The sequence below is a fragment of the Microbacterium sp. JB110 genome (assembly GCF_003335195.1).
In the GTDB taxonomy this organism is placed as follows: Bacteria; Actinomycetota; Actinomycetes; order Actinomycetales; family Microbacteriaceae; genus Microbacterium.
This window is the reverse complement of record NZ_QPGM01000001.1, coordinates 624,108-739,450: the sequence shown is the minus strand read 5'-3', so window position 1 is coordinate 739,450 and position 115,343 is coordinate 624,108. Positions and strand designations below refer to the sequence as shown.

Sequence of the window (115,343 nt, the reverse complement as noted above, 5' to 3'; positions counted from 1 at the left end):
TCGTCGGCGGCTCGGTCAGCGCCGAATGGTCGATCGACGACTTCGCCATCGGGCGCCTCGCCGCCGCCCTCGGAGAAGACACGTCGTCGAACGGTTCCAGACGCGTCGAACTTTCTGGCAGAACCTCTTCGCACCCCCGCGCAGAACGCGATCGCCGCCCGCGCGGACGACGGGTCGTTCCTCGATGCGTCCGACCTGGGATCCGGCTTCGGGCAGCCCGGCTGGGACGAGGCAACGCGGAGCAGTACCTCTGGATGGTGCCGCAGAACATCACCGGCCTGGCGTCCGCGCTCGGCGGCCGGAGGCGACCGCGGAGCGGCTGGACACGTTCATGACTCACTTGAACTCCGGCGCGAACGAGCCGTACCTGTGGGCGGGCAACGAGCCGAACTTCCTCGTGCCGTGGATCTACAACTACCTCGGGCAGCCGTGGAAGACGCAGGCGTCGGTCGATCGGGTGCGCACGTCGCTGTGTTCACGGCGGAGCCCGACGGCGCGCGGGCAACGCGACGCTCGGCGCGATGTCGAGCTGGTACGTCTGGGCCGCGATGGGCCTCGTGCCCGCGACGCCCGGCACGCCCCTGCTCACGCGTGAACACGCCGACGTTCGACCACGTGCGGATCGAGCTGAGCGGCGACCGGTCGCTGACGATCAACGCTCCCGGCGCGACGAGCGGCGAGCGGTACATCGACGGCCTGTCGGTCGACGGGGAGGCGTCGGACAGTGCCGCGCTGCCGGAGTCGGTGCTGAGCACGGGCGGCGTGGTCGATCTCGACCTCTCGGCGGAGCCCGGATCGTCCTGGGCGACCGCCGCGTCGTCGGCGCCCCCGTCGTTCGGCGACGGCGGCACCGGTTTTCGCGCTGTCCACGCGGGCGCGGGGTGTCGACGCGAGCGCGGGCGAGAGCGCGACGGCGGAGATCGTCGCCAAGGCGTTCGACACCGATCTCGAGACCATCGACGTCTCCGCGACGTCGGAGGAAGAGGGCATCGCGGTCGATGCGGCACCGATCGACGTCTCGGCGGACGGGCCGTCGACGGGGCGGTTCGCGATCGAGGTCGGCGCCGACGTCGCCGAGGGCTACTATCCGATCGTCGTCACGGCGACCGCCGGCGAGTACGAGCGCGTGCAGCAGGTGACCGTGGCGCTGACGGACGAAGGCGGGTTCGCGCGCGCGATGAACGTGATCGCGACGGCGACCGCCGAGACGCGCGGCGAGGCCGACTTCGACACCGCGCGGCAACGCTACGCGCGCGAAGAGCTCGAGAAGGTGTCGCTGAGCCCGGGGAGCACGTTCTCGGTCGGCGAGCTCGAGGCGACGTGGCCGGCCAGCCCGGCGGGATACGCCGATGCGGTGCGCCCGGACGGGCAGACGATCCGGCTGCCGTTCGACCCGACGACGATCTCCTTCGTCGGCGCGCGCGCGCGACGGCGGGGCGCGGCCGAGGCGACCGTCGCGTTCGACGACGGCTCGACGCAGGACGTCCCCCTCGAGCTCGGCGACTGGGTGATCCCGGACGCGGACGGCAACCCGGTGTGTACGGCAACTCCGTGGTCGCGAAGATGCCGATGCGGTACGCGACGACCGACCTGCAGGGCGCGTACGTGTACGCGACGGAGCCGTACTCGCGCGCCGAGGGGCGGACGATCGAGAGCGTGACGCTGCCGAGCGGGGGCGACGCGGACCGACTGCGCCTGTTCGCGATCGCCGACGACGGCGTCGCCTCTGAACCCGCGAGACGACGCTCCACGTGGAGCTGTCGTCCGACGCCGTCGTCCGACGGCGAGACGCGAACGCGACGGTCACCGTCACGCCGACGGCCGAGGGATGGATCGTCGTCGTCGACGAGCGTGAGGGATCCTCGGCGCGTGCCGCCGCGTCGAGCCGCACGGAGCTGTCGGGCGGCGTCGCGGAGATCCCGGTCAGGCCGACGGGCGAGGGCCGGCACTCCTACCTGGCGTCCTTCGTCCCCGCGGATCCCGATGCGTTCCCCCCTCGGAAGCGACCTTCGAGATCACCGTGTCGGACGGGTCGGACGGAGACGGCGACGGCGATTCGGACGGCGACGGCGACAACGGTGACGGCGACGACGACCAGGGCTCCGGTGACGGCGACGCGACCAGGGCTCCGGTGACGGCGACGACCAGGGCTCCGACGACGGCCAGGGCTCAGGCGACGACCAGGGCGACGACCAGGCTGCGGCCGGCGGCGCGCGCGATGCGGGCTCCGGCGATGCGGCGGCCGACGGGTCGAACGGCGGCATGCTCAGCGAGACCGGCATGTCGGGCACGGCATGGGCCGCCGCGGGGCTGATCGCTCTCGCCGCGATCGGCGTCGGAGCCCGGCTGGTGAGGCGCTCCGGGCGCGCGCGGGGTCCGCGCTGCGGTAGCGCGCCGCCGAGGTCGCCCCTTCTTGCGCCCGTCTCCGACGGGGCGCGGGAGGGGCGGCCTCGTGCTGGGCGAGGCGATCCGGGCGGAGCGGCGCGCCGCCGGGGCGGCGGGTCTCTGCGCCGCGCGCTACCGGGCGGCTCGCGGCGCTCGTGCGCCTCGAGCCGGCCGATCACGGCGTCCGCGACGCGCGAGCACGTCCCGCCATGCCGCGGGATCCGTCGTAGCGACGCGTCGACGGGCGAGGAGCAGGAGACGCGTGCCGCCGGCCGGGCTCGACCTCGGAGCGCCGCTGGCTGCGGGAGAGTCGCGCGAGGAGGTCGGGGTCGAAGAGCCCGCTCGCCGTTCCCGCGGTCTCGGGATGCGCGTACAGGACGAATTCACCGTGGAACGCCGGCGGCCAGCGAGAGCCGATGGGCAAGGGTCGTACTGCGGGGTGTGCGCTGTCGCAGTGCGCTGCCGGTGAACAGCTCGAGAGCACCATCGGCGGCAGGGGCACGGAGACGTCGATTGCGACGTACCTGGTGCGCGATCTTCTGACCATGTCCGCGTACTCGCCGAACTCGACGTGGCGCGGGTTCGCGACGACGACGCGTCGGGAGAGGCAGCGCTCGCTGTCTTCGATCTCGAACAGGGCGTTCGGGAAGGGCGCGGCCTCCGCTCCGAGCGCGATGACGAGGAGCACGATGTGCAGCACCACCCTCGCGCACCGCGGCCCCGATGAATGTGGTGCTCGCCGTCCCACCGCCGGCGCCCCACCCGTCGGAGGCCCCGGACTGCAGTCGCGGTGATCAGCGCCCAAGCGAAGCGCACGCGACTGCCTTGGGCGACCGTTGGGCTTGTGCGTGCTGCCGCTCCGCTCACGCGGAAGACGTGGCTCGCGCGCCTTCAGGCGCGGTCGGTGTTCGTCCCGCCGTCTCACGTGGACGACTACGTGCGCACCCGTTACTTTCTTCGTGGCCGTCTGGTGAAAATGCTGGACGGCGGCAGCCTGCCGCGTCGTGGACGCGGTGGAACCGCAGCGCGAGCTCCGTCGTCGGACCGCGTTTTCTTCGCTCGATGCCAGGAACGTGGCTGAGTCGGTGAGCACGTCCGCTGGGTCGCGCGCTCTCGCGGAGCGCCGATTCGGGTGCGGCTGCGCCAGGTTCCGGGGCGAGGAGAGCACGGGGTGCCAGGTCTCCGCGGGTGAGGTCGTTGCGCTCCTCGTCGGTGAGATGGTGCAGGATATCGGGGAGCGTCAGGCGCATCACCTGGGCCCAGCGCGCCTCGGCGCGTCGCTGGGTGATCCGATAGACGAACACGGTCGTGAGAAGGAAGGGCGCGAGGCCGGCGGCGAGGCCCGCGAGGAATACCATATCCTGCCAGACCGATATGGCCACGCCGATCCAGACGACCGCGGCCATTAGGGCGAGCGCCCCGACGATCGATGTGATCCACACATCTAGACAATTCAAAGACAACCGAGGGCTGTGAAGGGGCTGTCCTGCAGACATAGTGATGGCCTGACCTCCTTGATTTTACGCGGAAGTCAGGCCATCTGGAGGATCCTGCCGGCTTCTACACGCCGTAGTACAGCTCGAACTCGAACGGGTGCGGGCGCTGTGCCATCGGGAGCACCTCGGCCTCGAGCTTGTACTCGATCCAGGTCTCGATGAGCTCCTCGGTGAACACGCCGCCCTCGAGCAGGAACGCGTGGTCCTCGCGGAGCGACTCGAGCACCTCGGGGAGAGTCGTCGGCACCTGCGGAATGCTCTTGGCCTCCTCCGGCGGGAGCTCGTAGAGATCCTTGTCGATCGGCTCGTGCGGCTCGATGCGGTTCTTGATGCCGTCGATGCCGGCCATCAGCTGTGCTGCGAACGCGAAGTACGGGTTGCCCGATGCGTCGGGAGCGCGGAACTCGATGCGCTTGGCCTTCGGGTTCGAACCCGTGATCGGGATGCGGATCGCGGCTGAACGGTTGCCCGCCGAGTACACCAGGTTGATCGGCGCCTCGAAGCCTTTGACCAGACGGTGGTACGAATTGATCGTCGGGTTCGTGAACGCGAGCAGCGCGGGGGCGTGCTTCAGCAGGCCGCCGATGTACCAGCGTGCGACGTCGGAGAGCTGCGCGTAGCCCTGCTCGTCGTAGAACAGCGGCGAGCCGTCCTTCCACAGCGACTGGTGCGTGTGCATACCGGAGCCGTTGTCACCGAAGATCGGCTTCGGCATGAACGTGGCCGACTTGCCCCACTCCTCAGCGGTGTTCTTCACGATGTACTTGAACTTCAGGATGTCGTCGGCTGCGTGGACCATCGTGTCGAACTTGTAGTTGATCTCGGCCTGGCCGCCGGTGCCCACCTCGTGGTGCGCGCGCTCGAGTTCGAGGCCTGCGTCGATCAGGCGCATCGAGATGTCGTCGCGCAGGTCGGCGTGCTTGTCGACGGGGGAGACGGGGAAGTAGCCGCCCTTGTACGGCGTCTTGTTGCCGAGGTTGCCGCCCTCTTCCTCGCGGCCGGTGTTCCAGGCGGCCTCTTCTGCGTCGACCGAGTAGAAGCTCTTGCCCTGCGAGACCTCGTAGCGCACGTCGTCGAAGACGTAGAACTCCGCCTCAGGAGCGAAGAAGGCGGTGTCGGCGATGCCGGTCGATGCGAGGTACTTCTCGGCCTTCTTGGCGACCTGGCGCGGGTCCTTCGAGTAGATCTCGCCGTTGCGCGGGTTGTAGATGTCGAACACCATCACGAGCGTCTTGTGCTCGCGGAACGGGTCGAGGTATGCCGTGGTGACATCCGGGATGAGCTGGAGGTCGCTCTCGTCGATGCTGGCGAAGCCGCGGATCGACGATCCGTCGAACATCTGACCTGTCGTGAAGAAGTCTTCGTCGACCGTCGACGCAGGAATGTTGAAGTGCTGCTGCACACCCGGAAGATCCGTGAAACGGATGTCGAGGAACTTGACGTCCTCATCCTTGATGAACGTGAGCACCTCGGAGGAATCGTTGAACATTGAGGCTCCAGAATCGCCGATTGCGGGGGTGCCGTCCTCGCAGACGACAGTAAGAACCTAGCGATTCCACGTTGCTCTGTCATATCCTCAATGTTTCGAGCTTGTTACGAGCAAGGGTTTCGTAGGCTGTTCGGATGAGCGAAGCACGTGCGGATTCCGACTACCCAGGCGAACGACTCGGACTGCCGCAGAGCGGGTCGGGGAGCATCGCCACCTTCGGGCGCCGCGTGACCGCTCTGATCATCGACCTCGCGTCCGCAGCACTGATCGGGCTGGCGTTCTTCGACTACTCGCCGCTGGCGACGAACCTCATCTTCGCGGCCATGCAGATCCTGTTCATCCCGACGATCGGCGGCAGCCCCGGTCATCGCATCATGGGCATGTACCTGGTGCGCGCAGTCGGCGGATGGACGGGAGTGTGGCGCCCCGTGATCCGCACGGCGCTGCTGTTCCTCATCATCCCCGCCGTTGTGGCCGACGACGACCACCGAGGGCTGCACGACAAAGCAGCCGGAACGATGCTGCTGCGCCGCTGAACCCGCGGGGAACGCGACTGCCGCGCCCTGACACGGAAGAGGTCCGGATGAGAGCGGGAGAGCTCATCCGGACCTTCGTCTTCCTGCGGTCACCTGGGGCGCGGCGCGCGTGCCTTCAGCGGGTCGACACCCTTGGGGATGGGCAGCGAGCTCAGCGACTGCGACAGCGACTCGAGGCGTGAGACGACGGCGTTCAACGTGGCCTTGTCGATCTTCTTCGGCAGCGCCTTGATCTGCTTGGCGAGGTGCTTGATCTCGATCTCGTCCTCGCCGTGGCCGATGTAGAACGTGTGCACCGGCACGCCGGCGGCGGCGCGCTTGGCCTTCATGTTCTCATCGCGCATCAGCTTCTTGAGACGGCCGCGTGCTCCCTCGCCGACCAGCACGATACCGCCGCGGCCCACAGCGCGGTACACGGCCTCCTGGGTCTTGGGGTTGACGCCGACGGGCATCTCGTCGGCGCGCCAGCTGCGGCCGAGCATGTTCGACACGACGTGCCCAGCTGCACCCGGTGTGCCGTCGATGCGGCGGTACATGACGGTCGTCGCGAGCCGGTTCATCAGCAGCATCGCGGCGATCAGACCCAGCATCACGCCGAACAGCGGCCACATGACGAAGCCGAGAACAGTCGGCTGGAAGAGGAACGCGAGCAGCACGCCGATTCCGGCACCCACGACCAGCGCGCCGATCTGGGCATACGGCAACCAGGGGTAGTCCTTCCGCGTGAAGGAGATGAGGTCCTTGATCTGCGAGAAGAAGCCTGGACGCTTCTCCGCTTTGCTGCCGCGTTCTGCCATGTCTTCCAGTTTACGTCGCTTCCTCCACAGGCGCGGAATCGAGCGTTCTCCGTCCACATTCGCCGACGAGGTGTTCCGCATCGTGCGCGCAGCACCGAATGTGGAGATATGGACGCAGGACGGCACGAAGCGACTCGGGATCGGCGATCTCCCGAGTCTCCGTTGGTTGGCGCGTACGGGGTGATCCGGGCGATCGAGGCTTCGGAAGGGCCGGTTCGCGGGGTGCTGGCACGGGGGCCGGACGGGCCCGTGGCACTGATGGACGCCGATCAATTGGACGGGTGGCCTGGATGGGTGCTGCGAGGGCAGCATGTGTTCGCACCGATCGACGTCGTGCGCCGCCGCGACGGTCATGACGTCGTGTTGCCGTGGTGCCCGCATCGTGTCGCGGAGGACTGGGCAGCGCGGCGCCTGACAGGAGGGCAGGCGGTCACCCTCGCTGTGAGCCTGCTGCGAGGTGCGGCCGAGGCGCGGCGGGGTCAGAGAGGTGCCTCTCAGGGGCCGGTAGGTCGTTGGTGGGCGGACGTCGACGGCCGACCGCTGTTCGTGGCGTCGCTGCCCGGCGACAGCCGGTCGGCGCGGGGAGCGGCCGACGGTGCTGCGGCTGTGCTGCGCGTTGTGGCCGAGAACACAGCGGACCGAGTCGTGCATCGCCTGCTTGATCGTGCCGTAGCCGCCTTCGACGATCCCGCCCGGCTCGAAGGTGACGTGCGGGAGCTCGAGGCTGATCTGTTCGATGCGTGCGCCCCGCAGCCGCTGAGCTTCGACGCTGACATCGACGACGACGCGGCCGCTGCGCCTACCGCAGGCGACGTGCGCTCGGCGAGCAGGGAGTGGACGGTCGACCCGAGGGTGCTGGCCGAGAGCCTCTGGAACGGGAGGATCGCAGAAGCGGTCGCCGATGTGCTCGCCCAGGCGAAGGATGCGGCGGCGCGAGCGCTCCGCGGTCGTCGCGCCGCGTATCTCGCGGGCGGCGCCGCCGCAGTCGCCGTCGTCCTCGCCGGCGTGCTGTGGCCACAGGGAGAACCGCCCGCGGCGGCGGATGAGGGAGCCGTCCGTGCCGAGTCCGGCGCGGACGGCGACGGGCCGAAAGACCAGGAGCGCGGAGAACAGGCTGAGGACGGGGACGACGATGCGGCCCCTCAGGAGGATCAGCACTCAGGTGACGACGCCCAGCGCGACGAGAACAGGAACGAGACGGACGAGCCCCTGGCAGGAAGCGAGGACGAGATCGTCGTGGAGGTGCAGGCGATGCCGGTCGACGCCGCAGCCAGTCTGCTGCGTCGCGCGTCCGACTGTGCGGAAGCCGGAGACGCGACGTGCGAGGGCACGATCGAACCGGGCTCGAACCTGACGGCGGACGGTGCGCCGTGGCACGAACTGGCGGAAGCGCCGATAGCGCTCGTCGATGACTACGGCGGAGCGGCACTCGTGCGGGCCGAGTCCGACGCCGATGCGCACTACCTGAGTCTCGCGCTGCACGACGGACACTGGAGGCTGCGCGACGTGTACGCGGCCGGATGACGCGCGAGGGCGGGAGGACCGTTCGGTCCTCCCGCCCTCGCGGTCGTACGGTGTCAGATGCCGAGGTCGGCAGTGAACTCCGCTGCCTCCAGCCGAGCCTTCATCGCGGAGAGGAAACGTGCCGCGTCCGCGCCGTCGATCGTGCGGTGGTCGTAGGAGAGCGCCAGGTACACGTACGACCTGATGCCGATGGCCTCGCCGGCGTCCGTGGACACGACGCCCGGGCGCTTGTAGACGATGCCGGTGCCGAGGATCGCCGACTGCGGCAGGAACACGACGGGCGTGTCGAACAGCGCGCCGCGCGAACCGGTGTTGGTCAGCGTGAAGGTGCCGCCGGCGAGCTCGTCGGGCTTCAGCTTGTTGTTGCGCGTGCGGGCCGCGAGGTCGGCGATGTCGCCCGCGATCTGTGCGAGGTTCTTGTCACCGGCGTCGCGCACGACCGGGGTGAGCAGACCGCGCTCCGTGTCGACGGCGATGGAGAGGTTCTCGCTTGCGGGGTACACGATGTTCTCGCCGTCGAGCGTCGAGTTGATGATCGGGTACGCCTTGAGCGCCTCGGCAGCCGCGAGAGCGAAGAACGGCATGAACGAGAGCTTGTTGCCGGTCTTCGCGAGGAACTCGTCCTTGACGCCGGAGCGGAGTGCGGCGACAGCGGTCACATCGACCTCGACGACCGTCGTCAGCTGCGCCGTGGAGGTCATGGACTCGACGGCGCGCTTCGCGAGCACCTTGCGCAGGCGCGTCATCGGCTGAGTCGTGCCGCGCAGCGGTGAGGCCTCGAGCTTCGCCGCGGCCGGTGCCGCAGCGGATGCGGCCGGAGCGGATGTCGCCTTGAGCACGTCCTCCTTGCGGATGCGTCCGCCCACGCCCGAGCCCTGAACGGTCGTCAGATCGACGCCCTGTTGGGCGGCGAGTCGGCGGACCAGAGGCGTGACGTAGACCTTGTCGTTCGCCGACGGAGCAGACGGGGCGGGCGTGGTCGCCGCAGGGGCAGAGGCCTCGGCTGCGGGAGCAGGTGCGGCAGGGGACTCGGCTACAGGGGCAGGTGCCTCCGCAGCGGGAGCTTCGGCGGCAGGTGCAGGGGCCTCGGCTGCGGGGGCGGGGGCCTCGGCCGCGGGAGCTTCGGCGGCAGGCGCAGGCGCCTCAGCTGCGGGGGCCTCAGCAGCCGCCGGGGCGCCGGAGCCGACGCGAGCGAGAACGGAACCGACCTCGACCGTGTCGTCTTCGCCGGCGAGGAGCTCGAGAACGGTCCCGGCGACAGGCGAGGGGACCTCGGTGTCGACCTTGTCGGTGGAGATCTCGAGGAGGGGCTCGTCGACGTCGACGGCGTCGCCGACGTTCTTCAGCCAGCGGGTGATGGTGCCCTCCGTGACGGACTCGCCGAGTTCCGGGAGCACGACGTCGGTCGCATCGCCGGATGCCGCGGGAGTCTCAGCTGCAGGTGCCGGAGCTTCAGCCGCAGGTGCCGGAGCCTCTTCGGCCGGAGCCTCGGCTGCCGGTGCCTCCGCCGTCTCGGCCGCGGGCGCTGCCGGCTCCGCAGGAGCGTCGCTGCCGTCGCCGATCTTCGCCAGTACGGCGCCGACCTCGACGGTGTCGTCCTCGCCGAACAGGAGTTCCTCGATGACGCCGGTCACAGGCGAGGGCACCTCGGTGTCCACCTTGTCGGTCGAGACCTCGAGCAGGGCCTCGTCCTCCTGCACCGTATCGCCGACATTCTTCAGCCAGCGGGTGATGGTGCCCTCAGTGACGCTCTCGCCGAGAGCGGGGAGGACTACAGAAGTGCTCATGTCGAAGTCTCCTTCGTAAAAGTCGATGACGTGTCTAGCTTAGATCCCCATGCCCGTTGCGGCGAACGCGAAGCGGGGCAGGGGAGTGGGAAATCGGTCAGAGTGAATGCAGGGGCTTCCCGGCGAGCGCCAGGAACGCCTCGCCGAGCGCCTCGCTCTGCGTCGGATGGGCGTGCACAAGAGGGGCGAGATCCTCCGGATGAGCGTCCCACGCCACGGCGAGCTGCCCCTCCGTGATCAGTTCGCCCACGCGGTCCCCGATCAGATGAACGCCGACGACGGGCCCGTCGACACGGCGCACGACCTTCACGAAACCGCCCGTGCCGATGATCCCGCTTCGTGCGTTGCCTGCGAGGTCGAAGCGGTTCGTCGCGATGCCGTCCGCGCCGAACTCGGCAGCCGCCTCCGCCTCGGTCACCCCGACCGAGGCGACCTCCGGATGCGAGTACGTGACGCGGGGGATGTGGCGGTCGTCGATCGGTGTGACGGACTCGCCCGCGATCGCCTCGGCCGCGAGGATGCCCTGCTGGAATCCGCGGTGGGCGAGCTGCGGGCCTCGCGTCACGTCGCCGACGGCCCAGACATTCTGCACGGACGTGCGGCAGTGCTCGTCGACCACGACGAGCCCGCCGTCGAGGGCGACGCCCGCCTCATCCAAGCCGAATCCGGATGTCACAGGTCCCCGCCCGACCGCCACGAGCAGGACGTCGGCCTCGAGCGTCTCGTCACCGAGGTGCACGGCGACGCCGTTCTCGGTCTCCTCGGCTCCGGACACGGTCGTCGCAAGCCTGGAGACGATCCCGCGTTTGCGGAAGGCACGCTCGAGCGCTGTGCTGACCGCCTCGTCCTCGCTCGGGACGAGCCGGTCGAGACCCTCGACGATCGTGACCTCGGCGCCGAGCGAACGCCATGCGCTGGCGAACTCGACCCCGATCACGCCGCCGCCGAGCACGATCGCCCGGTCGGGCACGGTCTCCAGCGCGAGTGCGCCCTCACTGGTCACAATGCGGTCGCCGAGCTCGATGCCCGGTACGAGCCTGCTGTGGGACCCGGTCGCGACCACGACGTCGCCGCCGCGGTACGCATCCTCGCCGACCTGCACCGAGCCGTCAGCCAGCAGCGTCCCGAAGCCGTCGACGACGGTGATCCCGCGTGCCTTGATCAGGCCGACCAGGCCGCGGTGCTTGCCCGCAACGATGCCCTCTCGGAATTCCCGCATCGCTCCTGCGTCGATCCCTGACAGCTCTGCCCGCACGCCGGAGGACGCGGCGCTGCGAACGACGTCGGCGACTTCTGCCGAGTGCAGCAGAGCCTTCGTCGGCACGCATCCGCGATGCAGGCAGGTGCCGCCGAGCCGGTCGCCCTCGATCAGTGCGACCGTCTTTCCGAGCTCGGCGGAACGCAGGGCGGTGGCGTAGCCTCCCGACCCGCCGCCGAGAACGACGACGTCGAATGCGTGCTCTGTCACGAGTTCCCTCTTCCTGATCGGCTGCTCACCGGACACGCCCTCGTTCAGGCGACCCGGCCGCCGGCGGCGACGAAGTCGATCAGGGCGCGCGTCGAGGCGCCTGTCGGACCCTTGCCTGTGAAGCCGTACGAACCGGATGCGCTCATCGCCGAGCCCGCGATGTCGAGATGCAGCCACGGGATGCGCGGCGCGTCGGATTCGCCTGCGCCGTTGCCGACGAAGCGGCGCAGGAACAGTCCGGCGAAGAGAGACCCGGCGGCGCGACTGCCGACGTTCGCGTTCTGCATGTCGGCGACGCGCGAGTCCAGCTCCTCCTCGATGTAGTCGGGGAGCGGCAGCGCCCAGGCGAGTTCGCCGGTGCGGCCGGCTGACTGCAGGAATGCGTCGACCGGTTCGGCGTCGCCCATGATGCCCGTGAAGCGTGTGCCGAGGGCCACCAGCATGGCTCCGGTGAGCGTTGCGACGTCGACGACGACGTCCGGTGTCTCCCTCGTCGCCGCGACAAGGCCGTCGGCGAGGACGAGGCGCCCCTCGGCATCGGTATTGGTCACCTCGACGGTGGTGCCGTCGGCCATGGTGAGCACGTCGCCGGGGCGCGTGGCCCGGCCTGACGGCATGTTCTCGGCGATGCACATCCATGCGGTCACGCGCACAGGCAGCTCCAACTGCGCAGCCGCGCGCACGACGGCGAGCACCTCGGCGGCACCCGTCATGTCCTCCTGCATGCCCACCATCGATGCGGCCGGCTTCAGCGAGAGCCCTCCGGTGTCGAACGTGATGCCTTTGCCGACGAGTGCGACGTGGCGATCTGCGCCAGCCGGTGCGTAGTCGAGGCGCACCAGTCGCGGCGGGTTGTCCGAACCGCGGCCGACGCCCAGGATGCCGCCGAAGCCGCCGGTCGCCAGAGCTTCCTCGTCCCACACCGTCGCGGTGATGGGCAGGTCGGCAGTGTGCGTCTCAGCCGCTTCGGCCAGCTGGGCGGGAGTCTGGTCGGCCGCTGGTGTGGAGACGAGATCCTTCACGAGCGTGACGGCCTCGCCGTAGGCGCGCGCCTGCGCGAGGTCGGCGTCGTCGACGTGAGCCGGAGCATGCAGCAGGATCGATGAGGCGTGAGGTGAGGCAGTGGCCGCGTTGCGGCCGCTCTTGTACGCGGTGAAGTCGTAGGAGCCGAGCAGCGCGCCCTCGGCGGCACCGCGCCATGCGTCGTCGGAATCGGCGGCGACTGCGACGGCGATCCGGTCGAATCCGGTCAGCTGTCGTGCGCCTGCGCCGACCGCGTCGCGCACGATGTCGACGGTGACGTCCGGGCCGAGGCCGACGACGGCGAGAGGCTTGTCGGTGACGGCCGGGGCATGGACTCTGGCGTACGCGCCCTTCGAGCCGGTGAAGCCGATCGCATCGAGCGCTGGTCGGAGTTCGTCGAGCTCGTCGCCGGCGTCCTTCAGAGAGGGAACGGCGAGGATCAGGGCGTCCGCTTCGTGGGCGGAGAAGGGCACGTGGGTGACCGCGATTTCGGGAAGAGCCATGCGTCCATCCTATGGACCGCGGGCTTGTCCGGGGTGAGCAACGTGTTCACCGTCGGCGTATCTGCGATGAGCGAGGCCTCAGTGTCGGCGGGGCCTCGTACCATGGAGGTATGCCCGCTTTCGGTCCGTTGTACACGCGAGTCGCCAACTCCCCGGTCGTCCCGGGGCGTCTGCCGCTCGTCGTTCTGATGACCGGCTTCACCGACGCCGGCGGCACGGTGGCCGGCCTGGTCGATTTCGCGCGCGATGAGCTCGATCCGCATCCGCTCGTGACCTTCTCGAACGATTCGCTGCTCGACTACCGCGCGCGCCGCCCCGTCATCACGTTCGACCAGGATCACCTCACGGAGTACCGCCCGCCGCGACTTGAGCTGTCGCTGGCGCACGATGCCCTCGGCCAGCCGTTCCTCGTCCTGTCCGGGTACGAGCCCGACTTCGGCTGGGACGCGTTCGTCGACGCCGTCGGCGATTTCGTCGACGACTTCGACATCGCCTCCGTGACCTGGGTGCACGCGATTCCCATGCCCGTTCCGCACACCAGGTCGCTTGGTGCGACGGTGAGCGGCACACGCGGCGATCTGGTCGAGGAGCACTCCGTGTGGCGTCCGCAGACGCAGGCGCCTGCCACGATCGGTCACCTGCTCGAGCTCCGGATGATCGAGGCGGGCCACCCGACCACAGGGTTCGTGCTGCTCGTGCCGCACTATCTCTCCGACACCGAGTTTCCGGGGGCGAGCGCGCTGGCACTGGAGAAGATCATGGCCGCGACCGGGCTGGTGTTCGATCTGGCGGATCTGCGTGAGGAGAACGAAACGTACATCCAGAAGGTCGAAGAGCAGATCTCCGGGAACGAGGAGCTCCGGCAGATGATCCATCGGCTGGAGGAGCGGCACGACGCCTTCATGGCGGGCGAGCTGTCGGACGAGCACACAGACGGCGGCATCGACGAATCCTCCCTGCCCAGCGCAGACGAACTCGCTGCAGAACTCGAGCGCTATCTGGCGTCTCGGCCTACCGGAGACGACGACAAGTCGTCCTGAGACAACGGCGTCACCGCCGCTGTTCGGCGCCGCGCGAGGGAATAGTCAAGCGCTTCCGAGCGTTTGTCCGGGTGAGGTTCAGTCCAGGATTGTCGATCTTGCGGTGAGCTATGCGATACTAACAAGACAGGCCCGTTGTCAACCCGGCGCGCAAGCGCGGCGACTTGACATGGGTCTTACTCCTGCCCAGAAACACCCGGGGGCGACGCGCATGCGCCGTCGGTGAAAGGCCAGACGTGACGACAGGAACGAAGACTCCGCGCTCGAACGCGAAGAAGAGCGCTTCGAACAAGTCCGCAGCGGTGGAAACCGCGGCGGAGGCAGCCGAGGAGACGGAAGGCATGCCCGCCGCAGAGAACAGTGCCGCGGCCGAGAAGCCAGCGGCCAAGAAGACCACAGCGAAGAAGACGACGGCCAAGGGCGGCAAGACACCCAAGGCTGATGCCGATGAGGCTGCCCCGGACACCTCGGCGATCGAGGTCGTCGAGGATGCCGGCGACGACGCGTCCAAGCAGAAGGAGAAGAGCGAGCCGCTGCCCACGGGCGCGATCGTCATCTCGCAGGCCGAGGAAGAGGAGATCCCGGTCTACTCCACCCAGATCACGGGTGCGACTGCTGATCCTGTCAAGGACTACCTCAAGCAGATCGGCAAGGTTCCGCTGCTGAACGCGGCGGAAGAGGTGGATCTCGCCATGCGCATCGAGGCGGGACTGTTCGCCGAGGACAAGCTGGCCAAGCTGAGCGCCACGGAGAAGACCGGCCAGCTCGGTCTCGACCTGCAGTGGGTCGTGCGCGACGGTCGCCGTGCGAAGAGTCACCTGCTGGGCGCGAACCTGCGCCTCGTGGTGTCGCTCGCCAAGCGCTACACGGGTCGCGGCATGCAGTTCCTCGACCTGATCCAGGAGGGCAACCTCGGCCTGATCCGTGCCGTCGAGAAGTTCGACTACACCAAGGGCTTCAAGTTCTCGACCTACGCGACGTGGTGGATCCGTCAGGCGATCACCCGCGCCATGGCCGACCAGGCGCGCACGATCCGCATCCCGGTGCACATGGTCGAGGTCATCAACAAGCTGGCGCGCGTGCAGCGTCAGATGCTGCAGGACCTGGGCCGCGAGCCCACACCGGAGGAGCTGTCCAAGGAACTGGACATGACCCCCGAGAAGGTCGTCGAGGTGCAGAAGTACGGCCGTGAGCCGATCTCCCTCTCGACGCCGCTCGGCGAGGACGGCGACAGCGAGTTCGGCGACCTCATCGAGGACACCGAGGCGGTCGTCCCGGCCGACGCCGTGGGCTTCACCATGCTGCAGCGCCAGCTGGAGAGCCTGCTCGACTCGCTCTCGGAGCGTGAGGCCGGCGTCATCCGGATGCGCTTCGGCCTCGGCGACGGACAGCCGAAGACCCTCGACCAGATCGGCGACACGTTCGGCGTCACACGTGAACGTATAAGGCAGATAGAGTCCAAGACGATGGCGAAGCTCCGGCACCCGAGCCGCTCGCAGTCGTTGCGTGACTACCTTGAGTGAGCCCAAGCCCGCGTCGGCGGCGCGCTCGGCGGGCCCGCGGTACATCTTCCCGGTGCTCGTCGGGAAGCTCGCCCGCTTCGCCACGCGTCTGCGCGGCGGAGGCGGGGCGCTCCCCGGGTATCTGACGAACAAGCTCGCACCGTCGCTGCTGTCGACGTTGGCGAATCAGTTCGGCTACGGCGTCGTGTTCGTGCTCGGCTCGAACGGCAAGACCACGACGACGCACATGATCAGTGAGATCCTGCGTGCGCACGGGCTGAACGTGTTCACCAACCCGACGGGCGCGAATCTGCCCCAGGGCGTGACGAGCGCGCTTCTGGCCGATGCGACGCCGACCGGCAGAGTGCGCGCCGATGTCGCGGTGCTCGAAGTCGACGAGGGATACGCGGCCGAACTGGCCGACGTGCTCGCGCCGAGCGTGATCCTGTCGCTGAACGTGCAGGTCGATCAGCTCTACCGTTTCTACGAGACGGAGCGCGTGGCCGACATGATGCTCGACGCGTCGAGCCGTGCGTCCGGTCACGTCGTGATCAACCGCGACGACGCCTACCTGTCGAAGATCGACGAAGGCGCGATGAGGGCTCCGGTGTCGTACTTCGGTGTCGCCCCTGCTCTGGTCGAAGCGTCCGCGCACGGCCTCGCCAACGCGGAGGACACTCGCAGCGGCGAGAGCGCCGTCTTCCACGAGGCGTTCGCCGAGGTCACGGGTGCGGACGGCCGAGCGGTCACGGCGGTCGTCGACGGTGCTGAGGTGAGCTTCACGCTCCCGGCCCCCGGTATGCACTACGCGGCCGATGCGGCCGCTGCACTCGCCGTCGCCTCGCGTGTGCTCGGCGATGCGTTCCGCGGGGAACGCGCATCGGCCGGCTTCGCGACGATGGCGCCGGCCTTCGGCCGCGGCGAGGTCATCCCGCTGCGCGAGGGCACCGATGATGAGCAGGTCGAGTTCGTGATGTTCAAGAACGGTCCGAGCCTGCAGCTCAACATCGACGCTCTCAGCGGCTCGCCTGAGCGGATGCTGATGGCGATCGACGAAGGCACCCCGGATGTCTCGTGGCTGTACGACGTCGACCTCTCCTCGATCGACCGCGTCGACGTGGTCACGGGCGAGAAGGCGTTCCAGCTCGCGCTCCGGCTCGAACACGCCGGCATCCCGATCGACCTCGTCGAGCCCGACATGGAGAAGGCCGTCGCACACATGCGTTCGCTGGAGGCGACGTCGAGGGGTCGGCAGAGCTGGTTCGTCAACTACGAGCTCATGATGATCGGCCGCAAGATTCTCGGCCACGGTGACCAGGAGGTGGCCCGACGATGAGTGCGGAGAACCTGCGCATCGCGCAGCTGTACCCCGTCGAACTCGGCGTCACGGGCGACCGCGGCAACGTCGGCGCCCTGCAGGCGCGCTGGGAGCGCTCCGGCGCGGGGCGCACGTCGGAGCACGTCGTCGTGGGCCGCGGCGACACGCTTCCCGACGATGTCGACATCATCGTGATCGGCAACGGTCCGCTGTCGGCGATGCGACTCGTCGCCGACGACCTGCGTGCGCGTTCGGAGCGGCTCGAAGCTCTCATCGCCGCCGGCGCGCCGCTGCTCGCGGTCGGCGGGGGCGCCGAGCTGCTCAGCGACGGCGTCGCACCGCTCGAGGGCGAACGGCTCCCAGGACTCGGCCTGTTTCCGTTCCGCGTCGACCGCACGCACGAGCGCCGCGTGGGGTACGTCGTGGCAGATGCGTCGCACGGCAGGCTCGTCGGCTTCGAGGACCATGCCTCTGAATGGACGCTCTCCGACGACGCCGAGGCCTACGGAACGCTCACCGCCGGATCCGGAAGCTTCGCGCTCGGCTCCGGACGGGGCGAGACGGTGCGTCGAGGCGCGGCGTACGCGTCGAACGTGCAGGGCCCTGCTCTCCCGCTGAACCCCCAGCTGACGAACACGTTGCTGGCCGCGGCCGCCGAGCGGCGCGGGCTCGAGTTCGCTCCGGGTGCCGGAGCGGCGGAACTCGACCGTCTCGCGGAGGGCGCCCGTGAGGCGATCCTCGCCAGGGCGGGCAAGGTCTTCAACTCGATCGGTCTCTGACCGCGGCCAGCGGCCGCCGAGATGCGCACTTTTCGTCCGAAAGGGCGTGAAAACGTGCGCATCTCGGCGAAACGTGCGCATCTCGGCAGCGGGGGCGGGTCACCGGAAGTCGCGGGAGCGGTGCGGGGTGCCGGTGCGGAGGGGCTCGAACGCGTCGGCGGTGAGGTTGATCACGCCCTCGGGCGAGCGTTCCAGGATGCCTCGGGCGATCAGCGCCGGGCTGTCGCGCACGACGGTGCGGTACCTGGCCCACGCCCCGGCGGAGCAGATCACGTTCACGAGCCCGCACTCATCCTCGAGGTTGAGGAACGTGATCCCGGATGCCGTCGCTGGCCGCTGCCTGTGCGTCACGAGGCCGGCGACCTCGACCCTCCTGCCCGTCTCGTGCGTGCGCAGTCCCACGGAGGAGAGCACGCCGCGGGCCTCGAGCGCCGGCCGGAAGTGGGCGAGCGGATGGTCGTCGGTCGACACACCCGTGGCCCACAGATCGCCCACCAGCCGCTCGTAGCTGGTCGGGTCTGCGAACAGCGGAGGCTGCACGGACTGCACAGTGCCAGGCAGGTACTCCGGGCGATCCTGGGCAGCGGCCCCTGCAGCCCACAGCGACTCACGCACACTGTGCCCGATGGATGAGAAGGCCCCTGCCGTCGCCAGCGACTCCAGCTGCTTCTCCGAGACGCCGGTGCGCCGCACCAGGTCGTGCTGCGAGGCGAACGGCCCGTCCTCCTCGCGCGAGGCCACGACGCGCCGCGCCGTGCGCAGACCGACGCCGGTCACACCTGCGAGCCCGAGGCGCACCGCGAACCGCCTGTCACGGCGGTGCGCGGACGAGTCGTCGTCGGCGCTCGGGTCGAACGCCGTCGGTTCGTCGAACGCGTGGTCGGTGAGGCACGCGTCCCGCCCTGTCGGAGTGTTGGACGCATGATCCGCGTCGCCTGGGCTCCGTCCCGTCGATTCGGCGGACGGTCGTCCTCCCGGACGCGCACGCTGCCCGATCGGCCCGCTCCGGGCATCCGGAGCCTCCTGCTCGAGCTCCTCCTGCGCGCCGGAGCGGTTGATGTCGGGGCGGAGCACCTCGACGCCGTGGCGGCGCGCGTCTGCAGTGAGGGTCGCCGCCGAGTAGAACCCCATCGGCTGGGCGCGCAGCAGGCCCGCGAGGAAGGCGGCGGGATAGTGCAGCTTGATCCAGCTGCTGGCGTAGACGAGCAGCGCGAACGACAGCGAGTGCGACTCGGCGAAGCCGAAGTTCGCGAAGGCCTGGATCTGCGCGTAGATCGCGTCGCTGGCCTCCTGGCTCAGGCCGTGCCTGGCCATCCCCGCATAGAGCGTGTCCCTGACCCGGTCGATGCGTTCGAGACCGCGCTTGGATCCCATCGCACGGCGCAGCAGGTCGGCGTCTTCTGCAGTGCAGTCGCCGATCACCATCGCCATCTGCATCAGCTGCTCCTGGAAGACGGGGATGCCGAGCGTGCGGCGCAGCACGGGCTCGAGGGCGGGATGAGGGTAGGTCACCGGGTCGCGCCCCATCTTGCGGCGCACGAACGGATGCACGGCACCGCCCTGGATGGGGCCGGGCCTGATCAGCGCGATCTGGATCGCGAGGTCGTAGAAGCTGCGCGGCTGCAACCGGGGGAGCAGACCCATCTGCGCGCGGGACTCGACCTGGAACACCCCGATCGCATCGGCGCGGCAGAGCATGTCGTAGACGGCGGGCTCCTCACGGGGGATGCCGTCCAACCGCCACGTCTCGCCCGTGGCGCCCCGGATGAGATCGAACGAGTGCTGCAGCGCGGAGAGCATTCCCAGCCCGAGCAGATCGAACTTCACCAGCCCCATCCACGCGGCGTCATCCTTGTCCCACTGGATGACCGTGCGGTTCTCCATTCTGGCGTGCTCGACCGGCACCACTTCGCCGACGGGACGATCGGTGAGCACCATGCCGCCGGAATGGATGCCGAGATGGCGAGGCGCCTTCATCAGCTCCGAGGCGTACTCGACCACCTGCGGCGGAAGGTCGTTCCCCTCGGAGCCGAGAGCGCCTGCACGCTCCACTCTGCGTGAGAACGCGTCCTGCTGGCCGGGGGAGTAGCCCAGGGCGCGCGCGACGTCGCGCACGGCGTTCTTGGGGCGGTACTGGATGACGTTCGCGACCTGAGCGGCGCGATCGCGCCCATAGCGGTCGTACACCCACTGGATGATCTCTTCGCGGCGGTCGCTGTCGAAATCGACGTCGATGTCGGGCTCCTCCTCTCGCATCGCCGACAGGAACCGTTCGAACGGCAGCCCGTACGCGATCGCATCGACCGCAGTGATCCCCAGCAGGTAGCAGACGGCACTGGCTGCGGCAGAGCCGCGACCCTGGCACAGGATGCCGCGGCGGCGCGCCTCCTCGACGATCTCGTGCACGATGAGGAAGTACCCGGGGAAGTCCTTGCTCTCGATGACGTCGAGCTCGTGCCGGATGCGCGAGCGCTGATCGTCGGTGAGGTGCGGATAGCGGTGCGGCACAGCGCGCCACACCAGGTCGCGCAGGTGCGACATCGGTGTGTGTCCCTCCGGCACCTCCGTGCGGGGCAGCCGAGGGCGCCCCAGCCGGAGCGGGAAGGCGAGATCGGCGGCGAGATCGGCCGTGCGCTCGACGGCACCGGGGTAGCGGGCGAACAGGCGCGCCATCTCGTCGCCGCTGCGCAGATGGGCCGCGTTGTGTGCGGGGAGCCAGCCGTCGAGATCGTCCATGCTGCGCGTGGCGCGGATGGCGGCGACGGCGCGTGCGAGCCTCGCCTTCTCCGGGGCGGCGTAGTGGACGTTGTTCGTGGCGAGCAGGGGAAGGCGCGCACGGTCGGCAAGTGAGGCGAGGGCGTCGAGGCGGCGGTCGTCGAGCGGATCGCCGTGCCTGGTGAGCTCGACGAACACGTCGTCGCGCCCGAACCTGTCGACGAGCCCGCCCACTGCGCGCTCGGCGGCCGTGAGGTCGTCGTCGCCGCGTGAGACGGGGTCGGCGAGCGCACGGCCGACAGCACCTTTGCGGCACCCGGTGAGCACAGCCCAGTGGCCGCGGCCGAGCACTGCCAGTTCATCGAGATCGTAGTGAGGGCGGCCCTTCTCTCCGCCGCGGAGCTGAGCGCTGGTGATCGCCTCCGCGAGTCGGTGATACCCCTCGGTGCCGCGGGCGAGGACCAGCAGGTGCTCGCTCTCGGGGTCGGCCGAACCTTTCTGATCGGTCGTGAGCGACAGCGACAGCTCCGCGCCGAACACGGTGCCGACGTCCGTGCCCTCCGCAGCCTCCGCGAAGCGCACGAGTCCGTAGAAGCCGTCGTGATCGGTGATCGCGAGCGCCTCCAGTTCCTGCCGCTGAGCCTCCGCGACGAGCGCTTCGGGCGAGCTGGCGCCGTCGAGGAACGAATACGACGAATGCGCATGCAGCTCCGCGTATCGGGTGCGGTTCGGGCGCGGCGCCTGCGGCGCCGCCCGCTCCGGTTCGGGGTGCGTGCTCTCCGACGGCGCGGCGGGACGTCCGCTGAGTGTGCGTTCGATCTCCTGCCACGGCATCGGCGGGTTGGCCCAGCCCATGATCGTCTCCCTTCTGAATCGTTCCTGCGGAGGACGGGGTGTCAGCCGTATCTGCCCTCGATCCACCAGCCGTTCTCGGCGCGCACGGCCAGCCACGCCGCTCCCGTCTCGTCGACGAGCTGGAAGCGGTGCGCGATGCGGCGACGGACGCTGTCCCAGTCGCGTTCGATCAGCGGCCACGGGCCGGCCCACGACACGACGCGGAGGCCGTCGATGGTCGCCGGCTCCGCGGTGAGCAGGCCCCGCTCGTCGACGGCGCATTCGGCACCGGCGGATCCGCGGACCTCGGCGGGGCGCGGGGTGCGGAAGACCTCGGAGGGCAGCGGAGCGGGAAGCGCTCCCGGCCACGGGCGATCGCGCACGGGGCGCGGTGAGGATGAGGATGCGTCGTCCCACGGGCGCAGCACTTCGCGCTCGGCGAGTGCGCGCCCTCCGCCGATCTCCGGGCTGAGTACGCCGCGATGGCCGAGCACCGCCTGCACGCGCGTCATGGCGTGGTGGGCGCGCTCATCCGGACCATGGCCGATGAGAGCCGGCTGATGGGCCGCGCCGTGATCGACGGCCTCCGGCTCCAGCCGCACGGATGCCACAGAGCCGCTGAGATGCTGCTGCCCCGGCGTGCCGGCGCTTGAGGCGTCCTGCAGCTGCCAGCGGATGCGATCGACGATGCTCGCGGCATCGAACGACACGGGGTGCTGCCAGACGCGTTCGGACCGGCGGCCGTCGTCGTCGACGACGGTGATCCGCACGGCGGTGCACACGAGCCCCGCACGGCCGATCGCTCCGTGGAAGTCCTCGACCGTGCGTCGGGCGGCGAAGGCGACCTGTTCCGCGAGCTCCAGAGGCGCCTCGAAGGAGATCTCGCTGGTGAGTTCTGGCGGCGGGACTCGCGGGACGACCTCGCGGGGGTCGGCACCGCTGGCGCCGGCATGCAGGCGCAGGCCGTGCTGGCCGAGGCGGTCGGCGACGAGGGAAGCATCGAGGTCGGCGAAGTCCCCCAGCGTGCGCACCCCGAGCCGGGTGAGGAACAGTGCGATCTCGTCGTCGTTCAGCGACTGCACGGGAAGGGGCGAGAGGAAACCGGGGGAGCCGCCGGCGGCGACGATGCGCACGGGCGGAGAGCCCTCTGCCCCGTGTGCGGCGTGCTCCGCGGTGAACACCCCGTCGGCGATGCCGGCGCGCACGTCGGCGAACCCTGCATCATCCAGCGGCCTGAGCAGGGCGAGTGCTGCCCGCTCCTCTCCGCCGTAGAACCGTGCAGGCCCCCTGGCGCGCAGCACGGCGAGACCGGAGCGCAGCGCCTGCACGCCGGGGGAGAGCTCTTCCACGACGCGCATGGCGTCGTGGAAGGCGCGTGCGTCGCGCGCCTCGTCCGCCGGTACGAGACGCAGCTGCGGGCACGCCGACTGTGCGTCTCGGCGCCGCTGGCCGCGGCGCACTCCCGCCGCGCGTGCCGCGGCCGAGCATGCGACGACGCCTCCTGCGTGCACGAGCGCGATCGGATCATCCGGATCGACCTCTATGCCGCCCAGCTCGCGCGCCTGCGTGCGCAGGTACGCCGTCACGGGCCAGTCGGGGAACCACAGCGCGATCACGCGCTCCGGAACGCTCACGACCCCACCGCCCGCAGTGCGGTGCCGCCGCGCTCGAGCGGCCGTGCCTGAGCGGGAGCGATCGCCTGGACCCGGCCGTTCGGCCCTGGCAGCATCACCCGCACCGACCGCGGGCGCGGTGTGCGCCTGCCGTGCAGCGACACGGTCACGGTTCGCCCCGAGATGAGGCCGTGCCCGCGACCGATGCCGACCCACTCCTCTTCCCCCGCGGAGACGGTGCCCTCCGCGCCAGGCCACTCGCCGAGCGTGAGCAGCGAGCTGCCGCGGTCGCGCATCCTGGCCTCCAGTCGCTGCGCGTCACCCGGAGTGGGGCGCCGCCCCGGTCGCAGCGCCACGAGCGGGAACACCTCGCACGCGGCGGCGGCGGCCTGCATCCAGCGCTCCTGCGGGGTCGGGATCAGTACGAGCCGCGAGAGGTCGATGCCGTGGCCTTCGGCGGCGCCGACCGAGAGCTCTGGCACACCGATGACGCAGCACCACGAGCCCGCAGCGGACGCCTCGGCGAGCAGCGCCAGCATCAGCCCTGTCTCGCCGTGCGCGAGCGAGTACGCCGCGCCGGTGCGCAGCCCGCCGTCGGGGAAGACGGGAGAGAGCGGACCGGGCACCGGCAGCGTCTCCGGCGTCGCCCGCCGCTGCTGCATCGCGGTGATCCGCTCGCGCAGTCGCGTGACCTGCGCGAGGTTCTCAGCCGAGCTGGTCGCTGTCATTCCCACACCTTCAGTGTAGAAAGGATGTACGACATTCAACAGAGTATCGGCTGGGAGATATGTTCTATTTCCAGGTGGTGAGGCACCGCATGCTGCTCGAGAGCCGACGACACCGGCTCACCTCGACGGGTGCGGCCCGCCGCGAGGCTACGCTGGTGCGGATGAACGTGGAACCGATCAGAAGCGAAGCCATGGTGCGCGTCTCGCGCGGTGCGCTGCGTGAGAACATCGCCTCGATCCTCCGCGGAGCCACCGACATCGCGATCGACGTGCGCCGCGACGCATGCGGCCACGGCGCCGATCTCGTCGCAGGCGTCGCGCACGAGCTGGGCATCCGGATCTTCGCCGAGGGCGACGACCCGCACGGGGCGCGCTCGCTCGCCCCGCTCGACGCGGTGTACGGTCTCACCGGCCGCGGTGTCCCGGCGATGACGCTCGTCGCCCCCGTGCTGTCGACCAAGCCGCTGCTGCAGGGCGAGGGCGTCTCATACGGGTATCGGTTCACTGCGGAGCGCGACACGAGGATCGCCCTCGTCTCCGGCGGCTACGCGCAGGGGCTCGTGCGTGCGATCGGCGGAACGGCCGAGGTCCTCCTGAACGGGGCGAGATGCCGCATCGTCGGCCGCGTCGCCATGGATGTGCACGTCGTGGACCTCGAGGGCGCAGACGCCGTCGCAGGCGACGAAGCCACGCTCTTCGGCGCGGCCGACCCGCAGCTGCTGGCCGCGTGGGCGCACGCGACCGGGATGACCGAGTTGGAGCTCGCCGCATGCGTCGGCCTCGGCGTGGAGCGGGAGGTGGTCGCATGATCGGCGCAGCGCAGCTGAGGATCGATCTCGGACGCTTCCAGCGGAACGTGCGTGCGGTGCGCGAGCGCATGGCGCCGGCCGACGTGCTCGTCGTGGTGAAGGACGACGCGTATGGCCACGGCGTCGAACGGATCGTTCAGGCCGCGTGCGAGGCCGGTGCCGCATGGTTCGGTGCGATCGACCCGGCCAGCGCTGTGCGCGCAAAGGTCGCCGCCGGCGACGACGCCAGGGTGTTCTCCTGGCTGACCACGACCCAAGCGGCGGCGGGTGACCTGCTGCGCGCAGGCGTCGAGCTCGGCGTCGGCGACGTCGGCTATCTCGAGCGCGTCGCGGCAGCGGCACGCGCGACAGGCGCGCAGGCGCCCGTGCACCTGAAGATCGACACCGGCCTGCACCGCAACGGCATCCGGCCAGAGGCTTGGGGCGAGGCGTGTGCGCGCGCCGCCGAGCTGGAGCGTGCCGGCGATATCACCGTCGTCGGCATCTGGAGCCACATCGCCGAGGCGAGCGACGCATCGGACGCATCGCGCGCGGGTCTTCGACGATGCCGTGGGCGCGCCGCGCGCGCCCGGGCTCGACCCGCAGACGCGCCACCTCGCCGCGCAGCGCCGCGGCATGGCATCGGGCCGAGTTCCGCTACGACCTCGTGCGCATCGGCGCCTTCTGCTACGGCGTGCGCTCCCAGGACGGACCGGAGCTGGAGGGCATCGACGCCGTCGCCGCACTGGTCGCCCCGGTGACCGAGGTCGGCTCAGGCGCCGCGACGATCGACATCGGCTCGGTCGACGGCGTGTTCTCCTCGTGGGCCGGGCGGATCGAGGTGGCCACGCCCGCTGGCCGCCGTCGTCTGCTCGACGTCGCGCCGTTCAGCTCACGCGTCGAGGTGTGGCCGGGCGCCGCCCCAGGCGATGAGGTCACGATCTTCGGCGCCCGCGCCGCCGGTGCCCCCACCTCGACCGACCAAGCCGAACTCATCGACACCGTGGGTGAGGAACCCCTGCTGCGCCTCTCGCCTCTCATCCCGCGGGTGTACGTCTGATCTGCCACCAAGCTCTGCGCCGGGTGCCGCAGAGTTATCTCTGAAAGAGGCGCAGGTCATGGTCATCCGGAGGCTGGCATCGGGTTCGGCGGGAGCGCGCGAAGCGCGCGGGGGAATGTCCTCCGGATGATCATGGCCGGAGCCGAAGACCAGCACCCGACACGAACTCCCTGCGTCGATGCAATGTCCCCACAGCACCCGCCGCAAACCGAAGAACGCCCGTCCGGATCATCCGGACGGGCGTCGTTCGTGAACGTCGGTCAGACCGTCGACACCTTCTCGAGGCGGTCGGTCTCGTCGTGCCAGTCGGTGGCGACGGCGCGCAGCTTCTCCTCGAATTTGCGGCCGTGGTGGGCGCAGTACAGCAGCTCGCTGTCACCGACCTGGGCGGCGATGTACGCCCGCGCGCCACAGGCGTCGCAGCGGTCGAGCGCTGTGAGGCGGTGGGTGACGGGGGCTTCGGCGGTTGCGGTAGTCATGGGCGCTGCCTCCTCGTGGTGTGCCTCAATCGGTGATCCGTGTCCCCACATGTAATCACGTCATGCTGGGTGGGAGGGGCGTGCGCCACCCCGTTTCGCTCAGCGCGAAGGCGGGAATGCGCGGTCCGTCGGCCGACGCGTGTGTCCGCCGCGGAATCGCGCGGTTCCCGGATAGGCTCGAACACTGTGACTGCTGAGTATTCCGCCCACCACCTGCAGGTCCTCGAAGGGCTCGAGGCCGTTCGCAAGCGCCCGGGCATGTACATCGGCTCGAACGGGTCGCCCGGCCTGATGCACTGCATGTGGGAGATCATCGACAACTCCGTCGATGAAGCCGTCGCGGGCAACGGCGATCTGATCAGCATCATCCTGCGAGCCGACGGCAGCGTCGAGGTGCAGGATCGTGGTCGAGGCGTGCCGGTCGACGTCGAGCCGCGCACGGGCCTGTCGGGCGTCGAAGTCGTTTTCACGAAGCTGCACGCCGGCGGAAAGTTCGGCGGCGGATCGTATGCGGCATCCGGTGGCCTGCACGGCGTGGGCGCGTCGGTCGTGAACGCGCTCAGCGAGCGGCTCGACGTCGAAGTCGACCGCGGCGGCAAGGTCTACGCGATGAGCTTCCACCGCGGCGAGCCCGGCGTGTTCGCCGACTCGGGCGAGAAGACCCCGGATGCGCAGTTCTCGCCGTTCGAGCAGTCGAGCGAACTTCAGGTGATCGGCAAGGCCAAGAAGGGCGTGACCGGTACGCGGGTCCGCTATTGGGCGGACCGGCAGATCTTCACCAAGGACGCGGCGTTCCAACTCGAAGAGCTGATGACCCGTGCGCGCCAGACCGCCTTCCTCGTTCCCGGTCTCGAGATCTTCATCCGCGACGAGCGCGATCCGGATGCGGAGCCGATCGAGACCTCGTACCGGTTCGACGGCGGCATCTCCGAGTTCGTCGACCACCTCGCCACGGACGCACCCGTCACCGACACGTGGAGGTTCGAAGGCACAGGATCATTCACGGAGACGGTGCCGACGCTGCAGCACGACGGTTCGATGCGGTCGACCGAAGTGCAGCGCGAATGCCGTGTCGGCATCGCGCTGCGGTGGGGGACGGGCTACGACACGACGATGCGCTCGTTCGTGAACATCATCGCCACGCCCAAGGGCGGAACGCATCAGCAGGGCTTCGAGCAGGAACTGCTCAAGCAGCTGCGCAGCGAGGTCGAGAAGAACGCGCGACGGCTCAAGGCCGGCAACGACAAGCTCGACAAGGACGACGTGCTGGCCGGGCTGACCGCTGTGCTGATGGTCGAGCTGCCGGAACCGCAGTTCGAGGGTCAGACCAAGGAGGTTCTCGGCACGCCTGCCGCCAAGCAGATCGTGGCGAAGGTCGTGCGCGAGCGGATGAAGGAGCTGTTCGGCTCGACCAAGCGCGATGACAAGAGCCAGGTGTCCATGCTGCTCGACAAGGTCGTCGCCGAGATGAAGGCGCGGATCTCAGCGCGCACCCACAAGGAGACGCAGCGGCGCAAGAACGCGCTGGAGAGCTCGACGCTGCCGACGAAGCTGGTCGACTGCCGCACGAAGGAGACCGATTCCTCCGAGCTGTTCATCGTCGAGGGCGACTCGGCGCTCGGCACGGCGAAGCTGGCACGTGACAGCGAGTTCCAGGCGCTGCTGCCCATCCGGGGCAAGATCCTGAACGTGCAGAAGGCATCGATCAGCGACATGCTCTCGAACGCGGAATGCGCGTCGATCATCCAGGTGATCGGCGCGGGTTCGGGGCGCAGCTTCGACGCTGGCGCCGCCCGCTACGGCAAGGTCATCATGATGAGCGACGCCGATGTCGACGGCGCCCACATCCGGACGCTGCTGCTGACGCTCTTCTACCGGTACATGCGTCCGCTGATCGAGGAGGGCCGGGTGTTCTCGGCGGTGCCGCCGCTGCACCGCGTCGTGGTGATCAACCCCGGGTCCAAGCCGAACGAGACGATCTACACCTACAGCGAGGCCGAGCTGCACACGCTGATGACGAAGCTGCGCAAGGCGGGCAAGCGCTGGCAGGAGCCGGTGCAGCGCTACAAGGGCCTCGGCGAGATGGACGCCGACCAGCTGGCGGAGACCACGATGCAGCGCGACGGCCGCCTGCTGCGCCGCGTGCGACTTGAAGACGCAGAGGCTGCAGGCCGCGTCTTCGAGATGCTGATGGGCAACGAGGTCGCCCCCCGCCGCGAGTTCATCATCGAGAGTGCCGAGCACCTCGACCGCGCCACCATCGACGCGTGAGACGCACCTGAGCGCACGTCTCGCGGCGTTGTCGTCGGTCAGGGCACTCTCGGTGCCCCTTCCTCCTCCGCCTTGCGATACGCACGCTCAGGCACGCCTCACCACTCGGGCGGTCAGGCCAGGGCGCGGCCGATCGAGGTGATGACGGCGTCGAGGGGGTGGCCGGAGGCGTCGCGGCGGGCAAGGGTGTCGGGGAGCTTGCGGACCGAGCCTGTGGCGTCGACGGCGTGAGCGGGGTCGGGGCCGACCCAGGCGAGCGTGAGGGCCGTCTCACCCTTCAGCAGTGAGTGGGCGCGCACGCCGGCGGTGGCGCGACCCTTCGCGGGGAACTCTGAGAAGTCGGTGATCTTCGCTCTGCCTGCTTCGGTGCCGGCGATCGCTGTGCCGTCGCCCGAGAGCGTCACGACGACCGCGTCCGGCCTCGTCGTGGCGCCGAAGAAGATCACCTCGGCACCTGCCGACAGCTTCATGCCGGCCATTCCGCTCGCCGGTGCGCCCTGCGGCCGCACGTTCGCTGCGTCGAAGCGCAGCAGCTGTGCGTGATCGGTCACGAAGACGACCTCGGAGTCGTCGGCGGCCTCCGCCGCTCCCACGACTCGGTCGCCAGGCTTCAGTGAGATCACGTCGAGCTCCGGCTTCGCCGCGAGAGCGTCGGGCACGATGCGCTTGACCACGCCCTGCGCCGTGCCGAGGGCGACGGGAACGTCGGTGTCGAACCGGATGATCGTGAGAACGGTCTCCGACTTGTCGACCAGACCGATGTAATCGCGCAGCTTCTGCCCCGCGCCCAGCTGCACCGAGGTCGGCGGCACCGACGGCAGGTCGACGGGGGAGAACCGGATGAGACGCCCGCGCGAGGTGATCGCGCCCAGCTCGCCCCTGACGGTGCCTGCGACGGTCGCGAGGATCGCATCGTGCTTGCTGCGCCTGGTGGGGACGGTGATCTGCTGCCCTTCGGCGAGGTCGACGCGCACCGCGCGGCCCGTGGTCGAGAGCACCACGACGGTCGGCGCGTCGGCGATCTGCAGATCGAGCTCCTGGCCCTTGCGCGCCTTGGGCGCTGCGGGCTTGGCGTTCAGCAGCAGCGTACGCCGCGGCGTGCCGTACTTGTCCGCGACGGCTTCCAGCTCAGTTGCGACCTGGCGGCGCAGCAGCACGTCCGAGCCGAGCAGCTCCTCGAGCTGCGCGATCTCGGCGAGCAGGTTGTCGCGCTCCGATTCCAGCTCGATGCGTGAGAACTTGGTCAGTCGCCGCAGGCGCAGTTCGAGGATGTACTCCGCCTGCACCTCGTCGAGATCGAACACCTGGCACAGCTTGGTGCGGGCCTGGTCAGCCGTCTCTGAGGACCGGATGACCTCGATCACCTCGTCGATGTCGAGGATCGCGACCAGCAGGCCGTTGACGAGATGCAGGCGCTCCTGCTTGCGGTTCAGACGGTAGCGGCTGCGGCGCGTGACGACCTCGATGCGGTGGTCGAGATAGACGCGCAGCATCTCCTTCAGACCGAGCGTGCGCGGCTGTCCGCCGACGAGGGCGACGTTGTTGAAGGAGAACGAGTCCTCCATCGGGGTGAGCTGGTACAGGCGCTCGAGCACCGCCTGCGGGTCGAAACCGGTCTTCACACCGATGACCAGGCGCATGCCCTTCGTGCGGTCGGTGAAGTCGTTGACGTCGCTGACGCCCTGCAGCTTCTTCGACTGCACGGCGATCTTCATGCGTTCGATGACGCGTTCCGGGCCGACCATGTACGGCAGTTCGGTCACGACGATGCCGGTGCGGCGGGGGCCGACCTGTTCGATCGACACCTTGGCGCGCACCTTGATCGCGCCTCGGCCGGTCTCGTAGGCGTCGGTGATGCCGTCGAGCCCCATCACGATGCCGCCGGAGGGGAAATCGGGTCCCGGCACGAACTCCATCAGCTCGGCCGTCGTCGCCTCGGAATTGTCGAGCAGGTGCGTGGCGGCGTTCACCGTCTCGATGAGGTTGTGCGGCGCCATGTTGGTGGCCATGCCGACCGCGATGCCGCTGGCACCGTTGACGAGCAGATTCGGGTAGGCGGCCGGCAGCACGTCCGGCTGCTGGAACTGCCCGTCGTAGTTCGGTACGAAGTCGACGACGTCCTCGTCGAGGTTCTCTGTCAGCGCAAGCGCGGGAGGTGCCATCCGTGCCTCGGTGTATCGCGCGGCGGCCGGACCGTCATCGAGCGAGCCGAAGTTGCCGTGGCCGTCGACCAGCGGCACACGCAGCGCGAAGTCCTGCGCCAGGCGCACGAGCGCGTCGTAGATCGCGCTGTCGCCGTGCGGGTGCAGCTTTCCCATCACGTCGCCGACGACGCGCGCACTCTTGACGTGCCCGCGGTCGGGGCGCAGGCCCATCTCGGCCATCTGGAACAGGATGCGCCGCTGCACGGGCTTGAGTCCGTCCCGCGCGTCGGGCAGGGCGCGCGCGTAGATCACCGAGTAGGCGTACTCGAGGTACGACCCCTGCATCTCGTCTTCGAGGTCGATGTCCTCGATGCGCTCGGGTACCCGCTCGGCGGACGATGCCTGCTTCCGCGCCATATGGCCGTGACCTCTCTTTGCATGCAACAGCGCCGCGTCGTGGCGGCCGCCTCGTTCGGCGATCCGGGCGTCTCCGGCCGGGATAGGTGCTGTGGGAGACTGATCCGGATGTCATCGATCGTAGCGGCGGTGCCCGCTCATGCCCGGATCCTCACCGGGGTGGCGCCCGAGTTGGTCCGATCTCTGCAGGGCTCGGGCGAATGGCTGCCCTCCGCGCGGAGCGCCGTGCTGTTCGTGATCGACGGTCTCGGTGCGATTCAGCTGCGCCAGCACGCGGGGCACGCGCGTCGGCTCGCGCAGGCGATGGCGAAGCGGGACTCGGCGCGCACCGTGTTCCCGTCGACGACCGCCGCGGCGCTGACGAGCCTGCTCACGGGGACCGATCCCGGGATGCACGGGCTGGCCGGCTACCGGCTGATGGACCCGGAGCGCGGCATCGTCGTCGGGCAGATCGACGGCTACGAGAAGCACGGCGTCGATCCCGTGGCATGGCAGCGGGAGCCGACCGTGTTCGAGCGGGCGGCGGCGAAGGGGCTGACGCCGTTCGCCGTGAGCATGCGCAAGTATGCCGACAAGGGACTCACGCAGGCGATCATGCGGGGTGCGGACTTCGTCGGCGAGGACGACATGGCTCAGCGCGTGCGTGTGGCGCTCACCCTCGCTGAGCAGCACGAGGGCGCGCTGGTGTACTGCTACCTCCCCGAGCTCGATCAGACGGGCCACCGGCACGGCGTCGATTCGGCGCAGTGGCGCGGCACGCTCGAGCAGATCGATGCGGCGCTGGCGCCCGCGGTGCAGGCACCTGCGACGGTCGGCGCTGTCGTGACGAGCGACCACGGCATGATCGACGTGCCGAAGCATCGGCACGTGCTGCTGCGCGACGGGGACCCTCGCCTGACAGGCGTGGCGGCGCTCGGCGGCGAGCCGCGCCTGCTGCACGTCTACGCCGACGACGGCGTCGACCCCGCTCAGCTCGCCGACGTGTGGCGGCGCGAATCGGGAGCAGCAGCGGATGTCGCCACGCGCGACGAGGCGATCGGCGCAGGGCTCTTCGGCGAGGTCGCCGAGCACGTGCGCGCCCGCATCGGCGACGTGCTGGTCGCCGCGCGCGGCCTCTGGGCGTTCTACGACGATCGGCTCGCGAACAAGCAGGCACAGAACATGATCGGTCAGCACGGTTCCGTCACGCCGGAGGAGATGACGGTTCCCCTCATCCGCCTCGGCGCATACGCGCGCCGCTGATCCGGTGACGCGGAGATGCTCCGTGCCCGCGGCCTCAGTCGCAGGAGAGCAGGGTCAGCGATTGCGCCATCGCGGGGTAGGGGGCGGCAGCGGGATCGTGGGTCGTGGCCGCTGCACCGTTCTCGAACGTGATGGGGCGGGCCGAGTCGAACTCGACGCGCCATATTCCGCCCGAATCGGGCTCCGGCAGGTGCACGTCCGCATCGTCGCCGGTGTTGATGACCACGGCGACCGCTCCGGCGAGGCACGCGCCCCGCGGGTCGTCCGCGGCACCGCGCAGCACGACGGTCACGGTGCGGAAGCCCTCATCCTCCCAATCAGCGCTCTGAGTGGGGTCCCCGTCCGGTCGCAGCCACTCCACGTCGCGGCGGCCGTCGTCGCGCGTGCGCCCGTGTAGGAACGTCTCCTGGCGCAGCACGGGCAGCCGGTGCCGCGCGGCGATGGCGTGCCGGACGAACCCGAGCAGCTCCTCGTCACGGCCCGACCAGTCGACCCAGCCCGTGGGGTTGTCCTGCGCGTAGGCATTGTTGTTGCCCTGCTGGCTGTTGCCGAGCTCGTCTCCGGCGAGCAGCATCGGCACGCCCTGCGCCGTCAGGAGCGTGGCGAGCATGGCGCGCAGCCGCTGCGCTCGTGCGCCGAGGATCTCGGCGTCGTGTGTCGCACCCTCTGCGCCGAGGTTGTCAGAGAAGTTCTCGTTGTGCCCGTCGCGTCCGTGCTCCCGGTTCGCGTCGTTGTGCTTGTGCGCGAAGGAAACGACGTCGGCGAGGGTGAAGCCGTCGTGCGCTGTGACGAAGTTCACGCTCGCGGTCGCGGCGCGGCGACCGTGGTCGAAGGTGTCGGCTGACCCGAGCACGCGCTTGCCGAGGGGTGCGATGGCGAGCGGGTCGCCTCGCCATGCGCGGCGGATGTCGTCGCGGAACCGGTCGTTCCACTCCGACCACGGATGCCAGAAGGCGCCCAGCTGGTATCCGCCCGGCCCCAGATCCCACGGCTCGGCGATCAGGCGCAGGCCGGCGAGGGTCGGGTCCTGGCGGACCGCCTGGAAGAACGCCGCTTCCGGGTCGAACCCGTCGGCGCGTCGTCCGACCGCCGCGGCGAGGTCGAACCGGAAGCCGTCGATGCCGTAGCGCGTCGCCCAGTGGCGCATGCTGTCGAGGATGAGGCGCAGCACCATGGGGCGCTCCGCCGCGATGGTGTTGCCCGTTCCCGTGTCGTCGACGTGCGCTCCATCGTGCATGCGGAAGTAGCCCGTCTCGTGCAGCCCGCGCAGGCTGAGCGTGACGCCGCCCTCGCCGCCCTCTCCGTTGTGGTTGTACACGACGTCGACGAACACCTCGATGCCGGCTTCGTGCAGCGTGTGCACCAGTTTCCGCAGCTCCGCGTCGGCGTCGGCCGAGGCGTAGCGGGGCTCGGGCGCGTGCCATGCGATCGGCTGGTAGCCCCAGTAGTTGGTCAGCCCGCGCTCGACGACCGCCCGGTCGTCGAAGAACGCCTGCAGCGGCAGGAACTCCACGGCGTTCACCCCGAGTGAGACGAGGTGGTCGATGATCACCGGGTGCGCGGCTCCCGCGTACGTGCCGCGCAGGTGCTCTGGGACGTCCGGATGGGCGGCGCTGAGCCCCTTGAGGTGGGCCTCGTAGATCACCAGGTCCGCCGTGGGGTGGTGCGGGCGGTTCGCCGCGGGATCGGGGCCAGGTGCGTCGGCCAGAACGATCCCCTTCGGCACGACGTGCGCGCTGTCCCGAACGTCCCGTGCGCGGGTCGTGTCGTGTCCGACGGGTGTCACCGCGACCCCGGCCATCCGCGCATTCCACCGTGCTGGCACGTCGAGGGCGCGGGCGTACGGATCGATCAGCAGCTTGTGCTCGTTGAAAGCGGTCGACTTGTGCGATGGCGGGCCTGCCGCTCTGATCCCGTAGCGCGCCCCGTGACCGATTCGCCCGACTCTGGCGTGCCAGATGCCGCCGTCGTTGTAGGGCAGCGCGACCCTGGTCTCGTGCCCCGACTCGTCGAACAGGCACAGTTCCACGCGTTCGGCTTCCGGCGCCCACACCGCGACGTTCGCGCCGTCGCCGCCCGGCGTGACACCGAGCGGCCAGGAGCGCCCTGGGGAGACCTCGTGCGGATGGGGTGTCATCGCACGAGTTCCTCGAACAGATCGCCGTACTGCCGTGCCGACGCCGCCCAGTCGACGTGCTCTCTCATCGCCCGATCACGCACCTGAGCCCACGCTTCGCCATCGGCGTACAGGCTCGTCGCGCGATCGAACGCGTCGGCGAGGCCGCGCGCGCTGATGTCGGAGAACACGAAACCCGTCGCGGTGCTGTTCGCCATCGCGGCCGGGACTGCGTCGGCGACGGTGTCCCGCAGCCCGCCGGTGGAGGAGACGAGCGGCAGCGATCCGTAGCGCAGTCCGTACAGCTGGGTCAGCCCGCACGGCTCGAATCTCGAGGGCACGACGACGAGATCCGCGCCCGCGTACATCCGGTGGCTCAGCGGCTCGTCGTATCCGATCCGCACACCGACCGAACGGGGGAAGCGCGCCGACAGCTCCCTCAGCCAGTGCTCGTAGTCCGGCTCCCCGGAACCCAGCACGGCGACGGCGCCGCCTGCCGCGATGAAGTGCGGCAGCGCCTCCAACAGCAGGTCGACGCCCTTCTGATGGGTGAGCCTCGTCACCACGACGGCCAGCGGCCCATCCGGGTCGTCGAGGTCGAACTCCCGCAGCAGGGCGCCGCGGTTGTCCGCCTTGCGTGCGGGGGAGTCGGCGTCGTAGCCGACGACGTGCGGATCCGTGCTCGGGTCCCACACCGCCGTGTCGATGCCGTTCACGATGCCGGTCATCTCGCCCCTGGCAGTCCTGGCGGCGACGACTCCTTCGAGGCCGAACCCGAACTCAGCGGTCGCCAGCTGTTCGGCATACGTGCGGCTGACCGTGGTCACGCGCGAGGCGTGCACCATGCCGGCCTTCAGCGCACTGACGAGCCCGTGGTACTCGAGGGCGTCCGGATGGTGGTCCCACGTCGGCAGCCGCAGCCGGTCGAGGGCGTCCGGGCCGAAGATGCCCTGGAACGCGATGTTGTGGATGGTCATCACCGTCGGGACGTCGGATCCGGCGTAGGTCAGATACGAGGGGGCGAGCCCCGCCTGCCAGTCGTGGGCGTGCACGAGATCGGGCCGCCACCGGTCGCTCAGCCCGTCGATCGCGATCCGTGCCGCCGCCCAGCTCAGCGCGGCGAAGCGCACGTGGTTGTCCGGATGATCGTGGCCGTCGACGCTGTACGGCCCGCCAGGGCGATCGAACAGGTGCGGCGCGTCGAGCAGCAGCAGATCGAGTCCGTCGACGGAGCACGACCTGACAGCGGCAGGGCCGCCGAACAGATCATCCGTACGCCACACCCGTCTGGAGCGCCCGGCGCGAGCCCGCACACTCGGATAGGCCGGAATCAGCACGCGGGAATGCCAGCCCAGTTCGGCCAGCGCGGCCGGCAGCGCGCCGACGACGTCAGCGAGCCCCCCGGTCTTGACCAGGGGCGCGCACTCCGATGCGACGGACAGCACACGGCGTCGGCGAGCGGACAGGGCCATGATCGTCTCCTCTCGTCACCCCAACTCGGCCGCACGGCGGTCGAGCATGTCCTGGGTGATCAGCGTGATACCCGCGTCGGTGCGCCGGAACCAGCGGGCGTCGTCTTCTGCGTCTTCTCCCACGACGAGGTCCTCCGGAATGTGCACGCGGCTGTCGATGACGCACCTGGTGAGACGAGCGTTGCGTCCCACGTCGACGTAGGGGAGGGCGACGACGTGATCGAGCGACGAGTACGAGTGCACGCGATTGCCGGTGAACAGCAGCGAATTGTGCACGTCGGAGCCGGAGATGATCGTGTCGCCCGAGATGAGCGACTGGATCGCCTGGCCGCGCCGCCCCTCGTCGTCGTGGATGAACTTCGCCGGCGGGAGCTGTTCGGCGTACGTCCAGATCGGCCAGTCGTTCTCGTACAGGTCGAGCGGCGGCACGAACTCGGTGAGATCGATGTTCGCTCGCCAGAACGCGTCGATCGTTCCGACATCGCGCCAGTACGGCTCCGTCTCGAGGCCGGTCATCACGCACGACTCGCTGAACCGGTGCGCGTGCGCACTGCCCCGTTCGACCAGTGCGGGAATGATGTCGTGCCCGAAGTCATGGCCGGATTCAGGGTCGTCGGCATCGGCGATGAGCAGGTCGCGCAGGAACGCCCAGTCGAATACGTAGATGCCCATCGATGCCAGCGCGACGCTCGGGTCGTCGTGCGTGCCAGGAGGATCCGCCGGCTTCTCCAGGAAGTCGACGATGCGACCGCCCGCGTCGGTGTGCATGACGCCGAAGGCATTCGCCTCCTCCCGGGGGACGGTGAGGCACCCGACGGTGACGTCTGCGCCGGTTTCGACGTGCTGACGCAGCATCACCTCGTAGTCCATCTTGTAGACGTGGTCGCCGGCGAGCACGATGACGTACTTCACGCCGTAGTCGTCGACGATGTCGATGTTCTGCGTGACCGCGTCCGCCGTGCCCAGGTACCACTTGTGCTCGGCGACGCGCTGGCTCGCCGGCAGGATGTCGAGGTATTCGTTGCGCTCGGCACGAAGGAAGCCCCAGCCGCGCTGCATATGCCGGATGAGGGAGTGCGCCTTGTACTGCGTGGCGACGGCCATCTTGCGGATGCCGGAGTTGAGCGCGTTCGACAGCGGAAAATCGATGATGCGCATGTTCCCGCCGATGTGCACCGCGGGTTTCGCACGTCTGTCCGTGAGCTCCTTGAGCCTGCTGCCGCGGCCTCCGGCGAGCACGAACGCCATCGTCTGGTTCGTCAGCCTGGTCGGTGCACCGGGCTGCGCTGTCTTGGACATGATCATTCCTCCACGAAATAGATGGCAGACAGGGGCGGGAGCGTGAGCAGCGCGGATTGCTGCTCCGTGCCCACGGGAACGGGTTCGGTCTCGATTGCGCCGCCGTGTCCGCGGTCCGCACCGCCGTACAGACGGGAATCGGTGTTCAGCGCCTCGCGCCAGCGCCCCGGCAGGGGGAATCCGACACGGAAGCCGCTGCGTTCGACCGGCGTGAGATTCAGCACGACGACGACGTGCTTGTCACCGGGAGCACCACGGCGCAGCCAGGCGAACACCTGCTCATCGACCGCGTCGACCAGCAGCCATTGGAAGCCCCGCCCGTCGGCGTCGAATCGATGCAGTGCGGACTCGGCGCGGTACAGGCCATTCAAATCGCGCACGAGGGCCTGCACGCCTGCGTGGCCAGGGTCGTGCAGCACGCCCCAGTCGAGCTGGCCCGCATGGTCCCATTCCGCTGGCTGGCCGAACTCCTGGCCCATGAAGAGGAGCTTCTTGCCGGGATGGGCCCACATGAACGCGTAGAACGCCTTGAGATTGCCGAGCCGGTCTGCGTGCTCGCCCGGCATCCGGGAGTACATCGATCCCTTGCCGTGCACGACCTCGTCGTGACTGATCGGGAGCAGGAAGTTCTCGGTGAAGGCGTAGGTGATGCTGAAGGTGAGCTGATTGTGGTGGTGCCTGCGGTAGACGGGATCCTTGCCGAAATAGTCGAGCGAATCGTTCATCCATCCGAGGTTCCACTTGAAGTCGAACCCCAGACCGTCGTCGTCGAGGGCTCGCGTCACACCGGGGAACGTCGTCGACTCCTCTGCGATCATCGCGGTGCCCGCGTGAACGTCGCCGATCGCCCGGTTGACCTCTTTGACGAAGTCGATGGCCTCGTAGTTCTCGCGCCCTCCGTCGCGATTGGGCACCCATTGGCCCTGCTCGCGCGAATAGTCGCGATACAGCATCGAGGCGACGGCATCGACGCGCAGTCCGTCGAGGCGGTACTCGTCGATCCAGTACAGTGCGTTGGCGACGAGGTAGGCGCGCACCTCGGGTCGGCCGAAGTTGTAGATCAGCGTGTTCCAGTCGGGGTGGAAGCCCTCTCGCGGATCGAGGTGCTCGTACAACGCCGTCCCGTCGAACCTGCCGAGCCCGTGCGCGTCGGTGGGGAAGTGGGCGGGAACCCAGTCGGCGATCACCCCCAGGTCCCGCGCATGCGCCGCATCGACGAAGGCGGCGAACTCCGACGGCGTGCCGTTCCGGATGGTCGGCGCGAACAGGCCGACCGGCTGGTACCCCCACGATCCGTCGAACGGGTGCTCGGTCACGGGCATCACCTCGATGTGGGTGAACCCGAGGTCGGCGGCGTAGTCGACGAGTTCCGTGGCCAGTTCGACGTACGACAGGGAACGTCCATTCGGCCTGCGGCGCCACGAGCCGAGGTGCACCTCGTACACGCTGATCGGAGCATCCGCCCTGTTGATCTCCGTGCGCCGCGCATCCCAATCGGTGGCGAGCCAGTCGTGCCGGCCCAGTCGGCGCACCACGGACGCCGTCGCCGGAGGATGTTCGCTGCCGAACCCGACCGGATCCGCCTTCTGCGGCAGCGAGCGGCCGTGGCGGTCGAGCAGGTCGTACTTGTACGCGGCGCCTTCGTCGATACCTGGCACGAACAGCTCCCACACCCCCGTGGAACCGCGTGCCCGCATGGGGAGGGCAGCGGGATCCCACGAGCAGAAGTCGCCGACGACCGACACCCTGGAGGCGTTCGGCGCCCACACGGCGAAGTGCACACCTGCGACGCCCTCGTGCGTGATCACGTGAGAACCGAGCACGTCCCACAGCCGGCGATGCGTGCCCTCGCCGATCAGGTACTCGTCCAGTTCGCCGATCACGGGGCCGAAGCGGTACGGATCCTCCCGTTCCACGACGAGGCCGCTCGGCCACCGCACCCGCAGTCGATAGAACGGCAGCGACGACCCGGCGAACACCGCCGGGGCATCCGGATGCCGAGCGAGCTCGACGACGTCGGTGTCGTTCACTGCCCAGACACGTTCGGCTCCCGGCACATGCGCGACGACGCCGCGGCCGTCGTGCGTCGGGCCGAGCACCGAGAACGGATTCGGATGTGCGCCGCGGGCGAGCAGGGAGGCGGCGTTCGCGTCCGGCAGCTCGGCCGGTTCTTCAAGAGCCATCGGCAGTCCTTCGTCTCGACCGTCTCCGTCGCATCCGGATACGGCTGGTCACAGCACGGGGGTCACATTCCAGATCTCGCTCATGTACTCCCTGATCGCACGGTCGGAGCTGAAGTAGCCGATCCGCGCCACATTGATGGCCGCCATGCGCTGCCAGTGCTGGGCGTCCCGGTACGCGTCGTCGACCGCAGTCTGCGCCGTGTCGTACGCATCGAAATCGCTGGCGACGAGGAACCAGTCGTCGTTCCACAGTCGATCGACGAGGCCGCCGTAGCGTTCGGACTCATCCGGGCTGAACATGCCGTCGGCGACTGCCTGCAGCACTCCCTGCAGCGTCTCGCTCCGCTCGATCGCGGCGCGCGCATGTTCTGGCTGCTCTCGCCGAGCGGCGACCTCGTCCGCCGTGAGCCCGAACAGGAAGAAGTTGTCCGCCCCGACCCGATCGCGGATCTCGACGTTCGCGCCGTCCAGCGTGCCGATCGTGAGAGCGCCGTTCAGCGCGAACTTCATATTGCCCGTTCCCGACGCCTCCATACCGGCCGTCGAGATCTGCTCGGACAGGTCGGCGGCGGGGATCAGCCGCTCGGCCATGGAGACGTTGTAGTTCGGCGGATAGACGATGCGCAGCGCGTCTCTGGTGTCGGGATCGTCATTGATGACCTCGCCGACGTCGTTGATCAGCCGGATGATGTCCTTCGCCACCGCGTAGCTCGGCGCGGCCTTCCCGCCGAACACCTTCACGCGCGGCACCCAATCGGCATCCGGTTCGGCTTTGATGCGCTGCCAGCGTGCGATCGTCCACAGCACGTTGAGCAGCTGACGCTTGTACTCGTGGATGCGCTTGACCTGCACGTCGAACAGCGCGTGCAGGGGCACGTCGATGCCGTGCGCGTCGGACAGCCAGGAGACCAGACGCTGCTTGGCGCGCCGTTTGGTGCCGCCGAACGCCTCCAGGAACGCCGGATCGGCGGCATGGCCCTCGAGCTCGCCGAGACGATCGAGGTCGACCTCCCACCCCTCGCCGATCGACTCGGTGACGAGGTCGGCCAGCGGCCGATTGGCGAGCTTCAGCCAGCGCCTCGGCGTGATGCCGTTGGTGACGTTGACGATGCGGCCGGGGGAGAGCGCCTCCCTGTCGGGGAACAGGTCCTTGCGGACCAGGTCGGTGTGCAGGGCCGATACACCGTTGACGCGGTGGCTGGTCGCGAATGCCAGGTCGCCCATCTTGACCTGGTCGTGCTCGATCAGGCTGAGGCCGTTCGCCGCGGCGCCGTGCACGTCCGCGAGGCGGCCATCGAGCCGCTCGATGATCTGCAGATGCCGCGGCAGCAGCGCGCGCATCAGGTCGACGGGCCAGCGTTCGAGTGCTTCGGGAAGGAGCGTGTGGTTCGTATAGCCGAGCACCTCGGTGGCGAGATCGACAGCCGCGTCGAAGTCGAAGCCGTGGTCGTCGACGAGGATCCGGATGAGCTCTGGGCCCGCGATGGCCGGATGCGTGTCGTTCATCTGGATGGCGACGTACTGCGGCAGGCGCCGCAGGTTCCGGTGGGAGCGCAGGTAGCGGGCCAGCACGTCCTGCACCGAGGCGGAAGTGAGGAAGTACTCCTGCGACAGCCGCAGGTGTTTGCCGCCTTCCGTCTCGTCGTTCGGGTACAGCACCCTGGTGAGCGTGCGCGCCCACGTCTCCGGCTCGGCGGCGCCCATGAAGTCGCCCGCGTTGAACCTGTCGAGGTCGATCAGCGCAGCGTCGGGCGCCGCCGCCCACAGCCGCAGCGTGTTCGCCCACCTGGCGCCGTAGCCGATCACGGGGGTGTCGTGCGCGGCGGCGGCGATCCGTGATGCGGGGTGCCATACGGCGGCTCCGCCCTCATCGGCGACGTGGCCGCCGAATCGCACCTCATGCACGGCCTCGGGCCGGGGGAACGACCATGGGTCGCCGGCTGACAGCCAGTCATCCGGATGTTCGACCTGTCGACCCGCGTCGAAGTCCTGCCTGAACAGCCCGCGTTCGTAGCGCAGGCCGTATCCGAAGGCGGGGCAGCCGAGCGTGGCCATGGACTCGAGGTAGCAGGCGGCGAGGCGGCCCAGACCGCCGTTGCCGAGGGCGGGGTCCGGTTCGTCCTCGGCGATGCGCTCGAAGCTCTGCCCGAGGCCCGCCAGCGCCTCGACAGCGGTGTCGCGCAGCCCGAGATTGATCGCGGCGTCTTCGAGGAGTCGTCCTGGCAGGAACTCCATCGACAGGTAGTGCACGCGTTTGCGGTCCTCCTGCGATGCGCGCCTGGTCGCGTCGAGCCATGGTTCGGTGGCGCGGTCGCGGATCGTGCGGCTGAGCGCGAGCAGCCAGTCGGATCGCGAGGCGACTGTCGGAGCCTTGCCGACGGTGACCCGCAGATGGTGCAGCAGCGATGCGCGGAACTGCGCAGGGGTGCTTCCGCTCAGCTCGGGAGTGCGGCCATCCGTGTCGGTCGTACGGAGAATCTCGGGCATGGGATCTCCCTATGTCGTGGCCGAAGGAGGCCTCTTCCGCGAACGCTACCGCTCGCGATGGCCACATCCTAGGGAAGCCCGAAGATCCGCAGGTTAACTGCTCGATAACGGCGGCTATCGTCGCACCCGCGAGCGGACCCCTTCTTGTCGAGTGGACGCCTTGTGTGCGTGCGAAGGGCGTCCACTCGGTGAAGAGGGGTCCGCTCGAAGGAGACCAGGCGCGCCGAAAGCGGCGGCGCGTGGTTCAGTCGTCGCTGCGGGCGCCGAAGACGATCTCGTCCCATGAAGGCATCGCGGGGCGTCCGTTCTTGCGGCGCGGCGGATTCGACGGATTCGATCGGTCGTCGTGCTCGTCGGTCGGTGGGCCATCCGGAGCGTCGTGGGCTGCGACGGGCTGCGACGAGGTGTCCTGCGCCGTGTCATCCTGCGTCGTGTCGCCGATCGCGTCGAAGAGCGCGACGGGGGAGGAACCAGCGCCCTTCGCCGGATGGCGCGCTGCGCTCTCCTCGAGGTCGTTCATCGGTGGGGCCTCGCGGCGTCCGCGTCGACGGCGCAGCGCCTCCAGCAGGTCGACCGTCTCGGCGTCGCCGTCCTCCGCCGGTGCGGGCTGGTCGCCTGCGTCCTCGGTCTCGCGGCGGCCCGACACGTCTTCGGTGCTCTCCGGGAATCCCTGCCGACCGAATGCGCCCCCATCGAAGCGCGAGTCGTCCTTGGTCTCGGCGTCGAGCGCGCGCAGGCGCGGGATCAGACCGTCGGGCAGTGGGCCCTGGCGGGAGAGCTGTGTGGCGTCGCCGTTCTGGGGGGAGAGCGCACTGCGGCGCGGATCGAAGGACCAGCGAGCATCGTGATCGACCTCGTTCGCGGTGAATTCGAGCTTCACGGTCCAGCCCGATTCGTCCTTCCAGCTCGTCCAGCGCTCCCTGCTCGCGTGCAGGTCGGCGAGCTTGGCACGCACGGCGGACCCGAAGGTCGGGTTCTCCTCGACATCGAAATCGCTTCCGATGACCACGGGAACAGCGAGGGCGCGGTCGACGACGTGCTCGCGCTCGGCCAGCACCGGCCCCTCGAAGCGGCGCACGGCCTCGATCTCGACCGACAGCAGTTCGGAGGTCTCCTCGGCCGAGAGCCCTGCGCGGATGCGCGCCTGGATGTCGCGCGGGCTCGCTCCGAGCGGAGCCGTGGGCTTCTGCTCGCGGCCGTGACTGCGCATCTCGGAGCGCAGAACGTCATCGATGGCGAGCGTGAAGCGCTGGCCGGAATCGTCCGCCAGGATGAGGCGGTCGTCTTCCGCTCCGATGATCGTGAGCTGTTCCATGCTGTGCTCCCTCCGCAACTGCGGTCGAACGCCATCGTTCCACGCCATGGCCGCACCGCCGGGAATGCGGAGGGCGCGCCGCCGGTTCCATCTCTTGCGCAGCGCGTGAGCGCGTGATTCGCAACTCGGTGAACATCCGCATTTGCGAAACGTCGCTCTCTCGTGCAAACTATCGCCGCTCCTCATCGCAATGAGGGGCTCACTGGCCCTGATGAAAGAAGTGTGACGCCCTCAGATGGCAACCGACTACGACGCCCCGCGCAAGTCCGAAGACGACAACAACGAGTCGATCGAGGCACTCAAAGCGGCGCGCAATAACCCGCAGCCGGGCAATGCGGAGTCAGACGACTCCGACAACCCGGGATTCGAGCTCGGCGGCGCGGATCTGTCCAACGTCGAGCTCGACGTCGTCGTGCTCCCGGCGCAGGACGACGAGTTCACGTGCATGCAGTGCTTCCTCGTGAAGCATCGTTCGCAGATGGCAGGAAGCGACGCGAACGGACCGTACTGCAAGGACTGCGCGGCCTGATCAGCGCTCCGCCCGACGACGACACGCCCGACTCACTTCGGTGGGTCGGGCTGAGTCATTCCTGGGAGTTGTGATGCGTGGGCTGGGAATCGGGCCCGTTTCCTGGGAAAGATGGGGGCCGGCTGGGAGCGGTGGGGCTCAGCGGGCAACGGCTCCGCGCTGGGCGAAGGCGATGGAGACGGCGAGGCGCTCCGGCGTGCGGGTCGAGATCGTCCACGCGGTGGTCGGATCATCCGGATCGTTCACGGGCACGACCACGACGCCGTCGATGCCTCCCCGGATGAGCACCCAGCCGCCGGCGGCAAGATCCTGGCCGCGAGCGGCGCGGGCCTCGTCACCCGTCAGAGGGATCGGTTCGCCGAGCAGGCCGACGTCGATATGGGCGCGGCCGGCACGCAGCGTCGTGCCGTCGACGACGAGGCGCGGCGCCAGCCCGATGAGGCAGGCCACGACGGCCACTGCGACCGCGAGCCCGATGGCGAGTGAGAACACGGGGCTGACGCCCACGAATACCAGCGTCGACATGGGAGCGACGACGCCTGCGCCGACGATGAGCCAGAGCGAGGGCGCCAGCCGCTCTCGATACATCGGCTGCGAGCCCCGAACCGGGGCGGGCATGGCGGTCATAGCGAGTACTCTCGTTCCGTGAGCGAATCCGTGATTGTGCCCATTCTCGCACCCGTGGCCCCGCAGTACGCCCACCGGAACGACGCAGGAGCAGACCTGGTCGCCGCCGAGAGCGTGCGACTCGAGCCGGGGGAGCGCGCCCTCGTCGGCACGGGCGTGCGCATCGCTCTGCCCGACGGGTACGCGGCGTTCGTGATGCCGAGAAGCGGGCTCGCGGTCAAGCACGGAATCACGATCGTCAATGCGCCTGGCACGATCGACGCGGGCTATCGCGGTGAGATCAGGGTGGCGCTGCTGAACACCGATCGACGAGAGTCGTACGACATCGCAGAGGGCGACCGGATCGCGCAGCTGGTGCTGATGCCGGTGGTGCAGGCGCGATTCCTTCCGGTCGAGGAGCTTCCGGACAGCGAGCGCGGGGACGGCGGATTCGGTTCGACCGGTTACCAGAGCCCGGATGATCAGATCGCCGCATCGAACGAGGAGGACGAGAACAAGTGAGCGACGACAACACGAACGAGAACGCAGAAGATCAGGTCGTCGAGCAGTCGGAACCCGAAGCGTCCGATGACGCCTCCGCGGACAAGTCCGCCCCGGACGATCGCGCTCAGGGCGGCCCGTTCGACGCCAGCGAGGTCAATCCGGTGCGCCCGTACATCGATCTCGGTGGCCTGAAGGTGCTGCCGAGGGACGGCCTCAACCTGCGCCTCGAAGTCGAGGAGAAGACGAAGCGCATCGTGGCGATCGGGCTCGACTACGTCGATTCGACGCTGCAGGTGCAGCCCTTCGCCGCGCCGCGGTCGAGTGGCCTGTGGCACGAGACCCGCGACCAGCTGCGCGACCAGGTGCGCGGCCAGGGCGGTCGCGTCGAGGAACGCGAAGGCGCACTCGGCGCCGAGCTTCTGGCCGAAGTGCCGACGGGCGACGCCGAAGGCGGCAAGTCGATGCGACTCGCGCGATTCGTCGGCGTGGACGGTCCCCGCTGGTTCCTGCGCGGCGTGATCGGCGGCAAGGCGACGAGCGACCCGGACGCGGCACGCCAGGTCGAGGAGCTGTTCCGCTCCCTGGTCGTCGTGCGCGGCCAGAACCCGATGCCGCCGCGCGACCTGATTCCGCTGAAGATGCCGGCATCGCCGGGCACAGCGTGAGCGACGCACGGCCCGACGACGCTGAGGGGCGCGACGGCGATGCCGCCGGGCGCACGCCTCTGACGCCTCCTGCGGCCGAACCGGCCGAGCCGAGCGCGTCGGAGGTCCTCGGGCAGGCGGTGGACAGCGCGGCGCGCCGGGCAGGCATCGACCCGAACGCCGATGAGCCCACAGCCCGCGTGGTGTGGCGCGTCATCGGCGGTTGGCGCGGCGTCGCCGAGTCGGTGCTGCCGCTGCTCGGCTTCGTCGTCGCCTACACGGTCACGGGCATGCTGCTGCTGTCGCTGGTGATCTCCGTGGGTGCTGCCGCAGTCTTCACGATCATCCGGCTCGTGATGAAGTCGCCGCCGATCGCTGCGCTGTCGGGTCTGATCGCAGCGGTGATCGCGGCGGGGATTCCGCTGGTCACCGGCCGCGCGGAGGACCAGTTCGTGATCGGCTTCATCACGAACATCGCCTACGGCTCCGCGTTCGTGATCTCTGCGCTGGTCCGATGGCCGCTGATCGGCGTCATCTCCGGCTTTCTCGTGGGTGAGGGGCTGGCATGGCGCGAAGATCGGCGCAAGCGGCGCGTGTTCTTCTGGCTGTCGATGGCTTGGGGCGGGCTGTTCGCGCTGCGTCTCGGCGTGCAGCTGCCGTTCTACTTCGCCGAGGACATCGCCACGCTCGGCACAGTGAAGATCATCATGGGCATCCCGCTGTTCGCGCTTCTCCTGGCGGGGACATGGCTCGCCGCACGTCGCCTGTACCCGCGCACGGAAGCGCCGGATGGACGATCGGACGCCGAGCATCAGGCATAATGGATTTATCTTGACGTCAAGATAAATTGACGGCCTGGTGCGAGCTCAGAAGAGGTCCAACAGGTTAGGCGTCCCTTGCTAGCCCGCGGGCCATGCGAGGGGCAGGATGATGGGCAAAGCCCGCGGTCAATTCCGAAGGAGATGAACCGGTGTCCACGGTGAACAGCTTCGGTGCCAAGAGCACCCTGAAAGTCGGCAGCTCCGACTACGAGATCTACCGCCTCGACGCGGTGGAGGGCCACGAGAAGCTGCCTTACAGCCTCAAAGTCCTCCTCGAGAACCTGCTCCGCACGGAGGACGGCAAGAACGTCACCGACGAGCAGATCCGCGCACTCGGCAACTGGGACGCGTCGGCGGAGCCGAGCACCGAGATCCAGTTCACGCCGGCGCGAGTGGTGATGCAGGACTTCACGGGTGTTCCGTGCATCGTCGACCTCGCCACCATGCGCGAGGCGGTGACGGCACTCGGCGGAGACCCGAACAAGATCAACCCGCTCTCGCCCGCTGAGATGGTCATCGACCACTCGGTCATCGCCGACCTGTTCGGGCGCGAGGACGCGCTGGAGCGCAACGTGGAGATCGAGTACGAGCGCAACGGTGAGCGCTACCAGTTCCTGCGCTGGGGCCAGTCGGCGTTCGACGACTTCAAGGTCGTGCCGCCAGGGACCGGCATCGTGCACCAGGTCAACATCGAGCACCTCGCCAAGGTCATCTACGACCGTCCGGCCGACGGTGTGATGCGTGCGTACCCCGACACGTGCGTCGGCACCGACTCGCACACCACGATGGTCAACGGCCTCGGTGTGCTCGGCTGGGGCGTCGGCGGCATCGAGGCGGAGGCGGCCATGCTCGGCCAGCCGGTGTCGATGCTCATCCCGCGCGTCGTCGGCTTCAAGCTCGCCGGCGAGATCCCCGCCGGCGTGACGGCGACCGACGTCGTCCTGACGATCACGGACATGCTGCGCAAGCACGGTGTCGTCGGCAAGTTCGTGGAGTTCTACGGTGAGGGCGTCGGCTCCGTGCCGCTCGCCAACCGTGCCACGATCGGCAACATGTCGCCGGAGTTCGGCTCGACCGCCGCGATCTTCCCCGTCGACGACGTCACGCTCGAGTACCTGCGCCTGACCGGCCGCGAGGAGCACGCAGTCCAGCTCGTCGAGGAGTACGCCAAGGAGCAGGGCCTCTGGCACGACCCCTCCCGCGAGCCCGAGTACAGCGAGTACATCGAGCTCGACCTGTCGACGGTCGTGCCGTCGATCGCCGGCCCGAAGCGCCCGCAGGACCGCGTACTGCTCTCGGAGGCGAAAGAGCAGTTCGACAAGGACCTGCTCAACTACACTTCGGCGCCGTCGGACATCGTCGACGAGGCCGGCGAGGAGTCGTTCCCCGCATCGGACCCGGCCTCGCTCGAGACCGAGCATGCCGAAACGGTCGTGCACCACAACTCGGCGCACCCGCCGGCGTCCGTGTCGCAGCCCGTGCGGATCCGCACGGCAGAGGATGAGTACACACTCGACCACGGCGCTGTGGCGCTGGCAGCGATCACATCCTGCACGAACACATCGAACCCGTCGGTCATGATCGCCGCCGGCCTGATCGCGCGGAAGGCACGAGAGAAGGGCCTGAAGAGCAAGCCGTGGGTGAAGACCACGCTCGGCCCCGGTTCGAAGGTCGTCACCGACTACTACGAGAAGTCGGGTCTCGACAAGGATCTCGAGGGCCTCGGCTTCTACACGGTCGGCTACGGCTGCACGATCTGCATCGGCAACTCCGGCCCGCTGATCCCCGAGGTCTCGCAGGGCATCAACGACAACGACCTCGCGGTCACGGCGGTGCTCTCAGGCAACCGCAACTTCGAGGGACGCATCAGCCCCGACGTGAAGATGAACTACCTCGCATCGCCTCCGCTGGTCGTGGCGTACGCGCTGGCCGGCTCGATGCACTTCGACTTCGACAGCGACGCCCTCGGCAAGGATTCCGATGGCAACGAGGTGTTCCTGAAGGACATCTGGCCGTCGCCCGACGAGGTGCAGGAGATCATCGACTTCGCGATCTCGCGCGAGCAGTTCATCAAGCAGTACAAGACGGTGTTCGACGGTGACGACCGCTGGCGCAACCTGCCGACGCCGACCGGCTCGACGTTCGAGTGGGACGCTGATTCGACCTACGTGCGCAAGCCCCCGTACTTCGACGGCATGACGCACGAGCTTACGCCGGTGCGCGACATCACCGGCGCCCGTGCGCTGGCGAAGCTGGGCGACTCGGTCACGACGGACCACATCTCGCCCGCTGGTGCGATCAAGGCCGACACCCCGGCCGGTCGCTATCTGAACGAGCACGGCATCGACCGCAAGGACTTCAACTCGTACGGTTCGCGCCGTGGAAACCACGAGGTGATGATCCGGGGCACGTTCGCCAACATCCGTCTGAAGAACCAGCTGCTCGATGGCGTCGAGGGCGGGTACACCCGCGACTTCACGCAGCCGGACGCTCCGCAGTCGTTCATCTACGATGCCTCGCAGAACTACCAGGAGGCGGGCACACCGCTCGTGGTGCTCGGCGGCAAGGAGTACGGCTCGGGTTCGTCGCGCGACTGGGCGGCCAAGGGCACCAGCCTGCTGGGCGTGCACGCCGTCATCACCGAGAGCTTCGAGCGCATCCACCGCTCGAACCTGATCGGCATGGGCGTCGTTCCGCTGCAGTTCCCGGAGGGCGAGTCCGCCGATTCGCTCGGTCTCGACGGCACCGAGGTCTTCTCGATCACGGGCCTCGAGGAACTGAACGAGGGCACCACACCGAAGACGGTGCACGTCGTCGCAGAGCCCAGCGAGCACTCGGCAGAGGGCAGGCAGCCCGTCGAGTTCGACGCGGTCGTCCGCATCGACACCCCGGGTGAGGCGGACTACTACCGCAACGGAGGCATCCTCCAGTACGTCCTCCGCTCACTCGTCTGAGCAGGCGCTCGGAGGCCAGCAGGGAAGACCCCGTCCACCACAGGTGGGCGGGGTCTTCCCATGTTCCACTCCAGGCTGCCGAGATGCGCACTTTTCGTCGAGATGCGCCGGTTTCAACGTGATTTCGTCGAAAAAGTGCGCATCTCGCGAGCTGTTTCGGGCGCCTTAGTACTGGAGGGAAGGGGTTGTCGGGTCTGCCCCATTGCGCGCGCGGGCGAGATCTTCCAGGTCGGCTGGCGTAACCTCGTCGTATGACTCTGCTGGAATCGATCGGTGGGCCGCGCGACCTCGACGGGCTCACACCCGCGCAGCTCGAGCAGCTGGCTGCGGAGATCCGCGAGTTCCTCATCGCGAACGTGGCGCGCACAGGGGGTCACCTCGGGCCGAACCTCGGCGTCGTCGAGATGACGATCGCGCTGCACAGGGTGTTCCAGTCGCCGGACGATCCGATCATCTTCGACACCGGTCACCAGTCGTACGTGCACAAGCTGCTCACGGGCAGGCAGCACTTCGACGGGCTGCGCACGCGAGGCGGCCTCGCCGGCTACCCGCAGCGCTCGGAGAGCGAGCACGACGTCGTCGAGTCCTCGCACGCCTCGAGCTCGCTCAGCTGGGCCGACGGCATCTCCCGCGCCTTTGCGCGCACCGGGCGCTCCGACCGCCACGTCGTCGCTGTCGTGGGCGACGGTGCGCTCACGGGCGGCATGACGTGGGAGGCGCTGAACAACATCACCGACGACAACGAGCGCAATCTCGTGATCGTCATCAACGACAACGGCCGCTCCTACGCACCGACGATCGGCGGCATGGCGCGCTATCTGAACCGCCTGCGCACGGCGGGGACGTACCGTTCCCTCGACGAGAAATCGGGCCGGATGGCCGGGAGATTCGGATCGATCGGGCGCGCACTCTACCGGGGTATCCGGGGCGGCACGCGCGGGTTCCTCTCGCGATTCGCCAACTACTCTCCGCTGTACTCACAGCTCGGCATCAAGTACCTCGGCCCGGTCGACGGACACGATGTGCGGGCGATGACAGAGGCGCTGCAGCTAGCCAAGTCGTACGGCGCTCCCGTGATCGTGCACGCCATCACTGACAAGGGGCGCGGCTACGAGCCCGCGCGCAACGACGAGGCCGATCAGTTCCACGCCGTCGGCAAGATCGATCCGGAGACCGGCCGCCCCGTCGGGGGAGGCTCGGCCCAGTCTTGGACCGACGTGTTCGCGGACGAGCTGGTGAAGGTCGGTGAGAGCCGCTCAGATGTCATCGCGATCACCGCGGCCATGCTCCGGCCTACGGGGCTCGCGCCGTTCGCTGAGCGCTTCCCCGACCGCGTCTACGACGTCGGCATCGCCGAGCAGCATGCAGTGACCTCAGCGGCCGGCCTCGCCTACGGCGGGCTGCATCCGGTCGTCGCCCTGTACGCGACGTTCATGAACCGCGCCTTCGACCAGGTGCTGATGGACGTCGCGCTGCATCGCGCCGGGGTCACCTTCGTGCTCGACAGGGCGGGCGTCACCGGTCCCGACGGGCCCAGCCACCACGGCATGTGGGATCTCGCCCTGCTGCACATCGTGCCGAACATCCGGATGGCGGTTCCCCGCGACGCCGAGCGCGTCAGAGAGGAGCTGCGCGAGGCCGTCGCGGTCGAGGACGCTCCGACGGTCGTGCGGTACTCGAAGGGCGCAGTCCCCGACGCGATCGACGCCATCGAGCGCCTGGATGACGGCGTCGATGTCCTCTCGCGCGGCGAGAGCGAGGACGTCCTGATCATCGGCATCGGGCCGTTCGCCTCGGTCGGGCTCGACGTGGCCGCACGACTGAAGGCACAGGGCATCGGTGCCACCGTCGTGGACCCGCGGTGGGTCGTGCCCGTGCCGGCCTCCGTGACCGAACTGTCGGCCAGGCACCGCCTCGTCATCACGCTGGAGGACGGCATCCGTGTCGGCGGTATCGGCACTCGCGTGCGCCAGGTGCTGCGCGAGGCGGGCGTCGATACGGCCGTGGACGAGCTCGGCCTGCCCGATGCGTTCCTCGACCACGCCTCGCGCGACGAGATCCTTGCGGACGCGGGGCTCACGCCGGCGAAGATCGCCCAGGACGTCGTCTCGCAGGTGCTGGGCACACGGGTGCCCGTTGCGCGGTCGGAGTACGAGCACGATGTGCGCACTCCCACCGGCCCGGTCGACCACGTATCACGCTGACGGCAGCGCGACGGCGCCGTGCGTCCGGGGCGGGTATAAGCTGAAGAGCTTTGCCCATTCCGAACGCTGAGAGAGCCATGTCCCGTTCACACACCGGCGACGCGCGCCTGCCGCTGCATCGCGCGCTGCTGCGGCTTCTGCCGTTCGCGAAGGCCGACCTGCCCAGAATCGGGCTGGGCGGGCTGTCCGCATTATGCGCGTCGATCGTCGCACTGATGATCCCGACCGCCCTCGAATGGATCGTGGGCGGACCGCTGTCGACGGGACAGACAGAGCCGGTGGTCTGGGGCGCGCTGGCTGTGCTGGGTCTGGGGCTGGTCGAGGCCGTCATGGTGTGGCTTCGGCGATGGTTCGTGCTCGCGCCGTCCGCGTCGATCGAATACAACGTGCGCACGCGCTTCTACAACCGCCTGCAGCGGCTTCCGATCGAGTTCCACGATCGCTGGCAGGGCGGGCAGCTGCTCAGCCGGATGATGCAGGACATCGGCCAGATCCGCCGTTGGCTCGCCTTCGGGCTGATCATGCTGGTGGTGAACCTGCTCACCGTGCTGATCGGGGCGGCGCTGCTGTTCCAGTGGCACTGGGCGCTCGGCAGCGTGTTCCTCGTATCCGGCATTCCCGTGTTCGTGCAGGCGTTTCGGTTCGAGCGACGCTACGGCATGCTCACCCGGCGCAGCCAGGACCAGCAGGGCGACCTCGCGACGAGCGTCGAGGAGAGCGTGCACGGCATCAGGGTGCTGAAGGCCTTCGGTCGTGGCCCGGATGCTCTGACCCGATTCACGCGCCAGGCAGAGGGTCTGCGCAGCACCGAGATGAGCAAGGCGCGTTCGATCGCTGTGATCGACTTCGTGCTCGTCTTCATGCCGGAGCTCGCGTTCGCGGCCTGCCTCGCGCTCGGCATCTGGCTCGCCCAGGCCGGCGAGTTGGAGGTCTCGCAGCTGTTCGCCTACTTCGCCATGGCGACCATTCTGCGCTGGCCCATGGAATCGATCGGGTTCCTGTTCTCGTTCCTTCTCGACACACGCACGGCGACCGACCGCATATTCGAGGTGTTCGACTCCGCCGACACCATCACCGAGCCCGAGGCGCCGGTCGCGCTGACCGCCCCGCGCGGCGAGCTCCGTTTCGAAGGCGTGCGCTTCCGCTACCAGGATGCGCGTTCGAGCGAGCGCGACCTGCTCGACGGCGTCGATCTCGCAGTCGCCCCTGGCGAGACGATGGCCCTGGTCGGACTGACCGGCTCGGGGAAGACGACTCTCACGACGCTGCCGACGAGGCTGTACGACGTCACGGGCGGCCGCGTCACACTCGACGGCGTCGATGTGCGCGACCTGTCCATTGTCGAGCTGCGCACCCGGATCGCCACGGCCTTCGAAGATGCGACGCTATTCTCGGCGACCGTGCGCGAGAACGTCCTGCTCGGGCGGGACGACCTCGACATCTCCTCGTCCGAGGCAGGACGCGTGATGCGAGAGGCGCTCGAAGTGTCGCAGGCAGAGTTCGTCGAGGAGCTGCCCGATGGTGTGTCGACGATGATCGGGGAGGAGGGCATGAGCCTCTCCGGCGGGCAGCGCCAGCGGCTGGCGCTCGCCCGTGCCGTCGCGGCGCGTCCCTCCGTGATCGTGATGGACGACCCGCTGTCGGCGCTGGACGTCGACACGGAGGAGCGCGTGCAGGGCGAGCTGCGGAGGGTGCTCGCGGGGACGACGGCGCTCATCGTGGCGCATCGGCCGTCGACCGTGGCACTCGCCGACCGCGTCGCACTGCTCGAGCACGGGCGGATCACGGCGGTCGGCGCTCACACCGATCTGATGGCATCGTCGGCCGGCTATCGCGCCGTCATCTCCAGCATCGAGCACACGGACGATGCCAGCCGCGATCCGAACCCGACGAGCGAGCTCGACATCATCGCAGAGCGCGAGAGCCGGCAGGAATCGGCCCGCAACGAGGGGAGCACGCGATGAGCGGCACCGTGCAGGGGGTCGCGGGCGAGGACCGCGAAGACTACACCGGGGAAGAGAGCCGCGTCATCCGGCGTCGGTCGGGACGCCTGCTGCTGGCACTGCTGCGCCCGCTGGGCTGGCGGCTGCTGGGCGTGTCGATCGTCGTCGTCGCGCAGACCGGTTTCCGCGTGCTCGGCCCCGCTCTGCTCACCATCGGCCTGAACACGGCGCTTCCCGCCGTGATCGACGAGGCGGACTGGGGGCCGACGTGGCTCGTCGTGGGGGCCTATGCGCTCACGGCGGTCCTCGGCGCCGGACTGCTGGCGTGGTACGACGTGCTGGCCGCGAGGATCACGCAGAACGTCCTGCTCGACCTCCGCCTGCGTGTGTTCCGACACACGCAGCTGCTGAGCCTGGAGTTCCACGAGCAGTACACGTCGGGGCGGATCATCTCGCGCCAGACCAGCGATCTCGAGACCATCAGGGAGCTCTTCGCCGGCGGCCTCACCGAGCTCGTCGCCGGTGTGCTGTACGGCGGTTTCACCCTCGTCGCGCTGATGATCCTGGACTGGCAGTCCGGCCTGATCGTGCTGGTCTGCGGCGTGCCGCTCGCGCTCCTGATGCGCTGGTTCTATCGCAGTTCGCAGTCCGCTTACCGCGGCACCCGTGTGCACAGCGCCCGCGTCATCGTGAAGTTCGTCGAGACGATGACGGGCATCCGCGCGGGGAAGGCATTCCGCACCGAGCCTCGCAACGAGGTCGAGTTCGGCAGGCTTGCGGGTGCGTACCGCAACGCGAACATGCGCGTCATCCGGTTGTTCGGCACCTTCGAACCCGCTCTGATGGCCATTTCGGCGTTCGCGATCGGTGCTGTCGTGCTGTGGGGCGGTGTGCGCATCACGTGGGAGTCGTTCACCGTCGGCGCGCTGCTGGGCGCCGTGCTGTACGTGCGCAACTTCTTCGCACCGCTGCAGGAGGTGGCGATGTTCCTGAACTCGTATCAGGCAGCCGCCGCGTCGCTGGAGAAGGTGTCCGGCGTGCTGGAGGAGCAGCCCTCCGTGCCCGACCCCGCGACGCCCGAGCCGCTCGCACAGGCGAGCGGGCACCTGCTCCTCGACGACGTCACCTTCGGCTACGGCGACGGTCGAACGGTGCTGCCAGAGCTGCGTCTCGACATCCCGAGCGGCCAGACAGTGGCCGTCGTCGGCACGACAGGTGCGGGCAAGTCGACTGTCGCCAAGCTCGTCTCGCGCTTCTACGACCCGACCCAGGGGCGCGTCACGCTCGACGGCATCGATCTGCGCGACCTGAGCCCGCAGGATCTCCGCCGCGCCATCGTGATGGTGACGCAGGAGGCCTACCTGTTCAGCGGATCGGTCGCTGACAACATCGCGCTCGGGCGTCCTGGCGCATCGATGGAGGAGGTCGTGCGAGCGGCGAAGGCGGTGGGCGCGCACGACTTCATCGAGCAGCTCCCCGACGGCTACGACACGAACGTGAACAAGCGAGGCGGCAGAGTCTCCGCCGGGCAACGGCAGCTGGTGTCGTTCGCCAGAGCGTTCCTTGCCGACCCCGCCGTGCTGATCCTGGACGAGGCGACTGCGTCGCTCGACATGCCGTCGGAGCGGATGATCCAGGACGCGCTGCAGACGCTGCTGGCGGACCGCACGGCCATCATCATCGCGCACCGCCTGTCCACGGTCGAGATCGCGGACCGCGTGCTGGTCATGGAACACGGCCGCGTGATCGAGGACGACACCCCCGCCGCCCTGATCGCCGGCACCGGCACCTTCGCCCGCCTGCACGCAGCGTGGAAGGACTCCCTGGTGTGAGCCCCTAACTCTTCATTTCTGGCACAGATCTACTGGGTCACCCATACGGAGATGTGCCAGAAATGAAGAGTTACGCGGTTACTCGATGCCGCGGATGGACGGGGTGTGGAAGGGGCCGCCTGCGGCGCGGGCGGCGGCGCCCGAACGGTCGAGGTAAGGCGTCACGCCGCCGTCCACGAACGGCCAGCCCGCGCCGAGGATGAGCGCCAGGTCGATGTCCTCGACCTCGGGGACGACGCCCTCATCGAGCATGATCCGGATCTCCCTGGCCAGCTCGTCCTGCACGTTGCGCAGGATCTCGTCCTCGGTCATGGGGGAGTCACCGACGGAGACGGCCTTCGCGGCCTTCTTCGACCATCCGGTGATGACACCCTTCTTGTCGCGCTCGAGGGGCGAGTCGATCTCGGCGGCGGCATGCAGATTCGCCGAGCTGTGGAACCGCTCGGGGAAATGGTGCACCATCGTGTCCTGCACGTGCGCCGCGACCTTCCAGCCGACGAGGTCGATGAGCTCGAACGGGCCCATCGGCAGCCCGAGCGGGACGAACGCCTGCTCGACCTCTGTCAACGGCGTGCCGACGTCGACGGCGCGCGCCGCCTCGCCCATCACCTTCGCCAGCAGGCGGTTGACGATGAAGCCCGGTGCATCGGCCGAGCCGATGGCGTTCTTGCGCAGCTTCTTCGCGACCACGTATCCGGTGCTGAGCGCTTCATCGCTTGCCTGCGGCGTGCGCACCACCTCGACCAGCGGCATCACGGCCACAGGGTTGAAGAAGTGGAAGCCGATCAGGCGCTCCGGGTTCGCCAGCACGGAGCCGATCTCCTCGACCGACAGCGACGACGTGTTGGTGGCGAGGATGGCCTCGGGGGAGACGATCTGCTCGATCTCGCGGAACACCTGCTGCTTGACGCCGATCTCCTCGAAGACAGCCTCGATGACGAAGTCGGCGTCGGCGAAGTCGCTCTTGTCGACGGTGCCTGTCACGAGCGCGCGGAGGCGGTTCGCCGTGTCTGCGTCGACGCGGCCCTTGTCCTCGAGCTTGCCGATCTCCTCACGGATGTAGCCGATGCCCTTGTCGACTCGTGCCTGGTCGACGTCGGTGATGACGACGGGAACCTGCAGGCGCCGCACGAACAGCAGCGCGAACTGGCTCGCCATCAGGCCCGCACCGATGACGCCGACCTTGTTGACGGGGCGGGCGATCGACTTGTCCGGTGCGCCGACTGGCCGCTTGGCGCGCTTCTGCACGAGGTCGAACGCATACATCGACGCGGCGAACTGGTCGCCGACGATCAGGTCGCTGAGCGCCTCGTCCTCCCGGGCGAAGCCCTCCTCCCGCGTGCCCGACCGTGCCTTCTCGAGCAGTTCGAGGGCACGGTAGGGTGAGCGCGGCACGGTGCCGATCTTCGACTCGAGCATGCCGCGGGCGATCTTGATGGCCGCCGGCCACTTCACCGTCTTCTCGATCTTGCCCGGCTGGTGGGGCCTGTCGACCCGGATGTCGCCGGTCAGCACGCCGTCCGCCCAGGCCAGTGACGACTCCAGATAGGCGGAGGGGGAGAAGATGGCATCGAAGATGCCGAGGTCCTTCGCCTGCTGCGGCTTCAGGGTGCGGTTCTGCTTGAGCGGGTTCGAGATGACGACTTCGAGCGCGTTCTCGATGCCGATCAGGTTCGGGAGCAGGTACGCACCGCCCCATCCGGGCACGATGCCGAGGAACACCTCGGGCAGCGCCACGGCGGCCGCAGACGAATCGATGGTGCGGTAGGTCGAGTTGAGCGCGATCTCCAGCCCGCCGCCGAGCGCGAGACCGTTCACGAACGCGAAGCTCGGAACGCCCAGGTCGCTCAGCCTGCCCAGCACCTGATGGCCGCGCTGCGCGATCAGCTGCGCGTTCTGCTTCGACTGCAGAGCCGTGATCTGCGAGAGATCGGCCCCGGCAGCGAAGATGTACGGCTTGCCCGTGATCGCCACGGCGTCGATCTCTCCATCGGCTGCCCGGGCGCTGAGAGCGTCGAGCGTGTCGTTCAGCTCCGTCAGCGTGCGCGGCCCCAGCGTGTTGGGCCGCGTGTGGTCACGGCCGTTGTGCAGTGTGATCAGCGCCAGCGTGCGACCGCTGGCGAGCGTCACGTCGCGCACGAGCGAGTGGGTGACGACCTCGTCGACGGAGGCGTCGTCGAGCGGGGTGAAGTCGATCGATGCGTAGTCGGTCATGCGTGTCACTTCCGCTTCTTCTTGCCGGTGTAGTTCGGGTTCTCCCAGACGACCGATCCGCCCTGACCCAGGCCGACGCACATCGCGGTGAGGCCGTAGCGGACGTCGGGGCGCTCGGCGAACTGGGCGGCGAGCTGGATCATCAGACGCACACCGGATGCCGCAAGCGGGTGCCCGAGGGCGATCGCACCGCCCCACTGGTTCACGCGCGGGTCGTCGTCATCGATGCCGAAGTGATCGAGGAACGACAGCACCTGCACGGCGAAGGCCTCGTTCAGCTCGAACAGCCCGATGTCCTCGATCGAGAGCCCCGCCTTGGCGAGTGCCTTCTCGGTCGACGGGATCGGGCCGATGCCCATGATCTCGGGCTGCACACCGGAGAACGCGAACGAGACCATCCGCATCTTCGGAGCCAACCCGAGCTCGGTGACGGCCTGGCCGCCGGCGAGCAGACTGATCGTCGCCCCGTCCGTGAGCGGCGATGCCGTGCCGGCGGTGACCCGGCCGTGCGGCCGGAACGGAGTCTTCAGCTCGGCGAGACCCTGCAACGTGGTCTCCGGCCGGCGGCCCTCGTCTTCGGTCGCCAGCCCGAACGCTCCGTCGGCGCTCTGAACCGACACCGGGACGAGATCCGGCTGAATTCTGCCTGCCTCGTAGGCCGCCTGCACCTTCTGCTGACTGAGCATGCCGAAGCGATCGGCGCGCTCCTTGGTCAGGTGAGGGAATCGGTCGTGGATGCGCTCTGCGGTCACGCCCATGTTGAGCGCCTCGGGGTCGACCAGACGCTCGGCGACGAACCGCGGATTCGGGTCGGCGTTCGCTCCGATCGGGTGCCTGCCCATGTGCTCGACGCCACCTGCGATGGCGACGTCGTACATGCCGACTCCGATCGAGGCTCCCATCGTCGTGACCGATGTCATGGCGCCGGCGCACATCCGCTCGATCGCCAGACCTGGAACGCTCTGGGGCAGACCGGCGAGGATCGCCGTGCTGCGCCCCAGGGTCAGGCCCTGGTCTCCGGTCTGCGACGTCGCGGCGATGGCGACATCGTCCACGCGATCCTTCGGGACCTCCTCGTTGCGATCCATCAGACCCACCATCGCCTTCACGACGAGATCGTCTGCGCGCGTCTGCGCGTACATTCCCTTTTCTCCTGCGCGCCCGAAGGGCGTGCGCACTCCGTCTACGAAATAGACGTCCGAGAGCTCGGCCACTCTGCCTCCCTTGTTGGATGCCTCCAGCCTATGGGGATCCCACACGGCGGGGGCGAGTCGGTTGGGCAGTGTCTACGAAGCGGGTTCCGCGGCATCGTCGACTGGTTGGGCGGCCTGTACAAACGCCTCAGCGATGATGCCCGCCGTCTCGTCGATCTGCCAGTCACGAGCACCCTCCGCACGCAGGGCATCGGCAACCGGATCCTGCGCGGGCGGCACCGGCGGATCCCATGCCACACGGCGGAGCAGGTCGGGTGTCAGCAGGTTCTCTGCTGGCACCTCGAGCTCATCGGCGTGCTCCGCCACAGCGGCGCGCGCCTGCTTCAGCCGGCGATCAGCATCCGGGTTGCGATCGCGCCATGCTTTCGGCGGCGGATACGGGCTGTCGCCGGGAAGCCGATCAGGGGGAAGGTCCGTGGTGCTGCGCCCTGCGTCGATCGCGTTCCACCACCGGTCGAGCTGTGTGCGGCTCGCCCTGCCTGTGAACTCCTTCAGTCCGGCCAGCTGCGACTTCGAGGTCGGCGACGCCATGATGGCGGCGACAAGTGCGCGATCCGGAACGAGCCGGCCGGGGGAGACATCCTGTTCCCGCGCGTACTCCTCGCGCGCCGTCCACAGCTCGCGGGCGATCGCAAGCGGGCGGCGCCCGTTCACGCGGTGAAGTCCGCTCAGTCGGCGCCACGGGTCGCGCCGCGGTGGCTTCGGCGGCATCGAGCGCACATGCTCGAATTCCGCGGTCGCCCAGTCAGCTTTGTCGGCATCGTCGAGCGCCGCGGCCAGCTCGTCTCGCACGTCGAGCAGGTGCAGCACGTCGAGCGCCGCATATTCCAGCCACGAATCGGGCAGCGGCCTGGTCGACCAGTCCGCGGCCGAGTGCTCTTTCCTCAGCTCGATTCCGAGCGTGCGCTCGGTCACGGCAGCGAGGCCGACCTTCGGCCAGCCCAGGAGCCGTGCCGACAGCTCGGTGTCGAACAGGGAACGGGGCACCAGACCGATCTCACGCAGCGACGGCAGATCCTGGCTGGCGGCGTGGAACACCCACTCCGCTTCTCCGATCGCCTCGTGCAGGGGTGCGTGGTCGTCGAAGGCGGGCGCGTCGAACAGGAACACACCGGAACCGCGGCGGAAGATCTGCACGAGGTAGGCGCGCTGCGAGTAGCGGAAACCGGATGCCCTCTCCACATCCACGGCCACGGGGCCGTGCCCCGATGCGAGCGCCGCCACCGCCTCGTCGTATCCGTCGGTGGTGTCGATCACGCTGTAGTTATCAGTCACGTTCCGCTTTCCGAGCGCCGAATACGGCGATCTTCTCCGAACCGGGCGGGAGGCCCGCGAGCATGCACACCAGTTCGGCCCACGCCTCGACATGCGCGCGAGGATCACCGACGGGCGACCACGATGCGCGCAGTTCGATCTGGGCGCCGTTGCCCTCGCCGGCGAGTGAGCCGAAACCGGTCGACAGAATCTTCGTGGCCGTGCCGGATGCGGAGTGGTGCTCTGCACCGCGCGAATCGAGCGCATCGATCAGCCATGACCACGTCACGTCGGCGAGCAGCGGGTCCGTGCCGATCTCGGGCTCGAGCGGCGCCTGTGCGAAGGAGACGATCCGCAGCGGTCCGTGCCAGGCACCGGGCTCATCCGGATCGTGCAGCAGCACGAAACGGCCGGTGCCATAAGGGGAGTCGCCCGACTCGTCCGGCCGTACGTCGCCGGAGAGGGCGAGCGCCTGCGGGGCGAGGCCCTGCGGCGACGGTATCTCGCGCACCACGAAATCGTCGCGGAATTCGGCCTCGCGCACGCGCGACTCGAGAGCTTCGAACGAGTCATCGTGGCCGGAAGTCATCACGCCGACAGATTAGAGTGATGGTGTCATGAACCTCTCCAGGCGCGCCGGGTCCGTCGGCGCTGGTCTCGTTCTCGCCGGTGTCGGCATCGGTCTCGTTCTCGGCGCTGTCGGCGCTGTCGGGTCACGGCTGGCCCGTGTCGCGCGTTCGGTGGTGACGCCGTCCCCGCGGGCGGCGGATCTTGAGATACTCGGAATCGACACCGCCGCACAGACGATCAGGATCTCGCGATCGCCTGACACAGAATTGCCTGGACGCTACGGCATCTTCTCGAACGGCACGATCAACTACCTCAAGATCGGCGTGGTGCTGCGCTCCGATGACGAGACCGTCACGCGCAAGCTGCTCACTCACGTCGGCCACGATGAGACGATCGGTCAATGGGGCGCGTTCAGCGGGTGGTACTTCGAAACGCCGGATGAGATCCACGTGCCGTACGACGATGTCGAGATCCCGACGCCGGTCGGCCCCGCGCCGGCATGGCTGGTCCCATCCGTCCAGGGCGCAGCGCACGACGAGACCTGGGCCGTGGTCGTGCACGGCAGAGGCACGAATCGCAGCGAGACGGTCCGCGCGCTGCCCGTGCTGCGGGAAGCGGGCATCACCTCGCTCCTCGTCTCGTACCGCAGCGACGGCGTCGCCCCTGACAGCCCGACCGGTCTGCAGGGGCTGGGCACGACGGAGTGGCCGGATATCGAGGCCGCGATCGAGTTCGCCCTCGAGCACGGGGCGCGTCGCGTCGTGCTGATGGGGTGGTCGATGGGCGGCGCTATCGTCCTGCAGACTCTCGTCAACACGGATCACCGCGACCGCATCGCCGGCGTCATCCTGGATTCTCCCGTCGTCGAATGGCGCACCGTGCTCGAATTCCAGGCGAAGGCGATCGGCGTGCCGTCGATCGCGGCGAGAGCCACCATGGGCATGCTCGAGACGCCATGGGTGTCGCGTGCCGCTCGTGCGGGGGAGGGCATCCGGTTCGACGATCTGGACATGGTGGCGCGTGCGTCCGAGCTGCGCGAACCCATCCTGATCCTGCACAGCGACGACGACGGCTACGTCCCCGTCGACGCGTCGCGCGCGTTGGCGGAGGAGCGGGACGACCTGGTCACGATGCCGAGGTTCGCCGTCGCCCGCCACACCAAGCTGTGGAACTACGACGAAGCGCGCTGGAACACGGCCATCAGGGACTGGCTCGCCGCCCAGGGCCTCGCCCAGGAGACAGACTGAGCCGGTCGTGAGCATGCGATTGAGCGAGAAGCGAGCGCGCTCGCGTGTTCGTGACGAGCGATTGAGGGTCGCAAGTGCGAAGCCGCCGAGTACGCACTCACGACCGGCTCAGATGAGAGTTCACGCTGCCAGCGCGGCCACCTGGCGTTTGGCGCGCATGAGCATTCCGGTCATGCCGGAGATGCGCAGTGGTGAGACCGCCCTGGTCAGGCCGATCGACTGCGGGTAGTCCACTGGGACGGCGAGCACCTCGTCGGGGGAGAGGCCCGTCAGTCCCTGCGCGAGGATGCTGGCGAAGCCTCGCGTGGTCGGTGCTTCTGGCGGAGCCGATGCGTGCATCCGGACGAGACCGTCCTCGTCGAGTGCGAGCACGATGAACACGGGCGACTGGCACTCGGCGACTCGCTCGGTGCGCTCCGGATGGTCGGCGTATTCCGCCGGCATCTCCGGGAGCTCATCGGCGAACTCCAGCAGCAACTGGAGCCGCTCGGGCTCCGGCAGCTCCAGGAACTCGTCCCGTATCTCCGCCAGTGCGGCGGGAACCTGCTCGCTCACGCCGCCGGAACCTCTCCCGCCTCTGCGCCCGTGACGATCGGCACGCGCACGAGGCTGCCCCATTCGGTCCATGAGCCGTCGTAGTTGCGCACCTTCTCGATGCCGAGCAGGTGGTGCAGCACGAACCAGGTGTGGCTGGAGCGCTCACCGATGCGGCAGTAGGCGACGACGTCGCTCGCATCGCCGATGCCCGCCTGATCGCGGTAGATCTGCTCGAGCTCGGTGCGTGACCTGAACCGCCCGTCCTCGGCCACGGCCTTGCCCCATGGCACATTCTGAGCGCTGGGGATGTGTCCGGCGCGCAGCGCTCCCTCCTCGGGGTATGCGGGCGCAGTGGTGCGCTCGCCCGTGTACTCCTCAGGGGAGCGCACGTCGATGAGCGGCTTGCCGAGGTGTGCGAGCACGTCCTCACGGTAGGCGCGAAGCACGGAGTCGTCGCGCTCGACGACCGGGTAGTCGGTTGTGGGCCGACCAGCGGGCTCCGTCGTGATCGCCCTGCCTTCGGCGATCCAACCGTCGCGGCCGCCATCGAGCAGACGCACGTCCTCGTGCCCGAACAGCGAGAACACCCAGAGCGCGTAGGCCGCCCACCAGTTGTTCTTGTCGCCGTAGATCACGACGGTGTCGTCGCGGGAGATGCCCTTCGCACCGAGCAGCTCCGCGAACCCCGCTCCGTCGACGTAGTCGCGCACGACGGGGTCGTTGAGCTCGGTGTGCCAGTCGACCTTGACGGCGCCGGGGATGTGGCCGGTCTCGTACAGCAGCACATCCTCATCCGACTCGACGACCACGAGGCCGTCATCGCCGAGGTGATCCTCGAGCCATTGCGTCGTGACGAGGCGTTCCGGATGGGCGAACTGGGCGAAATCCGGGGAGGGATCGGATGCGACGGCCATGGCTGAGCTCCTGCCTGAGTAGCGTGCGATCGGTGCGAACCGAACAGACGTAGACTTGTTGCGTCCTTATACGAGCTTAGGCGCCCCCGCGGGTACCCGCACCGTGCCTTCCTGCGCGTGCGTCACACAGCGAAACGAACGGTATATGACACAGATCGGCACGGTAACCGGCCGCGTGCGCCTCACCGAGCGCAACCCTCACCTCTCAGGCGAGGAGATGCTGGCCAGTCTCGTGCCGCCGCCTCAGTTCGACGAGGCGACCTTCGATTCTTATCGTGCGGACGACGAGCACCCGTCGCAGGCGGAGGCGAAGGAGCAGCTCACGGCCTTCGCAGCCGGTGCCGAGCCGGCCAAGCGAGGTCTGTTCTCACGCAAGCCGAAGACGGCGCCGATGAAGCCAGGCGTCTATCTCGACGGCGGGTTCGGCGTCGGCAAGACGCACCTGCTGGCCGCAGTGTTCCACGCGGTGCCGGCACGGCGCAAGTACTTCGGCTCCTTTATCGAGTACACGGCGCTCGTCGGCGCGCTCGGGTATCGGAACACCGTCGACCTGCTGAAGGGCTCGGCGCTGCTGTGCATCGACGAGTTCGAGCTCGACGATCCAGGCGACACAATGGTGATGACGCGTCTGCTCGGTGAGCTGGTGGCATCCGGCACACGTCTGGCGGCGACGAGCAACACCCCGCCGAACGCACTCGGGGAGGGCCGGTTCGCCGCGCAGGACTTCCTTCGGGAGATCCACGCGATGGCCGACAGCTTCGAGACCATCCGGATCGACGGCGTCGACTTCCGTCAGCGCTCGCTCGACGGCGCCGCAGTGGTGCTGGACGACGACGCGTACAACGAGGCACTCGACGCCGCCGGCACGACCGTGTCGGATGACGCCTTCGACGAGCTGCTGTCGCATCTCGCGCACGTGCATCCTTCGCGGTACATCCGGCTCGTCGACGATGTCGAGGCCGTCGGTCTGCGCGATGTGCGCCAGATCACCGATCAGTCGGAAGCGCTGCGCTTCGTCGCATTCGTCGACCGCGTCTACGACGCGCAGCTCCCGATCCGCGCAACGGGCACAGCGCTGAACGACGTCTTCAGCGCCGACATGCTCGCAGGCGGCTACCGCAAGAAGTATCTGCGCGCCGTGTCGCGGTTGAACGCCTCGACGCACTCCTGAGCGGGCGCCGCACTCCTCGTCGAGGACTGTGCGGGGTGCGAAACATGAACTTAACGCACGGAGCGGCTGCGTAACGCAGTCGAAACGCGCCGCACACCTCTGCGGAAAACCGCATCGTCAGGATGGGGGCACATCCGGTTCACCGGATCCATTGCACTGACACAGAGGAATCACATGGATAGCGGAAACCTTGCGTGGTTGACCATTTCCACCGCGCTCGTACTGCTGATGACGCCTGGGGTGGCGTTCTTCTACGGCGGGCTGGTGAAGGCCAAGAGCGTCGTCAGCATGATGATGATGAGCTTCGGAGGCCTCGCCCTGACAGCCGTGCTGTGGGTGTTGTACGGCTTCGCGATGACGGCGGTCGACAACCCGCTGGCTTTCGCCGGCAACCCGCTCGGCGACCTCGGCCTGGTCGAGACCATCTCAGACGACCCGACGGGTGAAGCGGGCATCGGCGCGGCGTTCGGTGCGACGTTCGCGATCATCACGGTGGCGCTGATCTCCGGTGCGATCGCCGACCGTGCGCGGTTCTGGTCGTGGATGCTGTTCGCCGGCATCTGGGTCACGCTGGTCTACTTCCCGGTCGCAGCCTGGGTGTGGGGCGGCGGCTGGATCATGGAGCTCGGCGTCTGGATGTTCGACGGCGCTGTCGAGGTGATCGACTACGCCGGCGGTACTGCGGTGCACATCAACGCGGGTGCCGCAGCGCTGGCGCTGGCGCTCGTGCTCGGCAAGCGAGTCGGCTTCCAGAAGGGCATCAACAAGCCGCACAGCGTGCCGCTGGTCATGCTCGGCGCCACCCTGCTGTGGTTCGGCTGGTTCGGCTTCAACGGCGGTCTCACCCCGGCGCCGCTCGGCGAGAGCGGCAACACCGAGATGGGCCTGATCATCATCAACACGATGGTGTGCCCTGCTGCTGCGATCATCGGCTGGATCGCCGTGGAGAAGTTCAAGGACGGCAAATCGACGTCAGTCGGCGCGGCATCCGGTGCTGTCGCCGGTCTGGTCGCCATCACTCCGGCCTGTGCGTCGATCGACCCGGTCTGGGCCATCCTGCTCGGCGTCGTCACGGGTGTCGCCTGTGCGCTTTCGATCGAGCTGAAGTGGAAGTTCGGCTTCGACGACTCGCTCGACGTGGTCGGTGTGCACCTCGTCGGCGGCGTGATCGGCACGCTCTGGATCGGCCTCTTCGGCAATGGCACCGGCCTGTTCCTGGGCGGAGGCATCGCGCAGCTGGTGGTGCAGTTCATCAGTGTGGTGGCCGTGATGGCGTATTCGTTCATCGCCGCATACATCATCGGCATCGTCATCCAGAAGACGATCGGGTTCCGCGTGAAGAACGAGGACGAGATCGCTGGCGTCGACACCGTGATGCACGGCGAGGAGGGCTACGCGATGGAGGCTCGCTGAGCCTCGCACCGCAGCACCAGCGGGGCGCCACAGGATCACCTGTGGCGCCCCGCTGCGCGACACGGCCGGGATGCGCAACGGTTCGGTGCGCGGCGGAACATCCGGTAGTATCTATCGAGGCCTTCACGGGCCGCAGCAAGGGCGATTGGCGCAGTTGGTTAGCGCGCTTCCTTCACACGGAAGAGGTCGTGGGTTCGAGTCCCGCATCGCCCACAATTGAAGACGTACTAGAACTCCTGACATCGGCGGAGGCTGGTGCGGACACAAGGGCGGCGAACGGCTCAGCGAGTCGGATCGCCGCCCTTTCGTCTTCGTCGATCTCGATGCCGTCGGTGAGGGCTTGGTTCGCCAGCCGCTTGCCCTGATCGTCGGTGCGAGCGTAGAGGTTGGCGCAGTCCACGAGCAGGCTCAGTGCAGTGCCGAGGTGCTTGCGTGGCCCTTCGTGCTGGTCGTGCTCGTTGGCAAGGCGGCGGTCGATGTCAGCGAGTCCAGTGCGGATGCGGTCTTGATGACGCTTGAGGGTCTCCAGGTCGATGGCGTCGGCGAAGTGCGCGGCGAGCAGCTTGTCGCTCTCGTTTTGGAGTCGCTCGCGGTTCTTGGCCAGTTCGGCCAGTTCTTGGGAGCGGGAGGCGAGACGTTCGTCGAACGCGGCCTCGACCTGGGCGGCGAGGGCGGCGTACTCAGCCTCGGTGATCGCGATGTCTTGATAGCAGTCTGCGACGAGTTGCTCGGCGATGCCGACTGGCACGGCGCGGCGGGTGCAGTTCTTCCGCTTGGAGGCGCGTCCGGAGCACACGTAGTAGGCGTAACGGATGCCCTGCTTGTTGGCCGGGTAGTCCAGCTGCATCCGCGAGCCGCATTCGCCGCAGAACAGGGACCCCTTCAGGTAGTGGTCGTGAGAGCGTCGTCGCTCAGAGGCGATCTTGCGGGAGTCCAGGAGCCGTTGAACTTGCTGCCAGGTCTCGATGTCGATCAGCGGCTCATGAGTGCCGGTCTGTTCTGCCCCTCGGTAGCGGACGATGCCGATGTAGTACGGATTGCGCAGCAGCTTGAAGAACCCGGAGCGCGCCACCGGCCCGGAGGGGCGCTTCGGCGTGGGCACGGTGGTCAGGCCGCGTGCGGTGACGGCAGCGAGGAGGTCCACAACCGTGTGGTCGCCGGTGGCGTACTGCTCGAACACCCACTTCACGAGCGGTGCTCTCTCGGGGTCGATCTCGACGGTGCGGTACTCGCGGCCCTGCTCGTCGTGCTTGCGGATGTTGAGGTAGCCGATGGGGGCGCGCATGGGTGTGCCGCCGGTCTCGAACTTCTGGATCAGACCCTTGCTGACCTCTGCGGCGAGGTTCCGGGAGTAGAACTCGGCGATGGAAGACATCACGCCGTGGACGAGAGTGCCGGAGGGAGTCTCGTCGATGCTTTCGGTCACCGATATCAGGGTCACTCCGGCTTCGATGAGCGCGCTGTGGATCTGCAGATCGACCAGACGGTCTCGGGCGAGGCGGTCGACCTTGTGCACGATGCAGTAGGTGACCTGGTGGGTCTTGATGTACTTGAGCATCCGCTGGAGATCGGGCCGGTTCATGGTCTTGGCCGAGTAGCCGGGATCGCTGAACTCTGCGACGATCTTCGCCTTCAGGTCGGCTGCCTTGCCGTGATTGGCCTTGCGTTGGGCAGGGATCGAGAACCCCTCGTCACGCCCTCCTTTCGCCGCCTGCTCTTTGGTCGAGACCCGCTGATAGGTCACCGCTGTCATCAGCGGCGACGTATCCGTGGTGGCGGTCGGCATCGTCAGTGTCATTCCTGTCTCCTTGCTCGTCCACCGACGATCCGGTGGGTGCGGAGTCGTCGGCATCAAGGTGGTCACCGATACGGCGCTGCCGCTCATCGATTTCCTGAGCGTGGAGTTGATCTGCGATGTGCAGAATCAGCGCGATCAGTCGGGTTCTGTCAGGCGCCGGGCGCAGCCGTGGTTCGGCCGAGATTCGCCGGCCTGTGCTCGTCGCTCGATAGTGCCGCATGCCCGGTAGGTGGAACGGGCGGGCCTTCAGCGTTGGGAACACCGGCCTGCGCTTGGCGGCGCTCTCTATGCCGGACGGCGACGAGCCGGACGAGGCTGATGGGGCCGTAGATGAGGAACTTGAAGGCGTTGTAGATGCACAGCAGTACGATCAGGTGCAGCCAGCCGGGCGCGCCACCGTCGATGAGGGTGGCATGATGAGGCCGCCGATCCACGTTAAGTAGGCGACGAGGCCACCCACTTGAGGATCGAATCCGTCGCCCCTGCTTCGCGCGTCAACCTCGGGATCGGGGTCTGGAGAGTCAGTCATTGTTCCTTGTTCCCCACTCTGCCTATGCGTTGTGGCGCTGTCGTGCTAGCAGAAGCAGCAGTCCGCCGATACCGAGCAGAGTGCCCGCCGCAATCGCTCCGTTGAGCCCCGGGCCACCCGTGGCCGCGAGGGTGTCCTCGTCGCCTGGAGTATCCGTGTCAACTTGGCACGATTCGTTCGTGTCGGGGGCGTAGCCGTACTCTCGCCGATTCGGGTCCATGTCCCCGGTGGGATCGGAGAACACGTAGCCGGCCTTCGTGACTGCGGTCAGTAGGCCGTCGTCATCGACGACCCAACTGAAGCCCTCAGGCACATCATCGCCGGTGGGCAGAATCCACGTGGCGTTGTCGGGGCCGCAGGGGTCATCGACCGGCAGATCACCGTTCGGCGCATCGATCACGGTGGGCCCGGGATCCACGGGGGCGCAGTCGACTTCGTCGAGGACGATCACGAGTTCGGCGTAGATGCCGTCGCTGTTCCCGGTCCAGTCGGTGCCGGGACCGAGGACGAGGCGATAGTTTTCAGCGGGGGTCGCCTGCACCGTCACGGTCTCACCGGGAGCCACCGTGCCGTCGATCGCGTAGTCGACGCCCTCGGTGTCGGGCAGGGTGATCTGCGGGTCGACGATGTCGCCGTCCACACAGGCCGCCTGCGTCACCTCGGGGATCTCGGGTGCCACCTCAGCGGGACTGATCCGCTGACTGATCATGCCGGAGAACTGCGCGGCGGCCACGTTCCCAACACTCACCGAGGTGTTCCACGCCATGTCCTTGGTGCCGATGGTCGAGAATGACCATGCGGGAGGAGTCGCGTTGTAGCTGAAGTCAGCCTCGGACGAGCTCACCACCGCCGCATCACCAGAGACGTCGGTCACCGGATTGGGTGTCATGCTGTTCACGGTAGCGGTCGGCATCCTCACCGTCTGGTCGTTCAAGTATAGATCTGTGAGGTTGATCAGTCCCGCCAAGGGCGAGACATCGGTGATCTCGTTCTCAGCGAGATAGAGAAGCCGGAGATCGGTCAGGCCGGCCAAGGCGGAGACGTCGGAGATGTCGTTGAGGCCCGCATAGAAGTGAATCAAGCTCGAGAAGTTCGACAGGACCGACATGTCGGAGATGTCGTTGTCCCCCATGCTCAGACTCTCCAGGTTCGCCAGCTGGCTCAGCGAGGGCAGATCGTCATCGGCTATGCCGGTGGCACGGAGGTCAAGGGACTCGATCGTGGTCAGGCCAGAGAGGGGGGTCAGATCAGTGATGCCGCTGTTGACGGCGAACCACGCCGTCTCCACGGCGGTGAAATGCTCCATGCCGGTGAGGTCAGTCACCCCCGCGTTCTGGCAGTCGACCGTGGTGACGGTGGCCGCCTGCGCCTCGGTGATCGGATCGGCGGACGTCTGGCCGAGTTCAGCGTTGACGCAGGCGCGCAGCGCGTCGTCGGGCATCGCGATCAGCACTGCCTGCTCCACAGCGGTGAACGACAGCGCGCCGGTGAAGTCGTTGCCGTCGTCCCAGCCGATGCTGCCCGCACCCAAGGCCGTCGGGGTGAACGTGTTCGCACCCGTGTCGTACAGATCGTCCAGCGCCACCGGATCGCCATCCCGGTCGGTCACGGGGTTGGCCGCGGCCTCGTCGACCACGAGATCACCCAGTTCGACCGCCTGATCCGCGGCATCGAAGATCGTCAGGCTGAGAGTCGGCAGCGGGCTCAAGTCGGTGATCTCGTTGTCGTTGAGATAGAGATACTCGAGGTTGCTCAAGCCAACCAGGTCCGACACGTCGGCGATGTCGTTCTCGCCAAGGTGCAGGCTCGTCAGATCGGTCAGGCCAGCAAGGTCGGACAGATCGGTGATGCCGTTGTTACGAAGGTGCAGGCTCCTCAGATCGGGAAAGTCCACCACGACGGACAGATCGGTGATGCCGTTCGACGCGAGCCCCAGGGAGGTCAGGCTCGTCAGCTGTCCCAGGGCCGTCAGATCCGCGTCGGACACCCCGGCATTGTTGAGACTCAGACTCGTTGTCGTCGTCAGATTCGCCAACGGATCCAGGCTCGCGATGCCGTCGTTGTTGTTGAGCCATACCGTCTCCACGGCGGTGAAATGCTCCAGACCGGTGAGGTCGGTCACCCCCGCGCTCTGGCAATCGACCGTGGCGACGGTGGCCGCCTGCGCCTCGGTGATCGGAACGGTGGGCGTCTGGCCGAGTTCAGCGTTGACGCAGGCGCGCAGCGCGTCGTCGGGCATCGCGATCGGGTCAGATGGGGCCGCCGAGGCTGCTGTGGTCCCTGCGACCACGCCGCCGAGCGCGAGGGCGAGTGAGGTGAGGAGTGCCCCCGCTCTGCGAGCAGGACGGAACAACTTCCACCCGCGTGTTCCGTGTGCCTGAGACCGCAGATCACGGCGGTTCGCATGCAAATCCTGAGCCATCGGGGCTCCTTACGTGTCGGTCAAGAACGGGGTTTGCACTCATCCAACGCGACGGCACTCACATGACGCTCACACACGAGGCCGATGAGGCGCGATAGTGACGTGTGCTGCGCCCGTGTGAGCGCTGTGTGAGTGGCTGGACATCTAATGAAAGTGTCCACATCGCGCATGCAGGGATGCGCGAACACATGGGCGCGGCGGACACAGCAGCAAGGGAGCAAACACATGACGACTCAGCACGCACAGAAGAAGGGATGGATCAGCATCGCCTTGATCTTCGCGCTGGGGGGGCCTCACCGGCTGCGGCGGGACCCCAGATGTTCCTGAGGTCGCAGTCGATGAGGACGGGGATTCGGTGACCATTGAGGGCGACGACGGCGAATCCGTCACGGTCGACGCTGGGGTGGACGGTGAGATTCCCGACTGGTTCCCGGCCGAGCTGCCACTGCCCAGTGAGTACGCCGTGGTCAGCACGGTGGAAGCCGACGAGGATGATGGGACACTGAGAGGCGTGAATCTCACCACCCCGGCTGAGTTCGATGCGCTCGTGGAGTCTCTCGATGAGGCGCTCGCGGCGTCCGGAATCACCCCTGAGTTGCGCCAGATCGGAGCCTCGGGTGGCACCCCGACCGGAATGTACATGATTCCCGCGAACAGCGAGGTCTGGAACCTCTCCATCGTCGGATACGGCGAAGGAGAAGACATTCAGATGGGTTACGTGATAGCCACCGAAGAGTAGTGGCAGGTTCATCGATGTGATTCATCGACGCTGGGGCATCGTAGGGAGTACCTTTATCCCGACAGGGTGCCGTGCAACGCGACGTCGGCATCGGCCGGTCGCTGGCGCAGTTGGTCAATGCTGATGGAGGTGGGAGGTGCTGAACGTCCATCTCCTCGGGACCATGCGGGCTTCCTCCGACGGTCGCGAGATCTCATTGGGCGGACCGAAGCAAGAGACGCTGCTTGCATGTCTGCTCGTCGCCCAGGGAAGTCCGGTCGCATTGGACCGCCTCGTCGTCGATCTGTGGGGCGAGAACCTTCCGCGCGATCCCGCCCACGCTTTACAAGCTCGCATCTCGCGGCTGCGGGCGGCACTTCCAGTGGATATCGATCTGCTCGACCGGGGGTACCGCATCGATCCCGCGACGGTGCATATCGACTCTGTTCGCTTCGAGCAATTGTGCCGTCAGGCCGACTGGCTGATTGCCGAAGGGCTGCTCAATCAAGCATCCGAATGTTTGAACGAAGGACTGGAGCTCTGGCGTGGTCCCGCCTTTGCGGGTATCGACGGATCCCAGGAGTTGCACGGTGAGGCGATACGCCTGGAGAAACTCTTCGAGATCGCGCTGGCCGACCGCATCGACCTGGACCTCTCCCGCGGACGGCACCTGGACGTGATTCCCAAGATCCACCAACTCGTCGCCGAAGATCCGTTGCGTGAGCGCGCGTGGGGGCAGCTCATGACGGCAACCTACCTTGCGGGTCACCCTCAAGAAGCCCTCGACATATTCGCTCAGGCCAGAGAGACATTCAGCGAACGCCTGGGCGTCGAGCCCAACGGCATGCTTGGCCAATTGCACATCATGATTCTGGAAGAGAAGCCTGCCGCAACCCTATTGCGGTGGCCTCCAGTAAAGCCTTCAGAGGCCGAGACCACCCCTTCAGAAGCGATCAGTAACTTTCCTGTCACAGTGACCTCGAACCAAGCGACGACGCTTGCCCGGTTGGTACACACGCATGGCGCACTCCTGCTCACCGGGGCGCAAGGGATGGGAAAAACTCACCTTCTTCGCACCGTCAAGACCGTGATCGAAAAAGGCGCAGGCTCAGCACCGCTATTGACAGCGAGTGCCCTCAGCAGAGAGATTCCACTCGGGGTGTTTGCGGGAGTTGACGGCACCGACTCCGACATACACACCTCCGCGGCCAGCCTCATCGACTTTTTCGTTCGCCGCCGGTCAGTGACTGTGATATTGATCGACAACGTCGACCAACTCGACGAGATCTCGATGTTCGTTGTCACGCAACTCATTCACATATCTCGGGTACCGGCAATATTGACCGTCCGAGACCTGGCTCTCGCTCCGCCCGAAATTCAGGCTCTGTACGACAGCGGCGAAATTACCGAGGCAACGGTCGAGAAGCTCTCAGACGCCGAGGCAGATGAGTTGGTCGTGCAGATGGTGCGAGGCTCGGGGCTCACTCCTGACACGGGACCACGGTTTGCAGTAGTCGCCGACGGTAACCCGTTGCATTTGCGTGAACTCGTCACCGGGTCGCTCCGCACCGGTCGGCTCACTCAAACCGAGCACGGCTGGTCGTTGCAGGGACTGCCCGCCCCCACCCAGCGGCTTTCGCAACTCGCGGGGGACCAATTCGATGAACTCGATCAGGCCGAGCTTGAGGCTGTGGCGAAGATTGCTATCGCTGGAGAGTACCCCGCCGAGGCAGACGAGGATCTAACAGAGCTATCACGCGGCAGCTTGCTCGAGTTCACGGAAGTCGGTTGGCTCCGTCTGAGACGAGCATTGGACAGCGAGATTTTACGATCCAGAATCTCGGTGATGCGCTGGCAAGAGTTGACCAGCGAGGTCGTCGGCACATTGCGCAGCGACACGGCTTCCGCACGTCCTCAAGCACAGCAGCGCGCGTGTCTGCTCGCGCTTGGACTCCCGGGTCCGCTCGACGTCGCAGGCACGCTTGCGCTCGCCGAACAAGCGCTGAGCGCATTCGATGAGCGTCTCGCCCTACGCGCGGCCCGAGAGGTGATTGATCGGGATGAATCCAACCCCGATGGCTCTCATATGTCGCGAGCGCACCGCATTGCGGGGCAAGCTGCCTCGATCCTCGGTGAGCCGCAGGTGGCAACTGCGCACTTCGCGGCCGCACGAGATTTGCCCGTCACCGCCGCAGAACGTACGGCGCTTGCGATCGCACACGCCGACTATCTCGGCGTCCGACAGCTCAACGCAGAAGCTGCGCTCGATCTGATCGATGAGACGCGCGCCACCGTAGACTCGCCGGTCGAGGTGGTGGAGTTGGAACTTGCCGCAACCCGCTGGGCAACGGTTGCGGGTCTGAGTGCGGATCTTCCGCCCCAAGCTCACGTTCCTCCCGAGGTCGCTACTGCTGGTGGTCTGGTCACACACGCACTGGCTGCCGTCATCAGCGGACCGCTCAGTCAAGCGGAGAGTGCGTTCATCCAGCTTCGACGCCTGCCAGTGGACGCCCTCAACTATGTTCCCGGCGGGACCATGCTCCTTGAGCTCGCTGAGATCATGGCACTGTCGAACACCGGCGACGTGCTGTCGACTCAGCGACGGCTCCGCGAGAGGATCGACGCACAATTCCGAGGAGCACCTGAACGAGTTGGCCTGTCAGCGTACGCCCTAGGCTTCTCGCAATTGTTCTCAAGTGACGCAGAACAGGCGTATCAGACCGCAACCATTGCGGTGCAGCACTTGGAATGGCGCGACCTCGCTGGTTTGCTCCCCGCTGCACGAGCACTCCTCGGCGCGGCTAGCTGCGCCACTGGAAGAATCGTTGAGTCGGAGGCCGCGTTCGAGGCGGTTCCTGAGATTGCGGAGTCAGACCCAAAGGTGATGATGTTGCATGCCTGGTCAGCTGGGAAATCCGCACACGCCGAGGGCCTCGTTGAAGAAGCGGCACTACTGTTACTGGATGGTGCGGAGCTGATGCTCACGACCCGGCACACATTCTTCGCCGGGATTCTTGCGCACTGCGTTACTCGCCTCGGCGTACAGGTTAGCGAAGCCGCAGCCATCATCGAGAAAGCATCAGCGCTCGCAGGTGGTGGACTATTAGCTCTAATGGTGCGTCATAGTCGTGCTGTGCTCGTCGGAGATGCTGATAGGCTGCGTGTCGTCGCGCGTGAGGCTGAAGAGTTGGGGTTGATGGGCACCGCCGCCGACACCTGGCGGTTGCTCGGCGGTTTCTCTGATGCCCTTGGAACAACGCAGGCAGATTCTGAGTTCGCTCAGGAAGCTGTCTCGCGAATTCGCGCAGAGGCACCCTCCCTCGTGCTCTGGTCTGCGGCAGGGAAGACTCCTGTTCTGTGAACACCGTGTGAGCGCATGATGATCGAATGAGACCCCGGTCGGCTTGGCGCAAAAAGGAGTTCGCAATGGTTCGTGCAGTGAAGCCGGCATGGCAGAGACAGTGGGGCGCAGTGATTGCCGTGTGTGCCGTTGTCGCGCCTGTGGCGGTGGGATGCGCGCCTGAGAGTCCGCCCCAGCTCGAGGAGGGAGTCTCCACGCCCGCCAGCCCGGCACAGGAGACGAACGCAGAACCGGAAGAGGAATCGCCTACCCAAGCGAGCGACGAGCAAGCACAGGAAGAGACCTGTGATTGGGATTCACCGAAAATCTCAGCTGCTCCTGAAGCCACAGACGCGCAGGACGGCGAACTCGCAGAGGTGCTGGTCGGTTCGTGGCAGCATACCCACACCGATGAGGGGTCTGGTTTCGAAGCAGTAACCAACGATCACCGATTCGTCTTCCCTTCACCAGATCGCATGCTCTACTGCCAGCATGTTCCCGGTGCCACGGAGCACGAGGAGAACGCCGCGAATGTGGTGCTGAACAGCACCCGGATCGAGTGGGGTGGCGGAGAGTACGGCTACACGGTGATGGCGTGGGATGCCGACACGATGGTCTGGGATAACGCCGTGGGCGGCGGATACATTTATCTGCTGCAGCGTCGCTGAACCAGCGGAACCATCAGCCTGCCGTCAGTGCTCACGGCCGAAAGCTACCGCTCCGCCTTCCGTGGTGATGCTCAGCGTGTTGCCCTCGCAAGCGTAGCGCGCCTCGGTGAAGGACAGCGGATCTTCGGACGTGTCGTAGGCGGAAGACCCTGCTGGAGTTTCGAGAGTTGACACGGAGTTCATTATGACTTCGCGCACTGTCAGCGTGTCATCGGTCGTCGCCTCATACACGGCTTCATCGGTATCGTTCCTCACGACCGTCATAGACATACCGCCTTGAGCGAAGGTGTACAACCAATCTTGGTAGTCAACCCTACGGTGGCCTCCGGCAATACTGGCGTCGGTTCGGCGCCAGAGCATGTCAGGTCCTGTGCCGATACGTATGCCATCGCTGAGCCGGAGGTACTTTCACCCCCACACGTCTGGCACCAGGGTGCCGTCTGGGCGCGGAGCGCCCACCTGATCCCTGAGACGGCCCCTCCTGAGCCCGTCTCGGGGAGGGGCCGTCGTGGTGATGACGATCCGGGTCATGTCCTCGGGAAAGGGCTACGAGTACCTGCTGCACTCGGTCGTCGCCGGTGACGGCGACCGGGAGATGAGCAGCCCGCTGACCCGGTACTACACCGAGTCGGGCTGCCCTCCCGGCACCTGGATCGGCACCGGCCTGACGAGCCTCGATGACGGCCGTTCCCCGGCTCTGGCCGAGGGTGACACGGTGACCGAGGAACACTTGGCTCGGCTGCTGGGCGAGGGTATCCATCCGGCGAACGGGTCGGCACCCGGTACCCGAAGCTGCAACCGCCCCGCGAGCGGATTGCGGCGAGGGTTGCACGGCTGGATCCCGGATTGCGCGGTGAGCAACGAGAGCAGACTGTGCAACGCATCCGCGAGGAAGAGCTTGCCAAGACCCCACGTACCGCTGTCGCCGGGTTCGATCTGACGTTCTCGCCGTCGAAGTCGGTCAGCACGATCTGGGGCGTGGCCGACGCGGGCACGCAAACGCTCATTGCGCAGGCGCATCACGCTGCGATGCGCGACACCATCGCCGTGCTGGAACAGCGCGTCGCCGCAACGCGGGTCGGTCGGGGCGGGGTCGCGCAGATGCCGATCGTCGGGGTGATCGCCACAGCGTTCGACCATTACGACTCCCGCGCCGCTGATCCGCAACTGCATACGCACGTCGTGGTCTCGAACAAGGTGCAGGGTATCGACGGGCGCTGGCGGACGCTGGACTCTCGCCGCCTGCACAAGGCCGCCGTCGCTCTCTCGGAGACCTACAACGCCTTCCTGACCGATCACACCGCCCGGCTGCTCGGAGTGACATGGGTGCCGGTGGATCGCGGCAAGGACCGCAACACCGGCTGGGAGATCGCGGGCGTGCCCGCGTCGCTGTTGGCGGAGTTCTCTCGCCGCACCACCGGCACCCGTGATGGGGCCGAGGGGATCGAGCAGGTGAAGAACCGGCTCATCGACGAGTACGTGGCCGAGCACGGCAGGCAGCCCCCGGCGCGGGTCGTGGCGAGGCTGCGGCAGCAGGCGACCTTGGAGACCCGCCCCGAGAAGGAGCTGCACTCGCTGGCGGAGTTGACCGCCGAGTGGCGTGAGCGCGCCGCGGTGACGTTGGGTGAGGACGCCACCACCTGGGCGCAGCACCTGCTTGACCAGGACGCGACCGAAGCGCGGCTGCGGGCCGACGACATCGGGCTGGACGTGATCGATGACCTTGCCACGGTTGTGCTGATGGAGGTTGCCAACCGGCGTGCAACCTGGGGGCGCTGGAACGTGCATGCCGAGACGATGCGGCAACTCATGGGCGCACGTTTCGCCACCCCCGACGACCGGCTGACGGTCCTCGATCAGATCGTCGCTCGCGTCGAGGCGGAATCGCTGCACCTCACCCCGACTTACGACCGTGCTGTGCCCGCGCACTACATCGAGGGTGAGGGCAACAGGTTCCAGCCCGTCGATCAGATCGTGTACTCCAGCCAGGACATCCTCGACGCCGAACAGCGGCTCCTCGCCCACAGCAAGGCCGAGACCGGCCCAGCCCTCTCTGCACGGCTGGTGGCGCGGCACGTCTCGCGCAAGATCAGGGGCGTCCGCCTCGATCCGGATCAGGCCACCGCGATCACCCGCATCGCCCGCTCCAGGTTGACGCTCGACCTGCTCGTCGGCCCCGCCGGTGCCGGTAAGACAACCGCACTGCGGGCCTTGCATCGCGCATGGACGGCCGCGCACGGGCGTGACTCGGTGATCGGTCTCGCGCCCTCAGCCGCGGCCGCCGAAGTGCTCGGTGACTCGCTCGGCATCCGGGCCGAGAACACCGCGAAGTTCCTCTACGAACACCGCCACGACCGCTGGAACCTCCAGGCCGGGCAACTCGTACTCGTGGACGAGTCCTCCCTCGCGGGCACGCTGGCTTTGGATCGGATCACCGCCCATGCCGCCGAGGTCGGGGCGAAGGTCGTCCTCATCGGTGACTGGGCTCAGCTCTCCGCGGTCGAGACGGGCGGGGCGTTCGGGATGCTCACCCGCCACCGCCACCGGGTGCCCGAACTCACCGACGTGCGCCGCTTCGCCGACGACTGGGAGAAGACCGCCAGCCTCGGCCTGCGCCACGGCAACACCACCGCGCTCGACGCCTATCACGAGCACGACCGGCTGGTCGAGGGCGACGCCGAGACAATGCAAGACGCGATCTACGAGGCCTGGCGCGCCGACCGCGACGAGGGCCTGCGCACGTTGATGATCGCGAGCAGCGGCGAGATGGTCGCACAGCTGAACGAGCGCGCCCGCGCCGACCTCATCACCGCGGGCCGCGTCGAAGCCGAGGGCGTCGGGCTGTACGACGGCACCACCGCTGGAGTCGGTGATCTGGTCGTCACCCGGCGCAATGACCGCCGCCTGACCAGCGGCAGAACCTGGGTCAAGAACGGCGACCGCTGGCAGATCACCCACCGATACGAGGACGGCTCGCTCGCCGTGCGCCGGCTCGGCACCGGCGACCAGCCACGCGGCAAGGCTCTCGTCCTGCCGGCGAAGTACGTCCGCGAAGACCTCGAACTCGGCTACGCAAGCACCGTCCACCGCGCCCAAGGAGCCAGCGTCGACACCGCGCACGCGCTCATCGACCCGGAGAAGGCGGCGCGGGAGTTGTTCTACGTCGCCATGACCCGAGGCAAGTACCGCAACCACGCCTACGTCATCGTGCCCGACCCGCACGAGGTCGAGCCCCACCTCGACCAACCCAAGCCACTTACGCTCATCGACCGACTGGCCGAAGTGTTGAAGCGCAGCGATGCCGATGCGTCGGCCACCGAGACCCTGCAACTCCAGGTCGACCGCCACGCCTCGCTGTCCACGCTGATGGACGAGTACGACGTGCTTGCCCGCGAAGCACAGGTCGACCGCTGGGCCAACCTGCTCGACATCGCACCGTTCCCCGACGACGTGGCCGACGACGTATTCACCAGCCCCTACTACGAACGCCTCGAAGCAGCCCTCGCCCGACACGAAGCCGCCGGGCATGTACCGACCGTCGCGCTGAACGCGCTCGCACCCCGGTTGACGCCCGGCGATGAGCAGGCCGACCCTGCCGCGCAGTTGGCGAACATGCTCGACCAGGCCACCAACCAACTGGCACCAGGCAAGAACCGCAGACGTCGAGTCGCGGGTCTCATCGCAACACCAGCCCAGCCCATCCCCGACGACGTGCAGACCGCTCTCGATGAACGCCAAGCGCTCCTCGAAGCCCATGCCCGACGGCTCGTGAACGACGCCGAGCAAGCCGGTGCCGCGTGGCTCTCACGTCTCGGGAAGCCTCCAACACAGGTGAGAGCGCGAGCACAGTGGCAGGTGCTCGCTGCCACTATTGCTCTGTATCGGCACCGTTACGAGATCAGCGGCTCGTCACCGCTGGGTGACGCCAAGGCGATCCGTACACCCGAGCAGGCCGCCGAGCACCGCGCAGCACAATCGGCTCTTACACGGCTCAGCCGGCTCACCAAGCCTTCCGCCGACGTCCCGCCTCGACGAAGCGACCCGCGCATCGACCTCGGACGCGGGCTCTGATACCGCACCTGTCGTACAGGCAGGCGCGTTCTCGCGGCGATCATCACACCAAGTCTCTTGTGTGCGTCCATACAGTCATCCGATGAACGCCGAATCGCCGACAGATCGAGACCACGCTTTCGCCGTTCATCCGGGCGGTTCGAATAGAGTCCACTTCACTCTCCGTCAACGGTGTTCTAGTTCGTCTCCTTGGGGTCGTGACGACGCCAGACTCGCGTTCTGCGGTGGCCGACGCCTCTTCGCCCATACTGAGTTTCGCCTGCTCCCACGCGGAACTGAGCCGCTCAAACCGGCGCCAGGTGTTCGGTTTGAGTCCACCCACTTCCACCACATAGTCACCTGTTCAGAGGTACATTTCTCCGAGCCTCAGGACGCGCATCGGCCGCTCGTGCAGCACGCCGGCGATGCGCAGCTCGCTGAGAACGGTGCCGGGGCGGTTCCTGCAGGCGGGCTCGATGCAACGGGCCGACCCGACGCGACCGGCGAGGTTCTCTCCGGGGGATCTGCCACCGTGCGGGATCCTGCGAAGAGTGTGTGAGAATGATTATCGCGATCGATACCTGAACTCATCGATCGCGTCGGCCTGCGGCCGTCATGGTTGCGGCTGAGCGCGAGGCGCCCGGTCTGAGCGGCACGCCGCTCGGATGCGCCTGTTCACCCTGTCGGTCGATGGCGGTGCGAGCGGTGCGTTCGCGCGCGCTGAATTCCCCTCTCCACACGAATGAAAAGGATGTCCATGCGACCACGCCTACTCTTCGGCGCTCTCGTGACGACCGCCGTGCTCGTATCCGGTGCGTCCGTCGCGACGACCGCCGTTGCTCCACCGGCCGCGGCCGATTCCCGCGTGCTGCCGGGTTCTCTGCCATCGTGGGCAGCAGAACCGAGCACTGAGCGCCTCGCAGTCGCCTCCGATGCTGAGCTGTCGCTGTCGGTGCTGGTCGACCCCGCGCAGATCGGCGACGCTCCGGATGTGCGCGACTGGCTCATCGACGGCGGGCTCGACGTCGGTGCCCTTCGCGAGTCCGTCTCTGCGCTGCCGGTGACCGGCACCGCGTCGGCGGTCGGCGCCGTCTTCGGCACAACGTTCTCGCAGTACCGGGTGGGAGAGCTCGAGGCCGTCGCGCCGGATGCCGCGCTGACCGTTCCGGCAGATCTGGATGCGGTGATCGACGTGAGCGGCACCGTGAACGTCGACGTCTTCCGCCCGGCTTCCGCTCGTGCGGTTCAGCCGACGAACGAGCCGCATCCGGACGAATCAGACCGGACCGTGCCCGTCCTCGCCGATGATGGTGACTGCGCCGCGCACTGGGGCGAGAAGCTGACGGACGAGTGGCCAGAATCCGTTGACGTCGAGCACCGCTCGAACGCACTCTGCGGCTACCTGCCTGCGCAGCTGCGGCAGATCCACGATGTTCCGGCCGAGTACACCGGCGAGGGCACGACGATCGCGATCGTCGGCGCGTACGACGATCCCCGCACTGAGGCGAACACGAACACGTACTTCTCGGAAGCGGGCGCGCAGCCCTTCGCCCGCGATCAGTACCGTCACCACGCTCCGGCGAACCCGGACAACGATCGCTGCGGCGGCCCGCAGAGCTGGACCGAGGAGCAGCACCTCGATGTGCAGGCTGCGCACGCGATGGCTCCCGACGCCGACATCGTCTACTGGGGCGCCGCAGAATGCACCACGACGTCGATGTTCACGCGCATCCTCGATGCGGTCGAGGGGGAGCAGACCCCCGACGTCATCAGTCTGTCGTTCGGCGCGGTCGAAGACCTGGACACCGCGGCTGACCGAGAGCTGCTCAACCGTGTGCTCGTCGAAGCGGCTTCTCAGGGAGTCTCCGTGTTCTCGTCGTCGGGCAACGACGGCGACTACAGCATGGTGGGCGACCACCCGCACATCAGCGTCGCTTCGCCGGCATCGAGCCCGTACATCACAGCGGTCGGCGGTACGAGCACGGGGCTCGGCGCCGATGGCGAGATCGTCGTCGAGGCCGGCTGGGAGATCCAGACGCGCTTCGCCAGAAACGGAGGGGTGATCCCGCCCGGATTCGCGTTCGGCGCGGGCGGCGGTGAGTCCTCCGTCTTCGACAGGCCCACGTGGCAGCGTGACGCGCTCGACGAGCCGGGAACCCGTCGCCTCGTTCCCGACGTCGCCTCGATCGGGGATCCGAACACAGGCTTCGTGGTCTACGGCCCGCACAACGGCCAGACCGAGTACGCCACGCACGGTGGTACGAGCCTTGCGACGCCGATGGTGGCCTCGATGGTGGCCCTTGCGAAGGCCGCGACCGGCGTTGAGGTCGGGCTCGCCGCCCCGTCGCTGTATGCGCTCATGGGCACGGACGCGATCCGCGACGTCACGCCCGCTTCTGCGGGGACGTGGGCGGCGCGGGGGCCGGATGCCGGTGCGATCTACCCCGAGACCATCTTCGTATGGGACGCCGAGCCGCAGACCCTGCAGTCAGGGCCGGGCTGGGACGACGTGACGGGCCTCGGAGTGCCGACCGGCCGCGCGTTCATCGAGAACTTCGGAAAGGAGCTGGACCGATGAGACTCACGCAGGGAATCGGTGCGGCCGTCGCGACAGCGGCTGCGGCACTGCTCACTCTCGGCATCGTGGTGCCCGCGCAGGCGGCGCCCGAGGACGGTGTGCTCGCGAGCGCTGTCGGTATGGAGATGTTCGATGTCGACCTCGGCACGCTCGTCGCACCCACGCCGGTGGCCGAATGGTCTTCGGGGCAGGACGTCGGCGCGACGCACGAGCACGTCGACGACGTGTTCAAGCTGAACACGTCGCAGGCGTCCGGCCTGTCGGCGACAGCCGGGGCAGAGGGCGCTCAGGCGCAGATCGCTTCGGGCGAGTTCCAGCTGCGGGACCGTCCGGCCATCGAGTTCGAGGGGCTCTCCGCTTCATGCGGCCCCGACGGTGCGCCGACGCTCGGGCTGGACCGTCTCACGATCGACGGCGTCGATCTGACCGACGAGGCCGTATCGCAGCCCGGGTGGCGCTATGACCTGCCAGACTCGATCTGGGGCCCGACGTATGTGATGGCAGGTGAGGTCAGCACGGCACCCGACGGCAGCACCACGATGGTGGGTCTGCGCATCCAGGGAGAGCTCGGAGCCTCGGAGATCGCTCGTGTGCGCCTGGGCACGGTGACCTGCGCCGAGGCAGCAGCATGGCCCGAACCGCAGCCCATCGAGCCCACCGATCCCGTCGAGCTCACCGAGCCCGTCGCGACCGGAGTCACAGTGACGGCGCCCGACGGCTCCGCGCTCATCGCGGGGGAGCCGCGCGCCGAAGGCCTGGGCGAGTCGGCGCAGAGCGACGACATCGCCGCCGGGGACGACTACCCGACGTCGGCCGAGGGGGTGCATGTCGCGACGAACGACGACGGCGGCGCGCACGTCCGCATCGACGAGTTCACCCAGATCCCCGACGCGGATCAGGGGTGGACCGGCGAGCTCCTGCCGTCGGCGCTGCGCGTGTACGGCCTGACCGTGGACGTCACCGCCGACGGCGAGGCGGACGTGCAGTTCGATGATGTCGGCAATGCGGTGTTCGTCAACGGCGTGTGGATCAACACCTCGACAGATCTGTACACCGGGTTGGACGCCGAGGGGAACGAGCGCGTGCGCATCCGCTTCGGAGAGCGCGTAGAGAACCCGGACGGCACGGTGACAGTCATCGGACTGCACTACGAGGATCTGACCGGCACCTATCCCGAGGTGCGTCTCGGTGAGGTGCATCTGCCGGCCGACGATGTTCCCGCAGAGCGCGCCAGCGATGCCTGGGGCGTAGCAGTCACCTCTCCCGACGGCTCAGAACTCATCGCGCCGCAGCCGCGCGTCGAGGAAGCGGGCCGAACACAGGAAGCCGCACTCATCGAGGCAGACGGATTCCCCTCGGTCGCACGCGACGTCTCGGTGTCCCTCGGCGAGGAGTCCGACGCGACAGTGTCGGTCGGGTCGTTCGAACAGGTTCCGGATCAGGGCACCGACCCGATGGCGGAGTATCGCTGGCCGGCGCTGCGCGTGTACGGGATGACGGGGACGGTTGACGCGGACGGCGAGATGACGGTGGAGTTCGCCGATACCGGCAGCGCGGTGTTCGTCAACGGGGCGTGGATCAACACCTCGACCGACCTGTACACCGGGCTGGACGTCGACGGGAACGAGCGCGTGCGCATCCGCTTCGGGGAGCGCGTCGAGAACCCGGACGGCACAGTCACTCTGACCGCCCTGCACTACGAGGACCTCACAGGCACGTATCCGGACGTGCGCATCGGCCAGGTGACGATCGCCGCCTCCGACGTCGAGCCGGAGAAGCCGGATGACGAACCGGACGAGCCGGAGCAGCCATCCGACCCTGCACTCGAGGACTGGTACGCCTTCGGCGTCCAGGCTACGGGCGCGAGCCACCTCGCTCCTCAGCCGGTTGTGCAGTCCACGCACGACGAGCCGCAGAGTGTCGTCGACAGGACGATCACGGACAGCGCGGCAGGGCAGATCCGTGTGGGCGGCGTGCAGCTCGCGTCGGCTCCGCGGTCAGGTGCTGCAGCGGTCGATGAGGTCGTGCTGTTCCCGTCGACGAGCGTCGAAGTCCGATTGGCAGAGCTGTCCGTCTCGGTCGACGGCGCTGATGTCACCGCGACCTCGGCCGGCGGAACGGTGGGCGGGCAGGCGATACCCGCGGGTGAGATCGCGCCGAACACGTCGATCGCGCTTCCGAACGGCGGTCGAGTCGTGCTGGCCGGTCAGAACGACGAGGGGGACGCTCGCACGGTGACCGGCCTGCGTTTCCTCGATGCGGCGGGTCTCAGCTCGGACATCGCGATCGCGGTGGTCACCTCGGAGGCCGTGTCCGCTGAGCCGGATGACGACGAGAACCCTCCAGCCGACGGCGGCGGGGACGGTTCGGACGGCGATGGCGGAAGCGACGCGGGAGGCGGCGGCAACGTCACCGCGCCGGGCGCCCTCTCACCCGACGGTACGAGTCCGGCGGGGACGAGCGGCACCGGATCGCTCCCCGCGACCGGCTCGGACCTCTCGCCCGTCATCCCGGCGGCGGCTGCGCTGCTGCTCATCCTGGGCGCCGCACTGACAGTGTTCCGACGTCGGAACCGCATCGACATCAGCTGACGGCCGGGCCCGGTTCTCGGACCGGGGTCGGCGCGTGGAACGACCGCGCGCCGACCCCGGTGGCCGCATCGACGTGTCGTTCATGCCCGTCGTCATGGATCGGATCCGTGCGCTGCGGACGGCGAAACCGGCGAGACCAGCCGGACGCGAACAGCTCGGCAGCCGCGTCGCACAGTTTCTCCGCCGGGCCGGCGGTGAGGGAGCTGCGCCGCATCTCGGCGCAGGTCTTCGGCGCGTTCACGAGCCTCAATCCGGTATGGGCCGCGCTGGCCGGCTGGCTGCTGCTTCACCAGACGCTCGGTGTGAACGAGTGGGTGGGAGTGGCGCTCATCGTGGTGAGCAGTGCCATCGTCTCGATGCGAGCGCTTGCGCCCTCGGAAGAGCAGGGTCCGGTGCGACGATGAGATGCTCTGTCCCGCGATTCGATGCTGGAATCCGCGCTGGTCACAGACGATACTGACGCAATGGAAATCGTCGCTGACTGGCTCGCCGATAAGGGCGACCTGTTCTGGACCTGGGTGGTTCTTCCCGTCGTGGTGCTGCTCGGGCTCTACCTCACCGTCCGCTCCGGCGTCGTGCAGTTCCGACTCATCCCTGAGATGTTCCGGACGCTCACGAACCGCACGCCCCGTGACGAGGCGGGCGAGCCGCAGTCGGTGTCGGCATTCCAAGCGTTCACGATCTCGGCGGCATCGCGTGTGGGAACGGGGAACATCGCGGGCGTGGCCACGGCGATCGCTGTCGGCGGGCCAGGAGCGGTGTTCTGGATGTGGCTGATGGCGTTCGTCGGCGCCGCCTCGGCGTTCGCGGAGTCGACGCTCGCTCAGCTGTTCAAGGTGCGCGACCCCGCAGGCTTCCGTGGCGGCCCTGCCTACTACATGCAGCGAGGGCTCAAGGCGCGCTGGATGGGCGTGTGGTTCGCGGTGATCCTCATCATCTGCTTCCCGTTCGCGTTCAGCTCGCTGCAGGCCAACACGATCTCCGCTTCCCTCGGCGGCGCGGTCGCGTCGATGACGGGCACGGACGCCGGAGCATGGCTGCCGTGGGTCACCGGCATCGTGGTCGCGGCCCTCACGGGGCTCGTCGTCTTCGGGGGAGTGCGCCGCATCGCCTCCGTGACGCAGACGATCGTGCCCGTGATGGCGCTGGCATACCTGCTGCTCGGGCTGGCTGTCGTCGCCGTCTCCTGGCAGGAGATCCCGGCAGCGATCTCCTCGATCTTCACGCAGGCGTTCGGATACAACGAGGTGGTCGGGGCGGCCTTCGGATACGTCGTCCTCACCGGTATCAAGCGCGGTATGTTCTCGAACGAGGCCGGCCTCGGCTCTGCGCCGAATGCCGGTGCGAGCGCTGCCGTCACCCATCCGGTCAAGCAAGGGCTGGTGCAGGCCCTCGGGGTCTACTTCGACACGTTCCTGGTGTGCTCGATCACGGCCTTCATCATCCTCACCGGCGTTCCCGACCTTGCCGGAGCGGCCGTGGGCGTCGACCTCACACAGGCAGCCCTTGGCGACACGCTCGGCGAATGGTCGCTCACTGCGCTCGCCATCATCGTGTTCCTGCTCGCGTTCAGTTCGATCATCGGCAACTACTACTACGGCGAGGCGTCGATCGAGTTCATCTCGACGCGCCGGTGGGTGCTCGTCGCGTACCGCACCCTCGTCGTCGCGGCGGTCTTCGTCGGTTCCGTGCTCTCCGCCAACGTGGTGTGGAGCTTCGCCGATGCCGCAATGGGGTTCATGGCGATCACGAATCTCGTCGCGCTCGCCCTGCTGTCGGGGCTCGTCTTCGCGCTGCTGCGTGACTACATGCAGCAGCGCAGGGACGGCAAGGATCCGGTGTTCACACGCGACCGGCTGCCGGACGTCTCGGGAATCGACTGCTGGCACGACGAGCTCAGCGTGACGGGGCCGCTGCCCGTGCAGCGCCGTCGGTGACGCCGCACGGCTGCTGGCGGGTCATCGGCGCGGGCGCCGGGCGACGACGTCCAAGAAATCGCGCGCACCGGGCTGCGGAGCGGTTCCGGACCACACCGCCGCGAGCGGACGCTCCATCCGGAAGCACCCGACCTCCACACGCACAAGCCTGCCGGCCCGGATGTCGTCGGCGACCGCGAGGGAGCTGAGCGCGCCGGGAGCGGCGCCCGCCATGATCGCGCTGCGGACGCCGAGCGTCGTCGACAGCACGGCCGCGGGCTCGGCCGTGACCGGACAGTCCGCCGCGAGCAGAGCATCCTCCAACGCCCGTCGGGTGCCGCTGCCCTGCTCACGGAGAACCAGGCTCGTGGCGGCGAGTTCGCGGGCGGAGACGCTGCCCGATCTCGCCCAGCGGTGCCCCGGCTGGGCGACGACGTCGACCGTGTCATGGGCGACGACGACCGATCCGAGGTCATCCGGAAGGAACGGGGTCTCGATGAAGCCGAGGTCGGCGGAGCCGGCGCGCACGGACTCGATGACCGCGCTGCTGTTCTCGGCTGTGAGCTGCACCATCGGTCCGTCATCGCCGGTGCGGATGCGCCATCCGGCGATCCACTCCGGCAGCAGATGCTCCGCGATGGTGAGGCTCGCCGCGATCCGGATCGTCCTGCGGCGATCGGTGCGCAGAGTCGCGACCGCGTCGGAGAACTCGTCAGCCGACGCGAGTAGCCTCGCCGCCCAGCCGACGACGACTTCGCCTGCGGGAGTCAGCTGAGAGCCCCGTGCAGACCGCACCAGCAACCGGGCTCCCAGATCGTTCTCCAAACCTCGGATGCGCAGGGACACGGCCTGCTGACTCACGCCCAGGTGCGCACTGGCCGCCGACATGCTGCGCTCCGCCGCGACCAGCGACAGCGCGCGCAGCGCCTCCAGATCCGGTTCCCCGGTCCTCGTCATGCTTCTCACCTCGGTACAAGCCTAACTTGTAGCGATGAGACGATCTGCTCCTACCGGTGCATTGCGGTCGCGCGCAGGATGGGGATATGGCAGACGAACAGCGCGAGTACGACGCCCGCACGGCCCGCGCTCGGGCTGTCCAGCTCTTCCGCGCGATCGCGCCGGGCGTGCTGGTCAGCCTGCTCGCGGCTGCGGCCTCATCCGGGATCGGTCTGCTCCTGCCAGGCGTCAGCCCGCTCATCCTCGCGATCGTGTTGGGCGTGCTCGTCGCCAATACGATCGGTGTGCCGCCGTTGTGTGCGGCCGGGGTCGACTTCTCGGCGAAGAAGCTCCTGCGCGCCGGCATCGTGCTCCTCGGTCTCCAGCTCGCGCTCACCGACATCGTCGATCTCGGCGCAGCGCTGCTGGTCGTTGTGGTGTGCATCGTCGGCGGCGGCATGCTGGGCACGATTCTGTTGGGGCGGCTGCTGCGGGTTCCGTCCGGCCTGACCCTGCTCATCGCGTGCGGCTTCTCGATCTGCGGCGCCGCAGCTGTGGCAGCGGCGGCAGGAGTCACCGATCCGGATGATGAGTCCGAGCAGGACACGATCACGGCGGTCGCATTGGTGGTGCTGTTCGGAACTCTGATGATCCCGCTCATCCCACTGGCCGCGCAGCTGTTCGGAATGGGCCAGGAGCAGGCGGGGATGTGGGCGGGAGGGTCGATCCACGAGATCGCCCAGGTCGTCGCCGCGGGCGGCGTGATCGGCGGGGGAGCGCTGGGCGTCGCGGTCGTCGTCAAACTCGCCAGAGTGCTGCTGTTGGCGCCGGTCGTGGCAGGTCTGAGCATCCGGCAGCGACGCCTCAGCCGAGCCGCGGGCAAGACCTCCCTTGCGAAGCTGCCGCCGATCGTCCCTCTGTTCATGCTGGGTTTCATCGCGATGGTTCTGCTGCGGACCTTCGCCCCGCTTCCCGACGGCGTGCTCGGGGTCGGCGGGGCACTGCAGACCGGCCTTCTCGCCGCGGCGATGTTCGCGCTCGGGTGCGGGGTGAGAATCCGGAACCTCGTCGGAGTGGGCCCGAGGCCCTTCGTGCTGGGCGCGCTCGCGACTCTCCTCGTCGGCGCGATCGCCTACGTCGGCGTGCGGCTCGTCGGCTGATCTCCGGCCGCCGACCGTGTCGTCCCGCGCGCTGAGTGCTACAGCCGGGAGATCTCCTGCCTGGGGCGCACGGGGAGATCGGTGATGTGCACGTCCTGCGGCGCATCGATGACGAACCGGACGGATGCGGCGATCGAGCGGGGGCTGATGTATCGCTCGGGCGTGTAGGCATCGGCGGGCACCATGGCGCGCAGCATGTCTGTGTCGGTCTGGCCGGGGGAGACCGTCACGACGCGCACGCGGTGCGGCTCTTCGTCGATGCGGAGCACGTCGGCGATGCCGCGCAGAGCGTGCTTGCTCGCGGTGTACACGGCGCTTCCTGGCACGGGTCGCGTGCTCGCGCCCGAACCGATGAAGACGACTGTTCCTTCGGCGCGCCGCAGCAGGGGGAGCGCCGCCCGCGTGAGCAGGGCGGGAGCGGTGACGTCGGTGGCGAAGTGCGCCTCCCAGTCGTCTTGCGTCGCGTCGGCGACGGACAGCGGTCGAGCGATCGCGGCGACGTTGGCGAGCACGTCGAGGCGGTCGAGTTCGGCGACGCGGGTTTCCATGGCGGCCGTGTCGGTGAGGTCGAGCTGCCAGGTCTCCGCCCCGGTGCGCTCGCGCAGTGCCGCGAGCCGTTCGGCGTTGCGCCCTACCGCGACCACACGGTGCGTCGCGGCGAGGTCGGCGACGATCTCGCCTCCCATTCCTCCTGTGGCTCCGGTGACGAGGGCGACGGGCTGATCGGCGTGCATGGGGTGTCCGTTCTCGAGAAGGGGCGCTGTGGACGACGCTCGCCTGTGACGATACCGCGGCTGCGTCTACCGGGCCCGCGGCCGCAGCTGGGTGGCGAGGGCGAGGACCGCGAGCGCCGCGATCACGGTGATCGCGACCGACAGCGAGCTGAACGACGTGATCCCTCCGATGGACGGGGTCAGACACACGGTCGCCGCGCGCATGATCCAGTTCACGGCGGTCACTCCGGTGTGCGGCTTGAGGCCGGGCAGGGCGTCGGCCTCCGAGAACGCGATCGGCACGGTGATCGCGCATCCCAGGCCCGCGAACGCGAAGGCCACGATCGTGACCCACGCGAACGGCGCCCACGCGACGACGACGAGACTGGCGGCGACGATCGACAGGCTGGTGATGAGCGCGGCGCGGCGGCCGACGGCGTCGATGAACCTGTCTCCGGTCATCCGGCCGACGAACTGAGATGCGAGCAGCACACTCAGGCCGATTCCCGCGGATTCGACGGCCATCCCGCGTTCGGAACTGAGCAGCACGGCCGACCAGTTGTTGCCGATGTCTTCGACGGAGATGCCGGCGAGGGCCACCAGCGCGAGGGGCGCCAACAGCCACATGGCACGGCGACCGATTCCGCCTCGGGGCTCATCGTCGTCACGTGGGCCCTGCAGATCGGGCAGGAACCTCGCCGACGCGAGCGCCATCGCGGTCACGCACACGGCTGCCCAGACGCCGATGTGCAGTGCGATCGGCACGCCGGCGATCGCAGCCAGGGTCCCGACGCCGCCGCCGATGGCCGCACCTATGCTCCATCCGGCATGCATCGAGTTCAGCAGCGAACGGCCGTACGCTGCCTGCACCCGCAGACCCTGAGCGTTCTGTGCGACGTCGACCACCGCATCGCCGAGCCCGGCGCACACCATGCCGATGGCGAAGATCCACGGGTTCCCGAGCGCGACGCCGACCGCCGCGACACTCACCGCGACACCGACCCACAGCGTGCAGGTCGACGCGGTCATGCGCATGCCGAGCCGTCGCAGAATCAGGCCGGGCAGATGCAGCGCGCCGGCCGAACCGATCATGTATGCCGCAACCAGAACGCCGAAGGTTCCGGCCTCCAGGCCGAGCAGATCCTTCACCTCCGCGTACCGCGCGAGGAGGGTGGCTGGCAGAGCGCCGTTCGTGGCGAATGCCAGCATCGTCGCGACGCGGGCGCGTCGATTCGCTGTGGGCTGGTTCACATGTCTCCTGCTCAAGGGCGGGCGTCGCCCGGACGGGATGAAGGGCCTCGGCTGCTAGAGCTGTCCTGCCAGCGCCGCGATCCCGGCGAGAACCGACGCGAGGGCGATCACCATCGCCGCGATGAACAGCACCAGGTGCACGGTGAAGAAGCGCGTGACATTGCCGGCTTCGTCGCGGGCGCGGGGATCCTTCACGACACGACGGAAGAAGTTCGGCCAGGTGAGCGCGTGGAAGGCGGCGTTGACGAACAGCAGCACACTGAGCATGACCATCCGATCAGCGTAGTGCGGGGCGCGGGATACCGGAGGACGCTGCGCCGGGGGAATCAGATGAGGTGGGGTGGCTGAGTCGATACCAGTGCCTCTGGACAGTGACGCTCCCCGGTGGGACTCTGGGTACTGTACGCGAGGCCGCAGAGGGAGCAGAGATGTTCGAGAACTCCGACGCATTCAGCGGCATGTCGTCCGATGACATCGCGGCTTCACACACCTTCTACGAGGACGTGCTCGGCCTCACCGTCAAGGATGAGGGCATGGGCGGGCTGATCTCGGTGCAGCTGCCGAAGGGCGGCGCGGTGCTGATCTATCCGAAGGAGAACCACGAGCCCGCGACGTTCACGATCCTCAACTTCCCCGTCGATGACGTCGACGCGGCGGTCGACGAGCTCGTGGCAAAGGGGGTGGCGATGCTCCGCTACGACGGCTTCGAGCAGGACGAGAAGGGCATCGCACGAGGCAGGGCCGCCGGATACGGCCCGGACATCGCCTGGTTCACCGACCCCGTCGGCAACATCCTGTCCGTGCTCACGGTGTGACCGCGCCGCGAATGCCTAGGTTCTTCGCGAGTGCCTACGCAATTGCATAGGCACTCGCGGAATTCGTAGGCACTCGGCGGTTCAGCCCGCTCGCCAGCCGAAGCGCTTCTGGAGCGCGTGGGCGACGCGGGTGTAGCGGTCGAGGTCGAGGGCCGCCGCCTCGCGGCGCATGCCGTCGTGGTGCACGCTGTAGAGCTGATCTGTGTCGACCCATGACGTGCGTCCCCGCGCGTCCCACGCGCCGGATCCGATGCTCACGCGGTCGTCGCGCCCCGGCTTGTGCTTGCTCGTGAGCTTCAGTGCGTAGACGCGGTCAGTCGTGTGCCGCGCGATCACGAGCACCGGCCTGTCCTTGCCCCGACCATCGTTCTCGACGTACGGCACCCAGGTCCACACGACTTCGCCGGCATCCGGCTCACTGTCCTTCTGCGGAGCGTACTCGAGGCGCACGCCGCTCACCGTGCGCGGATCGATCTCGATCGTCGCGCTGTCGCCGAAGCTGCCATCAGATGCGTGCTGCGCGGCAGGAGTCGGCGCCCCCGTTCGTCTCCGCACGCCGCCGCGTCGACCACCGCGGCCGAGGACGGCATTCAGTCCGAGGGTGAGGATCTTGGTGAGGATTCCGCGCTGTGCCACGCGCTCCAGCATATGGTGCGGCGTCGGCCTGCTAGTGTGACGCTGACTGCACGGGAGTCCGGTGAGCCGGGCTGAGAGGGAGTAATCGAACTCCGACCGTAGAACCTGATCCGGATCATGCCGGCGCAGGGAGCGAATGAGCTCGCGATTGCTCCGGCGAAGCAGACCGCCGGAGCAACTCGCCCTCTCCACCGTGCACACACGGAACGGAGATGGAATGACAGAACTGCTCACCACCGCCTCAGCCGCGCAGGCCGCGGCGGATCCTCGAACATTCGGCGTCGGCGCACGGGTCAGCGTCGCGGTGATGTCGGACGACTACGCCGACATCATCGTCGGGGCGCTCAGCGGCCTCGACGCGAGCGGACTGAGCGTCGACACCGGCGACGTCAGCACGCACATCACCGGCGGGGAGGACGACCTGCTGCGCTGGGTCACCGACCTGGCCGCGACGATCGCCGAAACGGGCAGGCACGCGTCGATCACGCTGCACCTCTCGCGAGGCTGCCCCGGCGAGGTCGTCTGCGAGCTGCCTGGCGGGGCGGGGCCTCGCACGGTCGACGCACCGCAGGGCAGGAAGACGGGCCGCTACGCCGCGGCCGAGTGGTCGCTGTACCCGCTGCAGGACGCCGTCGCACCGAACGGCGATCCCGACCACATGCGCGACATCTACACGGCGATCGATCTGGCGCACGCCAACGGAACCTTCCGCGAGGGCGGGCACTACGTCACCCGCTTGGAGGGCGACCTCGGCACGATCCTCGCGACCTGTTTCGCCGGATGGACCATGGTCGGCCGCACGGTGCAGCACGTCACGAGCCACCTCGTCGTCTCCGTCAACAGTCCGAGCCACGCCGATGTCACCCTCTGAACGCCCCGCACGCGCCGGTCGCCTCGCTCTGCGCGACATCGTCCTGATGGTGATGCTGGCCGTCGTGTTCGGGTTCCTGTACTGGGCGCTCGTGCAGGCGTGGAACGCCCTGGCGATCCTGATGGGACCGGCAGGCGACCTCGCCCAGCACGTCCTGCTCGGCGGCTGGCTGCTGGTCGCGCCGATCGCGATCGCGATCATCCGGCGCCCCTTCGTCGGCATCATCGCCGAGGTGATCGCGTCCGTCATCGAAGTCGTGTTCCTCGGCTCCGCCGTGGGGCCGATGCTCATCGTGGCCGCGCTCATCCAGGGCGCGGGCAGCGAGCTTCCGTTCGCGCTCGGCCGCTACCGCCGTTTCGGGTGGGTCACCTACGCGTTCAGCGGCCTGATCGGTGCGAGTGGGGTCTTCGTGCTGTCGATGTTCCGCTTCGGCTGGCTCGGCCAGGACATCCTCTGGCTCCGCTTCGGCGTGCAGGCGGCTTCGGGAATCATCCTCGGCGGCCTGCTGGCGAAGGTGATCGTCGACGCGCTGAAGGGAACAGGGGTGCTGTCGGGCTTCGCGATCGGCCGTGCCGCGCAGGCGGATGTCGCAGCACGCTGACGCGCTGGTCGCCGCCTCCGCACGGACCGCGGCGTTCTCCGGCGGCGGCGGGATCGGGCCCATCGACATCCGGATCGAGCACGGTGAGAGCGTGCTGCTGCTGGGCGCGTCGGGCTCGGGCAAGTCGACGCTGCTCCGGATGATGCACGGCGCCGTGCCGCACGCGTTCGCCGTTCGCACGACGGGACGGATGTGGTTGGCCGGGCGCGATGTCGACGAGATGGAGGTCGCGCAGGCGGCGGATGTCGTCGGGGTGCTGCCGCAGGATCCCGACACAGGCGTGTGCCTACCGATCGTGGCGGACGAGGTCGCCTTCCCGCTGGAGAACCTGGCGGTGGCACGCGAGGAGATCGGCCCCCGGACGCGGCGCGCCCTGGAGCAGGCGGGGGCGTCGGAATGGGCCGAGCGCGACACCACCGCACTGTCGGGTGGTCAGCTGCAGCGGGTGGCGCTCGCGGCCGCGCTCGTCACGGAACCGCAGCTCGTGCTGCTCGACGAGCCGGCGTCGATGCTCGACGGCGCGGGAATCGACGTCGTTCGGGACGCACTGGACCAGGCGAACGCCGCATCGATCGCGACCGTGCTGGTGGAGCATCGCCTCGACGAGCTCGCCGGTGATGTCGGGCTCGGCGCGCTGCCCCGGCGATGGATCGTGCTCTCCGAGGACGGTGTCGTCGCGTACGACGGAACGGGTGAGGACATCGCAGTGCGACGGGGGAGGGAGCTGATCGCGCTCGGCTGCTGGCTTCCCGTCGACGCTGAGCTCGACGCGCTGCTGGGAACGTCGGGCGGCATGCGCGACCCACGCACGATGCCTGCGCTGGGCGCGACAGGACGCGATGAGCGCGCAGCGCAGGCGACCACTACCGGGGCGGGAGACGTGAATCGCCGACACTTCGCAGAGGCGGCTCCGGAACACGGCTCAGGCGCCGCGCTGACGGCTCGCGGCCTGGTCGTCGCACCGGGCGGCGCCCGCGCCGAACCGGTGATCCGCGGAGTGGACATCGAGCTGCGCGCGGGGGAGTGCGTCGCGCTGCTCGGAGGCAACGGCGAGGGGAAGTCGACCCTGCTGCGCGCGCTTGCGGGGGTCGTCCCGCCTCGTCAGGGCGAGGTGGCGGGCCCGAGGCCAGGCATGGTGTTCCAGAACCCCGAGCACCAGTTCGTCGCGACGACGGTGCGCAGCGAGCTCGCGCATGGACTCGGCGACGCGGCATCGACGGCGGTCGAAGAGGCGCTGGACGGCTTCGGGCTGTCGCACCTGGCTGATCGCGACCCGCACCGGCTCTCCGGGGGCCAGATGCGGCGCCTGAGCATCGCCGCGATGCTGCTGCACAACAGGGCCCACCTGTTGGCGGACGAGCCGGGCTTCGGGCTCGACCGGCTCACCAGTGTGCATGTGATGAGGGCGCTGCGACGCTCCGCCGAGGAAGGCCGGGGCGTGATGTTCTCGAGCCACGACCTGCGCGCCGTCGCCGGTCACGCCGACCGAGTGGTCCTGCTCTCAGGCGGGGAGATCGTCGTCGACACCACACCGCTGGAGCTGCTCCGCGACGAGGAGTCGCTGGAGCGCGCGCGGTTGCGCCCGTCGCGGCTGATGCGCGAGCTGGCGGCCGCCGTCGGCGACCAGACCGAGCTGCGCGCCGTGCTGCACGGCCTCGACGATCTCGCACTTGGTGCGGATGCGACGGCCCCGCTGCCGAGACCAGGAGAGGACGTGCGGGCATGACGGACACCTCATCCTGGCTCGCACGCCGTGACCCAGCCGTGAAGCTCGCCGCACTCCTCGCCGTGTCGATCGCGACGATGTTCCTGTGGCGACCGCTGCCGGTGCTCCTGTTGTACCTGGGCTCACTCGGGGCGATCGCGTGCGTCGCCCGAGTGTCGATGCGGACGATGGTCGTCGGCCACGTGCCGTTCCTCGCCTTCGGCGTCGGCCTCCTGCTCGTGAACGCGATGAGCAGACCCGGAACCGACCTCGTGCCGGACTGGCCCATCCGGATCACTGTGGAGGGCATCGAGGTCGGTGCCGCGCTGGCGCTGCGAGGGCTCGTGATCGGTGCGCTCACGATCGGGTTCCTCGCCTCCACATCGCCGCGCGACCTGCTCGTCAGCCTGATGACGCGCGCCGGGCTCAGCCCGCGCTATGCGCACGCCGTCCTCGCAGGACATCGGATGCTGGCGGCCATGCCGCGCTCCTGGGCGTCGATCAGGGCGGCCCAGGCAGTGCGCGCGCCGCTGGACCGCCGAGGAAGGCCGAAGGGCGGGCCCGTCATCTTCGCACGGTCGGCGTTCGCTCTGCTGGTCGACGCCATCCGCTCCTCCGAGCGCATCGCCCTCGCTCTGGAGTCGCGCGGCCTTGGCATCGGCCCCCGCACCGTGTGGCGCCCCGTCCCTATCGGCTGGCCAGACGCCGTCCTCGCGGTCGGGGTCGTGCTCGCGATGACGACGGTGCTGGGGATGGCGTGGATGCAGAGGTGAGCGTCCGCCGAGCTGATGTCGCACTGCGCTCGGCTCGGCGGACGCGGGGACTACCTGCTGCGGCGCATGCGCGAGATCACGACGAGCCCGAATCCGGCGATGAGAAGCGCGCCGAGGGTCATGATCAGCCATACCGGAATCGTGCCGCCCGTCGTCGGCAGATCATCCGGCAGTGCGGCGGTGACTTCAAGCGGAACATCCGCGTCGAGGCCCGATGTCTTCCCCGTGGCTACGAGCCGGTGATCGCCGACCGGCGCGTGCGCCGGGATCGTAACCGAAGCGCTGAATCCGCCTGATCCGTCAGCGACCGCCTGTGCGATCCGCAGCGGCTCGGAGTGCAGGGCGAACGATACCGTCTCGCCCGCAGCGAAGCCGCGACCGGTCAAACGCAGGGAACCGCCCTGCACGGCGCTGTCGGCACTCGCGATCAGCTCCGCGTCCAGCATCGGCGTGTCCGAGACCTCGATGCGCAGTGGGGCAGACGTCGACTCCTCGTAGGCGTCGGGGTCGTCTGGCACGAAGTGCGCGACGTACTCGTGCGTGCCTGCGGTCTGCATCGTCACTTCGAAGCTCGTCGCCCCGCCTGGCCCCGTCGTCGCCGTCATGGATGAGTCATCACTCGTGATCTTCACGGTGCCTGTCGCCTCCGACGGCGCCACCGTCGCTGTGAGACCAACTGTCTCACCCGCCACAGGCTCTGCGCCGCCAGCCGAAAGGTCGATGCTGGTCCGCTCAGGTTCGACCTGCCCCGCGCGCACGGACAGAGTTGTGGATGCCTCGACCTGCGAGACCTCACCGAGTGCGATCACCGGATAGTCGCCGACCACGGTCGACTCAGGAACCGACAGCACGGCGGAGACCGAGCCCTCGTCGTCCGCCGTCGTCGTCACGGCATCGGTGGTGCCCATCCGGATCTCCACGTCCTCGCCGGGTGCGAAGCCGGTGCCGTCGATGCGGACGTCGTGCCCAGGCGCGACCTCGTCAGGCGAGACGGTGATCTCCGGTGAGTACTCCGGCTCCGGCGCGACCACCTCGATCTCGAGGGAGGCTCGCGCCGAGCGCACCCCGTCGTCGACGGTCACGACGACGTCGTATGTTCCCGCCTCGTCGTAGGTGTGCGAGGCCTCGACGGCGCCGTCCGCGACGTCGGCGGCACCGACCGGGGAGCCGTCGCCCCAGTTCACTGTGGCCGACTGCTCCGGCAGACCGCCCGTGACGGCGGCGAGCGTCGCGGAGAACTCCTCGCCTGCGACCTGCTCACCCACGGCTCCCGCCTCTATTGAGAGCGGATCCTGCGCGGATCGGGCGCCGTCCGAGGCGATGGCGAACACGTGCACGCGCCCGTCGCGCAGCGAGCCCGGCTCGTCCGGCATGGTGAGCGACTCGACGACCTTCGGTGCGCCATCGGCATCGGTGTCGAGCGTGACCGGTGCGGTGGCGTAGATCGCCGTGTTCTTCACCGTCGACTCCGCAGATGTGCCGGCCAGTCGCCCCTCGGAGACGGCCACCACGACGTTGTCGTACGCGGGGTCGCCCGATGCGCCGACCCAGTCGCCGAACGAGATGTTCACCGTCTGCTCCGTGCCGTCGGTGAATCCCAGCACGGCCTCGGGGGAGCGGGCCAGCTCCGTGGCCGTTCCGACGAACGCGAGCTGCGTTGCGTCTTCCCCCAGGTCCAGGCCGAACGACTGTCCGTCGCCGGTGACGTTGTCCGGCTCGCCCGCCGGGATCGCCGGCAGGTCGTAGGTCAGCTCGGTGTCGGGGATCGGTACGGTCTCGCCCTGCACGAAGCCGTCGGCGGCGAGCTTGTCGCGGAAGTAGCCGTAGCCCTGCCCGTCGCAGCTTGCCGCGGTCTCGCCGAGGTCGCCGATGCAGACGTTGTTCATCGCGCCGACGAAGGTGTCATCGCGATGCACGTCGATGCGCGCCGACGCGGCGGCGATGGCGCCGGAGGAATCTCGCACCGTCACCGTGGCGTCGTAGGCGCCGGGCGCGGTGAACGTGTGCGGAGCGCTGACTCTCCAGCCGCCGAGGTCGTCATGCGTGAGCGTCACGTCCCCGGTCTCGTCTCCGTCGCCGTAGTCGACGGAGACGTCATAGCCGGATGCGTGCTCCTCGGGCCCGACGATCGTCGCGATCGCGGCGTCGAAGCTGTCGCCCACGGCCACCGACTGATCATCGGCGGGATTGACCGACAGCTCGCTGTCGCCGCTCACGGAAGCGAAGAACTCGATCTCCGCGAGCGCGAGCCGGCCATCGGCCGACGAGGCCTCGAGTCGCAGCTGCGTGTACGCCCCTCCGTCGTCGACGGAGAACGGACGCGTCTGCGCACCCCAGCGGAATTCTTCGCCGTTCCGGCTGTCCAGCTCGACCCAGGTGCTGCCGTCCACAGAGCCCGATAGCGTCCAGCTCTCCGGCGCCGACGCGCTCTCCTCCGCTGTGAGCGTGTACTGGTCGACGGAGACGGGGCCGGATGACGACCGCCAGGTCAGATCCGCCGAGCCCGCATCGAACACAGCGGACGAGTTCATGTTGTCGTCGGTGAGAGCGCCTGTCGGCGTTCCGTCCGCGGCCGTCAGCGAACCACGACCCGGCTTGGTGGCATCGACGAGCGGCTCCGGCGCGTCGATCTCCTCATCGAGGTCCTTCGCGCCCCACTGCGAGGGCTCCTTGCTCATCGCGAACTCGACGTCGCCTCCCGCGCGGAGCAGGTCGCCGTCGAATGTGGTCGAGCCGATGTCACGGCCGTTGATGCTCACGCCGTCGACGTAGGTCATGCCGTCGGAAGCACCAGGGGCGCTGATCCGGATGTCGCGGTCGCCGATCGACAGCGTCGCAGCGTCGAACAGCGGCGTGCCGATCGTGTAGTCGCCCGAGCCGTTCTCGAGCGGGTAGAAGCCCAGGGCGGAGAACACGTACCAGGCGCTGAACTCGCCGTTGTCCTCGTCACCTGGATATCCCTGACCGATGTCGCTGCCGACGAACATGCGGTTCTGGATGTCGCGGATCAGCTCCTGCGCGCCCGTAGGGTCGCCTGCTTCTGCGAGCACATACGGGATGTGATGTGCGACCTGATTCGACATGCCGAGCATGCCAAGACGCACGTCGCGGGCCTCACGTGCCTCGTGGATTCCGGAGTACGCCGCCTCCTCGCGTTCGGTGAGGAACTCGTGAAGTTCGTCGAGCAGGCCGTTTCGGCCGCCGTACAGCGCCGCCATGCCGTCGACGTCGTGCGGGGCGTGGAATGCGAAGGTCCACGCGCTCGCCTCGGTGACGTCCTCGCCCCATTCCTTCTTGTCGAAGTCGGCGCCGTTGGCCCAGCTGCCGTCGGCGTTCCGCGCGGCGAAGACCCCGGCATCCGGGTTGTACATCTCGGCATAGTGCTCGGCACGGGAGGTGAAGTAGTCCGCCTCCTCGCGCAGTGTGTCCACGCGTTCGGCAGGGGTGTTCGGGTCGTCTGCGAGAGCCGCGGCCATCTCCGAGATGCCGAAGTCGTTGATGAAGCCCTCCAGGCCCCACGAGACGCTCTGGTGCGTGGACTTCTGCGTGTACCCGAGGAAGATCGACTGTTCGAGCCCCTTGCGGCCGACCGCATTGGAGTCGGGACGCACGGTGGCGTTCTTCAGCGCCGCGTCGTACGCGTCGAGTGCTGTTTCGGTGTCCAGCGCGCCGGCCAGGTAGGCCTCGGCGAAGGCGACGTCGCTGCTGGTGCCCGTCATCAGGTCGGCGTAGCCGGGCGACGACCAGCGCGCGATCCAGCCGCCGTCGCGGTACTGCTGAACGAAACCGTCCACCAGCTCGTCCGTCACATCCGGGTACAGCAGGGCGTACAGTGGCCACGCGGTGCGGTACGTGTCCCAGAACCCGTTGTTGACGTACACCTTCCCGTCGACGATCTCCGCGTTGGTCTCCGTGTCGGTCGCCTCGCCCGTGGTGGGCGAGACAGGGCTGGCGTAGGCCTGCTGCGGTTCTTCGGCGGTGCCGACGTTCTCGAACTGCGAGTTCGGGTAGAGGTTCAGTCGGTACAGGCTGGAGTAGAGGCTGACCAGCTGGTCGTCGCTGGCTCCCTGCACGTCGTGCACCACGCTGAGACGCTCGTTCCATGCGTCGCGGACGAGCGCATGAGCATCGTCGAACGCCACACCTTCCAGCTCGAGTGCGTGGTTGTGATTCGCCTGCTCCTGTGAGATGAACGACGACGCGATGCGCAGCTCCACGGTGTCATCGGCTGAGGTGTCGAACGCGGCGTAGCGCGCGGAGTCGGTGCGGTCGCCCTCCGGTGCGGCCCCGGATGCGACCGGCTCGGCGTCGAATGTGCCGTAGACGAACATCCGGGTGCGGCCCGGCCACCCTGAGCCGCCGTCGACCCAGCCCGAGACGGTGTCGCCCTCGACCGTCAGACCGGAGGATTCGACGACCTCGTCGACCAGGACCGAGCCGCTGTCACCGGCGAACCCGAAGCGGTAGATCGCACCGTGATCTGTGGGGGTGACCTCAGTGGTGATGCCGTCGTCGAACTCGACCGCGTACAGGTCGGGGCGCGCCGTCTCGTTCTCGTGGCCGAACGCGAGGCGACGGTCCTCGAGCGTCGACGTCGGGCTGGAGCCTGCGGCGGGGAGCACGGCGAGTTGGTTGCGGTCGCCCATCCAGATGCTCGGCTGGTGGGAGAAGCCGATGCCCTCCAGGGCCGGGCGATTCTCCGGCGTGTTCGCCCGCTGGTACTGGTAGATCGTGCCGTGGTTGTCGGCGTCGGTCATCGGGGTGAGGAAGTTGAACCCGTTCGGCATGGCGGCGGCGGGGATGTTGTTGCCGCGGGAGAAGCCGCCGGACGAGTTGGTTCCGCGGCGCGTGTCGACGTAGGAGACCAGTCCGTCGCTCGTGTCCCGCTCGGCGGCGGGGGCGATGCGGAGGTCGTCGAGCCAGCCCTGAATCGTGGTATCGGCGGTCGGCAGTTCGATGCCGGACACGCCCTCGCCTGGGTGATCGTAGGTGAACCGGATCTCATTCACGGTGCGGCCGGAGAACTCGGCGAGGTCGACGGAGACGCGGTTCCACTGGTCGGGCCAGAGCTTGTTCGCCGCGCCCTGCTCGGCGGCGTCCATACCGAAGCCGTAGTCGTCTGTCGCGCCGCTGCCGGAGAGCGTCGAGCCGTCGTCGAAGAGGAGGTCGACGGCGACGAAGGTCGCGGCATAGCTCTGGTCGCCGTCGAGCACGGGGAACACCGCGTAGGAGAGCTCGGCGTCGTCGGCGACGGCGACGGCGAGGTCGTCGTACACGACGCTGGTGGAATGCGCGGGCCCCGCCTCGAGCTGACGGCCGGAGTAGCGCAGCGCCTGGGTGCCGGTGAAGCCGACGCCGGTCTTGGCGGTGGAGGAGCTGGTCGGCCCCGAGTCGATCTCGAGAGCGAGGTCGGATGGCTGCGCGGCCGCATCGGGGTCGGCGAGCGGCTCGAAGCCCGCCAGCTGCAGGATGCCGCCGCTCTGCACGGCGGAGACGTCGAGACGGTAGAACGTGTACGAGTCGCTGGGCGCGGTGGGGGTGTAGGTGCGCGTCTCACCTCGTTCGGAGAACGCCTCCTCCCCGGCGCGGGAGTCGATCTGCGTCCAGTTCTCGCCGTCGTTCGAACCGAGCACGCGGAAGTCACGGGGGTCGCGGTCGGGGGCGTCGTTGCCCGAGGTCAGTGTGTACGCGCCGAGCGGCTGCGGCTCGCTCAACTCGAACTGCGCCCAGCCGGCGTCGGAGAAGACCAGCCACTTCGACGACGGGTTGCCGTCGGCGAGGTTGTCCGCGGTCTCGTTGGGAGCGTTCTCGTCGGAGGCTGTGACATCGATCACGTGAGGGAGCACGCTGCCCGGCGCGAACTGGCCGCCGCTGACGCCTGCGGATTCGCCGGTGCCGCGCAGTGCGGGGGTCTCGTCGCCCGTCTCGAACGACGAGGCGAACTCCGGTTCCGCTGCGGTCGCTGCGGTCGTCGGCAGCAGCACCGCGGCGACGACCGCAGCGGCGGCGAGCATCGCCTGTGGGATGCGCGCCCGTCGACGGCTCTGAGACTCGACTCGGTTGAAAGGGATCACCGTTGCTCCTCGATCGCTTCTTCGCGTTTCTGACATCGCTGTCATATGCTGTCTGGGAAGCTACCACAGACACCCGCCCGGCGGGAGGCCTGTTTCCGGATCCGGAGTGCGAACGCGCGCCGGACGGTACGAACACGAAGGAGTGCCATGGACACGTCGGCGACTGCGCCTGCACGGGCGACGCTCGCTCAGGTCGCCGAGCGCGCCGGCGTGAGCCTGAAGACCGCCTCGAGGGCACTGAGCGGCGAGACGTATGTCGCGGAGACCACGAGGGAGCGCGTCGTCTCGGCGGCCGTCGAACTCGGGTATCAGCGCAACTCCGCGGCGAGCCTGCTGGCGAGCGGACGGCTTGCGGATTCCATCGGCTTGGTCACGGGTGATTTCACGAACCCGTTCTACTCGGCGATCGCGCAGGCGTTCGAAGACGAGATCCGACCCCACGGCATCCATCTCTCCGTCGCCAACTCCGGTGAGTCCGTCGAGCGCGAACGGCTGCTCGCGGCCGATCTCGCGGACAGGCAGAGCAAGGCGCTCGTGCTGGTCTCGGCGATGCCGGAGCACTCCGGCTATGCGCCGCTGATGGGGCGGGGCATTCCCGTCGTGTTCGTCGACCGCCCACCGGTGGGCATCGAGGCGGACTCGGTGATCTTCGACAACCGCACAGGAGGGCGCCTGGCCGCGGAGCACCTGCGCGAGCAGGGCCATACTCGGATCGCCTTCATCGGCGACTACAGCTGGCTGCCGACGTTCCGCGGTCGCCTCGACGGCATGGGCGACGTCCTCGACAGCGAGGCGAGCACCTGGCGCGGACTGCTGCGCACGGATGCGCACGACGTCGATTCCGCGAGAGCGCGGACCGCAGAGCTGCTGGCGCTGGACGAACCGCCGACGGCGCTCGTCGCGGGCAACAACCGCATCCTGCTGGGAATGACGGAGCAGCTCGCCCCGATCGAGCACGGCTCTCGCCCGGCCATCGTCGCCTTCGACGACGTCGAGTGGGCCCGCGTGCTGGGCATCACCGTCGTCACGGGGGACGTGGAAGAACTCGGCAGGCGCGCCGCGCGCCTGGCCACCGGGAGGCTCGCAGACAGGGCGCACCCGGCAGAGAACGTCGAACTGCCCATGCGACTCGTCGCGCGGGCATCGTCGAACAGGGGGCCCAGATGACCCCCGCACCCGCAGCGAATCTCGGATGGGTCACGATCCCGCTGACGCGAGCCGCGCGGCTCCATCCGGGTGTTCAATGTGGGGGCGCTCGCACCTCGAGTGCGGGCGTGCTCTCACGAAGAGCGTTCTGATCACACGACTCCAGGCAATGAAGGTGGAGATATCCCATGAAGAGTAATCGCATTCTGATGGTCGCCGCGGGCGCCTCCGCCCTGGCGCTCGGACTCGCCGGCTGCGGCGGAGGCGACGGGGGCGACGGGGGCGACGGTGGTGAAGGCGGCGGCAACGCCGAGGTGGAGGTCTTCACCTGGTGGGCTGCGGGCAGCGAGAAGGCGGGCCTCGACGCGCTCGTCGAGGTCTTCGACGACCAGCACCCCGATACGAAGTTCGTCAACGGCGCGGTCGCAGGCGGCGCCGGATCGACGGCGAAGGATCTGCTGCAGTCGCGGCTGCAGCAGGGAGACCCGCCCGACACCTTCCAGGCGCACGCCGGTGCTGAGCTTCAGGACTACATCGATGCCGCTCAGGTGGAGGATGTCGCCGATCTGTACGAGGAGTTCGGCCTGAACGACGCGTTCCCCGCCGATCTCATCGACAGGCTCACCGTCGACGGGGCGATCTACTCCGTTCCGGCGAACATCCACCGCGCGAACGTGGTGTGGGGCAACCCGTCGGTCATCTCCGACGCGGGCCTCGACCCCGAGGCGGAGTACGCGTCACTCGACGAGTGGATCGCCGCACTCGAGGAGATCGACGCGTCAGGGGCGACCGCGCTGTCGGTGGCTCAGCCATGGACGCAGGTGAACCTCCTCGAGACGGTGCTGCTCGCCGGCCTCGGTGCCGACGGCTACGAGGGTCTCTGGTCGGGCGAGACCGACTGGACCGGGGCGGACGTCACAGCGGCGCTCGAAGACTTCGAGACGCTGATGAGCTTCACGAACGACGACCGCGACGGCCTCGACTGGCCGGACGCCACCCAGCAGGTGATCGACGGCGAGGCCGCGTTCAACGTGATGGGCGACTGGGCGGAGGCGGCCTTCCAGGAGGCCGGTGCCGAAGCTCCCGCCGACTACGTCTACTTCCCGGTGCCGGGCACGGACGGCGTGTTCGACTTCCTCGCCGACAGCTTCACGCTGCCGGTCGGGGCGCCGCACCCCGAGGGTGCGAAGGCGTGGCTCGAGTCGGTGTCGTCGGCTGAGGGCCAGGAGGCGTTCAACATGGCGAAGGGCTCGATCCCCGCGCGCACCGATGCCGACACCAGCGAGTTCGGCGCGTACCAGCAGTCAGCGGTCGAGTCGTTCCAGAGCGACGCGATCGTCTCGTCGCTGGCGCACGGTGCGGCGGTACCGGTCTCGGTGCTGAACCAGATCACGGATGCCACCAGCAAGTTCACGACCGGCGCGAGCGATCTCGCGACGTACCAGGAGGAGCTCGCCGCCGCGGCGGGCGAGTGATCGACATCCCGATGCCGGTGCCGGGGCGGTCTGTGAGGCCGCCCCGGCACCGCGGGGAGAGGAGACATTCCCGATGAAGGGAATCCGAAAGATAGGGCCGCCGCTGCTGCTGCTCGCGCCGTCGCTCATCCTCATGGCGGTCTTCGTCTACGGGCTGATCGCGGCGAACTTCGCCACGTCGATCACGGACAACCATTCGGCGGCGCAGGCGACGGGTCAGCAGCCGTCGGTGGTGGTGTGGTTCGACAACTATGTGACGCTGTTGAAGACCGACGACTTCCAGCACTCGCTGTGGAATCTCGTGCTGTTCACCGTCGTGTTCCTCGTGGGCGCGATGGTGATGGGCTTCCTGTGGGCGTGGATCCTGGAGCGCCCGCAGAAGGGCGAGGGCATCTTCCGGTCGGTCTACCTGTTCCCGATGGCGGTGTCGTTCGTTGCGAGCGGCGTCGTCTGGCGGTGGCTGCTCAACAGCAACCAGGGTGAGGACGCATCCGGCCTGAACCGGCTGTTCCAGATGATCGGGCTGGATGCGCTGCAGAACCCATGGTGGAACAACATCACCTTCGGCATCGCGGCGATCGCGCTGCCGGCGATCTGGCAGCTGTCCGGATACGTGATGGCGCTGTTCCTCGCGGGGTTCCGCGGCATACCGGATGAGCTGCGTGAGGCGGCCAGGATGGACGGCGCCAGTGAGTGGCAGCTGTACCGATACGTGCTCTTCCCGCAGCTGGCGCCCATCGCACTGTCCGCGCTGGTGATCATCGGCCACATGTCGCTGAAGTCGTTCGACCTGATCATGTCGATCTCGAGCCATTCCAACTACCAGACCAAGGTCCCCGCGATCGACATGTTCGTGTTCAAGAACAGCTTCGATTACGCCAACTCGGCCGCAGTCGGCACGATCCTGCTGGTCATCGTCGCCGTCGTGATCATCCCGTACCTGTGGTGGACCAACCGCAAGGAGGACGCCAGATGAGCGCAACAGCCATCGTGACGACGAACGCCCTTGCGCCGCCGAGCTCGGCGGGCAGAGCGAAGACGAGCCGCACAGCCTGGCGCACCGTCAGGTATGTGCTGGCGATCCTGTTCGTGATCGTCGTGCTCACACCCGTGTACGTGCTGCTGATCACCAGCTTCAAGGCACCGGGCGATGCGTCGCCCGTACGCGCATGGGCACTGCCGCAGGAGTGGACGCTCGCGAACTGGCAGGCGGCGTGGACTGCGCTGTGGCCGTCGATTCTGCGCTCGTTCCAGATCGTGATCCCTGCGGCGATCATCTCGTCCGTGCTCGGCTCCCTGAACGGGTTCGTGCTCTCGCGCTGGGCGTTCCGTGGGGCGAACATCGTGTTCGCCTGCATCCTGTTCGGCATGTTCATCCCGTATCAGGCGGTGATAATCCCGCTGTCGCAGCTGATGACCACGATGCACGTGCCGAGCGGCGTGCCCGCGCTGATCCTGCTGCACGTCGTGTTCGGCATCCCCATCACAACGCTGATCATGCGCAACTACTACGTGACCGTTCCGCACGAGCTCGTCGAGGCCTCGCGCGTCGACGGGGCGGGCATGCTGCGCACCTACTGGTCGGTGATCCTGCCGATCTCCATTCCCAGCTTCGTCGTCGTGCTGATCTGGCAGTTCACCAATGCGTGGAACGACTTCCTGTTCGCGGTGTTCTTCGCCTCCAGCCAGAACGAGCCGGTGACGCTCGCGCTGAACAACCTCGCGAACGGGTCGGTGCTGCAGGACTACGGTGTGTCGATGGCCGGCGCGCTGCTGGCATCGCTGCCGCCGCTGATCGTCTACATCATCCTCGGCAAGTACTTCATCGGCGGGCTGATGTCCGGTTCCGTCAAGGGCTGACGGCGAAGGAGCGGTTCAGACCGCACCGCGCACGCGAAACGGGCGCCCGATCAGATCGGGCGCCCGTTTCGTTCGGATCAGATCGTCGTGGTGTCGATCACGAAGCGGTAGCGCACGTCGCTGGACAGCACGCGCTCGTATGCCTCGTTGATCGCATCGGCCGAGATCAGCTCGGTCTCCGGCGCGATGGAGTGCTCAGCGCAGAAGTCGAGCATCTCCTGGGTCTCCTTGATGGAGCCGATGTTCGAACCGGCGAACGACTTGCCGCCGCCGATCAGCGAGAACACCTGCACCGGGAGCGGTTCGGGTGGTGCGCCGACGTTGACGAGCGTGCCCTGAGGCCTGAGAGTCGCAAGGTAGGCGTTCATGTCGAGCGGAGCGCTGACCGTGTTGATGATGAGGTCGAAGGAGCGCTTCAGCTCGCGCAGCGCGCCCTCCTCGCCGGTGGCGACGTGCGCCGTCGCACCGAATGCGAGAGCGTCGTCGCGCTTGGCGAGCGTGCGCGAGAGCACGGTGACATCCGCTCCCATCGCGACGGCGATCTTCACGGCCATGTGGCCGAGACCGCCCATGCCGACGACGGCGACCTTCGTGCCGGGGCCCGTGCCCCAGCGCGTGAGCGGCGAGTACGTCGTGATGCCGGCGCACAGCAGGGGAGCGGCCTGCTCGTAGGGAATCGACTCCGGCACGCGCAGCACGAACTTCTCGTCGACGACCACGTGGGTCGAGTAGCCGCCCTGCGTGATCGTGCCGTCGACGTCCGTCGCCGTGTACGTGTCGATCGCACCCTTCTCGCAGAAGTGCTCGTCGCCGTCGAGGCAGTACGTGCACTGACCGCAGGAGTTCACCATGCAGCCCACGCCGACGCGATCGCCGACCCGGTGCGAGGCGACGTCGGAACCGATCTCTGTGACCTCGCCGACGATCTCGTGACCGACGACCTGCGGGTAGGCGATCGGGCCCCATTCGCCCCGGATGGTGTGGATGTCGCTGTGGCAGACGCCGGCGTACCGGATGGCGATCATCACGTCGTGCGGTCCGACATCGCGCCGCTCGATCTCGAGCGGGACGATCTTCTCGGTGGCGCTGTGAGCACCATAGGCCTTGACGATGGTTGGCATGGTTCCTCCTTGATGAGGGGCGTTAACCGGGAGCGCCCGGATGGGCGACGCGACGCCTGCGCGAGGCGCGGTCGGGCTTGGGGAACGCCTGCCGCATCGCCGTCGTCGACAGGATGACGGCGGCGACGATCAGCAGGGCGGCGAAGACGAGCTGTTCGACGATCATCCAGACCGGGAAGAACCCGGGAATCGCCGAGAGCGCCAGTGCGACGACGGGGAAGATGCGCGTGAACAGCTGCAGACGGCGGAACGCCCAGTACCACCCGAGCCATGCCCGCCAGAGGAAGTAGAACAGCGAGGCGGTGATGGCGAGGATGACCAGGCCGCGGATCCAGACGGGGAGCGTGACGGTGTGCCCGGCGAGGTGCAGCCAGACGACGGCGAGGACCGTGCCGGCGCCGAGGAGCGTGCAGACGATCAGAATCGCGGCGACGAGGACGAGCCCGCGTCGTGCGGCGTCGTGCGAGGCGCCGGGTACGCGGTGATTCCGGTCGCGCCCGCCGGCAAGACGGTCGACGACGCGAAACAGAGACTCCAGGCGCACCCCACCAGGCTATCCCGCCTCACCTCACCGGCGGCTGGCCCCAGCTGCCGAGATGCGCACATATCGCCGAGATGCGCCGTTGTCGACGCCCGGATGTCGCAAATGTGCGCATCTCGGCGGTCGGTCCCAGCGCACTACAGGTCGATGTATCTCGTCTCGTCCCACGGCTCCGTCCAGCCGAGCCTGGTGAACACCCGGTCGAGGACGCCTGCTGTGAACCCCCACACCAGCTGGCGCTGTCCGTCCGCGTGCACGAACCATGCCGGTCCGGTGAGCGATTCGCCGCCGCGGCGCAGGCGGGTGGACCACCGATTCGCAGGGTTGAGCAGGTCGGCGACCGGCACCCGGAACACGGATGACGACTCCCGTTCGTCGACGACGCCGACCTGCGTGGGTCGGGCCCACCATCCGAGCACGGGCGTGACACGATGCGACGAGTACGGCAGCGGCAGCTCGGGCAGCGTGCCCAGGATCTCCACGCCGTCACGGTCCAGCCCGGTCTCTTCGACGGCCTCGCGCAGGGCGGCGTCCACCGGGCCGGTGTCGCCGGGATCGATGCGTCCGCCGGGGAACGCGACCTGGCCGGCATGGGAGCTGAGCGTCTCCGCGCGGGCGAGCAGCAGCACGTCGAGGTCGGCCGACACCGCGCGGGTGCGGGCGTCATGGTCGGCCGCGACCGTGTCGAGCACGCCGAAGAGCACCAGCACGGCGGCGGGGCGAGAATCGTCGCTGAACCCGAGTGCGCCGAGCCAGTCGGCGAACAGCGTGCGGTCGTGCGTGAGGGCGCTCAGCTGCTGCCTGGCCGTCCGCTCATCCGTCACCTGTTCGACGATACCTCCGCCCATCAGCGCGCGGGCCGCGGACGCATCGACACGGATCGCTCTCCCAGGCATCGAATCGACACGGATCGATTCTCCAGACATCGAACGGGGCGCGCGGAATGCCTCGAAGGAATATCATGGGGACATGGCGAAGAAGGCACCAACGCAGGACATCGACGAGTCGAAGGTGACAGTCGGGGCCCCCAAGACAGAGGCCGCCGGCGTGCCGGCCGTCCTGCACTCGATGAAGATGGCTGTCGAACAGATGGGCATCGTCCGCAGCGCGAGGACGCTGCTGCGGGTCAACCAGAAGGACGGCTTCGACTGCCCAGGGTGCGCGTGGCCCGAGGAGGACCGCAGGCACGCCGCGGAGTTCTGCGAGAACGGCGCGAAGGCGGTGGCCGAAGAGGCGACGGTCCGCCGCGTGGAACCTGCGTTCTTCGCCGAGCACTCGATCGCCGACCTGCAGGGCCACGACGACTGGTGGCTCGGCCAGCAGGGGCGGCTCACCGAGCCGATGATCCTCGACGAAGGGGCGACGCACTACCGCCCGATCTCGTGGGATGACGCGCTGACGACGATCGCCGACGAGCTGCGCGGCCTCGACGACCCGGACGAGGCGATCTTCTACACCTCGGGGCGCGCATCGAACGAGTCCGCGTTCCTGTACCAGCTGCTCGTGCGCGGGCTGGGCACGAACAACCTGCCCGACTGCTCCAACATGTGCCATGAGTCGAGCGGATCGGCGCTCGGCGAGACGATCGGCATCGGCAAGGGAACCGTCTCGATCGAGGACATGCACAAGGCCGATCTGCTGATCGTGGCCGGTCAGAACCCCGGCACGAACCATCCGCGCATGCTGGCGGCGCTGGAGAAGGCGAAGAACAACGGCGCGCGCATCATCGCCGTGAACCCGCTGCCCGAGGCCGGGCTGATGCACTTCAACGACCCCAAGACACCGCAGGGCGTGCTGCTCGGAGGCACGAAGCTCGCGGACGACTTCGTGCAGGTGCGGCTGGGCGGCGACCAGGCGCTGTTCCAGGCGATCGGCAAGCACCTGCTGGAGAAGGAAGCGGAGACGCCCGGTGTCGTCGACCGAGCGTTCGTCGACGCGCACACGTCGGGCTTCGACGCGTACGCAGCCTCGGTTTCGGGCGTCACATGGCGCGAGCTCGAGACGGCGACGGGGGTCAGCGAGGGCGAGATGCGGGCGATCGCCGAGCAGGTGCGCCTGTCGGGATCGACGATCGTGTGCTGGGCGATGGGACTCACCCAGCACAAGCACTCCGTCGCGACACTGCGCGACGTGGTGAACGTGCTGCTGCTGCAGGGCAACATCGGCCGCGAGGGCGCCGGGGTGTGCCCCGTGCGCGGGCACTCCAACGTGCAGGGCGACCGCACCGTCGGCATCTACGAGAAGCCGCCGGCGACGTTCCTCGACGCGCTCGACGAGGAGTTCTCGTTCTCGTCGCCGCGCGAGCACGGTTTCGACACGGTCGCCGCCATCGCCGCGATGCGTGAGGGCCGGGCACGAGTCTTCATGGCGCTCGGCGGGAACTTCCTCAGCGCCACGCCCGACACGGCAGTGGTCGAGGAAGGCATCAGGCAGACCAACCTGTCCGTGCAGATCTCCACCAAGCTGAACCGCTCGCACGTGATCACCGGTCGTCGCGCCATCATTCTGCCCGTGCTCGGGCGCACCGACCGTGACACCAGGGGCGGCGCCGACCAGCGCGTCACCGTCGAGGACTCGATGGGCGCCGTGCACGCCTCGCGAGGGCGGCTCGACCCGCCCAAGAAGGACATGCTGAGCGAGACCGCCATCATCGCCCGGCTGTGCGCGCTCGTCTTCGACGGGCGCGACAACGCGCCGCAGACCGACTGGGTCTCTCTCGAGAACGACTACTCCGGCATCCGGAGCCACATCTCCCGCGTCGTGCCCGGGTTCGAGGACTACGACGCGCGCATCCAGAAAGGGCGCACGTTCCTGCTGCCGAACGGGCCGCGCGACGGCCGCGAGTTCGCGACGGCGACGGGCAAGGCGATGTTCACGGGGAACGAGCTGGAGTACCCGCACATCCCCGAGGGGCGCATTCTGCTGCAGACGCTGCGTTCGCACGATCAGTACAACACCACGATCTACGGCAAGGACGACCGCTACCGCGGCATCAAGGGCGGGCGGCGCATCGTACTGATCAACGCGGAGGACATCACCGATCTCGGTTTCGCCGACGGCGACATCGTCGACCTCGTCTCGGAGTGGGAAGGGCGCGACGGCCTCGAAGAGCGCCGCGCCGACGCGTTCCGCCTCGTCGCCTACGACACCCCGCGACGCAATGCGGCGGCGTACTACCCGGAGACCAACGTGCTGGTGCCGCTCGAATCGATCGCCGACGTGAGCGGCACGCCCACGTCGAAGGCGGTCATCGTTCGGCTCGAGCGCCGCGCGTGAGCGACGAGGTGCGCGCCGCGGTCATCACAGTGAGCGACCGCTCCGCGGCGGGAGAGCGGGAGGATGCCGGAGGGCCGCTCGCGGTTGCGGCGCTGCAGGAGGCGGAGTTCGCCTGCGGTGATCAGCGCATCGTGCCGGATGGCGAGGACAGCGTCGAAGCCGCGCTGCGCGAGGCGATCGGCGCGGGTTCGCGCCTGGTCGTGACGACGGGCGGCACGGGCGTCGGGCCGCGCGACCTCACACCGGAGGGCACGAGGCGCGTGCTCGATCGCGAGCTCCCCGGCATCGCCGAGGAACTGCGCCGGATCGGCGCCGCGGCGCTTCCTGCCGGTATGCTCTCGCGCGGTCTGAGCGGGGTCTCCGCCGGCGCGCTCATCGTGAATCTGCCGGGCTCGCCGTCCGCGGTGCGCGAGGGGATGCCCGTGATCCTGTCCGTCGCGCGTCACGTCGTCTCGCAGATCGACGGCGGGGGTCATCGTTCTGACGGAGAGCACGCATGACCGGGGTGAGGATCGCCAGGGTCTCGAGCGACGCGCTGGATGTCGGCGAGCATCTCGCGGCCGTCGCCGACCCCGCTTCCGGGGCGGAGACGTCCTTCGTCGGTCGCGTGCGCGATCACGATCCGGATGCGTCCGGCGCCGTCACGGCGCTGGAGTACACGGCTCATCCGGATGTCGAGGCGACGCTGCACGAGATCGCCCAGCGCGCGGCCTCCGCGCACCGTGCACAGGTCGCGGTGAGCCACCGCATCGGTCGGCTCGTGGTGGGAGATGCCGCGGTCGTCATCGCCTGCTCGGCTGGACACCGCGCGGAGGCGTTCGACGCGTGCCGCGCGGTGATCGAAGACATCAAACGCGAACTCCCGGTGTGGAAGCGTCAGCTCGCCGCAGACGGCACCGCCGCGTGGAAGGGCCTCGGCGGCTGACAGCCCCCGAACGAGCTCGCGAGATGCCTGGGCTTTGTCGAGATGCACACATATTTCGGGGCATCTCGACGAACTCCATGCGGTTCGCGAGCGGGGGTCAGCCGCCGGCGAAGGGCGGAAGGATGTCGACGGTCGCTCCGGGGGTGAGCGGGGCGTCGTCGTCGTGGCGGCGACCGTCGATCAGCACAGCGCAGCGCGGGAGGATCGGCTCGAGGTCGGGGTGGTCGGCCGCAAGCGCATCGCGCAGCGCGGCGAGCGTGGGCTCATCGCGGCGCTCCTCTGCGCGCCCGGCCGCCTCCTCAGCGGCAGCGAAGTAGCGCACGGTCGTCACCGGTCGGCCCCCCAGGTCTCGGCGAGCGCGACCAGTTCGCGCACCGTGCGCTCCTGCTCGTCGGAGCTGCCGCCCGCACGTCCGGCGGCGAGGCCCGCGAGGAACGCGCTGAGCGGTGCGGCCGGGCGAGCGACGCCGTGTGCGATGTCGCGCGCGAGATCGAGGATCAGCGGAACCGAGACCGCGTCGCGGTCGAGACCGAGCCGCTCGCAGGCGGCGAGGGTCCACTCGTCGAGAGCCTCGGGGGGAAGCGTCCGCGAATCAGTCATGTCATCACTCCCTTCGCTCGGCGCGCTCGCGCCGTGCGGTCTCCACATCGTCCCACGTATCCACATCGCGCACAGCTTCGGTGGAGGCTGTGATGGTGGTGATCCGGATGCCGCGCAGCAGCTGCCGCAGAGACGCGTCACGACCGCCGTTCGGCAAGGCGGCCAGGGCATCCCGCAGTGCGATCGTGCGGTGCACACCCGCGAGCCACTGCACGCGACCGTCCGGATCGGAGAGGCAGCGGCCGTCCTCGTGCGCACTCGCGTCGTCTGAGACCGTCCGGCCCGTCGCCGCGTCGGGCCGCGACGACGAGGGGGCGTGTTCGCGCAGTCGAGCGACGACTTCTGCGGGAGCTGCCAGGTCGCCGGCGAGAACGAACACCTCAGGGGACGTGATGTGCTCGAGCGCGGCAGCGATCCCGGCGACCGGCCCACCGAACGGCGGGTCCTCGAGCACCCACTCGACGTCGTCGCCTGCCGTCTCCTCGGCGGCGGGCCCCGCGACGACGATGCGCCGGCAACCCGCATCCCTGAGCGCTCGGATCACGCCGTCGAGGAGCGTCCCGTCACCTACGCGGAGCCGAGGCTTGTCGATGCCGTCGAGGCGCGATGCCCGTCCGCCGGCGAGGACGATGCCCTCGACGGCGCCGTTCGGAGCCGAGCCGTCGTTCGGCGTCATTCGCCGTCGCGCGTCCACGATCCGCTCCGGCCGCCTTCTTTGGCGACGATGCGCATGTCCGTCATCGAGGCCGAGCGGTCCATGCCTTTGACCATGTCGACGATCGCCAGCCCTGCGATCGATACGGCGGTGAGCGCCTCCATCTCGACGCCCGTGCGGTCGGCGGTGCGCACGGTCGCGGTGACCTCGACGGCCGCGTCCGTGATCTCCAGGTCGACGTTCGCTCCGTGCACGCCGATGACGTGGGCGAGAGGCAGCAGCTCGGCGCACTTCTTCGCGCCCTGAATGCCGGCGATGCGTGCCACCGCGAGCACGTCGCCCTTCGGCACCGAACCGTCGCGCAGCGCCGCGATCGTCGTGGCGGCGAGAGTGACGCGCCCGCGTGCCGTCGCTGCTCGGACCGTGGGCGTCTTTGCGGTGACATCGACCATCCGCGCGTGCCCGGCGGAGTCGATGTGAGTGAAGTCTGCGCTCATGCGTCGATTCTCTCGCGAGTCAGGACAGAAGCATGACATCGACCGGATCGCCGGCCGAGACATGGTCGACCTCGGCGGGGACGACGGCGATGGCCTCGGCGACCGCTAGTCCTCCTACCAGGTGGGAGCCGGAACCGCCGGTTGTGGCGGGGCGCACGGACCAGCCGGCGGGGTCGCTTCGATCGATCGAGGCCGGCAGGTACTGCCGTCGCCCCTGCGGGGGGCGCCAGGGCAGCGACGCACGGAGCCGGATGACCGGACGGTCGATGCTGCTGCGACCCTGCATGGCGAGCAGCGCCGGCCGCACGAACACTTCGAACGACACGGCGGCGCTGACCGGATTGCCCGGCAGAGCGAACATGAGCGCCCCGGACGGCAGCCTGCCGAAGCCCTGCGGTTTGCCCGGCTGCATGGCGATCTTGGTGAACTCGATCGTGCCGCCGAGCACGTTCTTGACCACCTCGTACGCACCGGCGCTGACGCCGCCGGACGTGATCACGACGTCGACATCGGGATGCTCGTCGAGCGCCCGGACGAACTCCTCCGGGGCGTCGTCGACGGTCGCGACTGCGGCGAGCTCCGCACCCGCTTCGCGTGCGAGGTTCGCCAGCAGCACCGAATTCGACTCGGGGATCTGGCCGCGCCGCAGGGGAGCGCCGGGACCGGTGAGTTCGGACCCGGTCGACATCACCAGCACGCGAGGCCGCGCTGCGACGACGACCTCGTCGACACCCGCGGCGGCCGCACCGGAGAGGGCGAACGCGGCAAGCGGCGAACCGGGTTCCAGAATCGTGTCACCTGGCTCGCGGTCCTCGCCGCGTCGTCTGATGTGTGCCGCGCGCGCTTTCGGCGCCTGCGTCACCGTGGCTTCGGTCATCGAATCGGCAAGGCCGCCCGCGGTGTGCTCGAACGGCACGATCACGTCGGCGTCGGCCGGCACGGCCGCTCCCGTCATGATGCGCGCAGCCTCACCCGACCGGATGGCGGGGTCGTCTGCGCTGCCCGCCGGCACGTCGGCGACGACCCGCAGCGTGACGGGTGCCGTGGCGGATGCTTCGGCGACATCGTCGAAGCGCACGGCGAAGCCGTCCATGGCGGAGTTGTCGAACACCGGGATCGGCACGCGCGCCGTGATCGGCTCGGCAAGGGTCAGCCCCGCCGCGAGGGCGAGCGGAACCGCGGCCCTCTCGGTCGGGCGCACCTCGGCGAGCACACGTGCGCGCTGTTCCTCGACGGAGCGCATGCTCATCGGATCGCGCTCCGCTGCGCCGTCGTGTGCCAGGCATCGAGGCCACCGGCGACGCTCACGCAGTCGACGCCCGCGGCTGTCAACGCCGTCGCCGCCCGTTTCGAACGCACACCGGATCGGCAGATCACCGCAACCGGCCGCTCGCCCAAGCGCGCGGCGGCAGCGCCGGGATCGGCCACGACCTCACCGAACCGAATGCTCACGGCGTCGGAGAACGGGGCATCCGCCGCGATCTCGTCGGGTTCGCGCACGTCGAGAAGCGTCGGCATCGCCCCCGGGGCACCTGCCGCGAGGAAGGCGTCGAGATCGCGCGCCCTGATGCTGCGGGCGCACTGCGGCGAGCCTGCCGTGGCGCCGACAGACACCGGCGCATCGGCATCGGACGGCCCCGATGGTGAGGGTGCAGGGGAGACGTCGTCCGCGCTGTCGCGCGCCTGCGCGGCCGCGCCGACGAGCGGGACCTCCCGCGAGC

Annotated in this window: 89 protein-coding genes, 1 tRNA gene, 2 pseudogenes and 1 riboswitch (2 of these 93 cut by a window edge); of the genes and pseudogenes, 50 read left to right on the top strand and 42 right to left on the bottom strand. The window is 68.3% G+C overall.

The genetic code is table 11. The features are described 5' to 3' along the window. The 4 genes and pseudogenes from CIK77_RS17570 to CIK77_RS03415 form a co-directional block, all read left to right on the top strand. A pseudogene (locus CIK77_RS17570) lies at positions 1-595 on the top strand (glycoside hydrolase domain-containing protein); it begins 106 nt to the left of the window's first position. Beyond that, positions 592-723, top strand: a pseudogene (locus tag CIK77_RS18280) (hypothetical protein); the annotation flags it as partial. The pseudogenes CIK77_RS17570 and CIK77_RS18280, both read left to right, overlap by 4 nt. 403 nt (positions 724-1,126) lie before the next feature. Continuing rightward, complete coding sequence (locus CIK77_RS18035; RefSeq protein WP_258861445.1) at positions 1,127-1,660, top strand: hypothetical protein; 534 nt, start codon at positions 1,127-1,129, stop codon at positions 1,658-1,660. Positions 1,661-2,020: 360 nt separating this feature from the next. Next, a complete protein-coding gene (locus CIK77_RS03415) occupies positions 2,021-2,314 on the top strand; it encodes a hypothetical protein (RefSeq protein ID WP_114347192.1) in 294 nt (97 codons plus the stop codon). 246 nt (positions 2,315-2,560) lie between these two features. Here CIK77_RS03415 and CIK77_RS03410 read toward each other — a convergent pair whose 3' ends face one another. Then, positions 2,561-3,088 carry a hypothetical protein gene (locus CIK77_RS03410; RefSeq protein ID WP_114347191.1) on the bottom strand — a complete coding sequence of 176 codons (528 nt, stop codon included), beginning with the start codon at positions 3,086-3,088 and terminating at the stop codon, positions 2,561-2,563. Positions 3,089-3,602: 514 nt separating this feature from the next. On the opposite strand from CIK77_RS03410, the gene CIK77_RS17850 reads away from it, so the two are divergent. Then, complete coding sequence (locus tag CIK77_RS17850; protein ID WP_212647465.1) at positions 3,603-3,794, top strand: hypothetical protein; 192 nt, start codon at positions 3,603-3,605, stop codon at positions 3,792-3,794. Between the two features lie 151 nt (positions 3,795-3,945). Here CIK77_RS17850 and glnA read toward each other — a convergent pair whose 3' ends face one another. After that, positions 3,946-5,370, bottom strand: coding sequence for a type I glutamate--ammonia ligase (gene glnA / locus CIK77_RS03400; protein ID WP_087054493.1), 1,425 nt, complete (start codon positions 5,368-5,370; stop codon positions 3,946-3,948). 134 nt (positions 5,371-5,504) lie between these two features. Between glnA and CIK77_RS03395 the strand changes: the two genes are divergently transcribed. Continuing rightward, positions 5,505-5,906: an RDD family protein gene (locus tag CIK77_RS03395; RefSeq protein ID WP_087054494.1), complete on the top strand. Its 402-nt coding sequence runs from the start codon at positions 5,505-5,507 to the stop codon at positions 5,904-5,906. Positions 5,907-5,995: 89 nt separating this feature from the next. Here CIK77_RS03395 and CIK77_RS03390 read toward each other — a convergent pair whose 3' ends face one another. Further along, positions 5,996-6,703, bottom strand: coding sequence for a DUF4191 family protein (locus CIK77_RS03390; RefSeq protein ID WP_087054495.1), 708 nt, complete (start codon positions 6,701-6,703; stop codon positions 5,996-5,998). A 249-nt stretch (positions 6,704-6,952) separates the two neighbouring features. Here CIK77_RS03390 and CIK77_RS03385 point away from each other — a divergent pair, with 249 nt between their 5' ends. Next, entirely contained in the window at positions 6,953-8,227 is a 1,275-nt protein-coding gene (locus CIK77_RS03385; RefSeq protein WP_147271141.1) for a hypothetical protein, read from the top strand. 53 nt (positions 8,228-8,280) lie between these two features. Here CIK77_RS03385 and sucB read toward each other — a convergent pair whose 3' ends face one another. From sucB to CIK77_RS03370, 3 genes are all read right to left on the bottom strand, one after another. Further along, the gene (gene sucB, locus CIK77_RS03380; RefSeq protein ID WP_087054497.1) at positions 8,281-10,014 is read right to left on the bottom strand and encodes a 2-oxoglutarate dehydrogenase, E2 component, dihydrolipoamide succinyltransferase; all 1,734 of its coding nucleotides are present in this window, start codon (positions 10,012-10,014) and stop codon (positions 8,281-8,283) included. A 97-nt stretch (positions 10,015-10,111) separates the two neighbouring features. Beyond that, on the bottom strand, positions 10,112-11,482 hold the full coding sequence (gene lpdA, locus CIK77_RS03375) for a dihydrolipoyl dehydrogenase (protein ID WP_114347197.1): 1,371 nt from the start codon (positions 11,480-11,482) through the stop codon (positions 10,112-10,114). Positions 11,483-11,526: 44 nt separating this feature from the next. Beyond that, positions 11,527-13,008: a leucyl aminopeptidase gene (locus CIK77_RS03370; RefSeq protein ID WP_087054498.1), complete on the bottom strand. Its 1,482-nt coding sequence runs from the start codon at positions 13,006-13,008 to the stop codon at positions 11,527-11,529. 110 nt (positions 13,009-13,118) lie between these two features. Here CIK77_RS03370 and CIK77_RS03365 point away from each other — a divergent pair, with 110 nt between their 5' ends. The 4 genes from CIK77_RS03365 (at position 13,119) to CIK77_RS03350 (ending at position 17,647) form a co-directional block, all read left to right on the top strand. Next, on the top strand, positions 13,119-14,048 hold the full coding sequence (locus CIK77_RS03365; protein ID WP_087054499.1) for a proteasome assembly chaperone family protein: 930 nt from the start codon (positions 13,119-13,121) through the stop codon (positions 14,046-14,048). A 236-nt stretch (positions 14,049-14,284) separates the two neighbouring features. Continuing rightward, positions 14,285-15,571: an RNA polymerase sigma factor gene (locus tag CIK77_RS03360; protein WP_087054500.1), complete on the top strand. Its 1,287-nt coding sequence runs from the start codon at positions 14,285-14,287 to the stop codon at positions 15,569-15,571. Next, the gene (locus CIK77_RS03355) at positions 15,564-16,886 is read left to right on the top strand and encodes a MurT ligase domain-containing protein (protein ID WP_087054501.1); all 1,323 of its coding nucleotides are present in this window, start codon (positions 15,564-15,566) and stop codon (positions 16,884-16,886) included. Before CIK77_RS03360 ends, CIK77_RS03355 begins: the two co-directional genes overlap by 8 nt. After that, positions 16,883-17,647, top strand: a complete 765-nt coding sequence (locus tag CIK77_RS03350; protein WP_087054502.1) for a type 1 glutamine amidotransferase — start codon at positions 16,883-16,885, stop codon at positions 17,645-17,647. Before CIK77_RS03355 ends, CIK77_RS03350 begins: the two co-directional genes overlap by 4 nt. A gap of 99 nt (positions 17,648-17,746) precedes the next feature. Here the strand turns inward: CIK77_RS03350 and CIK77_RS03345 are convergent, their stop codons facing one another. The 3 genes from CIK77_RS03345 to CIK77_RS03335 are packed head-to-tail and all read right to left on the bottom strand — an operon-like array spanning position 17,747 to position 23,537. Next, positions 17,747-21,217, bottom strand: a complete 3,471-nt coding sequence (locus tag CIK77_RS03345; protein ID WP_087054503.1) for an error-prone DNA polymerase — start codon at positions 21,215-21,217, stop codon at positions 17,747-17,749. A gap of 41 nt (positions 21,218-21,258) precedes the next feature. After that, positions 21,259-22,830, bottom strand: coding sequence for a DNA polymerase Y family protein (locus tag CIK77_RS03340; RefSeq protein WP_087054504.1), 1,572 nt, complete (start codon positions 22,828-22,830; stop codon positions 21,259-21,261). Continuing rightward, the gene (locus CIK77_RS03335; RefSeq protein ID WP_087054505.1) at positions 22,827-23,537 is read right to left on the bottom strand and encodes a hypothetical protein; all 711 of its coding nucleotides are present in this window, start codon (positions 23,535-23,537) and stop codon (positions 22,827-22,829) included. Before CIK77_RS03335 ends, CIK77_RS03340 begins: the two co-directional genes overlap by 4 nt. A gap of 59 nt (positions 23,538-23,596) precedes the next feature. Between CIK77_RS03335 and CIK77_RS03330 the strand changes: the two genes are divergently transcribed. Genes CIK77_RS03330 through CIK77_RS18030 form a run of 3 tightly spaced genes read left to right on the top strand, consistent with a single transcriptional unit; the run spans position 23,597 to position 25,385 of the window. Further along, positions 23,597-24,346, top strand: coding sequence for an alanine racemase C-terminal domain-containing protein (locus CIK77_RS03330; protein ID WP_258861444.1), 750 nt, complete (start codon positions 23,597-23,599; stop codon positions 24,344-24,346). After that, positions 24,343-25,086: an alanine racemase gene (locus tag CIK77_RS03325; RefSeq protein WP_258861443.1), complete on the top strand. Its 744-nt coding sequence runs from the start codon at positions 24,343-24,345 to the stop codon at positions 25,084-25,086. The genes CIK77_RS03330 and CIK77_RS03325 overlap by 4 nt, the downstream gene beginning before the upstream one ends. Continuing rightward, positions 25,020-25,385, top strand: coding sequence for an alanine racemase C-terminal domain-containing protein (locus CIK77_RS18030; protein ID WP_258861442.1), 366 nt, complete (start codon positions 25,020-25,022; stop codon positions 25,383-25,385). The genes CIK77_RS03325 and CIK77_RS18030 overlap by 67 nt, the downstream gene beginning before the upstream one ends. Before the next feature lie 260 nt (positions 25,386-25,645). Here the strand turns inward: CIK77_RS18030 and CIK77_RS03320 are convergent, their stop codons facing one another. Continuing rightward, positions 25,646-25,864, bottom strand: a complete 219-nt coding sequence (locus tag CIK77_RS03320) for a DUF7455 domain-containing protein (protein ID WP_087054507.1) — start codon at positions 25,862-25,864, stop codon at positions 25,646-25,648. Between the two features lie 186 nt (positions 25,865-26,050). Between CIK77_RS03320 and CIK77_RS03315 the strand changes: the two genes are divergently transcribed. Next, a complete protein-coding gene (locus tag CIK77_RS03315; protein WP_087054508.1) occupies positions 26,051-28,135 on the top strand; it encodes a DNA gyrase/topoisomerase IV subunit B in 2,085 nt (694 codons plus the stop codon). 113 nt (positions 28,136-28,248) lie between these two features. Here the strand turns inward: CIK77_RS03315 and CIK77_RS03310 are convergent, their stop codons facing one another. Then, positions 28,249-30,696: a DNA gyrase/topoisomerase IV subunit A gene (locus tag CIK77_RS03310; RefSeq protein ID WP_249268533.1), complete on the bottom strand. Its 2,448-nt coding sequence runs from the start codon at positions 30,694-30,696 to the stop codon at positions 28,249-28,251. A 108-nt stretch (positions 30,697-30,804) separates the two neighbouring features. On the opposite strand from CIK77_RS03310, the gene CIK77_RS03305 reads away from it, so the two are divergent. Further along, positions 30,805-31,938: an alkaline phosphatase family protein gene (locus CIK77_RS03305; RefSeq protein ID WP_087054509.1), complete on the top strand. Its 1,134-nt coding sequence runs from the start codon at positions 30,805-30,807 to the stop codon at positions 31,936-31,938. 34 nt (positions 31,939-31,972) lie between these two features. On the opposite strand, the gene glgX is transcribed toward CIK77_RS03305, so the two are convergent. The 6 genes from glgX to sepH all read right to left on the bottom strand — a co-directional run bounded on the left by glgX (position 31,973) and on the right by sepH (position 42,810). Next, positions 31,973-34,075 carry a glycogen debranching protein GlgX gene (gene glgX, locus CIK77_RS03300; RefSeq protein ID WP_087054510.1) on the bottom strand — a complete coding sequence of 701 codons (2,103 nt, stop codon included), beginning with the start codon at positions 34,073-34,075 and terminating at the stop codon, positions 31,973-31,975. Continuing rightward, the gene (gene glgA / locus CIK77_RS03295; RefSeq protein ID WP_087054511.1) at positions 34,072-35,526 is read right to left on the bottom strand and encodes a glycogen synthase GlgA; all 1,455 of its coding nucleotides are present in this window, start codon (positions 35,524-35,526) and stop codon (positions 34,072-34,074) included. Before glgA ends, glgX begins: the two co-directional genes overlap by 4 nt. A gap of 15 nt (positions 35,527-35,541) precedes the next feature. Next, a complete protein-coding gene (gene glgC / locus CIK77_RS03290) occupies positions 35,542-36,825 on the bottom strand; it encodes a glucose-1-phosphate adenylyltransferase (RefSeq protein ID WP_087054512.1) in 1,284 nt (427 codons plus the stop codon). A 2-nt stretch (positions 36,826-36,827) separates the two neighbouring features. Beyond that, positions 36,828-39,008, bottom strand: a complete 2,181-nt coding sequence (gene glgB / locus CIK77_RS03285) for a 1,4-alpha-glucan branching protein GlgB (protein ID WP_087054513.1) — start codon at positions 39,006-39,008, stop codon at positions 36,828-36,830. A gap of 48 nt (positions 39,009-39,056) precedes the next feature. Continuing rightward, positions 39,057-41,495, bottom strand: a complete 2,439-nt coding sequence (locus CIK77_RS03280; protein ID WP_087054514.1) for a glycogen/starch/alpha-glucan phosphorylase — start codon at positions 41,493-41,495, stop codon at positions 39,057-39,059. Positions 41,496-41,739: 244 nt separating this feature from the next. Continuing rightward, the gene (sepH, locus tag CIK77_RS03275; protein ID WP_087054515.1) at positions 41,740-42,810 is read right to left on the bottom strand and encodes a septation protein SepH; all 1,071 of its coding nucleotides are present in this window, start codon (positions 42,808-42,810) and stop codon (positions 41,740-41,742) included. Positions 42,811-43,045: 235 nt separating this feature from the next. Here sepH and CIK77_RS03270 point away from each other — a divergent pair, with 235 nt between their 5' ends. Beyond that, positions 43,046-43,339, top strand: coding sequence for a DUF4193 domain-containing protein (locus tag CIK77_RS03270; protein WP_087054516.1), 294 nt, complete (start codon positions 43,046-43,048; stop codon positions 43,337-43,339). 138 nt (positions 43,340-43,477) lie between these two features. On the opposite strand, the gene CIK77_RS03265 is transcribed toward CIK77_RS03270, so the two are convergent. After that, a complete protein-coding gene (locus CIK77_RS03265; RefSeq protein ID WP_249268534.1) occupies positions 43,478-43,966 on the bottom strand; it encodes a DUF3093 family protein in 489 nt (162 codons plus the stop codon). Between the two features lie 18 nt (positions 43,967-43,984). Between CIK77_RS03265 and dut the strand changes: the two genes are divergently transcribed. The 7 genes from dut (at position 43,985) to CIK77_RS03230 (ending at position 54,847) form a co-directional block, all read left to right on the top strand. Next, positions 43,985-44,467 carry a dUTP diphosphatase gene (gene dut, locus CIK77_RS03260; protein ID WP_170934098.1) on the top strand — a complete coding sequence of 161 codons (483 nt, stop codon included), beginning with the start codon at positions 43,985-43,987 and terminating at the stop codon, positions 44,465-44,467. Further along, on the top strand, positions 44,464-45,114 hold the full coding sequence (locus CIK77_RS03255; RefSeq protein ID WP_087054517.1) for a DUF3710 domain-containing protein: 651 nt from the start codon (positions 44,464-44,466) through the stop codon (positions 45,112-45,114). The genes dut and CIK77_RS03255 overlap by 4 nt, the downstream gene beginning before the upstream one ends. Continuing rightward, positions 45,111-45,914, top strand: coding sequence for a DUF3159 domain-containing protein (locus CIK77_RS03250; protein ID WP_087054518.1), 804 nt, complete (start codon positions 45,111-45,113; stop codon positions 45,912-45,914). Before CIK77_RS03255 ends, CIK77_RS03250 begins: the two co-directional genes overlap by 4 nt. A 149-nt stretch (positions 45,915-46,063) precedes the next feature. Next, positions 46,064-48,868 (top strand): aconitate hydratase AcnA, encoded by a 2,805-nt coding sequence (gene acnA / locus CIK77_RS03245; RefSeq protein WP_087054519.1) that lies wholly within the window; start codon positions 46,064-46,066, stop codon positions 48,866-48,868. A gap of 251 nt (positions 48,869-49,119) precedes the next feature. After that, on the top strand, positions 49,120-51,072 hold the full coding sequence (gene dxs / locus CIK77_RS03240) for a 1-deoxy-D-xylulose-5-phosphate synthase (RefSeq protein WP_087054520.1): 1,953 nt from the start codon (positions 49,120-49,122) through the stop codon (positions 51,070-51,072). Positions 51,073-51,149: 77 nt separating this feature from the next. After that, positions 51,150-53,036: an ABC transporter ATP-binding protein gene (locus CIK77_RS03235; RefSeq protein ID WP_087054521.1), complete on the top strand. Its 1,887-nt coding sequence runs from the start codon at positions 51,150-51,152 to the stop codon at positions 53,034-53,036. Continuing rightward, on the top strand, positions 53,033-54,847 hold the full coding sequence (locus CIK77_RS03230) for an ABC transporter ATP-binding protein (protein ID WP_087054522.1): 1,815 nt from the start codon (positions 53,033-53,035) through the stop codon (positions 54,845-54,847). The genes CIK77_RS03235 and CIK77_RS03230 overlap by 4 nt, the downstream gene beginning before the upstream one ends. Positions 54,848-54,925: 78 nt before the next feature. Here the strand turns inward: CIK77_RS03230 and CIK77_RS03225 are convergent, their stop codons facing one another. From CIK77_RS03225 to CIK77_RS03210, 4 genes are all read right to left on the bottom strand, one after another. Beyond that, on the bottom strand, positions 54,926-57,061 hold the full coding sequence (locus CIK77_RS03225; RefSeq protein WP_087054523.1) for a 3-hydroxyacyl-CoA dehydrogenase NAD-binding domain-containing protein: 2,136 nt from the start codon (positions 57,059-57,061) through the stop codon (positions 54,926-54,928). Positions 57,062-57,066: 5 nt separating this feature from the next. Continuing rightward, positions 57,067-58,275: a thiolase family protein gene (locus tag CIK77_RS03220; RefSeq protein WP_087054524.1), complete on the bottom strand. Its 1,209-nt coding sequence runs from the start codon at positions 58,273-58,275 to the stop codon at positions 57,067-57,069. A 72-nt stretch (positions 58,276-58,347) separates the two neighbouring features. Continuing rightward, entirely contained in the window at positions 58,348-59,550 is a 1,203-nt protein-coding gene (locus CIK77_RS03215) for an HRDC domain-containing protein (protein ID WP_249268535.1), read from the bottom strand. Continuing rightward, a complete protein-coding gene (locus tag CIK77_RS03210; RefSeq protein ID WP_087054599.1) occupies positions 59,543-60,118 on the bottom strand; it encodes a DUF3000 domain-containing protein in 576 nt (191 codons plus the stop codon). The genes CIK77_RS03215 and CIK77_RS03210 overlap by 8 nt, the downstream gene beginning before the upstream one ends. A gap of 28 nt (positions 60,119-60,146) precedes the next feature. Here CIK77_RS03210 and CIK77_RS03205 point away from each other — a divergent pair, with 28 nt between their 5' ends. Further along, positions 60,147-61,346: an alpha/beta hydrolase family protein gene (locus tag CIK77_RS03205; RefSeq protein WP_087054526.1), complete on the top strand. Its 1,200-nt coding sequence runs from the start codon at positions 60,147-60,149 to the stop codon at positions 61,344-61,346. Between the two features lie 120 nt (positions 61,347-61,466). Here the strand turns inward: CIK77_RS03205 and CIK77_RS03200 are convergent, their stop codons facing one another. Both CIK77_RS03200 and CIK77_RS03195 read right to left on the bottom strand, forming a co-directional pair. Continuing rightward, positions 61,467-61,901, bottom strand: coding sequence for a SufE family protein (locus CIK77_RS03200; RefSeq protein WP_249268536.1), 435 nt, complete (start codon positions 61,899-61,901; stop codon positions 61,467-61,469). Next, positions 61,898-62,797, bottom strand: coding sequence for a sulfurtransferase (locus tag CIK77_RS03195; protein WP_087054528.1), 900 nt, complete (start codon positions 62,795-62,797; stop codon positions 61,898-61,900). The genes CIK77_RS03200 and CIK77_RS03195 overlap by 4 nt, the downstream gene beginning before the upstream one ends. 145 nt (positions 62,798-62,942) lie before the next feature. Here CIK77_RS03195 and zapE point away from each other — a divergent pair, with 145 nt between their 5' ends. The 3 genes from zapE to CIK77_RS03180 all read left to right on the top strand — a co-directional run bounded on the left by zapE (position 62,943) and on the right by CIK77_RS03180 (position 65,594). After that, positions 62,943-63,968 (top strand): cell division protein ZapE, encoded by a 1,026-nt coding sequence (gene zapE / locus CIK77_RS03190; protein ID WP_087054529.1) that lies wholly within the window; start codon positions 62,943-62,945, stop codon positions 63,966-63,968. Between the two features lie 174 nt (positions 63,969-64,142). Further along, entirely contained in the window at positions 64,143-65,381 is a 1,239-nt protein-coding gene (locus tag CIK77_RS03185; protein WP_087054530.1) for an ammonium transporter, read from the top strand. Between the two features lie 139 nt (positions 65,382-65,520). After that, positions 65,521-65,594, top strand: a tRNA-Val gene (locus tag CIK77_RS03180). On the opposite strand, the gene CIK77_RS03175 is transcribed toward CIK77_RS03180, so the two are convergent. Continuing rightward, positions 65,554-67,134, bottom strand: coding sequence for a recombinase family protein (locus CIK77_RS03175; RefSeq protein ID WP_249268544.1), 1,581 nt, complete (start codon positions 67,132-67,134; stop codon positions 65,554-65,556). The genes CIK77_RS03180 and CIK77_RS03175 overlap by 41 nt on opposite strands. Positions 67,135-67,730: 596 nt before the next feature. Next, a complete protein-coding gene (locus CIK77_RS03160) occupies positions 67,731-70,130 on the bottom strand; it encodes a leucine-rich repeat domain-containing protein (RefSeq protein ID WP_087054533.1) in 2,400 nt (799 codons plus the stop codon). Positions 70,131-70,485: 355 nt separating this feature from the next. Here CIK77_RS03160 and CIK77_RS03155 point away from each other — a divergent pair, with 355 nt between their 5' ends. The 3 genes from CIK77_RS03155 to CIK77_RS17505 all read left to right on the top strand — a co-directional run bounded on the left by CIK77_RS03155 (position 70,486) and on the right by CIK77_RS17505 (position 74,856). Further along, positions 70,486-70,869 carry a hypothetical protein gene (locus CIK77_RS03155; RefSeq protein ID WP_087054534.1) on the top strand — a complete coding sequence of 128 codons (384 nt, stop codon included), beginning with the start codon at positions 70,486-70,488 and terminating at the stop codon, positions 70,867-70,869. Positions 70,870-71,005: 136 nt separating this feature from the next. Next, on the top strand, positions 71,006-74,209 hold the full coding sequence (locus CIK77_RS03150) for an AfsR/SARP family transcriptional regulator (RefSeq protein WP_249268537.1): 3,204 nt from the start codon (positions 71,006-71,008) through the stop codon (positions 74,207-74,209). Positions 74,210-74,274: 65 nt separating this feature from the next. After that, on the top strand, positions 74,275-74,856 hold the full coding sequence (locus CIK77_RS17505) for a hypothetical protein (protein ID WP_140403512.1): 582 nt from the start codon (positions 74,275-74,277) through the stop codon (positions 74,854-74,856). Positions 74,857-74,880: 24 nt separating this feature from the next. On the opposite strand, the gene CIK77_RS03140 is transcribed toward CIK77_RS17505, so the two are convergent. Further along, positions 74,881-75,120: a hypothetical protein gene (locus CIK77_RS03140; protein WP_087054536.1), complete on the bottom strand. Its 240-nt coding sequence runs from the start codon at positions 75,118-75,120 to the stop codon at positions 74,881-74,883. Positions 75,121-75,385: 265 nt separating this feature from the next. On the opposite strand from CIK77_RS03140, the gene CIK77_RS18025 reads away from it, so the two are divergent. The 6 genes from CIK77_RS18025 (at position 75,386) to CIK77_RS03115 (ending at position 86,012) form a co-directional block, all read left to right on the top strand. Continuing rightward, positions 75,386-75,796 (top strand): relaxase domain-containing protein, encoded by a 411-nt coding sequence (locus CIK77_RS18025; RefSeq protein ID WP_258861441.1) that lies wholly within the window; start codon positions 75,386-75,388, stop codon positions 75,794-75,796. Further along, positions 75,730-78,927, top strand: a complete 3,198-nt coding sequence (gene mobF, locus CIK77_RS03135) for a MobF family relaxase (RefSeq protein ID WP_258861440.1) — start codon at positions 75,730-75,732, stop codon at positions 78,925-78,927. Before CIK77_RS18025 ends, mobF begins: the two co-directional genes overlap by 67 nt. A 736-nt stretch (positions 78,928-79,663) precedes the next feature. Next, positions 79,664-81,484 (top strand): S53 family peptidase, encoded by a 1,821-nt coding sequence (locus tag CIK77_RS03130; protein ID WP_087054537.1) that lies wholly within the window; start codon positions 79,664-79,666, stop codon positions 81,482-81,484. After that, complete coding sequence (locus CIK77_RS17845; RefSeq protein WP_212647467.1) at positions 81,481-84,075, top strand: LPXTG cell wall anchor domain-containing protein; 2,595 nt, start codon at positions 81,481-81,483, stop codon at positions 84,073-84,075. Before CIK77_RS03130 ends, CIK77_RS17845 begins: the two co-directional genes overlap by 4 nt. A gap of 194 nt (positions 84,076-84,269) precedes the next feature. After that, positions 84,270-84,479: an EamA family transporter gene (locus CIK77_RS17840; protein WP_212647468.1), complete on the top strand. Its 210-nt coding sequence runs from the start codon at positions 84,270-84,272 to the stop codon at positions 84,477-84,479. Positions 84,480-84,539: 60 nt separating this feature from the next. Beyond that, on the top strand, positions 84,540-86,012 hold the full coding sequence (locus CIK77_RS03115) for an alanine/glycine:cation symporter family protein (protein WP_087054540.1): 1,473 nt from the start codon (positions 84,540-84,542) through the stop codon (positions 86,010-86,012). 21 nt (positions 86,013-86,033) lie between these two features. Here the strand turns inward: CIK77_RS03115 and CIK77_RS03110 are convergent, their stop codons facing one another. Continuing rightward, the gene (locus CIK77_RS03110) at positions 86,034-86,948 is read right to left on the bottom strand and encodes a LysR family transcriptional regulator (protein ID WP_087054541.1); all 915 of its coding nucleotides are present in this window, start codon (positions 86,946-86,948) and stop codon (positions 86,034-86,036) included. 86 nt (positions 86,949-87,034) lie between these two features. Between CIK77_RS03110 and CIK77_RS03105 the strand changes: the two genes are divergently transcribed. After that, positions 87,035-88,087: a YeiH family protein gene (locus CIK77_RS03105; protein ID WP_087054542.1), complete on the top strand. Its 1,053-nt coding sequence runs from the start codon at positions 87,035-87,037 to the stop codon at positions 88,085-88,087. 38 nt (positions 88,088-88,125) lie between these two features. On the opposite strand, the gene CIK77_RS03100 is transcribed toward CIK77_RS03105, so the two are convergent. The 3 genes from CIK77_RS03100 to CIK77_RS03090 all read right to left on the bottom strand — a co-directional run bounded on the left by CIK77_RS03100 (position 88,126) and on the right by CIK77_RS03090 (position 90,324). After that, positions 88,126-88,821, bottom strand: a complete 696-nt coding sequence (locus CIK77_RS03100; protein WP_087054543.1) for an SDR family oxidoreductase — start codon at positions 88,819-88,821, stop codon at positions 88,126-88,128. A 66-nt stretch (positions 88,822-88,887) separates the two neighbouring features. Further along, positions 88,888-90,051 (bottom strand): MFS transporter, encoded by a 1,164-nt coding sequence (locus CIK77_RS03095; protein ID WP_087054544.1) that lies wholly within the window; start codon positions 90,049-90,051, stop codon positions 88,888-88,890. Positions 90,052-90,105: 54 nt separating this feature from the next. After that, the gene (locus tag CIK77_RS03090; RefSeq protein WP_087054545.1) at positions 90,106-90,324 is read right to left on the bottom strand and encodes an SCO4848 family membrane protein; all 219 of its coding nucleotides are present in this window, start codon (positions 90,322-90,324) and stop codon (positions 90,106-90,108) included. A 155-nt stretch (positions 90,325-90,479) separates the two neighbouring features. Between CIK77_RS03090 and CIK77_RS03085 the strand changes: the two genes are divergently transcribed. After that, positions 90,480-90,866 carry a VOC family protein gene (locus tag CIK77_RS03085; protein ID WP_087054546.1) on the top strand — a complete coding sequence of 129 codons (387 nt, stop codon included), beginning with the start codon at positions 90,480-90,482 and terminating at the stop codon, positions 90,864-90,866. Positions 90,867-90,947: 81 nt separating this feature from the next. On the opposite strand, the gene CIK77_RS03080 is transcribed toward CIK77_RS03085, so the two are convergent. Further along, positions 90,948-91,502, bottom strand: coding sequence for a type II toxin-antitoxin system PemK/MazF family toxin (locus CIK77_RS03080; protein WP_249268538.1), 555 nt, complete (start codon positions 91,500-91,502; stop codon positions 90,948-90,950). A gap of 40 nt (positions 91,503-91,542) precedes the next feature. Beyond that, positions 91,543-91,651: riboswitch (TPP riboswitch) on the top strand. A gap of 68 nt (positions 91,652-91,719) precedes the next feature. On the opposite strand from CIK77_RS03080, the gene CIK77_RS03075 reads away from it, so the two are divergent. The 4 genes from CIK77_RS03075 to CIK77_RS03060 are packed head-to-tail and all read left to right on the top strand — an operon-like array spanning position 91,720 to position 95,452. Further along, on the top strand, positions 91,720-92,373 hold the full coding sequence (locus tag CIK77_RS03075) for a YkoF family thiamine/hydroxymethylpyrimidine-binding protein (RefSeq protein WP_087054548.1): 654 nt from the start codon (positions 91,720-91,722) through the stop codon (positions 92,371-92,373). After that, positions 92,360-92,974: an ECF transporter S component gene (locus tag CIK77_RS03070; RefSeq protein ID WP_087054549.1), complete on the top strand. Its 615-nt coding sequence runs from the start codon at positions 92,360-92,362 to the stop codon at positions 92,972-92,974. Before CIK77_RS03075 ends, CIK77_RS03070 begins: the two co-directional genes overlap by 14 nt. Further along, a complete protein-coding gene (locus tag CIK77_RS03065) occupies positions 92,958-94,700 on the top strand; it encodes an ABC transporter ATP-binding protein (protein ID WP_087054550.1) in 1,743 nt (580 codons plus the stop codon). The genes CIK77_RS03070 and CIK77_RS03065 overlap by 17 nt, the downstream gene beginning before the upstream one ends. Further along, positions 94,697-95,452 carry an energy-coupling factor transporter transmembrane component T family protein gene (locus tag CIK77_RS03060; RefSeq protein ID WP_087054551.1) on the top strand — a complete coding sequence of 252 codons (756 nt, stop codon included), beginning with the start codon at positions 94,697-94,699 and terminating at the stop codon, positions 95,450-95,452. The genes CIK77_RS03065 and CIK77_RS03060 overlap by 4 nt, the downstream gene beginning before the upstream one ends. A gap of 50 nt (positions 95,453-95,502) precedes the next feature. On the opposite strand, the gene CIK77_RS03055 is transcribed toward CIK77_RS03060, so the two are convergent. Next, positions 95,503-101,526 (bottom strand): GH92 family glycosyl hydrolase, encoded by a 6,024-nt coding sequence (locus CIK77_RS03055; protein ID WP_170934099.1) that lies wholly within the window; start codon positions 101,524-101,526, stop codon positions 95,503-95,505. Positions 101,527-101,673: 147 nt separating this feature from the next. Here CIK77_RS03055 and CIK77_RS03050 point away from each other — a divergent pair, with 147 nt between their 5' ends. From CIK77_RS03050 to CIK77_RS03035, 4 genes are all read left to right on the top strand, one after another. After that, positions 101,674-102,693, top strand: a complete 1,020-nt coding sequence (locus CIK77_RS03050) for a LacI family DNA-binding transcriptional regulator (RefSeq protein WP_170934100.1) — start codon at positions 101,674-101,676, stop codon at positions 102,691-102,693. 167 nt (positions 102,694-102,860) lie between these two features. Then, the gene (locus CIK77_RS03045; protein WP_087054554.1) at positions 102,861-104,147 is read left to right on the top strand and encodes an ABC transporter substrate-binding protein; all 1,287 of its coding nucleotides are present in this window, start codon (positions 102,861-102,863) and stop codon (positions 104,145-104,147) included. A 73-nt stretch (positions 104,148-104,220) separates the two neighbouring features. Further along, on the top strand, positions 104,221-105,123 hold the full coding sequence (locus CIK77_RS03040; RefSeq protein WP_087054555.1) for a carbohydrate ABC transporter permease: 903 nt from the start codon (positions 104,221-104,223) through the stop codon (positions 105,121-105,123). Next, positions 105,120-106,007, top strand: coding sequence for a carbohydrate ABC transporter permease (locus tag CIK77_RS03035; RefSeq protein WP_087054556.1), 888 nt, complete (start codon positions 105,120-105,122; stop codon positions 106,005-106,007). Before CIK77_RS03040 ends, CIK77_RS03035 begins: the two co-directional genes overlap by 4 nt. A gap of 77 nt (positions 106,008-106,084) precedes the next feature. Here CIK77_RS03035 and CIK77_RS03030 read toward each other — a convergent pair whose 3' ends face one another. The 3 genes from CIK77_RS03030 to CIK77_RS03020 form a co-directional block, all read right to left on the bottom strand. Beyond that, positions 106,085-107,128 carry an NAD(P)-dependent alcohol dehydrogenase gene (locus CIK77_RS03030; protein ID WP_087054557.1) on the bottom strand — a complete coding sequence of 348 codons (1,044 nt, stop codon included), beginning with the start codon at positions 107,126-107,128 and terminating at the stop codon, positions 106,085-106,087. 22 nt (positions 107,129-107,150) lie between these two features. Beyond that, the gene (locus CIK77_RS03025; protein WP_087054558.1) at positions 107,151-107,672 is read right to left on the bottom strand and encodes a hypothetical protein; all 522 of its coding nucleotides are present in this window, start codon (positions 107,670-107,672) and stop codon (positions 107,151-107,153) included. A 134-nt stretch (positions 107,673-107,806) separates the two neighbouring features. Continuing rightward, entirely contained in the window at positions 107,807-108,493 is a 687-nt protein-coding gene (locus CIK77_RS03020; RefSeq protein WP_249268539.1) for an NUDIX hydrolase, read from the bottom strand. Positions 108,494-108,638: 145 nt separating this feature from the next. Between CIK77_RS03020 and CIK77_RS03015 the strand changes: the two genes are divergently transcribed. From CIK77_RS03015 to CIK77_RS03005, 3 genes are read left to right on the top strand one after another with little or no spacing between them, the layout of a single operon-like run. Continuing rightward, positions 108,639-110,945 (top strand): FdhF/YdeP family oxidoreductase, encoded by a 2,307-nt coding sequence (locus CIK77_RS03015; RefSeq protein WP_087054559.1) that lies wholly within the window; start codon positions 108,639-108,641, stop codon positions 110,943-110,945. Next, complete coding sequence (locus tag CIK77_RS03010; protein ID WP_249268540.1) at positions 110,942-111,445, top strand: MogA/MoaB family molybdenum cofactor biosynthesis protein; 504 nt, start codon at positions 110,942-110,944, stop codon at positions 111,443-111,445. The genes CIK77_RS03015 and CIK77_RS03010 overlap by 4 nt, the downstream gene beginning before the upstream one ends. After that, positions 111,442-111,870 (top strand): molybdenum cofactor biosynthesis protein MoaE, encoded by a 429-nt coding sequence (locus CIK77_RS03005; protein ID WP_087054560.1) that lies wholly within the window; start codon positions 111,442-111,444, stop codon positions 111,868-111,870. Before CIK77_RS03010 ends, CIK77_RS03005 begins: the two co-directional genes overlap by 4 nt. A gap of 97 nt (positions 111,871-111,967) precedes the next feature. Here the strand turns inward: CIK77_RS03005 and CIK77_RS03000 are convergent, their stop codons facing one another. The 6 genes in view from CIK77_RS03000 to CIK77_RS02975 are tightly spaced (at most 19 nt apart) and all read right to left on the bottom strand, a layout consistent with a single transcriptional unit that may run on beyond the window. Continuing rightward, the gene (locus CIK77_RS03000; RefSeq protein WP_087054561.1) at positions 111,968-112,201 is read right to left on the bottom strand and encodes a MoaD/ThiS family protein; all 234 of its coding nucleotides are present in this window, start codon (positions 112,199-112,201) and stop codon (positions 111,968-111,970) included. Further along, positions 112,198-112,470 (bottom strand): DUF6457 domain-containing protein, encoded by a 273-nt coding sequence (locus CIK77_RS02995; RefSeq protein ID WP_087054562.1) that lies wholly within the window; start codon positions 112,468-112,470, stop codon positions 112,198-112,200. Before CIK77_RS02995 ends, CIK77_RS03000 begins: the two co-directional genes overlap by 4 nt. Before the next feature lie 4 nt (positions 112,471-112,474). Then, positions 112,475-113,146 (bottom strand): molybdenum cofactor guanylyltransferase, encoded by a 672-nt coding sequence (gene mobA / locus CIK77_RS02990; protein ID WP_087054563.1) that lies wholly within the window; start codon positions 113,144-113,146, stop codon positions 112,475-112,477. Further along, a complete protein-coding gene (moaC, locus tag CIK77_RS02985) occupies positions 113,143-113,622 on the bottom strand; it encodes a cyclic pyranopterin monophosphate synthase MoaC (protein WP_087054564.1) in 480 nt (159 codons plus the stop codon). The genes mobA and moaC overlap by 4 nt, the downstream gene beginning before the upstream one ends. A 19-nt stretch (positions 113,623-113,641) precedes the next feature. After that, positions 113,642-114,865 (bottom strand): molybdopterin molybdotransferase MoeA, encoded by a 1,224-nt coding sequence (locus CIK77_RS02980; protein WP_441897711.1) that lies wholly within the window; start codon positions 114,863-114,865, stop codon positions 113,642-113,644. Positions 114,866-114,867: 2 nt separating this feature from the next. Then, positions 114,868-115,343, bottom strand: the end of a protein-coding gene (locus CIK77_RS02975) for a ThiF family adenylyltransferase (RefSeq protein ID WP_087054604.1). The gene runs 736 nt beyond the window's last position; only the last 476 of its 1,212 coding nucleotides appear in the window; its start codon lies off the right edge, out of view; it ends in the stop codon at positions 114,868-114,870.

Coding starts and splice junctions, on each gene's coding strand:
- CIK77_RS17850 (WP_212647465.1), top strand. CDS start 3,603: ATGGTGCAGGATATCGGGGAGCGTCAGGCGCATCACCTGGGCCCAGCG.
- glnA (WP_087054493.1), bottom strand. CDS start 5,370: ATGTTCAACGATTCCTCCGAGGTGCTCACGTTCATCAAGGATGAGGAC.
- CIK77_RS03395 (WP_087054494.1), top strand. CDS start 5,505: ATGAGCGAAGCACGTGCGGATTCCGACTACCCAGGCGAACGACTCGGA.
- CIK77_RS03390 (WP_087054495.1), bottom strand. CDS start 6,703: ATGGCAGAACGCGGCAGCAAAGCGGAGAAGCGTCCAGGCTTCTTCTCG.
- sucB (WP_087054497.1), bottom strand. CDS start 10,014: ATGAGCACTTCTGTAGTCCTCCCCGCTCTCGGCGAGAGCGTCACTGAG.
- CIK77_RS03370 (WP_087054498.1), bottom strand. CDS start 13,008: ATGGCTCTTCCCGAAATCGCGGTCACCCACGTGCCCTTCTCCGCCCAC.
- CIK77_RS03365 (WP_087054499.1), top strand. CDS start 13,119: ATGCCCGCTTTCGGTCCGTTGTACACGCGAGTCGCCAACTCCCCGGTC.
- CIK77_RS03350 (WP_087054502.1), top strand. CDS start 16,883: ATGAGTGCGGAGAACCTGCGCATCGCGCAGCTGTACCCCGTCGAACTC.
- CIK77_RS03345 (WP_087054503.1), bottom strand. CDS start 21,217: ATGGGCTGGGCCAACCCGCCGATGCCGTGGCAGGAGATCGAACGCACA.
- CIK77_RS03335 (WP_087054505.1), bottom strand. CDS start 23,537: ATGACAGCGACCAGCTCGGCTGAGAACCTCGCGCAGGTCACGCGACTG.
- CIK77_RS03330 (WP_258861444.1), top strand. CDS start 23,597: ATGTTCTATTTCCAGGTGGTGAGGCACCGCATGCTGCTCGAGAGCCGA.
- CIK77_RS03325 (WP_258861443.1), top strand. CDS start 24,343: ATGATCGGCGCAGCGCAGCTGAGGATCGATCTCGGACGCTTCCAGCGG.
- CIK77_RS03320 (WP_087054507.1), bottom strand. CDS start 25,864: ATGACTACCGCAACCGCCGAAGCCCCCGTCACCCACCGCCTCACAGCG.
- CIK77_RS03310 (WP_249268533.1), bottom strand. CDS start 30,696: ATGGCGCGGAAGCAGGCATCGTCCGCCGAGCGGGTACCCGAGCGCATC.
- CIK77_RS03305 (WP_087054509.1), top strand. CDS start 30,805: ATGTCATCGATCGTAGCGGCGGTGCCCGCTCATGCCCGGATCCTCACC.
- glgX (WP_087054510.1), bottom strand. CDS start 34,075: ATGACACCCCATCCGCACGAGGTCTCCCCAGGGCGCTCCTGGCCGCTC.
- glgA (WP_087054511.1), bottom strand. CDS start 35,526: ATGGCCCTGTCCGCTCGCCGACGCCGTGTGCTGTCCGTCGCATCGGAG.
- glgC (WP_087054512.1), bottom strand. CDS start 36,825: ATGTCCAAGACAGCGCAGCCCGGTGCACCGACCAGGCTGACGAACCAG.
- glgB (WP_087054513.1), bottom strand. CDS start 39,008: ATGGCTCTTGAAGAACCGGCCGAGCTGCCGGACGCGAACGCCGCCTCC.
- CIK77_RS03280 (WP_087054514.1), bottom strand. CDS start 41,495: ATGCCCGAGATTCTCCGTACGACCGACACGGATGGCCGCACTCCCGAG.
- sepH (WP_087054515.1), bottom strand. CDS start 42,810: ATGGAACAGCTCACGATCATCGGAGCGGAAGACGACCGCCTCATCCTG.
- CIK77_RS03270 (WP_087054516.1), top strand. CDS start 43,046: ATGGCAACCGACTACGACGCCCCGCGCAAGTCCGAAGACGACAACAAC.
- CIK77_RS03265 (WP_249268534.1), bottom strand. CDS start 43,966: ATGACCGCCATGCCCGCCCCGGTTCGGGGCTCGCAGCCGATGTATCGA.
- dxs (WP_087054520.1), top strand. CDS start 49,120: ATGACTCTGCTGGAATCGATCGGTGGGCCGCGCGACCTCGACGGGCTC.
- CIK77_RS03235 (WP_087054521.1), top strand. CDS start 51,150: ATGTCCCGTTCACACACCGGCGACGCGCGCCTGCCGCTGCATCGCGCG.
- CIK77_RS03230 (WP_087054522.1), top strand. CDS start 53,033: ATGAGCGGCACCGTGCAGGGGGTCGCGGGCGAGGACCGCGAAGACTAC.
- CIK77_RS03225 (WP_087054523.1), bottom strand. CDS start 57,061: ATGACCGACTACGCATCGATCGACTTCACCCCGCTCGACGACGCCTCC.
- CIK77_RS03210 (WP_087054599.1), bottom strand. CDS start 60,118: ATGACTTCCGGCCACGATGACTCGTTCGAAGCTCTCGAGTCGCGCGTG.
- CIK77_RS03205 (WP_087054526.1), top strand. CDS start 60,147: ATGAACCTCTCCAGGCGCGCCGGGTCCGTCGGCGCTGGTCTCGTTCTC.
- CIK77_RS03195 (WP_087054528.1), bottom strand. CDS start 62,797: ATGGCCGTCGCATCCGATCCCTCCCCGGATTTCGCCCAGTTCGCCCAT.
- zapE (WP_087054529.1), top strand. CDS start 62,943: ATGACACAGATCGGCACGGTAACCGGCCGCGTGCGCCTCACCGAGCGC.
- CIK77_RS03185 (WP_087054530.1), top strand. CDS start 64,143: ATGGATAGCGGAAACCTTGCGTGGTTGACCATTTCCACCGCGCTCGTA.
- CIK77_RS03175 (WP_249268544.1), bottom strand. CDS start 67,134: ATGACAGCGGTGACCTATCAGCGGGTCTCGACCAAAGAGCAGGCGGCG.
- CIK77_RS03160 (WP_087054533.1), bottom strand. CDS start 70,130: ATGGCTCAGGATTTGCATGCGAACCGCCGTGATCTGCGGTCTCAGGCA.
- CIK77_RS17505 (WP_140403512.1), top strand. CDS start 74,275: ATGGTTCGTGCAGTGAAGCCGGCATGGCAGAGACAGTGGGGCGCAGTG.
- CIK77_RS03140 (WP_087054536.1), bottom strand. CDS start 75,120: ATGACGGTCGTGAGGAACGATACCGATGAAGCCGTGTATGAGGCGACG.
- CIK77_RS18025 (WP_258861441.1), top strand. CDS start 75,386: ATGTCCTCGGGAAAGGGCTACGAGTACCTGCTGCACTCGGTCGTCGCC.
- CIK77_RS03130 (WP_087054537.1), top strand. CDS start 79,664: ATGCGACCACGCCTACTCTTCGGCGCTCTCGTGACGACCGCCGTGCTC.
- CIK77_RS17845 (WP_212647467.1), top strand. CDS start 81,481: ATGAGACTCACGCAGGGAATCGGTGCGGCCGTCGCGACAGCGGCTGCG.
- CIK77_RS03115 (WP_087054540.1), top strand. CDS start 84,540: ATGGAAATCGTCGCTGACTGGCTCGCCGATAAGGGCGACCTGTTCTGG.
- CIK77_RS03110 (WP_087054541.1), bottom strand. CDS start 86,948: ATGACGAGGACCGGGGAACCGGATCTGGAGGCGCTGCGCGCGCTGTCG.
- CIK77_RS03105 (WP_087054542.1), top strand. CDS start 87,035: ATGGCAGACGAACAGCGCGAGTACGACGCCCGCACGGCCCGCGCTCGG.
- CIK77_RS03100 (WP_087054543.1), bottom strand. CDS start 88,821: ATGCACGCCGATCAGCCCGTCGCCCTCGTCACCGGAGCCACAGGAGGA.
- CIK77_RS03090 (WP_087054545.1), bottom strand. CDS start 90,324: ATGGTCATGCTCAGTGTGCTGCTGTTCGTCAACGCCGCCTTCCACGCG.
- CIK77_RS03085 (WP_087054546.1), top strand. CDS start 90,480: ATGTTCGAGAACTCCGACGCATTCAGCGGCATGTCGTCCGATGACATC.
- CIK77_RS03075 (WP_087054548.1), top strand. CDS start 91,720: ATGACAGAACTGCTCACCACCGCCTCAGCCGCGCAGGCCGCGGCGGAT.
- CIK77_RS03070 (WP_087054549.1), top strand. CDS start 92,360: ATGTCACCCTCTGAACGCCCCGCACGCGCCGGTCGCCTCGCTCTGCGC.
- CIK77_RS03065 (WP_087054550.1), top strand. CDS start 92,958: ATGTCGCAGCACGCTGACGCGCTGGTCGCCGCCTCCGCACGGACCGCG.
- CIK77_RS03060 (WP_087054551.1), top strand. CDS start 94,697: ATGACGGACACCTCATCCTGGCTCGCACGCCGTGACCCAGCCGTGAAG.
- CIK77_RS03050 (WP_170934100.1), top strand. CDS start 101,674: ATGGACACGTCGGCGACTGCGCCTGCACGGGCGACGCTCGCTCAGGTC.
- CIK77_RS03045 (WP_087054554.1), top strand. CDS start 102,861: ATGAAGAGTAATCGCATTCTGATGGTCGCCGCGGGCGCCTCCGCCCTG.
- CIK77_RS03040 (WP_087054555.1), top strand. CDS start 104,221: ATGAAGGGAATCCGAAAGATAGGGCCGCCGCTGCTGCTGCTCGCGCCG.
- CIK77_RS03035 (WP_087054556.1), top strand. CDS start 105,120: ATGAGCGCAACAGCCATCGTGACGACGAACGCCCTTGCGCCGCCGAGC.
- CIK77_RS03030 (WP_087054557.1), bottom strand. CDS start 107,128: ATGCCAACCATCGTCAAGGCCTATGGTGCTCACAGCGCCACCGAGAAG.
- CIK77_RS03015 (WP_087054559.1), top strand. CDS start 108,639: ATGGCGAAGAAGGCACCAACGCAGGACATCGACGAGTCGAAGGTGACA.
- CIK77_RS03005 (WP_087054560.1), top strand. CDS start 111,442: ATGACCGGGGTGAGGATCGCCAGGGTCTCGAGCGACGCGCTGGATGTC.
- CIK77_RS02995 (WP_087054562.1), bottom strand. CDS start 112,470: ATGACTGATTCGCGGACGCTTCCCCCCGAGGCTCTCGACGAGTGGACC.
- mobA (WP_087054563.1), bottom strand. CDS start 113,146: ATGACGCCGAACGACGGCTCGGCTCCGAACGGCGCCGTCGAGGGCATC.
- moaC (WP_087054564.1), bottom strand. CDS start 113,622: ATGAGCGCAGACTTCACTCACATCGACTCCGCCGGGCACGCGCGGATG.
- CIK77_RS02980 (WP_441897711.1), bottom strand. CDS start 114,865: ATGCGCTCCGTCGAGGAACAGCGCGCACGTGTGCTCGCCGAGGTGCGC.